This window comes from Acidovorax sp. BL-A-41-H1 (assembly GCF_051942715.1).
Genome location: NZ_JBPVJQ010000006.1, coordinates 55852 through 171194, shown reverse-complemented (window position 1 = coordinate 171194; position 115343 = coordinate 55852). Strand labels below are relative to the sequence as shown.

Below are 115343 nucleotides of genomic sequence, written 5' to 3'. Positions count from 1 at the left end.
CAGTGGCTCCAGCAGGCGCAGGCTGTCGGACGCACTGCTTACAGCCTGCCACTCGGTGGTGGCCATGCGCCCCACGAGCGCCATGGTGGCCACAAGCACCACTGCGCCGAGCAGCTGGAGCATTCGATGAAGTTGCATGGACCCGTGCCTGTAGGCGGCAAAAGAAGGGGAAAGCGGAATCGAAAAGATGGAGGACAGCGGTGTGCCGCGCATCGGTCAGCCAAGGATTGCGCCTGGCCGAATGACACATATCGTAACGCCCCGGCCGCAGCCGCCGTGCACGCGCACAGCCCCGCATGACGACCTTGCGCAGCCCGTTGATGCAGCGCCGTTTTGCAGCGTTGCCACAGTGCTGGCAACTTTTTGCAGCGCGCACCTAAAATCGGCGGCGCCCTCGGAAATATCCTGAGTGCCAACACAACCAGGACCAACCATAAACATCATGGCAACTGCAAAGAAAACCACCGCCCCCGCAACCAAGGTCGCCAAGGCCGCTGCGCCCGCCAAGAAGGCTGCTGCGCCTGCTGCCAAGAAGGCCGCCCCAGCCGCCAAGAAGGCTGCTGCGCCTGTCGCCAAGGCCGCGCCCGCAGCCCTGAAGCCCATCAAGACCGCTTTCAACAAGACCACGCTGGTGGCACACCTGGCCGAGCAGTCGGGTGTGGAGCCCAAGGCCACCAAGGCCGTGCTGGCCGCGCTGGAAGCCGCCATCCTGGGCTCCGTGCACAAGAAGGGTTCCGGCGAGTTCACGCTGCCAGGCCTGATGAAGATCGGCCTGCAGCAGATCCCCGCGAAGAAGAAGCGTTTTGGCAAGGACCCGTTCACGGGCGAAGAGCGCTGGTTCCCCGCCAAGCCCGCGTCGGTCAAGATCAAGACCCGCGCGCTCAAGAAGCTCAAGGACGCCACCGTCTGATAGCACCCGGTGCTGCCCGTAGCGGCAGCCCCCGACAGGAAAAGGACCTTGCGCCGTGCGGCACAAGGTCCTTTTTGCTGGGAGGTGCAACGCCCGTGGGCTCCGGTATTCCGGTCAGGCGGGTCCCGCCGCGCGCATGAAGGCCAGCGTGGCTGCGATCACGTCGTCCGGCCGGTCGCGGTGCGGTGAATGCCCGCACGCGGGCAACTCCAGCAGCGTGGTGCGCGGCACATCGCGGGCAATGGTGCGCACCTGCTCCAGCGTGCCGTACTCGTCGCCCAGGCCCTGCACCGCCAGCACGGGTGCCTGCACGGCCGCCATCTCCAACATCAGGTTCCAGGCGCGAAACGCGGGGTCGAGCCAGATGCGGCTCCAGCCCCCAAAGGCCGAGTCCACATCGTCGTGGTAGCGCGCCAGCCGATCGCGCAGCCCCGCGGTCTCGTAGGCCTGCCTGGCCTCGGCGATGTTCTGCACCGTGATGTCTTCCACGAACACATGCGGGGCCAGCAACACGAGGCCGCGCACGCGCTGCGGGAATTTCGCCGCATGCAGCAGCGCGATCGAGGCTCCGTCGCTATGCCCGAACAGCCACGGAACATCGTCGATGCCCAACACGGTCAACAGCGCGGGCAAGACCTCATGCGCCTGGCGGTGCATGAAATCAACGCCCCAGGTCTCGTCCGCAGCACGGGGCGTTGACCGCCCGTAGCCGGGCCGTGAATACACCAGCCCGCGGAAGCCGCCGGCATGACACAGCCGCCGCGGGAAGTCCTTCCACATCGCCACCGAGCCCAGCCCTTCGTGCAGGAACACGACAAGGGGCCCATGCAGAGCCGCACTGGAAGCTGCATCAGTTGCCTCACCGGTCGCAGCGATGCGCTCGTACTCGATGACCACGGGTCGGCCGCGCCAGTCGATGGTGGCGAAACCCGAGGACTCGCTCACTCCCGCCTTTCGCGCTCGCGCAGCCGAAAGCGCTGGATCTTGCCCGTGGCGGTCTTGGGAAGCTCGGAAAGGAATTCGATCGCGCGCGGGTATTTGAACGGCGCCAGCCGCTCTTTCACGAACGCCTTGAGAACATCACCCGTGACATCGGCGCCATCCTTGAGCACCACAAACGCCTTGGCCTTGGTCAGCCCGTCCGCGTCTTCGATGCCGATGACCGCCGCCTCGAGCACTGCGGGGTGCTGCATCAGCGTGGTCTCGACCTCGAAAGGCGACACATACACGCCGCTGACCTTGAGCATGTCATCGCTGCGTCCGCAATACGTGTAGTAGCCCTGGGCATCGCGAACGTACTTGTCGCCGCTGCGCGTCCAGGTCCCCAGGAAGGTGTCGCGGGTCTTGTCGCGGTTGCCCCAGTACATCAGCGCGGCGCTGGGGCCGCAGATGAAAAGGTCACCCACCTCGCCATCGGGCACGGGCGCGCCGTCATCACCGCGCAGCTCCACGTCATAGCCCGGCACTGGTTTGCCCGTGGTGCCGTAGCGCACGTCGGCCGGTGTGTTGGACAGGAAGATGTGCAGCATCTCGGTGGACCCGATGCCGTCGATGATGTCGCAGCCAAAGTGCGCCTTGAAGCGCTGCGCGATCTCGGCGGGCAGCGCTTCGCCCGCCGACGAGCACATGCGCAGCGACACCGCCTCGCGCGGCGGCAGCCGGGGCGATGCCAGCATGCCCGCATAGCCGGTGGGCGCGCCAAAGAACACGGTGGGCCGGTGCTCTACCCAGCGCCTGAACACGGCATCCGGCGTAGGCCGCTCGGCCATCAGCAGCACCGTGGCGCCGACGGCGAGCGGGAACGTGAGGGCGTTGCCCAACCCGTACGCAAAGTAAAGCTTCGCTGCCGAAAAGCAGATGTCCTGATGAGTCAGCCCCAGCACCGCCTTGCCGTAAAGCTCTGCCGTCCACCAGAGGTTGGCGTGTGTGTGCACCGCGCCTTTGGGGCGGCCGGTGGAACCCGACGAGTAGAGCCAGAACCCGGGTTCATCGGCCGCCGTGGCCGCGGGTGTAGCCATGGGGGTGGTGCGGTCCAGCGCGTCCTGCATGTCGCGGGCGTGGGCGGGCAGCACTGCTGGCGGCTGCGATACCAGCACGGTGCTGACCTCATGCGGTGCGCTTTCCATGGCAGCCGACAGTGTGGGCAGCAAGGCGCCCGACACCAGCACCGCCTGCGCCCTGCTGTGCGCGAGCATGAAGCCGTATTCGGCCACCGTGAGAAGCGTGTTCACCGGCACAGGCACTACGCCCGCGTAAAGGCACCCGAGAAAACACACCGGCCAGTCGCAGGTGTCGAGCATCAGCATCAGCACGCGTTCTTCGCGCCGCACACCCGCCGCCCGCAGGTCCGCAGCCAGGCGGCGCGCGCGCTCCTCCAGCTCGCCGTACGTCATGCGGCCAAGGTCATCGATGTAAGCCGTGCGGTGCGCGCGTGGGCGGTTCAACGCGAAAAGATGGTCGGCAAAATTCAGGGACTCGGGCGGTTGCTTCATCGGCTGTCTCCGTGAAAGGCTGCTTCCAGGCGTGCGCACGCCACGCACCATGGGGCGGCAATTGCGTTTCGCGTTGCGGACAGAGCCGACCCCAACGCGTCCCTGCAAGGCAGGCCTGACTGCACCGCGAAGCCGGTTGACCTGTGTCAACACTCGCCCATCGCGAGCAGTATTTTGCTTGTGCATTCACCCTAGTTCGCATATACAGGAGTGTCAAGCACTATAGTGCAGCAGCCGTGTCATCGCTGGTACACACAGCGACCTAGACACGCCCCGCGCGCTGGCGGAGTGAAACGGACATGAACGAACCACAAGACCCTTTCATAGCAACCATCCCTGATGCCGCAGCCAGTCAGGCAGCGGAAGGAACGCGAAATCCCCTGCTGGCTGCCCTGGGCGACCGGGTGCGCACGTTGCGCGCGCAGCGTGGGTTAACCCGCAAAGCGGTGGCGGCGGCCGCCGATGTGTCCGAGCGCCACCTTGCCAACCTGGAATACGGCACGGGTAACGCCTCCATCCTGGTACTGCAGCAGGTGGCGGGCGCGCTGCAGTGTTCGCTGGCCGAGCTGCTGGGCGACTTCACCACGCGGTCGCCCGAATGGCTGCTGATACGCGATGTGCTGGAGCACCGCACCGAAGACGAATTGCGGCGCGCGCGCATGGCGTTGCACGGCCTGTTCAATGCTGGCGCTAGCGATCCATCGCGCCACCGCCGTATTGCGCTGGTGGGCCTGCGGGGTGCGGGCAAGTCCACGCTGGGGCCGCTGCTGGCGCACGAACTGGGGCTACCCTTCATAGAACTGAGCCGCGCCATCGAGGCGCTGGCGGGCTGCAGCGTGCGCGAGATCCACGACCTGTGCGGCACCGCCGCGTACCGCCGCTACGAGCGCCGTGCGCTCGATGACGCCATTCAGGCGCACAGCGCCGTCGTCATTGCCACACCCGGCGGCATCGTGTCAGACCCCGCCACGTTCAACGAGCTGCTGGCCCACTGCACCACCGTATGGCTGCAGGCCTCCCCCGAAGAGCATATGGGCCGCGTGGTGGCACAGGGCGACATGCGGCCCATGGCCGCCAGCCGCGAAGCCATGGACGACCTGCGCCGCATCCTGGATGGCCGCGCGGCGTTCTATTCCAAGGCCGACCTCACGGTGGACACGTCCGGCCACACGGTGGCAGACAGCCTGGTGCAGCTGCGCACCGGCGTGCGCAAGCACATGGCGCTGCACGCCGGTGCTGAGAGCGCCGAGGGCGGCGCGGTCATCCCCTGAACCTCGCTCTCCAGCAGCTCGTGCACAAGCTCGTTGTGGGGGTGTAGAGAGACATCTGCTGACGCAGCCCGCCCCAGCGCGGGAGCCAAGGTCTTGACGCGCCCCAATACCTGCACGATAATGCACATCAAATTGGGTGAATGCATTATTGTTCATGCATTCCCTGCTGGAGGCACCCATGACCGCATCCGCTCCCGCGCCCGAGCGCGTTGACTACCGCACCGACCCCTCGCAGTACCGGCACTGGCAGCTGAGCGTGGAGGGCCACGTGGCCCGCCTGGCGCTCGACATTGCAGAAGACGCCGGCCTGCGCCCCGGCTACAAGCTCAAGCTCAACAGCTATGACCTGGGGGTGGATATCGAGCTGCACGACGCGCTCAACCGCATCCGTTTCGAGCACCCCATCGTGCGCACGGTCATCGTCACCAGCGCCAAAGACCGCATCTTCTGCTCGGGCGCCAACATCTTCATGCTGGGGGTTTCCAGCCACGCCTGGAAGGTCAACTTCTGCAAGTTCACCAACGAGACGCGCAACGGCATCGAAGACTCGTCCAGACACTCTGGCCTGAAGTTCGTGGCGGCCGTCAACGGGGCCTGCGCAGGCGGCGGCTACGAGCTGGCGCTGGCCTGCGACGAGATCGTGCTGGTGGATGACCGCTCTTCCTCCGTGTCGCTGCCCGAGGTCCCGCTGCTCGGTGTGCTGCCCGGCACGGGTGGCCTGACGCGCGTGACCGACAAGCGCCATGTGCGCCATGACCTGGCCGACATCTTCTGCACCAGCGTGGAAGGCGTGCGCGGCCAGCGCGCGGTGGACTGGCGCCTGGTGGACCGAATTGCCAAGCCCGCACAATTTGCCGCCGCAGTGGCCGAGACGGCTGCGCGCCTGGCCGAGACCAGCCACCGCCCGGCACTGGCGACCGGCATTGCCCTTGCCCGCATCGAACGCGCCGAAACGCCTGACACCCTGGCCTACGAGCATGTGCACGTAGGGCTGGACCGCACCCGGCGCACCGCCACGATCACGGTGCTGGCCCCCCGTGGCGCGCAGCCGACCGACACCGCTGGCATCGAAGCAGCCGGTGCGGCGTGGTGGCCCCTTGCCATGGCGCGGCAGCTGGACGACGCCATCCTGCACCTGCGCACAAACGAGCCCGACATCGGCACCTGGCTGCTCAAGACCGAAGGCGACGCCGACTCGGTGCTGGCCAGCGATGCAACCATGCTGGCCCACCAGAGCCACTGGCTGGTGCGCGAGACCATCGGCGCGCTGCGCCGCACGCTGGCGCGGCTCGACGTGTCCTCGCGCAGCCTGTTTGCGCTGATCGAGCCCGGCTCGGCGTTTGCCGGCTCGCTGTCAGAGCTGGCTTTTGCGGCAGACCGTACCTATATGGCCGCCCTGCCCGATGAGCCGGAGCGCGCACCACGGCTCACCGTCAACGCATTCAGCTTCGGCCTGCTGCCGATGGTCAACGACGAGAGCCGTCTGCAGCGCCGCTTCTACAGCGAAGCTGGCCCGATGGAGGCCGCACGCGCTGCCGCAGGGCAGGCTCTGGACGCCGACGCCGCGATGGCGCTGGGCCTGGTCACCACCGCCCCGGACGACATCGACTGGGTAGACGAGATCCGCATTGCCATCGAGGAGCGCGCCGCCATGTCCCCCGATGCGCTGACCGGGCTGGAGGCCAACCTGCGCTTTGCCAGCCACGAGAACATGAACACGCGCATCTTCGGCCGCCTGACCGCCTGGCAGAACTGGATCTTCAACCGCCCCAACGCCGTGGGCGAGAAGGGCGCGCTCAAGGTGTATGGCACTGGCGAAAAAGCAGGGTTTGACCTGAACCGCGTCTGACTCCAACCCCAACCGTTCAGGCTCAGCTGAACGGGCAATCGGACTTTGATCCCACAGGAGACTCCCATGAGCAGCATCAACTACAGCGAGAAGATCCCCAACAACGTGAACCTTGCGGAGGACCGCACGCTGCAGCGCGCGCTGGAGGGCTGGCAGCCCAACTTCATCCACTGGTGGGACGACGTGGGCCCCGAGGGCTCCACCCACCACGAGGTGTACCTGCGCACTGCCGTGAGCGTGGACCCGAGCGGCTGGGCACAGTTTGGCCACGTCAAGATGCGCGACTACCGCTGGGGCATCTTCCTGAACCCGGGCGATGCCGAGCGGCAGATCCACTTTGGTGACCACAAGGGCGAAAAGGCCTGGCAGGACGTGCCCGGCGAGCACCGTGCAAACCTGCGCCGCATCATCGTCACGCAGGGCGACACCGAGCCGGCTTCGGTAGAACAGCAGCGCCACCTGGGCCTGACGGCGCCCAGCATGTACGACCTGCGCAACCTGTTCCAGATCAATGTGGAGGAAGGCCGCCACCTGTGGGCCATGGTGTACCTGCTGCACAAGCACTTTGGCCGCGACGGCCGTGAAGAGGCCGAGGCGCTGCTGCAGCGCACCTCGGGCGACGTGGACAACCCCCGCATCCTGGGAGCCTTCAACGAGAAGACGCCCGACTGGCTGGCGTTCTTCATGTTCACCTACTTCACCGACCGCGACGGCAAGTTCCAGCTCTCGGCGCTGGCCGAAAGCGCGTTCGACCCGCTGGCGCGCACCACCAAGTTCATGCTGACCGAAGAGGCCCACCACATGTTCGTGGGCGAATCGGGCATCTCGCGCGTGCTCTCTCGCACCGCGCAGGTGATGAACGATCTCAAGACCGACGACCCCGCACAGGTGCGCGCGGCGGGCGCCATCGACCTGGGCACGGTGCAGCGCTACCTGAACTTCCACTACAGCGTGACGATCGACCTGTTCGGAGCCGACCAGTCGAGCAACGCAGCCACGTTCTACAGCACGGGTCTCAAGGGCCGGTACGAAGAAGGCAAGCGCACCGACGACCACGTGCTCAAGGGCCAGACGTACAAGGTGCTGGAGGTCAAGGACGGGCAACTGCTGGAAAAGGAAGTACCCATGCTCAACGCCCTGAACGAGGTGCTGCGCGACGACTTCATCAAGGACTCGGTAGCAGGTGTGGGCCGGTGGAACAAGGTGCTGGAAAAAGCGGGGATTCCCAACCGCCTGGTGGTACCGCACAAGGCGTTCAACCGGCAGATCGGCGCGCTGGCGGGCATCAAGATGTCACCCGACGGCCGCGTGGTGAGCGAAGCCGAATGGACCGCCCGCAAGGCCGAGTGGCTGCCCACCCCAGAGGACTTTGCATTTGTGGCGTCTCTCATGGGCCGCGTAGTGGAGCCCGGCAAGTTTGCGGGCTGGATTGCGCCACCGGTGATGGGCATCAACCGCCAGCCTGTGGATTTTGAATACGTACGGTTTGGTTGATCCCCCTGAGCCGCGGCGCGTCTTCCCCCTGAGGGGGACGCCTCCAGCGGCCCGGCAAAGCCGGTTCCGCGGTGGCACTGACATCAGGTCGCGCCACTGCTTACCGCTGCGCGCACTGGCGCAGGGACATGGCCCCGGAACAACTGTTGGAAGAAGAGTATGGGCATGACCACCACCACGCTGATCGACAACGGCATCCTCAAGCAGCACCTGATCGACCCCGAGATCTGCATCCGGTGCAACACCTGCGAAGCCACTTGCCCCATCGGGGCCATCACGCACGACGACACCAACTACGTGGTGCGGGCCGATGTGTGCAACGGTTGCATGGCGTGCATCTCGCCCTGCCCCACCGGGTCCATCGACAACTGGCGCAGCGTGCCGGTCTCTCGGGCCTACAGCATCGAAGAGCAGCTAGGGTGGGACGAACTGCCCGCCGAACTGCCCCCGCATGAACTCGCTGCAAGCGACGGCGGGACTGGGTCAGGCCCCGCCGAGGACTCCACGGGGGCCGCCGTGTCGCCCGAGCCGGGCACGCAGGCGTTCCGCTCGTCCCAGTACGGGGCCACCGTGCCGCCCTGGTCGGCCGCCCACCCGTACACCAACCTGTTTCCGCCCAAAAGCCCCACCACGGCCACCGTGGCAGGCAACTTCAACTGCACCGAGGCGGGGTTTGAAAGCCAGACCCACCATGTGGTGCTCGACTTTGGCAGCATGCCGTTTCCGGTGCTGGAGGGGCAATCGATCGGCATCATCCCGCCCGGCACCGATGCGCAGGGCAAGCCGCACCACGCCCGCCAGTACTCGGTGGCCAGCCCGCGCAATGGCGAGCGCCCCGGCTACAACAACCTGGCGCTCACCGTCAAACGCGTCACCGTGGACCACGGCGGCAACCCGGTGCGCGGCGTGGCCTCCAACTACGTGTGTGACCTCAAGGTGGGCGACACGGTGCAGGTGGTGGGCCCGTTTGGCAGCAGCTTCCTGATGCCCAACCACCCGCGTTCGCACATCGTGATGATCTGCACCGGCACGGGCAGCGCGCCCATGCGGGCCATGACCGAATGGCGCCGCCGCCTGCGCAGCAGCGGCAAGTTTGATGGTGGCAAGCTGCTGCTGTTCTTTGGCGCGCGCACGCAGCAGGAGCTACCGTATTTCGGCCCCTTGCAGAACCTGCCGCGTGACTTCATCGACATCAACCTGGCGTTCTCGCGCACCCCGGGCCAGCCGCGCCGTTACGTGCAGGACCTGATGCACGAGCGTGCCGCAGACCTGGCAGCCCTGCTGCGGGACAACGACGCGTACTTTTACGTGTGCGGCCTCAAGAGCATGGAAGAAGGCGTGGTACTGGCCCTGCGCGACATTGCGCACGAGGCAGGCCTGCACTGGGATACCGTGGGCAGCGCCCTGCAGCGCGAAGGTCGCCTGCACCTGGAAACGTACTGACGGGCTGCGCAGCCGTGCTCAAAGGCAAAAATCAGGTCAAAACGGCCTGTAGCGCTTGATTTATTTGCCTGTATAGCTATTATTTTAATAGCATCAAGGGCAGCAGGCCGTAGCACCGCTTCCGCGCCGCCACGGCGCGGTGGACCTCGGCCGACCGCCCTATAAGACGCGGCCTACAGGGCCTGCAGCGCTGCAATTCCAAGAATGGGGTGAGCCCGCTCGCCGGGCGCACTGGTCACACGCCATTCAAGGAGCTGCCCCATGCCCGACCCATCTTCCAATACCAATACGCCGCGGGTAGCGCCCCGGGGCGTCACCTCAACCCCCGGCGCACAGCCTGCTGATCCCCACACGGCCGACCCGGTTGAGTCCGGCGCCACCGAGCGCGAAAACCGCGACGCCGGTGCAGACGCCGATGGCCACAACAGCAACCACCCCACCACGCCGCGCCGATCGGCCCAGCGCACATGAGGCGCACACCCATTACGCAGGCCGACGCGGCCCGGCCGCAAAGCAACCAGCATTCGCCAGCAGGTGAGCCCAGCCACAACCCGGGCGCCATGGAGCACGCGCCTGCGGCCGAACGCCCGGCAAAGGACTCCGAGGACGGCCTCGCTGAAACCCTGTACCTGCAGTACGGCATGGTGCGCAGCAACACCGGCGCTCACGGCACCGCAGACGCGCAGCGGGGCCATGGCACCGGCGCGAACCAGCCGCACACCCAGGAGTACCTCGACTCTGCATTGCAGGAACGGCGTGACGAACAGCTTCGCCTTGCGGAAAGCAAAGACCACCCGCGGCCGGACGTGGGCGCAGAGCACAGCACGCAAGACATCGGTAGACCGCGCGATACCCCGCCCACCGCCACGGAACCCGCCACTATCGGCGGTCTGGTAAACCCGCTGGCGAACGGCGCGGGCAACCCGCAGACCTGGGACCATGCGCGTACCCGCAGCGCGCCATTGGGCGCGGCCAACCGACCAGGCCGCGTTGAAGGCGAAAGACACGCCCCGCCCTCGCCTGCCGAGGGCTCTGCGCGTGGGGACTGATCCTTCAAGGCACACGTCGGCGCGGGCCCGCCAGACCGCGGCCCCTGCGCCGTGGCCCATCGGAGATAGCCTTTGATGTCCTCCAGCCCGCTCCCCTCCACCGTGCACGTGGCTGACGCAGCACGCCTACCCCAGCCCCCCGGCCAGCGACCGGTGATGCCCTGGACCGGCAACGCAAGCCACCGCCGCAGCGCACACGAACATGCCACGCTGAACGTCATGGCCCGCGAAACAGCCCGCCTGCTGGCCACGGCCGTCGTCGCCGAGCTGCCGGTAGCCGCGTGGCCGCAGCAGCCTTATCTGGTGCCCATGGTCACGCTGGATACCGCCACCGCGCACAGCCTGGGCGTGCGCACCGAAGACGACCTGCTGGGCGGCGTGGTGCCGTATGGTTTTGTGGCAACCAAGACCATCACGCATCCTCTGGCTAGCGCGGACGCCACTGGACCGAAGGGCTGGAGCGAAGCCTTTGCACAGCAGGTCAGGGGCGCCACCCTCGCAGGGCATGCGGCGTTCTCGCGGGCCGATGCGCTGCAGGCCGGGCAGAGGCTGCTGGCTTATGGCCCGGTACGCCTGAAACCGGCGGGCGAGGCAGGCGGCCGCGGGCAGGCCGTGGTCGACAGCATGGCCGCACTGCAGGCGTGGCTGGACACATTGTATGAAACCGAGCTGAAAGCCTGGGGACTGGTGCTGGAGCACAACCTGCGCAATGCCGACACGCTGAGCGTGGGCCAGGTGCGGCTGGGCGACATGCAGGTCTCGTACTGGGGCCAGCAGCGGCAAACCACCAACGGGCAGGGCCAGCCGGCCTATGGTGGGTCGGACCTCACGGTGGTGCGCGGAGATTTTGCAGCCCTGCTGCACAGCCTTGCACCCGGCCCGCTGCGCTCGGCCGTCGACCAAGCCATGGTCTACCACGCTGCCGCGCTGGCCTGCTACCCGGGCTTTTTTGCCTCGCGCATCAACTACGACGTGGTGCAGGGCGTCAACGCGGCGGGCGAGTGGTCATCGGGGGTGCTGGAGCAATCATGGCGGGTGGGCGGGGCCACCCCGGCAGAGCTGGCCGCGCTGCATGCATTGCAGGTCCACCCCGGGCTGGCAACGGTACACGCGCGCTGTGTGGAGCAGTTCGGGCCGCCGGGCGCGCTGCCGGAGAGCGCCACGGTGTACTACCAGGGTGACGACCCGGAGGTCGGCCCGCTCACCAAATACGCATGGGTAGTGCCCGATGGCAACCCGTGAGCGCGCCCTAGAGATCGCGGTGGACGACCGCACCATTGCGGGCACGCTGATAGCGCCCGATACCCGGCTGCCCGGGGTGATGCTGGTGCACGGCTGGGACGGCAGCCAGGTGCAGTACCTTGCCCGCGCGCGCGCCGTGGCGGCCATGGGTTGCATCTGCCTCACGTTTGACCTGCGCGGCCATGCCCGCGACAAGGAGCACCGTGCAACCGTGACACGGGAGGAAAACCTGTGCGACATGCTCGCCGCCTACGACCTGCTGGCCGCCCACCCGGCGGTGGACATCAACGCCATGCTGGTGGTGGGCAGCAGCTACGGCGGGTATCTGGCCGCATTGATGAGCGCGCTGCGGCCCGTGCGCTGGCTGGCGCTGCGGGTCCCTGCGCTCTACCAGGATGACGACTGGCTGGTGCCCAAGCAGCAATTGAGCCGCACCGCACTTGCGCAGTACCGCGCACAGGTGCAACCGCCCGACAGCAACCGCGCACTGGCGGCCAGCAACGTATTTCGCGGCGATGTGCTGCTGGTCGAATCGGAGTGCGACGACATCGTTCCGCACCCCACCATCGAGAGCTATCGCAGTGCGTTCGGCGGTGCCCGGTCGATGACCTACCGCGTGATCAAGGGTGCAGACCACAGCCTGGCCCGGCCCGAGTGGGCCGAGAACTACACGACGCTGCTGCTCAACTGGTTTCGCGAAATGCTGGGCAACGCAGCCATGGCCCTGCCGCTGCCTGTGCGCTGACCGCACGCGCCGCGGCATTTGCGCCGCGCCGGGGTCCGCCCGCGCGCGAAGAGTCCGATGCGGGGAATCAACAAATCCTGCCACCGCGTCCCCTGGTCGGATGAACAAATACCCAGTCTCCCAACCCCCGCGAGACCCATATGTCCAAGACCCACCCCGGCGGCCCCGAGCACCTCAAACCCCGTGCCCGCAAGCGCCTGCGGCAATGGGAAGCCATGGTGCGTACACGCCCCGAACCCTTGCGATTCCCCGAGCCCGAGCCACCGCAGTGGAAACCGTTGGGCTGAGGACACCAGGGCGCCAGCGCCATCCATGTTTCGCCATGCCCCGCACGCAGCCATGCACCAGCTCGACCTTCCCTTTCCAACCCCAGACCACACCATGAACACCACCCAGGACAACACAAACCCGACCGAAAACCCTTCCGCCCGTGTCGAGGATGGCGCTGACAACACCGTCGCCAAGCAGCAGCGGATACAGGCCAGCCAGGACCGCAAGGACGAAGCCGAACAGAACGATGACGGCAGCGAAAGCAGCGCCGCAGCCCCCGGCCCGGGCCGCACCGAGCCCGGGACGCCTTTGCCCGACCAGCACCTGGAGAAACCAGGCCATGAAAAGGACATGGAACTCAAGCCGCGCTTCGAGGCGCCCGGCTACCAGGGCAGTGGCAAGCTGCATGGCTTCTCGGCCTTCATCACCGGCGGCGATTCCGGCATTGGCCGCGCCGTGGCGGTGCTGTTTGCACGCGAGGGCGCCGACGTGGCCATCGGCTACCTGTCAGAGCATGAAGACGCCGAGGAAACGCGCCGCCTGGTCGAGGCTGAGGGCACGCGCTGCATCACGCTGCCGGGGGACGTGAAAGACCCGGCCTATTGCCAGGCCGCCGTCCAGCAGGTAGTGGACGCATTTGGCAAGCTCAACGTGCTGGTCAACAACGCTGCCTTCCAGGAACACGCGTCATCGCTGGAAGACCTGACCGAAGAGCGTTTTGACGAGACCTTCAAGACCAACATCTACGGCTACTTCCGCATGGCCAAGGCAGCACTGCCACACCTGGGCCGGGGCGACTGCATCATCAACACCGGTTCGGTCACGGGCCTCAAGGGCAGCAAGGAGCTGCTGGACTACTCGGCCACCAAGAGCGCCATCCACGCTTTCACCAAGGCGCTGGCTCACAACGTGGCCGACCGGGGCATCCGCGTGAATGCGGTGGCCCCCGGCCCGGTGTGGACGCCGTTGAATCCGGCAGACAAGTCGCCGGAAGATATCCAGAAGTTCGGGGAGAAGACACACATGAAGCGCCCGGCCCAGCCCGAGGAAATCTCACCCGCCTACGTGTTCCTGGCGTCGCCTGCGTGCGCGAGCTACATCACGGGCATCGTGCTGCCCATTACGGGCACCGCGGGCGACGGGGCCTGAGGCCGCAAGTCCACACCGCACACAGGCCCACACTGCGGTGAGCCGTGTTGGACAGTCACGCGCGCCAGCGTCCTCAGACCCGGTAGGGGTTACGGTCACCTCGCGCGTAGTCGGCGACGGCCTGCACCGCCTCATCGCGGGTGGGCCATGTGGCGTTGGCCACCGGAATCATGTGACCATCCACCAGCAGCTGCCCCACCGCGTAGCAGCCGTCAGACGTCCGCGTGAGGACGGCGGAGTACGTGCTTCCATCAGCGTCTCCGTGCACGGTGTCGGCCTGTGCCATGGGGTCGGTGGTTTGGGATTGCGTGCCGGGCGCCGCGGGCGATGTGTCGTCAGGGTGCATGGGTTTCTCCTTACGCCCATTGTTAGGTGACACCCCACGCTGCGGTGTAGGCCACCGCCCTGCCACACCATGGGCTGGTGGCCGGGGAGCCACGCCTGCTGTTACGCGCGTGCGGCTTTTGACGTAGGCCGTTACCTACTGCAGCTTGCGCCGGGCGCTTGCAGTGCGGGAATACCCGGATGGAGAGCATAGAACGCACTACCCGCCGATCACCCGCGCAGCCCCGCGTTGCGCCTCTGGAGCTTCCCATGTCACGCACACGCAACGTATTGGCCATCGTCATGGCAGGGGGCGAAGGCTCCCGGCTGCACTCGCTCACGGCAGAGCGCTGCAAGCCCGCTGTTCCCTTCAATGGAAAGCACCGCATCGTCGATTTCGTGCTGTCCAACCTGGTCAACTCCGAGATCTACTCCATCTATCTGCTGGTGCAGTACAAGTCGCAGTCGCTCATCGAGCATGTGCGCAGCTCGTGGACCATGACGCGCTTCATCCCCGAGCATTTCGTCACGGTGGTGCCGCCGCAAATGCGCAACGGCCCCGAGTGGTTCCAGGGCACGGCCGATTCGGTCTACCAGAACATTCATCTCATCGAGTCCTTTCGCCCCGACATCGTGGCCGTGTTCGGTGCCGACCACATCTACCGCATGGATGTGCGCCAGATGGTGGACTTTCACCGCACCCACCACGCGCATGTGAGCGTGGCTACGCTGCCCGTGCCGCTGGCGCTGTGCAACCAGTTCGGGATTGTGGAAACCGACGTGCGCCACCGTATCAGCAACTTCGTGGAAAAGCCGCACACCACGCTGCCCATGCCCGGCAGCAAGACCCATGCGCTGGCGTCGATGGGCAACTACCTTTTCAACGCCGATGTGCTGCTGGATGCGCTGAAAAAGGCCCACGCCGCCGGCCACAGCGACTTTGGCCGCGACATCCTGCCGGGCATGCTCAAGTCGCACCGCCTGATGGCCTACGACTTCCACACCAACGAGATTCCAGGCACCGCTCCTTTTGAGGAACACGGCTACTGGCGCGATGTGGGAACCATTGACTCATATTTCAACGCGCATTTCGACACGCTGGGCGCAACGCCGCGCTTTCGCATGTCCAACCGCGAATGGCCCATCTATGCCAGCCCCGACCAGGCAGAGTCGGCCCAGATCGAAAACGGCGTGCTTCACCGCTCGGTGGTGGGGTCGGGCTGCGTGGTGGACGGCGCCTCGCTAGACCACGCCATGCTGCGGCGATCCGTGGTGGTCGAGCGCGATGCGCAGCTGGAGCATTGCATCGTCATGGAGCGCTCGCGCATCGGGCAGGGCGCGCGCATACGCCGGGCCATCATCGACCAGGACAACGACATCCCGCCAAATGAAGAGATCGGCATCCACCCGGAAGCCGACCGCCAGCGCTTTGCGGTGACCGACAGCGGCATCGTCGTGGTGCCGCGCATGTTTTTCCCCGCACGGGCGCAGCGCCCTGCGTTGTCCATCAGCCCTGCCGCCAGCGCGCAGGTGCGCCCGTCAGACCGGGTCCTGACCGATTCCGTGTTCCGGGTTGCCGCATGAAGCACGCAAGCACGCCAGAGCACGCCCAGGAATCACCCCCCTCCACCCCACGCGTCCCCAGGCATCACGTCACCGCGGGACGCCACTGGCCGCTGGGCGCCACGCTCGACCGCGAGGGCGTGAACTTCGCGGTCTTTTCGTCGGTCGCCACGCGCGTGGAGGTCTGCCTGTTTTCCGAGGGCGGCCGCGAAACCGCACGCATCGCCTTGCCGTCACTGACCCATGAGGTGTGGCACGGCCATGTTGCCGGGCTCAAGGCCGGGCAGCGATACGGCCTGCGGGTGCACGGGCCGTACGACCCTGCCGCAGGCACACGCTGCAACCCGGCTAAGCTGCTGATCGACCCCTATGCGCTGGCGCTGGACCGCCCCGTGCGCGGACGTGCCGACCAGTACGGCTATGAGGTGGGCCACGAAGATGAGGACCTGGCCGCCAGCGGTGTCAACAACGGCGCCACGGCCTCCAAATGCCGTGTGGTGCGCTCACGGTTTGACTGGTCGGGCGACATGCCGCCGCGCATTTCGCCAGAGGACACGGTCTTCTACGAGGTCCACGTCAAAGGTTTTACGCAATCGAACCCCGCAGTGCCCGAGGCCCTGCGCGGCACCTATGCGGGGCTTGCCGCGCCCGCCTCCATCGCCCATCTCAAGAGCCTGGGGGTGACCAGCGTGGAGCTGCTGCCGGTGCAGGCTTTCATTGACGACCAGCGGCTGGTGGATGCGGGCCTCACCAATTACTGGGGCTACAACACGGTGGCCTTCATGGCGCCCGAGCCGCGCTACGCGGCGCCCGCCACCGACGGTGGCGTGGAAGAGTTCAAGACCATGGTCAAGGGCCTGCACGCCGCCGGGCTGGAGGTGATCCTGGATGTCGTCTACAACCACACGGGCGAGGGCAACCACCTGGGCCCCACGCTGAGCCTCAAGGGCATCGACAACGCCGCCTACTACCGGCTTTCGCCCGAGAACCTGCGGATGACGGTGGACTACACCGGCACCGGCAACACGGTAGACACCACCAGTCCGCCAGCGCTGCGCCTCATCATGGACAGCCTGCGGTACTGGGTGCAGGAAATGCATGTGGATGGCTTCCGGTTTGACCTGGCTTCTGCCTTGGGCCGCGACGCAGAGGGCGCCTACACCCTGCGTGCAACGTTCTTCGCAGCCATCGCGCAAGACCCCGTGCTCTCCCGCGTCAAGCTGATCGCCGAACCCTGGGATCTGGGGCCCTTTGGGTATCAGATTGGTGGCTTCCCCGCAGGGTGGATGGAATGGAACGGCCGCTACCGCGACGCCGTGCGCGACTACTGGGTGAATGCGGACGGCAGCCTGCCCGCGTTTGCAGCGTGCATCTGCGGCTCCGCCGACATCTACCAGTGGCGCCGACGCAGGCCCACGGACAGCGTCAACATCGTGACCGTGCATGACGGCTTCACGCTGGCCGACCTGGTGAGCTACAACGAAAAAGACAACGAGGCCAACGGCGAAGACAGCCGCGACGGCGAATCGCACAACCGCAGCTGGAACTGTGGCGCCGAAGGCGACACCGATGACGAGAACGTGATCGCCCTGCGTGCCCGGCAGATGCGCAATCTGCTGGCCACGCTGTTCATCTCGCGAGGCACGCCGCTGCTGCTGGGCGGCGACGAGGTGGGCCGCACCCAGGGTGGCAATAACAACGGCTACTGCCAGGACAGCCCCCTGACCTGGCACGACTGGGAAAGCGTGCCCCCGCAGGCCGCGGGGCTGCACGGCTTTGTGGCAGCCCTGTCTGCACTGCGCCAACGGCTACCGGTACTGCGCATGGCCGACTGGCCTGCAGAGCCCGGTGCGGGCGACTGCACGGCAGTGGTGCGCTGGTACAGCGTATGGGGCCACGAGATGACCGCGCAGGAGTGGGAAGACCCCGCCGTGCGCTGTGTGGCTGCGGTCATGGACGACTGCAGCCCAGGTGGCAGGTCAGTGGCGGTGCTCTTCAATGCTTCGGACGACGAAGCGACCTTCACGCTGCCAGCAGAGGAATCGCCCCGCAGCTGGGCGGTGCACCTGGACACGCGCGACACAGCAGTACACGGGCTCGACACCGTGGATGCCGGGCCCGCACAGTCGCTGGAATCCGGCGGCCAGTGGACGCTGATGTCGCATTCCATGGCACTGCTCGTTGGCCCGACCCCACAAGGCTTGCAAGCCCCATGAAACATACGCACCTGATGCCTTTCGGCGCCCGCCTGCTGCCCGGCGGAGGCGCCCGCTTTTCGCTATGGGCGCCATCGGCGACCCGGGTATCGCTTTTGCTGCAAGGCAGTACGCGGCACGAGCCGCTGGAGGTACCCGCTGAGAGTTCGGGCGAAGGCTGGTGGCATGTGGACACACCCGACGGCGTGGCCGGATGCGAATACCAGTGGCGCATCAACGACACCCTGACGGTGCCCGACCCGGCCTCGCGCCACAACCCGCGCGGCCCCCACGCGCCCTGCGTGCTAACAGACCCCGAGGGCTACGCCTGGACCACCGACTGGGCCGGCCGTCCCTGGGAAGAACTGGTGTTCTACGAACTCCACGTCGGCACCTTCACCCCCGAGGGCACCTACGCTTCCGCAGCCGCGCATCTGCAGCAGCTGGCAGACCTGGGCTTTACCGCCATCGAACTCATGCCCCTGGCAGCCTTTAGCGGCGAATGGGGCTGGGGCTACGACGGGGTGCTGCCCTTTGCACCACACCATGCCTACGGCGCCCCCGATGAACTCAAGGCCTTCATCGACCGCGCGCATGCCATCGGCCTGTGCGTGTTCATCGATGTGGTCTACAACCATTTCGGCCCGGACGGCAACTACCTGAATGCCTACGCCGAAGCCTTCTTTTCAACCACGCACACCAGCCCATGGGGCGCAGCCATCAACTTTGACCAGGAAGGTGGCCAGTTCGTGCGGGAATTCTTCATCCACAACGCCCTGTACTGGCTGGAGGAGTTCCAGGCCGACGGCCTGCGCCTCGATGCCGTGCACGCCATCCAGGACGCCAGCCTGCCCGATGTGCTGGAACACCTCAGCGCACGGGTGCGGGCCCTGGAAGCCACGGCCCGCCGCCCCTTGCACCTGGTGCTGGAAAACGAGCTCAACCACGGCTGGCGGCTGTCGCCCCGGCATGAACCGGGCCTGTACGACGCGCAGTGGAACGATGACTTCCACCACGCGCTGCACGTCAACCTGACCGGCGAAGCCCAGGGCTATTACGCCAAGTTTGCGGTCGAACCCATGGAGGTTCTCGCGCGGACGCTGGCCACGGGGTACGCATTTGCCGGCACACTGCGTGGCGGTGCCGCCACCGGCCCGGCCGCGCCGCTGGGCTGCATGGTTAACTTCATGGGCAACCACGACCAGGTTGGCAACCGTGCCTTCGGCGAACGGCTGCAGGCGCTTGCCGGCCACGACGGTGCCGAGATTGCCTTGCTGCTGGCGCTGCTGACACCCGCCACGCCCCTCGTCTTCATGGGCGACGAGTTCGCGGCATCGACACCGTTTCTGTACTTTGCCAACTGGGAAGGCGCGCTGCGCGAAGCCGTGCGCGAAGGCCGTGTACGCGAGTTCGGCCACAGCACGGATGACCGGCGCCCACTGCCGGACGCCTGCGACATCTCGACGATGCAGGCCAGTACCCTGCGCTGGGAGACATGCGCAACCCCCGAAGGGCGCCAAAGGATGGCAATGGTAAAAGCTGCGCTGGACACCCGGCGCCACTGGCTGCAGCCCCGCGCCAGCCATCTGCTGGCCGAGGGTCATACCGCGGAGCGGGTGGGCAGCACCGGCTTGCGGGTCACCTGGCACTACCGCAGCGGCGAAGCGCTGCAGCTGGAGTTGAACATCGGCACGGAACCTGTGGATGCGCCCACGCCCTGGGGAACCGCGGCGCAAGAAGTCTTCAGCCACCGCCGCAGCCAGGCGGACACCGGGTGGGCGCCCCGTTCAGCCCGCTGGCTTTTGGCAGGAGGGCCCGCATGATGACAGGGTCCAGCTGGGACGGGGTCAGCCCGCAAGAACTTCGCGAACAGGCGGCCCGCAGGGGCATCGCCACCGAATTCACCAGTTTCTGGGGGCAGATCACGGAGGTGCCCGTGCCGGTGCTGGCCAGTGCCCTGCGCGCTATGGGCTCGCAAGAGGCCGACCCGGCCGGCGAAGCGGTCGTGCTGCAGGCGGGTGTGCCCCAGAGCCTGCCACTGGGTGCTGACGGACCGTGGAACCTGCGCCGGGATGACGAGAGTGACCGCGTGCTGGTGCACGGTCAAGGCACCCACGCCGAGTTGCCGGGCACCCTGGAGCCCGGCTACTACCTGCTGCAGACCGCAGCGGCCGACCCACGTTTCGTGATCGTGGCGCCTGCGCAGTGCTGGGCACCTGCGCCCCTGCACAACGGCGAGCGGTGGTGGGGCATTGCCACGCAGCTGTATGCCCTGCGGTCCGAACGTAACTGGGGCATTGGCGATTTCACGGACCTTGCTGCCCTGTCCGCCACGGCGGCGCAGGCGGGTGCAGCGTTCGTGGGCATCAGCCCGGTGCACGCGCTGCGCCCGGGCCAGCCCGAGGCCGCCAGCCCGTACAGCCCTAGCAACCGACTGGCGTTGAACACGCTGCACATCGATGTGACGGCCGTGCCCGGCTTTGCAGCCTGCAGCGCGGTGCAATCCCTTCTGGCCGACCCTGTTTTTCAGGAGCGCCTGCGCAAGGTGCGGGGCAGCACCACGGTGCTGTACCAGGAAGTGGCTGCCCTCAAGCAGGCCGTGATCGGCCCGTTGTGGGAGAGTTTTCGCGTGCACGCCTGGAAGGCGGGCACCGACGACGGCCGCGCCTTTGATGCCTTCATGGCAGCGCACCAGGACACTCTGGGCTTGCACGCCCGGTACGAGGCGCTGCAGCAGCACCTGAACGCAGCCGACCCGGCAGTGTGGGGCTGGCCGGCCTGGCCTGCAACGCTGCAGGACCCTGCATCCCCCGAAGTGGCCGAATTTGCCCGACAGCATCCGGACGAGATCGCTTTTCACTACTGGCTGCAATGGCTGGCCCACACCCAGCTGGCCCGCGCCAGCACCCATGCCCGGCAGGTGATGCCACTCGGGCTGTATGGCGACTTGGCGGTGGGTGCGGTGGACGGCGGCGCCGAATCCTGGACCTTTGCCGGGCTGTATGCGCGCGGCATGAATGTAGGCGCGCCGCCCGACCCACTCAGTGCCCAGGGGCAGGACTGGGGCCTTCCCCCGGTCAACCCGGTGCGGCTGCGCGCCACGCGGTTCAGGCAGTTCCGTGCCTTGCTGGCCGCCAACATGCGCCACTGCGGCGCGCTGCGGCTGGACCATGTGATGGCGCTGATGCGCCTGTACTGGAACAGCCCCGACGGCGGCACCTACGTGGGCTACCCGCTACAGGCCATGCTGGCGATCGTGGCGGTGGAAAGCCACCGGTTCCGGTGCCTGGTGATCGGCGAAGACCTGGGCAACGTCGCACCGCTGATGCGCGAGGCCATGGAAGCACGCGGGCTCCTGTCGTACCGGCCGCTGATTTTTGAGCGCCTGGAGAGCGGCGGCATCCGCGCCCCGGCCGAATGGAAGACCCGGGCGCTGGCCGTGGTGAGCACGCACGACCTGCCCACGCTGTCGGGCTTCTGGGCGGCAGACGACATTGCCACCCAGCAGTCGCTAGGCTGGCTACCCGGCACGGATGACCCGGTGCGCGCGCAGCTGGCCCGTGCGCACGACCGCACCCATCTGCTGGCCGCCCTGGATTCACAGCATCTGTTGCCCGAGGGCGTGACGCTGGACACCCGCACCGCACCCGACATGACGCCCGAGCTGGCCGCAGCCGTACACGCGTTTCTGGCGCAGACATCGTGCCAGCTGGTCGCTGCAACGATGGAAGACCTGACCGGGCAGCGCGAGCAGCCCAATGTACCGGGCACCAGCGAAAGCGTGTATCCCAACTGGCGGCAGCGCAACCGCACGCCCATCGAGGCACTGGGCCAGGACCCATGGTTTTGCGCCATCACCCACGCCATCCGCGTGGGCCGCAGTGCCTGGCTGCACGACGCGCAGCAGCCTCTGCCCGACTTGGGTACCGCCGATGTGCCGCGGTCCACCTACCGGGTGCAGTTGCACGCGGGTTTTACCTTTAAGCAGGCGCGCGCCGCAGTGCCGTACTTGCACCGGCTGGGCATCAGCCACCTGTACACCGCGCCGTACCTCAAGGCGGCCCCTGGCAGCCTGCATGGCTACGACGTGGTGGACCCAACGCAGCTGAATTCCGAGATCGGCACGGATGCCGACCACGCCGCGCTGTGCGAGGCGCTGACAGGCCACGGCATGGGCCACCTGCTGGACTTTGTGCCCAACCACATGGGCGTGGAGCACCCGTCGAACCTGTGGTGGCAGGACATGCTGGAGCATGGCGAGGCATCAGTCCATGCGGCCAAGTTCGATATCGAGTGGTGCCCAGCCAACCCGCAGACGGGGCGGCGCGTGCTGCTGCCGGTGCTGGGCGAGCACTACGGAAAGGTGCTGGAAGCCGGGCAATTGCGCGTTGAGCGCGATGAACCGGCCGGTCGCCTGCAGGTGCGCTACTTTGACCATGTCTTCCCGCTGGACCCGCGCAGCTATGCGCTGGTGTTGCGTGCGGCGCCGCTGCCAGGCGATGCATCGGGCCCTGGCCACAGCGCCGCCGAGGCCGCCTCGCTGGTGGACGCACTGGCCGCGCTGCCGGACCGGTTTGTCACCGACCCCGACCTGCGTGCAGCCCGGCTGCGCGACAGTGCCATCGGCCAGCGCCGCTTGGCCGAGCTGGTGGCCGCCCACGCATGGGCGCGCGACTGGCTCCGCGCCTGCCTTGCGCGCGTGAACGGCGAGGTGAGCGACTCAGGCGACCCGGCTGACCTGGCGAGGTTTGACCTGCTCGATGAACTCCTTCAGTCGCAGGTATGGCGCCTGGCCGACTGGCGCGTGGCGGGCGACGACATCAACTATCGGCGCTTTTTCAACATCAACTCTCTGGCTGCGCTGCGCATGGAAGACCCCGAGGTCTTCGAGGCCACCCATGTCCTGCCCATGCGCTGGCTGGCCGAGGGCAAGCTCACCGGTCTGCGCATCGACCATCCCGACGGGCTGGCCCATCCTTCGCAGTACTTCCAGCGGCTGCAGCAGCGCTACGCAACCCTGCAGCGCGCCCAGGGCAAGGAACCCCGGGCCCTGTACCTCGTGGTCGAGAAGATCATGGCCGACCACGAGCCTCTGCCGGCGGACTGGCCGGTGCACGGCGGCACGGGCTACCGCTTCAGCACGCTGGTGACGGGCGTACTGGTCGATACCGCGGCGCAGACGCGGTTTGACACGATGTACCAGGCGTTCACGGGCGATGACCTTCCGTTTGAGGAAGCGGCCTACGAGTGCAAGCGCCTCATCATCGAGAGCGTGCTGTTCAGCGACATGACGTGGCTGGTCGACACGCTGCACCGCATCACCCGCGCCGACCGTGCCGTATGCGACTTCACCCGCAACCAGCTGCGCATTGCACTGGTGGAGGTGGCGGCGCAGTTTCCGGTGTACCGCACCTATGTGCTGGCCGATGGCACACCGCCCAGCGATCTGGACCGGCAGCACATTGCATGGGCCATCAAGGCGGCACGCAGAAAGCTTGGCACGGCAGAAGGCGGCGTGCTGGAGTACATCCACGCCGTGCTGCTGGGCACCCCGGGGCCGGAGCCCGCTTTGCGGCATGCATTTGTGCGGCGCTGGCAGCAGTTCACCGCGCCGGTGATGGCCAAGGCGATTGAAGACACGCTGTTCTACCGCTACACGCGCCTGGTTTCCCTGAATGACGTGGGGGCCGAGCCGCGCCGTTTTGGCGTATCGGTGGCGGCGTTCCACCAGACCAACAGCCAGCGCTCGCGCCATGTGCCCCATGGGCTGCTGGCTACATCCACCCATGACAGCAAGCGCTCGGAAGACGTGCGCGCGCGGCTGAATGTGCTGTCCGACCTGCCTGAGGTGTGGCAGGAGGTGGTAGAGCAGCTGCAAGCCGCAGGACATAGCTTTTGCAGCGAGGTGGATGGGCAGCAGGTGCCCACCGCGGGCGACCTTTGGAGCCTGTACCAGACCATGGTGGGCATCTGGCCCGCACGGCCCGTGGACGCGGCAGAAAAGGCAGCGCTGTCGGAACGGCTGCAGCAGTACAAGATCAAGGCCATGCGCGAGGCCAAGGTGGCCACCAACTGGCTGTTCCCGCATGAGGCCTATGAAGCTGCCGTGACACGGTACGTCGGGCATTGCCTGGCCAGCCGGCGTTTTGTGGGCGTGCTCGAAGACTTCGTGCAGCGCATCGCACCCTACGGCTACCGCAACAGCCTGTGCCAGGTGGCCCTCAAGCTCACCTGCCCGGGTGTGCCCGACATCTACCAGGGCTGCGAAGTGTGGAACTTCTCGCTGGTGGACCCGGACAACCGCCGGCCGGTAGACCTGCACGCCATGGCGCAGTCGCTCGACCGGGTTCAAGCGCTGTACGCGCACGGCTACCCGGCCCCTGCGGCGTGGCTGGAACTGCTGGGCAGCGGGCCCGACATGCCCAGCGATGTGAAGCAACTGGTGACCTGGCGCCTGCTGCAGCTGCGCAGCCGCTTTGCGGGGCTGTTTCGTAACTCCATCTATGTGCCACTGGAGATCACGGGCGAGAGTGAGGCACATGCCCTGGCGTTTGCGCGGATTCTGGACGACCAGGTGGTGGTCCTGGTGTCGTCGCGCCTGCTCGCCAGCAAGCCCCAGGCCGACTGGGATGATACCCGGGTTGCACTGGCCAAGGCCCATCCCGCGCTAGCGCGGGTGCAGGCATGGACGAACTGGATGACGGGCAAAACACTGGCGGCCGAAGACGCGCTGACACTGGATGAGGTACTGGGCAACGCAATGCCCGGTGGCGACGGGTTGCCGTTTGCGGTGCTGGTACCCACAGGCGCGCTCGCATGAAAGTGCTGTTTGCCACACCGGAGTTCGCCCCGCTGGTCAAGACAGGTGGGCTGGGAGACGTGAGTGCAGCGCTTCCGCGCGCACTCCGCGCGCTGGGCCACGATGTGCGCGTGCTCATACCCGCATATGGCGGGATGGCACCCCTGGGCACCCTGCAGCGCGTGATCCCGCTGCCTGCGTGGGAGGGCTGGCCTGCTGCGCAGCTGCTGCACACCGAGCTGCCCGAAGGGCAGGTTCTGCTGCTGCTTTCCTGCCCAGCGCTCTACCCGAGTTCGGGCACCCCGTATGGCGACCCGGAGGCCCCCGACCTGCATGCGCAGGCTTTGCGCTTTGGTTTCCTCAGCCGCGTGGCGGCCTGGCTGGCCACGGCCGATAACACCACCGGCTGGCATGCCGATATGCTGCATGCCAACGACTGGCCTGCCGGTCTGGCGCCCTTGTACCTGCGCCAGTTGCGCGACGCCCCGGGCGCGCCACCGACAGGCAAAAGCGTGGTGACGCTGCACAACCTGGCTTTCCAGGGCATTTTCCCCATGCACCTGGCGGACATGCTGCAGGTAGCGCCGATTCACCGCGGCATTGAGGGTGTCGAATACTGGGGCCAGCTCTCCATGCTCAAGGCGGCGCTGCAGTTTGCCGATGCGATCACCACCGTGAGCCCCACCTATGCGGCCGAGATACAGCAGCCCGCGCTGGGGGCCGGGCTGGACGGCGTGCTGCGCGTGCGGGCCGCCTCGCTGCACGGCATCCTGAACGGCATCGACACTGGCACATGGAACCCGGCGAGCGACCCCCTGATCGCAACGAACTACAACAGTACTACGCTGGCCCGCAAGGCAGCCAACACGCGCGCGCTGCGGGCCCGCACTGGCCTCATGCCCAGCACGGCACCGCTTTTCGGCTTTGTCGGCCGGCTGACCACGCAAAAGGGGATCGACTGGATTCTGGCCAGCGCCCCCCGCTGGCTGGCCACCGGCGCGCAGCTGGTAGTCCTTGGCCGGGGCGATGCCGCACTGGAGCACGCCCTGCTGGACCTGGCGCAAGCCCACCCGGGGAGCGTGCACGCCACACTGGGCTTTGACGAAACGCTGGCCCACCTGATCGAAGCGGGAGCCGACTGCTTTCTGATGCCGTCCCGTTTCGAGCCGTGCGGGCTGAACCAGATGTACAGCATGGCCTATGGCACTCCGCCGGTGGTCACACCCACCGGCGGACTCGCCGACACCGTCGAAGACGTGGGGGACAGCCTGGAGCGTGGCACGGGCTTCGTCATGGAAACTGCAAGCCAGGAGGGCTTTGACGCAGCCATCGACCGTGTGCTGTGTGCCTGGCGCAAGCCAGAACTCTGGAAGGGTATGCAGCAGCGCGGCATGGTCCGTGATTTCGGCTGGGGCAACGCGGCCAGGCAGTACAGCGCGATCTACGCCACGCTGGCAGACAACACGACCGGGTGAGAGGTAGGGGGCAGCAGGGCCGTCCACAGCGGCAGCCTGCAGCCTTGTAGAAATCGCTGGACCGGACCTGTCTGCAGCAACAACCCGCAAACAAGTCCGGACACCCATCACACCAACGGCGGATCGGTCTCCCGCTCCGGATGGCGGTGCAGGGCAATACACCGGATGAACGCCTCAAACTCGGCGCCCCCTGCTCCGGCAACGATGCCGGGGTCGGGCTCGCCGCCCGGCAGCGAGGTGGGCACGCCTGCAGCTTCCAGCAGCATGGCCGATGCCGGCATGACGAGGATGGACTTGCAGTGCCGGTAATGGTCCTTGATGAATTCCATGGTGTGGCCGTCGGCCGCCAGCTTCTGGACGCCTGCCGAACCATCCGGCAGCGCCAGCGCATCGAAGAGGAATCCGGGCTCGTTTTCCATCGACGCATCGGCATCCATGCGAACGCCATCCGCCGTCTTGACCGGGCCGATGCGCGGTGCCACCAGTCGCGGCACCGCGCCCTGCGCCTGCAGCAGGGCGTGGAGCTGCATCACGCTTTCGCCCGCCACGCCATCCGCAACCAGCAGTGCAATCTTTCGGCCAGCAATGCTGCCATCGCCGGGCCGCGCCATCAGCGAGAGGGCATCGGACACGTCCACCTCGGGCGTGGGTGCCTCGGCAATCGCCTTGGGCATGGGCGCGGGCAGCGTGGTGATGCCCAGACCCGCCGCGACCTGCGCCGCCAGGCCTTCCGACACATTGCGCAATGAAGACACCATGCGCTCGCGAATCGCAGGCACGGTCACCTTGCTGAGCTCGAAACGGAAGGCCGCCACGATGTGCTGCTGCTCTACCGCCGTCTGGCTGTCAAAGAACAGCCGGGCCTGGGTGTAGTGCTCTGCAAACTTCTCGGGCTTGGCGCGTACCCTGCCTTGCTCTTCCTTGGCAGCAATGCGGGCAGGCACCGATACAAAGCCCTGTGAGCCAGCCTGGAACGGGCAACCGCCTGCCAGCGAGTTGGGCTCGTAGGACACCCGTCCGCGGTGGATGGCCTGGCGGTGCATGCCGTCGCGCTGGTTGTTGTGCACCGGGGCGATGGGCGAATTGATCGGGATCTCATGGAAGTTGGGGCCGCCCAAGCGCGAAATCTGCGTATCCACATACGAATGGATGCGCCCAGCCAGCAGCGGGTCGTTCGAAAAATCGATGCCCGGCACCACGTGCGCAGTACAGAAGGCCACTTGCTCCGTTTCAGCAAAAAAGTTGTCGGGGTTGCGGTTGAGCACCATGCGGCCGATGGGGCGCACGGGGATCAGTTCTTCCGGAATGATCTTGGTGGCATCCAGGATGTCGAAGCTGAAGCGGTCGGCCTGCTCTTCCGTGAAGACCTGCACGCCCAGCTCGTACTCGGGGTAGACGCCCGCCTCGATGCGTTCCCACAGGTCGCGTCGGTGGTAGTCGGGGTCGGCGCCAGAGATCTTGACGGCCTCGTCCCACACCAGCGAGTGGGTGCCCGCCTTGGGAGACCAGTGGAACTTGACGAACACCGATTCCCCTGCCGCGTTGACGAAGCGGAAGGAGTGCACGCCAAAGCCCTGCATGGTGGCGTAGCTGCGCGGAATGGCGCGGTCTGACATCACCCACATCAGCATGTGGGTGGACTCCGGCATGAGCGAGACGAAATCCCAGAAGGTGTCGTGCGCGCTGGCGGCCTGCGGCATCTGGTGGTGCGGCTCGGGTTTGACGGCGTGGACCAGGTCGGGGAACTTCATGGCGTCCTGGATGAAGAACACGGGCATGTTGTTGCCCACCAGGTCCCAGTTGCCTTCGTCGGTGTAAAACTTCACGGCAAAGCCGCGCACGTCACGCGCCGTGTCCTTGGAGCCGCGCTCGCCCTGCACGGTGGAAAAGCGCACGAACACCGGCGTGATCTTTCCAGCCTCCTGAAACGGCGCGGCGCGGGTGATATCGCCAAGCGATTCATACGCCTCGAAGAAACCGTGGGCGCCCGAGCCCCGGGCATGAACGATGCGCTCTGGAATGCGCTCATGGTCGAAATGGGTAAGCTTTTCGCGCAGAACGAAGTCTTCCAGCAGCACCGGGCCGCGCACGCCGTACTTGAGCGAGTTCTGGTTGTCGCTGACAGGCACGCCCTGATTGGTGGTCAGGCGCTGGCCGGTTGAATCGACCCGCACGCGGTCGAGTGATTCGATCGTGGCGTTCACGCCCGGGGTGGCGCGGCTCCCGGTCTTGGGGTTCGATGGCTCGGCCTCGGAAAGCGTGCTGGCGCCCACCAAGTCGGAACCGGGCTCCACCGTTGCGCCAGGTTGCGGGGCCGTACCCTGCTCAAACCCGTGTTCGCCGGGCTTCGTCGCATTGAAGGGCATGGCAGCGGCCATGGCGTGGGTTTCGATGGCTTTGCGGGCCAGCGCATCACCGCTGGGCTCCATGGACGACGGGGCACTGTCGGTGTTGCGTGCGGCGGCAGCAGACCGGTCACCGGCTGCAGCACCCTTGGGTTTCTCGCTCATTGGCGCGCCTTTCGTGGGAGAGTTGGAGAGGAATCGCCAGCGTCAGCGATGGGGGTGCAACCGTTTGTCAGACGGGCCCTACTTCGGCCGTAGCTGCCGAGCTAACTTTTTTGATCAGGCCGGAACCCCAGCTGCTTCATGGCTGCGCCCAGCGATACAGCGGCCTGGTCGTACCCCGCCCACGGGGTATTGCCCGTTGCCACGCGCTCGTCGACCGTGCGCACGGTCCAGTGAGCAGAGCTGCCTAGCCCGGCAAGTTCATCCCAGCCCAGTGGTACCGAAACCCCCATGCCTGGCCGCGCGCGGGCAGACCAGGCCGCTACGGTCGTAGCGCTGCGGCCGTTGCGAAGGTAGTCAACAAAGATCTTTCCCACCCGGTTGCGGGGACCACTGCGTGCCACAAACCGCCCGGGAATCGTCGCCGCCAGGTGCTGCACGATGGCGCCGGAGAACGACTTCACGGCGTCCCAGCCGTGCAGCCGTTTGACGGGAACCACCACATGCAGGCCCTTGCCCCCGCTGGTCTTGAGCCAGGCCGGCAGGCCCAGCTCGGCCAGCAGCACGCGCACCAGCTCGGCCCCTTCCTGCACCGCGGCCCAAGGCACGCCCTCACCCGGGTCCAGGTCAAAAGTCATACGGTCGGGCCGCTCGATGCGGTCCTTCCTGGCGTTCCAGGTATGAAACTCCACCACGTTCATCTGCGCGGCGGCCAGCAGCCCTGGCACGCCCAGGACTTCCATGAGCGGGGCGTGCCCGGCGTCCAGCGCAGGGTCCAGGTCCCGGATGCCATGGAGCCGCGTTTTGTCCATGTGCTTCTGGAAAAACAGCTCTCCCGCAATGCCATCAGGCGCCCGCACCAGGGCCACCGGCCGGGCCTGGAGGTGCGGCAGCATCAGGTGCGCCACCCTGGCGTAGTGGTGCGCAATATCGAGCTTGGTAACGCCGGTAGAGCTATCCACCACGCGGTCGGGGTGCGAGATGCGAAATCCCTCAGGCCATTCCGATGGGTTGGCAGGCGCCGGACGAGCAGCAGATGGGCGGGCGCTACCGGAACGGGCGCCGGGTAGTGTCTTGGACACCTCGCGCGCGATGTCACCGGCGGGCTTGTCGGCCCGCAGCCCGTGGAACACGGAATGGCGGACGCGCCCCTCCTTTGTCCACTCGGCAAACGACACCTCGGCAACCAGTTCAGGCTGCACCCAGTGCGCCTTCTTGCCGATGGAGCGCGGATTCGCAAAAGGACTGGCAGGCGCCTGCAGGGCCGAGAGCCGGGCCTTGAGCTGGGTCAGCGTGCGTTCGCTGAAACCCGTGCCCACATTGCCTGCATACCGCAGGCTGCCGTCGCTCTCGTGCACGCCCAATAGCAGCGATCCGATGCCCGTGCGCGAACCCTGCGGGTCGGTGTAGCCACCGATCACGAACTCCTGCCGGTGGCTACACTTGAGCTTGATCCAGTCGGCACTGCGCCGCGAGACATAGGCCGCGTCCTTGCGCTTGCCGATCACCCCCTCGAACCCCAGCCGGCAGGCCGATGCCACCAGGTCCTCCGGCGCAGCCTCAAAGCTTTCACTCAGGCGAACAGGCCCGCTGCTGGCCTGCCCCACCACGGTGCGCAGCAGCTCGCGGCGCTCCACAAGCGGCAGGGCCCGCAAGTCGCGGCCGTGGGCGAACGGCAGGTCAAACGCGTAATAGACGAGCTGGCTCACCTCCTTCGCATCAAACGCGTTCTGCAGAGCCTGAAAGTCCGGTACGCCGTTGGAATCCAGCACCAGCACTTCCCCGTCGATCCATGCGGAATCCACCTTCAGCGCAGCCAGAGCCTGGGCGAGCCGGGGCATCTTTGCGGTCCAGTCGTTGCCGTTGCGCGTGAAAAGACGCACCTCACCGCCGTCCACACGCGCCAGCAGGCGATAGCCGTCGAACTTGAGTTCCCACGCCCAGGCATCCGGGTCCGCTGGCGGGCTGTCGACCAGGGTGGCCAGCTGTGGGGCCAACTGCTCGGGCATCGCGGCCTTCTTGCCCGCAGCTGGCCCTGCTGCGCGGCGCGATGGTGGGGTTGTGGCGCGCCCGCCCTTCTCTGCAGGGGGTGTGACCGGCTTCAGTCGCGCCACGCTGTCGGGCATTTCATCGACCACGCTGCAGGCTGCGGCAGGCCGCTCGTGCGCGTCATGCTCCTTGATGAGCAACCACGGGGGCTGCTTTTCACTGCCCCGGCCGTGCATGCGCACCAGCGTCCACTGGCCCTGGAGCTTGTGGCCATGCAGGCTGAATTTGAGCTTGCCTTTGCGGTAGCCCTCCGCCGCATCGCCCACCGGCACCCAGTAGCCGCGGTCCCAGATGATGACCTTGCCAGCACCGTACTGGTGGGGCGGGATCTGGCCCTCAAAGCTGTTGTAGGCCATGGGATGGTCTTCCACCTGGACCGCCATGCGCTTGTCCGCGGGGTCCAGGCTCGGCCCCTTGGGCACAGCCCAGCTCTTCATCGTTCCCTCGATCTCCAGTCGCAGGTCGTAGTGCAGGCGGCTGGCCCAATGTTTCTGGATGACGTACTGCAACGCGGATGCACTGGGCTCACCACCATCGGCCGGCTCCGGCGTCTGGGTGAAGTCCCGCTTCTTGCGGTACAGATCGAGGGCGTCGTCTTTCATGGCGGTTCCCGGCACGGCGCGCGGAAGGCGTCACGAGCGCTGAGCGCCATCACCGGCAGGGCTGGCGCCTTTCAGATAGGCGCGCACTTTCTCGGCCGAGCTTCCTACCGAAGCCACGGCCTCGCGAATACGGTCCTCGCTGACCCCCAGGCTGCGCGCCCAGTCGCGCAACTCATAGGCTTCCGAAGTGTTGATCAGCTTGCGGTCCAGAGCGGTCTGGGTCTTGTCATCCTGCATGGGGGTCCTCGCTTTGAAAGGTGAAATCACGGGGCGCTGGCGCCCGTTCTGCCCGCAGCGTGGCACTGCTGTGACAACAGTCGCTGTAGGAAAAGCTTTATTGCGCGGAAGGAGGCAGCAGACACCGTCAAGCGTGCGTTGCGCGGTGCCCATAAAGGGGTTGCCACTGGAGCAGAACGTGCGCGCAGCGGCCCCACATCGCTGCAAGGCAATCGCCTACATCGCATGCGGCTGAGCTTTCTAAAGTGGAACGGGTGCAGGCAATGGTGCCCGCGCATTTCACCCGTAAGGAGTACGCAACATGGCCAACAACAGTGGAAGCAACAACAACAATCCGCAGGGACACAACCAGTACACCGACAACAACAGCGGCAGCAAAAGCAATGGTGGCGGACAACGCCAGCAGGAGCAGGGAGGCTCCAGCTCCAAGCAGCAAGGCAGCGGCACACGCGGCGGTACGCCGGAGCAACACGCTGAAGCCGGCCGCCAAAGCCACAAGAACGACCAGCGTTCGTGACGCCTGAAGCCGGAGCGGGACCCCAGCGGCCTGCACAGGCCGCTTGCGCTGCACTAGCGCCGGACGTTCATCCCGTTGCCGGTTTCGCTTCTTCCCCTGCTGCCCTCTCCGTGAGGGCAGCCTTGATTGAAACGGGGCAATGGCTGCAATCGCGGCAGTACGCTTTCACCACGGTTTCGCCCGCTACCCACGCCAAGGTTCTGGCCCAGCGCGGCGCCGGGTTTGGTGCTAGCAACTCCATTGCCTCCACACTGACTGATGCTTTGGGCTGGAGCTACCCGTTCGGGCCGGGACTCATACCTCCCCACTTCATGGATCTGCTGATGCAGGCATCGCTGGTCGAGCCTGTGGCGGAAGCCCGCGATCTCTACCGTGCGCGGGTACGGTTTTCCACCGTAGGCGGCTTTCTGGTGCCGCACTCTGCCTACCCGACCACACAGGCCGATGCCGTGTTCCTCGGGCCGGACACCTACCGCTTCGCACGCCTCATCCAGCACGAGCTGGCCCTGCAACCGGTACCTGAGGGTGGCCGCATACTGGACCTCGGTTGCGGTTCAGGCATTGGCGGCATCGTGGCCTGCAGCCACGCACCGGGCGGTACGCACAGCCCCACCGCTGGCAGCAACCTGCACCTTGCCGACCTCAGCCCCACGGCCATCGAATTCGCGCGGGCCAGTGCTGCGCTGGCTGGCATGTCGCACGCGAACTTCCATGTCGGAAGCCTTTTTGAACCCATCGATGGCAGCTTTGACCTCATCGTTGCCAACCCGCCTTACCTCAACGATGGCGCACAACGCCTCTACCGGCACGGTGGCGGTGCGCGTGGGGAAATGCTGTCGCTACGCATCGTGGAGCAAAGCCTTTCTCGCCTGCGGCAGAGGGGTCGGCTGGTGCTCTACACCGGGTCTGCCATAGTGGGCGGCGAAGATGGCTTTCTCCGCCAGGCCGAACAGGTCCTGTGCAAGGCCCACGGACTGACGTGGCGGTACGAAGAGATCGACCCGGATGTCTTCGGAGAAGAACTCGACACGACCGCTTACCGCGATGCCGACCGGATTGCGGCGGTATCGCTGGTGGTGGCGCGCACCGCATGAGGTTCCTGGGCATCGGGCAGACCAACGACCTCGCCGCGATGTACCGCGGGCTGATGCGGCGCGGGCACGAGGTGCGCGTGCATGTGGAAGACCCGGCCTATCGCGACATCTTCGCGGGCATGCTGAACTTCACCGAAGACTGGCAGGCCGAGCTGGGCTGGCTGCGCCAGGCGGGCCATGAGGGGGTGATCCTGTTTGAATCCGCCTCCCATGGCCCGCTGCAGGACAGCCTGCGGCGCGACGGTTTCCAGGTCATCGGGGGCAGTGCCCTGGGCGACCAGCTGGAAGGCGACCGCGACTTCGGCCAGGAGGCCTTCCGCTCCATTGGCCTGCAAACGGCGGCGCAGTACCGGTTCGTCCATCACGCGGATGCGATTGCCTTTGTAGAAAAGTATCCCGGGCGGTACGTGCTCAAGCTCAACGATGCCAACGCAGAAAGAACCCGCAACTACATCGGCCAGATGGACAGCGGGCAGGACATGCTGGCCTATCTCGCCCTTTGCGGAGCGGGCCAGGATGCCGACGCGGCGGTGGACTTTGTACTGATGCAGCATGTCAGCGGGGTGGAGGTCGGCGTAGGCGCGTACTTCAACGGCCATGACTTTCTGTCTCCGGCCTGCATCGACTTCGAGCACAAGCGGTTCTTCCCGGGCGACCTGGGCGAGCTCACCGGCGAGATGGGCACCATCGTCAGCTACCGGTCTTCGGAGGCGCTGTTCAGGAAGGTGCTGGCGCCACTTGCAGGCGTGCTGCGCGACGGCGGGTATTACGGCTACATCAACGTGAACCTCATCGTGAACGAGGAAGGCGTGTGGCCGCTGGAGTTCACCAGCCGCTTCGGCTACCCGGGCTATGCGATTTGCGAAGCACTGCACGCGGAGCCCTGGGAATCGGTCTTCATGGCCATGCTGCAAAGGCAGCGCAAGCAGTTCTCTACCTGGCCCGGGTTTGCTGCGGGCGTGGTGCTCACGGTGCCGCCGTTTCCGTATGCGTATGGGTATGAAACCCTCTCCAAAGGCATGCCGGTGTGCATGGCCGATGGCAGCGCTGCACACGAGCAGCCCTCGTTGCACCTGGCCGAAGTCGCGCTGCGCGGCCAACAGCTGGTGACCAGCGGCGTTACCGGTTATGTCGGCGTGGCCACCGGTACCGGCGACACACCGGCAGAGGCCAACCGCGCCGCCTTGGAGCTGGCACAGACCGTGGTGGTGCCCAACCTGCGCTACCGCACCGACATCGGCCATGCGGTCGAGAACGGGCAGTGGCAGCGCCTGCACCAGCTGGGCTGGTTGACCGGTTGACCCGCTGACGGGTTGATGCGGAAGGCGTAGGAAGGCGCCCACGGCACGCAGCGGCTTGCCCCGATACAGGGCCCGGCCCACTCAGGTGACTCTGAATGCCTGCCCATTCCTACCCAAGCCATGTCCCTCGCGCTTCAAAGACTTCCCCTGCAGCAGCCTGCCATCCGTCCCGCTCCCAACGCCTGCACGGCCGCACCTCCAGGCGCCCGGTTCCAGGACCTCTACCGGCGCCTGGCCCAGCGCACCCCCGACCAGAGCGACATCGATGACGGGGCCCACTTCCTCAAGGCGGAAATCGCCGCCAGCGCGCAACAGGAGGACGGGCTTCCAGGCAACCCTGACGACCTGTACCAATGGGTCCAGGGCCATGCACAGTCCGTGCAGTCCAGCTACCAGTCCTATCTGGACGGACGCAAGGCGGGAGCTGCACGACGGTTCTTCCACAGCCGCGCCCACGCCTTGTATTTCATCCGGCAGGTAGCCCCCACCAAGCTGGTGGACGGTGCCTGGCTCTACGGCATTTGCCGGCATGCGGGTAACCCGCTGTTCTATGACCTGCTGGTGACCTACCTGGAGGAACTGGGCGACGGCGCGGCAGCCAAGAACCACGTCACGCTGTACCGCGCACTGCTGGCCCGCTACGGCATCGGCACCGTGGATGACCTGCCTGATGCGCTGTACCGCCAGGGTGCCATCCAGGTGGCCCTGGGCTGGAACGCTGAAGTTTTCCTGCCCGAGGTGATCGGCTTCAACCTGGGCTACGAGCAGTTGCCGCTGCACCTGCTGATCACGGCCTACGAACTCAACGAGCTGGGCATCGACCCCTACTACTTCACCCTGCACGTCACCATCGACAACGCCGACAGCGGCCATGCAAGGCGCGCCTGCCAGGCCGCATGGGATGCCGCGCCAAAGATCGGTGATGCCCGGGCCTACTGGGACCGCGTGCGCGCCGGGGCGCGCCTGAGCAACGCCGGCACCGGCACACAGACAGTGATCGACAGCTTCGACATCGGGCAGGAAGTGATCCGGATCTTTGCACGCAAGGCCGGTGCCGGGCGTGGAGCGCACTCGGATTTCTGCAAGCTGCAGGGGCGCACCGTGAACGACTGGCTGGCCACCCCGGAACGCATGGCCGACTTTCTGGCCGCACTGGAAAAGGCAGGCTGGGTGAAACGCGGTGAACCCGTGCAGGAAAGCCGCTTCTGGCGCCTGCTCCAGGGGCCGCGCGCCGAGATGTTCGGCGTCTTTTCGCCGTATGAACTGCAGGTGATCCACGACTGGATCCGCGGGGCTGCTAGCGCCGATGGCGCCGCGTACGACAGCAACGCACTGCCCGGGGAATCGCTGCGCCCGCGCACTTTCCGCGTGACAGAACGGCTCAACATGGCCAGCGCTGGCAGCCCGGTCCCGCCGGAAGACGACGACCTGCTGGACCTGGACCTGCTGGCCTTCAACGAAACCTGGCCCCACTTGGACGCTGCAGGCCAAAACGACCTGCTGGTGCGCCTGATGGCGCCTGCCCTGCACTGGACACCGGCGGGTATGGCAGCCACCCGGCTCTTTGCCACGCGCGCCGGCACCAAGCACTAGACGCCCGGAGGGCAACTGGTCTGTGCCACGGCACAGCCTTCCCACCGGCGCGTGCGAAACAGTCCTACAGCCGGCATTTCCCAGGGCCCAAAACATGCTCCGCACACCACCAAGGAGCAACGATGCAAGCCACCACGACAGGAAGCAACCGCACCGGCGCCGCCACGGCCGCACAACGCGTCAGGGAAATGCTGGACGCCAACGAGCGCTGGGCGCCCAAGACCCTCCCCGACACCAGCCTGGCCGAGGCGGACCGAAGCCTTTACATCGCCGATTCGGATGCGATAGGTTCGATCCCGCCACCCGCCACCATCCAGGGCGTTCTCAAGACCGGCATCCACAAGCTGATGGGCGAGCGGCCTGAAATGCTGATGGACAAGATCGGCGAGCGCATTGCCTTCGAGCGCAGCGGCACGCGCCTGTACGACGCACTCATCGTCAAGTACCGCACCCTGGTCGATGCGGGGGGAGATGCAGCATTGCCGCTGGCAGAAGACTCCAATGCCGATGTGCTGGCGGCCCTGCAGGAGATCCGGCTGGAGGAGCACGAGCATTTTCTGATGCTCTGCGAGGTCATGCGCTCCATGGGGGGCGACCCCACGGCGCAGACGCCCTGTGCCGCTGTGATTGCCACCGCATCCATGGGCCTGATGCAGGTCGTCACCGACCCGCGCACGACGTTTGCGCAGTCGCTGAACGCCATGCTGACGGCCGAACTGACCGACAACGCGGGCTGGGAACTGCTGATCACCATGGCGCAGGACGCCGGCGAGAACGACATGGCCGAGCGCTTTGAGGCCGCCCTGGCAGACGAAGAACGCCACCTGGCCACCGTGCGGGCCTGGGTCCAGGCGCTGGCCCTCGCCTCCAAAGCCACCACCGCGGCCTGAGCGCTGCCCCGATACCGGAGATACCCCATGACGATCAATCTGCTGCAAGACAAAGGCATTCCCCTGGAGCGCCAGACCATGGCATGGAAGGACATGGTGGGCAAGCCCATCAGCAAGCTGGACGACGACGCATTCACCCGCGTACGCGCCATCCTCATGAACGGGGTGGAGCTCGATTCGCTGCGCACCAAGCAGGTGGCCTTGCGCATGAACGCCGATGCCCGCGTGACGCTGGCCCAGATGATGCGGGTGGAACAGCACCAGGCCACCACCATCAACTGGCTCATGAGCTCCGACCATTCGCCGCTGGAAACCACCATTGGCTACGAGCAGACGGCCATTGAAGTGACGGCGTCCATTGCGCAACTGGAGCCCGACCCGTACCTGGCCCAGGGCTACCGCTATGCCCTGCTGGAAGACTTTGACCACCTGTACCGCTACAGCGCCCTGCTGGACCGGCTGGAAGGCAAGGACGCCAACAACATCACGCAGGGCTACACCGACATCGTGCCCGCCCGCCCCACCTGGGAGCACCACCGCGCGCCCGAGCACGACCTGCTCGAACCCTATGGCCCGGGCGCAGAGCTGAGCACCAAGCTGCATGCCCTGACTCTGACCGGCGGCGAATACCAGACGCACGATTACTACATGAACATCGGCCCGCTGTTTGCCGATCCGCTGGCACGCCAGCTCTATGCCGAAATCGCGTCGGTCGAGTCGCAGCACATCACCCACTACGGCTCCATGCTCAACCCGCATGAGACACCGCTGGAAAAGCTGCTCATCAGCGAAGCCTGCGAGGTGTGGAACTACGCGGGATGCGCCGCCCAGGAATCCAACCCGCGCATCAAAGCCATCTGGGAGCGCTTTCTGGACTACGAGCTGGGCCACCTGCAGGTCGCCATGGAGCTGTTCAAAAACTTCGAGCGCCGCGACCCGGCCGAGGTGCTGGGCGATGGCCGGATGTCGCGCTTCATCGAGTTTCAAAGCCAGCGCGGTTTCATCCGGCACGTGGTCGAAAAAGAAACTGCGCTGCGCAAGCGCGAGACGCAGTTTGTGGACGAATCCGAAGAAGGCGCGTCTTCGCTCCAGTACCGCGAAATCGTCAACTCCACCGGCTCGCCATCGCACAACGCATCGGCCACCTGGGTATGGACACCGGGCACCGAACTCGCGCGCGATGACGCCCTGGAACGGGCCACCTGACGACGCACAGCGGCTACTTACACACGCTTTGAGGGCGTGTTGGAGAGCCGTGCAGGGATGCTGACCCCCAGGAGCAACGCCAAGGCCAAAGCTGAATCCAGCCCCCTTTTGCAGGGCATTCAAGGCTGAAATACGCCCTGGCGCACGTCCTGCAAGGGTGGTCTGCTAGCAATTCTGAAGACCGGTTGATGCCGCCTGCAACAGGAGTTCCCACGGACAGGACAGCAGGGATATACTGTTTTTCTATACAGTATTTATTCCTGATTTTTGATGCCCCAAACGGCACCCGCCCATGTCCGCCCCCCTTCCTGCAGCCTTTGCCGCTTTCGACCCAGGTGCCACGCTGGCGCCCCATGTGGCTGAGGCTCTCTGGCGCGGAACGGAAGTCAACGCCGGTGCCGCCCGGACGGTGCCTACCGGTTTTGATCCACTTGATGCCCAGTTGCCCGGCGGCGGCTGGCCCACCCACAGCCTGACGGAAGTGCTCACGCCCCAGGCGGCCTTCTGCGAATGGCGCCTGCTGGGCCGCGCACTGCCGGCGCTCATGCACAACGGCGGCCGCCTTTATCTCATTGCCCCGCCCAAGCAGCCACATGCCGGGGGGCTGGCCCAGCTCGGGGTGGCGGCCGAGCAAGTGCTGTGGATCGACGCCAGCAAGCCTGTAGACCGGCTCTGGGTCACCGAGCAGATCCTCAAGTCCGACCCGGCCGGGGCCGTGCTGGCCTGGCTGCCCCAGGCGCGGCCTGAGCAGGTGCGGCGCCTGCAGATCCACGCGCAGTCGTGTGACGCACCGGTGTTCCTGTTCAGGCCCCTGGTCACGCTGGCCGATGCGTCGCCCGCCCCCCTACGCATCACCGTAGCGCCAGCCCAGGGGTGGGATCTGCAGGTGCGCATTGCCAAGCGCCGGGGGGCCTGCCTGGATGAATCGCTGTACCTGCCCGCCATGCCGGGCAACCTGGCGGATGTGATTCCGCCGCGGCTACATACCGTTCCGGCAGCACCTGCTGCCCCCCTTTCGCGCGAGGAGGCCTCCCATGCTCGGGCATTGGGCCGCATTGCTCCCCCTGCCGCTGCCCGCGTGCCCGTCTCCCATTGATGCGGCCTCCCTTGGAATCTGGGCCTTGCAGTTCACCCCGCGGGTGGCTGTGCTGGAAGATTCCGTGGTCGCAGAGATGGCGGGCAGCGCACGCCTGTTCGGAGGCCTGGAGCACCTGCGCGCCCAGGTGGAATACGGAGCGCAGGAGCTGGGCGCCCGCGTGGCCTGGGCACCCACCGGCACCGCGGCCCTAGCACTGGTGCGGCATGCGGGCAGCGCACATGCCCTCGACGGTTTCAGGGCCCCGCTGGCCCAGGTGCTGGATGTCCTGCCCCTGCAGGCCATCACCGCCGTCGCACGGCACGCACCCACGCTGGCGCGGGTGGGTTGCCGCACGCTGGGCGATGTGCGCAGGCTGCCCCGCGGCGGGCTGGGCCGGCGGTTTGACACGGCCCTGCTGACGGCGCTGGACCATGCCTATGGCCTGCGGCCGGAGGCCTGGGAATGGATCACCCTGCCCGAGCAGTTCCATGCGCGGCTGGAGCTGATGTCGCGGGTCGAATCGGCCCCTGCCCTGCTGTTTGGAGCACGGCGCCTGCTGGTGCAGATGGCCGGCTGGCTGGCGGCCCGGCGCCTGGGCACCACGGCCTTCACCCTGCGCTGGTGCCACGACGTGATGCGCGCCAAGGATGCCGGCACCGGGGGCGAACTGACTGTGCGCACGGCGCAACCTACGCAGAACACCGAACACCTGGCGCGCCTGCTGGCCGAGCACCTGGCCCGCGTACAGCTGCTGGCCCCGGCCGGTGACCTGGAACTGCTGGCCACCGAGGTGGCGCCCATCGCCGAGGAAAGCCGCTCGCTCATTCCGGAAACGCTGCGCAAGGGCGGCAGCACCGACCTGGCGCTGGAGCGCATACAGGCCCGTCTGGGCAATGCCTGCGTGCGCCGGCCGGTGATGTCGCCCGACCACCGGCTGGAGTGGATGCAAAGCTGGGACAGCGCGCTGGACCGCCGTCCCCGGCCGGATGAAGCGGTGTATGCCTTTCCCCTGCCCACCTGGGTGCTGGATGAGCCTCTGCGGCTGATCGAACGCGACAACCGCCCCTGCTACCAGGGGCCGCTGCAGATGCTGCTGGGCCCCGACCGCATCGAGGGCGGCTGGTGGCATCGCAGCGCTGCAGACGCTGATGCCGTGCCGCTGAATGTGCAGCGCGACTACTGGCTGGCGCTGAGCCCGCACGCGGGCGTGCTGTGGATCTTTCAGCAGCGGCTGGCGCACGACCAGACGGCCTGGTTCCTGCACGGGCACTTTGCCTGAGGGCCCTCCTGCGCATGACAGCCTCCGCCCGATCCCTGCCCGACTACGCCGAACTGCGCTGCGTGTCGAACTTCACCTTCCTGCGTGGTGCCAGCCACCCCGAGGAGCTGGTGGAGCGCGCCAGGGAGCTGGGCTACCGCGCTATTGCCATCACCGACGAATGCACCATGGCCGGCGTGGTGCGGGCCCATGTGGCCGCCAAAGCCGCAGGCCTGCCGCTGCTGCTGGGCTCGCAGTTCTGCATCACGCCGCGCAACAGCGCCGAGGCCCCTTTCACGCTGGTGGTGCTGGCGCAGAACCTGAACGGCTACGGCAACCTGTGCGCCTTCATCACCCGGTTGCGGCGCGCGTCTGACAAGGGCTCCTACCACCTCACGCTGGACCACATCACGGGCAGCGAACTCACCGACTGCCTGGCCCTGATAAACCCCGACCGCAAGGCCACGCAGGCGCAGCTGGAGGGCATGGGCCTGTGGGCGCTGCACCACTTCACCGGGCGCTGCTGGATCGGGGTGGACCAGATGCGCCGCCTGGATGACGAGCTGTGGCTGCACCGCATGCGCCATCTCTCGGGCATCACCGCGCTGCCGCTGGTGGCCGTGGGGGATGTGCACATGCATGTGCGCTCGCGCAAGCCACTGCAGGATGTACTGACCGCCACCCGCCTGGGCAAGCCCCTGGCCGAGTGTGGCCATGCCCTGCAGCGCAGTGCCGAGCAGCACCTGCGCACCCGCCTGCGGCTGGCTCGCACCTTTGCGCCCGATTTGCTGGCCGAAACGCTGCAGGTGGTGGCCCGCTGCAGCTTCAGCCTGGACGAACTGAAGTACCAGTATCCCGACGAGGTGGTGCCGCGCGGGCACACGGCCGCGAGTTTTCTGCGCCAGGTGACGTACGAAGGCGCGGGGCGCCGCTGGCCGCAGGGCATCACCGCTGCCGTGCACGCACAGATCGAGCACGAGCTGTCGCTGATCTGCGAGCTGCGCTACGAGCACTATTTCCTCACGGTGTATGACATCGTGGCGTTTGCGCGCTCGCGGCACATCCTGTGCCAGGGCCGCGGCTCGGCGGCCAACAGCGTGGTCTGCTACTGCCTGGGCGTGACCGAGGTGGACCCGGCCCGCATGTCGGTGCTGTTCGAGCGCTTCATCAGCAAGGAGCGCAACGAGCCGCCGGACATCGACATCGACTTCGAGCACCAGCGCCGCGAGGAAGTCATCCAGTACCTGTACGCCAAATACGGGCGCGACCGCGCCGCACTCACCGCCACCGTCATCCGCTACCGGCCCCGCTCGGCCATCCGCGACGTGGGCAAGGCGCTGGGCTTTGACCTGGCCACGCTGGACGCGATTGCCAAGGGCCAGAAATGGTTTGATGGCACCGATGTGCGGCTGGAGCGTTTTGACGAGCTGGGCATGTGCGTGGAAGACCTGGCCGTGCGCCAGCTCGTCACGCTCACGGGCCAGCTGATCGGCTTCCCACGCCACCTGTCGCAGCACACCGGGGGCTTTGTGCTCACGCGCGACCTGCTGTGCCGCATGGTGCCGGTGCAAAACGCCTCCATGCCCGACCGCACAGTGATCGAATGGGACAAGGACGACCTGGATGCCGCCGGGCTGCTCAAGGTGGATGTGCTGGCGCTGGGCATGCTGTCGGCCATCCGCCGCGCGCTGGACCTGATCGGCCAGCGGCGCGGCTGCGAGTTCGGCATGCAGGACATCCCGGCCGAAGACCCTGCCACCTACGACATGGTCTGCAAGGCCGACACCATCGGCGTGTTCCAGATCGAGAGCCGCGCCCAGATGAGCATGCTGCCCCGGCTACGCCCCCGGTGCTTCTACGACCTGGTGATCGAAGTCGCCATCGTACGGCCCGGCCCCATCCAGGGTGGCATGGTGCACCCCTACCTGAACCGGCGCCAGGGCAAGGAGCCCGTGACCTACCCCAGCGAGGCGCTGAAAACCGCCCTGGGCCGCACGCTGGGCGTGCCGGTGTTTCAGGAACAGGTGATGCAGATCTCCATCCTGGCGGCGGGCTTCACACCCGGCGAGGCCGACGGCCTGCGCCGCGCCATGGCGGCCTGGAAGCGCAAGGGCGGGCTGGGCAGATACTACAGCCGCATCGTCGACGGCATGGCGGCCCGGGGCTACACGCGTGAATTTGCCGAGCAGATCTTCGAGCAGATCAAGGGCTTTTCGGAATACGGCTTCCCCGAAAGCCACGCCGCCAGCTTTGCCCTGCTGGTGTATGCCTCGTCGTGGATCAAATGCCACGAACCAGCGGCGTTCCTTGCCGCGCTGCTCAACAGCCAGCCCATGGGCTTCTACAGCGCCAGCCAGCTGGTGCAGGATGCGCGCCGCCACGGCGTGGAGGTGCGGCCTGTGGACGTGATGTACAGCGATGTGGACACCTCGCTGGAAGACCTGCCGCAGACACCCGCCGTGCGCCTGGGCCTGCACCTGGTGCAGGGCCTGCGGCATGCCAGCGCCGGGCGCATCATGGCCGAGCGCATGCGGGCGCCTTTCGACAGCGCCGAGGAACTGGCCCGGCGCGCAGGCCTGGAACAGCACGAGATGAAACTGCTGGCCGCCGCCGGTGCGCTGGCCTCCCTGTCGGGCCATCGGCGCCAGCAGGTGTGGGATGCCGCCGCACTGCATGCGCCACCCCGGCTGCTGCAGGATGCCCCCGTGGAGGAAGACTTTCTGGAGCTGCCCGCAGCCTCCGAGGGCGAAGACGTGCTGTGGGATTACGCATCGGTGGGCCTGACCTTGCGCAGCCACCCCATGGCACTGCTGCGACCCAGGCTCGACCGGCACAAGCTCAAGACGTCGCAAGACCTGCGCCGCATTCCCGACGGCCGCACGGTGCGCACCGCCGGCATCGTCACGCTGCGCCAGCAGCCCGCCACGGCCAACGGCACCATTTTTGTGTCGCTGGAAGACGAGCACGGCGCCACCCAGGTCATCGTGTGGCGCAGCCTGCGCGAGAGGCAGCGCGAAATCCTGCTGGGCGCACGGCTGCTGGCCGTCAAGGGGCGTTGGCAGCGCCAGGGCGATGTCTGCAACCTGATTGCCGAGCGGCTGGCAGACCTGTCGCACCTGCTGGGGCGCCTGGCCACCGAGAGCCGGGATTTCCGATGAACGAACAGCGCCCCATGGAACAGCAGGCCAGCCTGTTCGGCAACGAGCCGGTGGCGGCGTCGATCCCGGGGCTGCTGTACAAGCCCGAATTCCTGGGTGCCGACGAAGAGCAGCATGTGCTGCAGATCGTGCAATCGCTGCCGCTGCACGCCGCCCGCTACAAGCAGTATCTGGCCCGCAGGCGCGTGGTGAGCTTCGGCGGCTCGTATGACTTTGACACCCAGCGCCTTGAATCGGCACAGGCACTGGACCCACGCCTGCACCCGCTGCGCGACCGGGTGGCCGCCTGGCTGGGTGTACCGCCACAAGCGCTGGTGCACGCCCTGGTGGCAGAGTACGCGCCGGGCACGCCGCTAGGCTGGCACCGCGATGTGCCGGACTTTGAAACCATCGTGGGTGTGTCGCTGGGCGGGCATGCACGGCTGAGGTTCCGACCCTACCCCGACGTACCAGCCACACGTAAGGTTGTGCAGCTGGATGTGGCCCCGAGGTCCATCTACCAGATGGCCGGCGCGGCACGGTGGGGCTGGCAGCACAGCGTGGCGCCCACGCTGGAGCCGCGCTGGTCTATCACCTTCCGGACCCGGCGGCACCGGTTCATGCACGTGCAGCAGCAAAGCGGCCCCGCCTGACCGCGCTCAAACACTGCCTTGCGCCGACAATGTACCGATTGAACCGGCCCGCCCAGCGCGGGCATGAGGAGGGTGGATGTTGGAAGGCGGTGGAGACTTTTCAGCCACGCTGGCGGTACTGGCCAGCGCACTAGGCTGCGGTCTGCTGATGGGCATTGAACGCGAACGCCGCAAGGGCCATGGGCCGGGCCGCGGGCCAGCCGGCATCCGCACCTTCACACTCATCAGCCTGGCGGGCGGTGTGGCCGCGGTGCTAGGCTCGCCCGCCCTGATCGCTGTGGGCGCCGTTTTTGTGGCGGCACTGGGCCTGCTCAGTGCGCGGCGCGACAAGCTCGACCCTGGCATGACCACAGAGATCGCGCTGCTGCTGGCCTACCTGATCGGAGTGATGTGCGCCACCAGCCAGCCGCTGGCGGCAGCACTGGCAGTGGCGGCCACGGTGCTGCTGGCCGCCCGCGACGCGCTGCACCGCTTCTCGCGCCACTGGTTGCAACCCGGCGAGGCGCGCGACGGCCTCATGCTGGCGGCGCTGGCCCTGCTGGTGGTGCCCCTGGTGCCCGACCGGCCCCTGTGGGGGGATGCGCTCAACCCGCAGGTGGTGGCACGGCTGCTGGTGGTTCTGCTGTTGATCCAGTCGGCCGCGCATGTGGGGCGCCGGCTGCTGCAGGCCCGGCACGCACTGGGCCTGGCGTCGCTGGCCTCCGGGTTCGTCTCCAGCACTGCCACCATCGCCACACTGGGCATGCAGGCGCGCAATACGCCAGCGCAGGCCCGGCTGCAGGCAGGGGCTGGCGTGCTCTCGTGCGCAGCCACCATGGTGCAGCTGCTGGTGGTGGCCGCCACCGTGCAGCCCGCATGGCTGCTGCGCCTGGCCGTACCCGCCACAGCAGCCACGCTGGTAGCGCTGGCATGGGGTGCGTGGCTCATGCGGCCTGGAGCGGGATACACGGCGCTCGAACACAACACAGCCGCTTCAGGTGCGAGCACTGCGCAAACCGCTGCAGCCATGGCACCACCCACTCCCTCGCTGTCAGACGAGTCTCAAGAGGTGGGGGCGACGCCAGGCCCTCTGACCGATTCGCGCATGTTCAAGCTGCGCGACGCCGCTCTGGTGGCGCTGCTGCTCACCGCCGTGCAGGCGGCAGTCCACGGGCTCAAGCTGGCGTTCGGCGATGCGGGCCTGCTCGCAGGCGCCTTGCTGGCTGCCATTGCCGATTTGCACGCCGCCACCGCCGCAGTCCTGCTGCAGGGCACCCCGGCCGATGCGGGCAGCACCGCCATGGCGCAGGCACTGATGGCCGCCGTGCTGGTGCATGCCGCCAGCAAAAGCGTGGTGGCAGTGGCCAGCGGTGGCTGGCGCTTTGCGTGCTACGCCGTACCGGGCATCTGGATACATTCGCTGGTGTTTGGGGGCGGGCTGCTGGTACTACGCTGAACAGATTCCACCTGCACAGCTCGATTCTGAGCAGGTTCCCGCAGATGTGGCGATGGATGCAGCAGCGCGCGACAATGCCAGCGCCTGTGCCAAGCCCATTCACTGCACTGCCCCCGGAGCCCTATCCCATGCATGCTGCCAGCTACCAGAACCGGAAAATCGCCTTTCTGACCCAGCACGGAAAACAGACGGTGATTGCGGCGGCACTGGAGCCCACACTGGGCTGCACCATCGAACATGTAACCGGCTACGACACTGACCAGCTGGGCACCTTCACGCGCGAGCTGAGCCGCCCCGGAAGCCAGCTGGACGCAGCACGGCGGAAGGCGCGCAAGGGCATGGAGCTTTCAGGATTGTCTGTGGGCCTGGCCAGTGAGGGCAGCTTCGGAGCCGACCCGTTCACCGGGATGTTTCCATGGAATGTCGAGATGCTGTTGCTGGTCGACGATTCGATGGGCATCGAGGTGGTGGGGATGGCCCAGGGCCCCGCGCGCAATGGCGCGATGCTCACGGGCAGCTGGCCGGAAACCCAGGCCTTTGCTGCACGCGAAGGCTTTCCGGAACACCATCTCGTCTTGCGTCCCGAAGGGCAGGACGACGCCCGTATTCACAAAGGTATCGCGAGCGCGGATGCGCTGCGAACCTGTTTTGAGCAGTGCCTGGCCCTGTCGGGCAACGGCAAGGTCTGGATCGAAACCGACCTGCGCGCCTTTGCCAACCCCAGCCGCATGCAACGCATCGCCCAAGCCGCAGAGGACCTCTGTCAGCGGCTGAACGCAACCTGCCCTGCGTGCGCGGCACCCGGGTACGGAGTCACCAGCCGCCAGCCGGGGCTGCCCTGCGAGGCCTGCGGCCAGCCTACATCGAGCTATCGTTCTCAGATATGGACTTGCGTGCGCTGCCCGCACAAGGCCGAAGAACTGCGCACCGATCGGGTGGTGGCCGAGGCACGCCACTGCTCGCACTGCAACCCATGATCCCGCAGGCCGCCGCCCTGACCTTCAGGAAAATCAGGCGTGACCGCCCCGTCATGATGGGCGGCAGGCTGTTGCTGCGCAAGCGGGCTGAGGCCCCATCACCGCTGACAACGGCCCACAACGCTGGGCAGCAACAACGCCTGGGACGCGCGCTCAATGTCTGTGCTGGTGATGTACATCCGGCGCATGTGCGTGGGCGTGAACCATCGGCTCGTGCGCATGCCGGTGGCTGTGGCTATCGCCCTCTGGCATGACCGGATGCGTGTGTGTGTGATGCCCGTCATCGTGGCGATGGGCATGCTCATGCGTCATCGCGTCGTGCGTGTGCAGATGTTCATGGCGTTCGGCCAGATGCAGCACCACGCCCGCCAGCATGAGCCCGCCGCCCAGCGCCATCAGCCAGCCAGCAGAACGCTCGCCCAGCGCAAAGGCCACGGCAGCGCCGATGAACGGAGCGAACGCAAATACCGATCCCGTGCGCGCAGCGCCAAAAGCGCGCTGCGCCAGCAGATACAGGCGAAGGCTCAGGCCATAGCCAGTGGCGCCCACGGCCAGCAAACCGAGCGCAGCACCAGCGGTGGGCCAAGGCTCTGCGGTCACCACAGCCAGCGTGGCCGTGGCTGCAGCCCCCAATAAGGCCTTGCCCATCACCACCTGGCTGGGGTCACGCTCGGCCAACGCCCGCGACAGCGTGTTGTCCAGGCCCCAGGCCAGCGTGGCCACCAGCACGGCCAGCAAGCCCAGTAACTGCACGCCGCCTTGCAAGCCCTGGTCCAGCACCAGCGCCGCACCGCCCACCAGCAAGAGCAGCATGGCCGCCCACACACGGCGGTCCATGGTTTCGCCGTACAGCCACCAAGCCAGCACCGCCGTGAATAGCGCCTCCAGCGTGAGCATCAGCGATGCACTGGTCCCGCTGGTGTGCTGAAGCCCCCAGGCCAGCGCGACTGGCCCCAGCGCCGCCCCGCACGCCGCCATGGCAACCAGGCGCCCGGCGTCAGCCCGCCGGACGCGCGCCTCGTGTGCGGCGCTGCGCAGAGACAGCGCCCCCACGATGGCCGCTCCGGCGTACAGGAGCGCAGCCGTCGAAAACGCCCCCAGCCCAGCACCCAGGCGCTGCACAAGCGGTGTGCTGATACCGAACAGCGCAGCAGCCAGCAAGGCCAGAAGCCCTCCGCGCAGCGCAGGCCGGGACAGAGGTTGGCGCACCCTGTGTCCCTTACTTCACCGAGAACCGCACCGTGATGCTCTTCTTGCTGCTGGTCGTGAGCACAGCGACGGCCTTGGCACCCTTGTTCAGTGCCACCCCCTTGGCTTCCAGCTTGTTGGCGCCCACGGGCTTGAGTGGTGCTTCCGATTTTTCTACGCCGTTGAGCACGGTGAGCTTGCCGTCGAACTTCGAGGCGTCTGCATCCTTGCCGTGGTCCTGGATGTAGATGGCAGCACCTTCGGGCGTGCCGACCAGTTCAAACGACAGATCAGATGCCGTTTGCACCACACCGCCGTGCACGGCCGTGACCGAACCGTGGGCCATGGCAGCAGGCGCCACCAGTGCGAATGCAGCCAGCATGGCCACAGCGGCCGTCTGCTGGAAGAGGTTCATTTTTGCTGTCATGGGTTTTCCTTCTCGATAGAAATGGTTGGAGGGGCGTTTGAAACCGAAGCGCCCGGACGGGTCAGGACTGAACGGGCCGGCATGGAGGAATTCAAAAGACCTCCCGTGTCGTTGCGGTGGTGGATTGCGCTTGTGCCTGCGCATCGGCCTCGATCAGGCGCCGCGTGGCCTGCTCGCCAAACAGCCAGAACAACACCGGCGTGAGCAGGGTGTCCAGCAGGGTGGAGCTCACCAGCCCCCCAAAGATCACGACCGCCACCGGGTGCAGTATCTCCTTGCCGGGTGCGTCGGCGGCCAGCAGCAGCGGCGTGAGGGCAAAGGCGGCCACCAGCGCCGTCATGAGCACGGGCGTCAACCGCTCCAGTGAGCCGCGGACGATCATGGCCTGGCCGAACACCTCGCCCTCCAGCCTGCACAGGTTGATGTAGTGGCTGATCTTCAGGATGCCGTTGCGCGTGGCGATGCCTGCAAGCGTGATGAAGCCCACCATGGATGCCACCGACAGACTCACCCCCGCGAGCCACATCGCGGCCACGCTGCCGATCAGCGCCAGCGGAATGTTGGCCATGATGATGCCGGCCAGCACCGCCGACTGGTAGCGCATGTACAGCACCAGAAAGATCATCGTCAGCGACACCAGCGACAGACCCACGATCAGCTGCATCGCCTGCTCTTGCGCCTGGAACTGGCCTTCCAGGCTCAAAAAGGTACCGGGCGGCAGCGGCGTCTTGGCCATCACGGCACGAATGTCGGCAATCACCCGCCCCATGTCGGAGCCATCGGTGTTGGCATAGACAACGATGCGCCGGCGTCCGTTTTCCCGGCCGATCTGGTTGGGGCCATCGGTTTCCTCCACCGAAGCGATCGCCGAGACAGGTATCCGCCCCGCCGGGGTGTCGATCAGCGTACGGGCCAGGTCCTGCGGGCTGCGCTTGTCGTCCGGCAGGCGCAGCACCAGGTCGTAGCGGCGCACGCCATCGACGATCTGCGCACCATGGGCACCATCCGTCAGGGCCTGCAGCATCCGGACGGCTTCGCCAGGCGCCAGCCCCACCTGCGCTGCCTTGCGGTGGTCCAGCCGCACGGTGATTTGCGGGATCAGCACCTGCTTTTCCACCGTCAGGTCGACCAGCCCAGAGACCCCTGACAGCCCCTGGCGCATCTGCTCGGCCAGCCCGCGCAGGGTGTCGGTGTCGTCGCCGAATATCTTGAGCGCGATCTGCGCCCGTACGCCGGACAGCAGGTGGTCCAGCCGGTGCGAAATGGGCTGGCCGATGGCTATCTGCGCCGGAAGCACTGCCAGGCGCGCGCGGATGTCCGCCATCACGGCTTCGCGGTCGCGATCGGAACGCTTGAGGTCGACGTCGATCTCGGTCGAATGCACGCCCTCGGCATGCTCGTCCAGCTCGGCACGGCCGGTGCGGCGGCCCACCTGCGTGACCTCGGGCACCTGCGCAATCAGCGTCTCTGCCAGCGCGCCCATGCGGTTGGCCTCCGCCAGCGCCGTACCCGGGTTGAACACCATGCCCAGCACCAGCGAGCCTTCGTTGAACGCAGGCAAGAACGCACGCGGAAAAAACGGGACGCTGACCGCCGCCACAGCCACGGCCAACGCAGCCACGGCCATCAGCGCCCTGGCGCGCGGAAACGACCAGGCCAGCACCTGCGCATCGCGCCGCTTGAGCCAGGCGACCAGTGCGCTGTCGCCGTGGTCCATTTGCTTCATGCGGGGCAGCAGGTACATCGACATCACCGGCGTCACGGTCATCGACACCAGCATGGATGCGAGCACCGACACGATGTAGGTAATTCCCAAGGGCGTGAACAGGCGCCCCTCGATGCCCGGCAGCGCAAACAGCGGCACGAAGACCAGCACCAAAATGGCCGTGGCATAAACAATGCCGGAGCGGACCTCGACACTGGCCTGCCGCACGACTTCCAGCACAGGCAATGGATGGCCCAGCGCCCTGTTCTGCTTGAGCCTGCGCAGGATGTTTTCCACATCCACCACTGCGTCGTCCACCAGCTCGCCGATGGCGATGGCCAGCCCCCCCAGCGTCATCACGTTGATGGATTGATCAAGCAGCCGGAAAACCAGCGCCGTGACGGCCAGCGACAGGGGGATGGCCACCAGCGAGATCAGCGTGGTACGCACAGACAGCAAGAAGGCGAACAGCACGATGGCCACCATGATGGCGCCATCGCGCAAGGCCTCGGTCACGTTGCCGATGGACGCCTCGATGAAATCCGCCTGCCGGAAAAGCACCTTGGGTGCAGCCAACCCCGCCGGCAGCCCCTGCTGGAGTTCGCCCAGCGCAGCCTCGATGGCGCGGGTGAGCTTGACGGTATCGGCCGCTGGCTGTTTCTGCACGCTGACGATGACGGCGGGCACGCCGTTGTATCCGGCGTCGCCACGCTTCATGGCCGCAGCAAAGCGCACGGTAGCCACCTGTTCCAGCAGGATGGCCCGGCCATCCTTCCAGGCCACGGCCATGCCCTGCAGGTCTTCCACCCGGTTGGTGCGGCCGATGTGGCGGATGAGGAACTCGCGGCTGTTGAGGTCGATAAAGCCGCCGCCCGCATTGCTGGCAAATCCGCGCAGCGACTGCTCGATCTGCGTCAGGGTCACACCGAACTGCGCCATGCGCGCCGTGTCCGGCTCCACCCGCAGCTGGCGAACCTCGCCACCGATGGGGATGGCCTGCGCCACGCCCGGGATCGACAGCAGCCGGGGTCGCAACACAAAGTCTGCGTATTCGCGCGCCTGCATCGGCGTGGCGGAAGCCGTCTTGCCATTGCCAGCCGTCAAGGGCAGCGCAATCAGCATGACCTCGCCCATGATGGAAGACACCGGCCCCATCACCGGCGTGATGCCCCCTGGCAACTGCTCGCGCACGAGTGCCAGGCGCTCAGCGACCAGCTGGCGGTTGCGGAAGATGTCCGTCCCCCAATCGAACTCGGCATACAGGATGGACAGGCCCACCCCTGAGGTCGAACGAACCCGCGTGACGCCGGGCATGCCGTTGAGCGCGGTCTCCAGCGGGAAGGTCACCAGTTGCTCGACCTCTTCAGGCGCCATGCCGCCGGCTTCGGTCAGCACGGTCACCAAGGGCTTGTTGAGATCCGGAAACACATCGACCGGTGTGCGCCAGGCGGTGACGGCCCCGTACACCATCAGCAGCGCCGCGAACGCCAGCACGAACAGGCGGTTGTGCAGGCTGCTTCGTACGATCCAATTGAACATTGCGTTGGCTCCGTTCAGCGGATCTGCGCGATCAGCGGTGCGCCTTGCACCACGACGCGGTTGTCTGCGCCCAGGCCCTGCGTGACCACCACCGTGGCGGCGTCCAGCGACCGGTATTGGACGGGCTGGGGAATGTAGCGCTCTGCGCCAGACTTGATCCAGACCACGGGCTCATTGGCGCTGTTGCGCACTACGGCCTGAGCAGGCAGCACAAAGCCCTTGACCTGCTCGGTGAGCGATGCCACCACGGTGACCGGCTGCCCGACCGCCAACGGCAGGGCCGTGCCCGATTTCTCCGGAAGGGCCCTGAACGTCATGGGCAAGACCCCGTCGCGCAGGCTGCGCGCAGCCCCGATCAGTTGTAGCGTGACGCCCGGTACGCCTTGCAAATGCGCCGTGCCGGTGCGCGCGGGTAGGCCCGGGTCGGCCGTGGTGGCCTCTACCAGCACGCGCGCCGGGTCCACCACCTCAAACAACACTTCACGGGCTTCGACCACCTGGCCTTTGGAGGCATCGGCCCGGGCAATCACGCCGGTGACAGGGGCGAGCAAAGGCTCGCGCGCTGCAAGGCTGGCCCCAATGCTTTTCTCGCGCGCGCTCAGGCTTTGCAGCTCTGCGCGTGCCGCTTCGATCTCCTTGCGAGGCACCGATCCTTCGAGCGACTGCAGACGCTGCACACGTTGCGCCGCCAGCTCACGGCCACTGCGCAGCTCAGCCAACTGGGCTTGCTGGCTGGCCAGCGCATACGGGTCTGCATGGTGGGTAACGTACGCCAGCACCTCGCCCTGGCGCACGCTCTGCCCCGCCACCGGCAGGCCGCGCGGCCCGGCTTCGATGCGACCACCGTGCACGGACTGCACCTTGCCGCTGGCGTTGGGGTCGGCCACCACGCGGCCTGACAGCTCGATGGTGGCTGCAGCCTGCGACTCCAGGGTCAGCTGCGTGCGGATCCCCAGGCGGCGCTGAGCGAGCATGGGCACGTTGACGCTGCCATCGGGCAGCCGCATCAGGCCGGACGCATTGACCGAGGTGGGGGCGTCCAGATGCTCACCGTTGGGCCCGTGAGCGCCGGGCGCTGCACTTACCAGCGGAGACAGCAGGCCCAGACTGAACGAGATAGGCAGGCCGAGAACGTAACGCATACAAATTGCCTTGGGTTTGAGCATCCATGAGGTCACAGTGCACCTCCCCGGGTAGATGGGCTGGCTGCCTTGCGTTTGCGGCCAAAGAACCAGCCGACGGCGCCCACGACCACCAGGGCCAGCGCAGCCCATAGCACGCGGGAGGTTCCATGACCATGGCCGTCGTCATGGGAATGGCCATGGTCATCGGCCACTGCGCCAGCGATGGTCAGAGTGCCGTCCAGCAGGTCGGACTCGTTACCCGCCAGTACGGTGACCACTACGGAGTGATCGCCAGGCGATGCCAGCGCCTTGAGCATGCCGGCGTCGTCAATGGCGTAGTCGCCCATGTCCGCCCCGAACTTTGCCGGCGCCTTGAGGTTTCCTGTTTCAACCTCGACGGTGGCGTTGAGCACGGGCTCGTTGGTGGCAAAGCGGTTGATCAGGATGGAAAGCACACCACCCTGTAAGCGGCCTACCAGCTCGAACGCTTCCGTGCTGGCCTCGAAACGAGGCACAGCGTCGTTTCCGGCAACCATCTGTGCGGGTGCGTCAAGATGCTCGCCATTTGGCCCGTGTGCGCCGGGTGCAGCAAGTGCGGGGTTGCCAGCGAGCACAAGCAGCAGTGCTGCCATACAGGCCCACAACGGAGGGCGGTGACGAAAGGAAAACAGGTTCAGGAGATTCATGGAAGGATTCCGAGAGATTGCGCAAGGCGTGCGCGGGCCAGGCCCAGGGCCGTTTGCTGGCGCGCCAGGCTCGCGTCTGCGTGTGTGGCGGCAGAGAGCACCCTAAGCAGCTCCGGCAGCGGGGTTTCCCCTGCCTTGAAAGACCGCTCGATGAGTTGCGCGCGCTCTCGCAGCAGAACGGCACGCTGGCGTTCGGCATCGAGCTGTTGGCCGGCTGTTTGCACGGCGATGCGGGCCTGGGCAGCATCGGCGGCCAGCCGCTCGTCCGTGCGCTGCTTTTGGGTCAGCGCGAGATCAAGCTCACTCAGTGCAGCCGCCTGCAAGGGCTGGTTGCGGCCCGTAGTGCCCCACGGAATTCGCACACCGATTCCAATACTGTTCTGGGCGGACTCGCCCCGCCCGGGCATGTCTTGCCGGATACGCAACAGCAACTCGGGCGGCTCGCGCCGCGTGGTGGCAACCACATCCATCCGCTTGCGTGCGCGCTCCACCGTCAGCGCGGCAACGCGTGCGTCGGGGTGGGTTTCGACATCAAAGTGTGTGGCGGCAAGCGCTTCGGTTCTGCCCGCCTGCTCAGCCTGTGCCGCATCTGGCAACCGGGTCAGGCCGGTCAATGTCGTCCAGTGCGACTGGCTGGCGCTCAGGCGCTGGCGCGCCGCGAGCTGTGTCGACTGCGCCGCGAGCACCTCGGCCTGTGCGGCCAGCGCGTCGGCATGCGCCAGATCGCCCGCGTTGACACGGCGGCGCACGTCCGCTGCCATGTCCAGCAGAGACTGCACCTGGGCGTCCGCCAGGTCTGCCTCGGCCTTGCCGGCAGCAATGGCCCAGGCGGCCTCGCGCACCAGGCCCGCAAAGTGCAGGTGCCCCGCCTGAATGGCTGCTTGCGCCAACCCTGCGTCGGCATCCACCATTGCTCCGCGCGCACCGCGCTGCCCAGGCAACCACAACGGCCAGGCCAGCCCGGCTTCGGCCTCGCGGCGCCCTGCGGACGTTTGCCACCGGTCGTCCTGGTAAGAAAACTCCAGCGCAGGCGGCGCTGCCCACAGGCTGGCGACGCCCGCGCGCTCGGCCGCGGCCCGGCGCGCCTGACCTTCGGCTTCGCGGGCCTGTGTGGCGCGCTGCCAGGCGGCCTCGGCCGCCTGCGCCAGCGTGACGGGGGCCACGGTGGGTGCCATGGCTGAAACGGTGGCCGCCGCCGAAACAGCAGTCGGGGCGGTATGCGGCTGCGCGACAGCGGCGCCCATGCAGGCGCAACAGAGCGCACAGCGTGCGGCGTAGCGCAGCGCACGCCCATCAATGACAAAACTCACGGGATTCCTGACCGGTCAATGGCGGCACGCCTGGACCAATCACGCGTCAGCGTCTGGTCGAAAGGCTTTCGCACCGATGAACAACTGCCGCGCTTTCATGATGAACGCGCGGCGCTGGGGTGGGGTCAGGGAATCGATCTGGGCGGTCGTCGCAAACCGCCCAGGAAAGGCGGCGGACCCGCCGACTCGGCCACAACCTGCGGCGCGGGCGGGCGATCTGCATGGAGCGAAAGCTGGGGAAGCTCCAGCAATGCCGAGGCGCCCGATCCCGCTTCCGCCAGCATGTGCAGGACAGACGCTTGGGATTCGTCCTCGTGCACTACGCCCTCTTCGTCATGGTGGTGTGCGGCACCTTCCAGATGCATCTCGGCATGCGCCACCTCAAAACGGCCCTCGTGGTCAAACGCGACCACCTGCCGGCCCGTTGCAAAGGCCTGGCAGACAAAGGAGAACAACAAAATGACTGCGAGCAGTCGGCGCATGGCGGGTGCGGTCAAGAAGTGAAGGCGTAGATTCCTGATCTTAGCCAAACCGGACGCGTCCCAAAACACGTGCCGGCACAAGGGGTTTGGGGAAGCGATCTGCAGGGTAAGGCAGCAGCAGGCCAGAAAACCATAGTGGCACCCGGCAAGCAACGCCGCATTGCCACGCACAACGGGATGACGGCGAGGAGGGCGCTGTCAAACGTACTTGGCCGCACTCACACGGCGGTTACGCCCGCCCGCTCCAGCATGGCGTGCAGAAGCACATTGCAGCCGGCTGCCACATGCTCGGGCTTGGCATCCTCGATTTCGTTGTGGCTGATGCCGTCTTTGCAGGGGATGAAGATCATGCCGGCAGGAGCCAGTTGCCCGGCGTAGATGGCGTCGTGCCCCGCACCCGAAACGACGGGCATGTAACTCAGGCCCAGCTGCTGCGCTGCGCTCTGCACGGCCTGGACACAACCGGCATCGAACGGCTGGGCTGCGTAACTCGATACGAGTTCGAAATGGATCTGCATGCCGGTCTCGGCGCTCAGGCGGGCAGCGAGTGCGCGCACTTCCGAGACCTGTTCATCCACCAGCGCATCAGTGCTGTTGCGCAGGTCGATGGAGAACCTGACCTGGCCCGGGATCACGTTGCGGCTGTTGGGGTGGACCTGCACCATGCCCACCGTGCCGCGCCCGTGCGGGCCATGGCGCAAGGCAGATGCCACCACGTCCTGCATGATCAGCGTGGCCACCTGCAGCGCGTCCCGCCGCAAAGCCATGGGCGTGGGCCCGGCATGGGCCTCGGTGCCAGTCACCGTGCAATCAAACCACCGTATGCCTAGCACACCCTGCACCACACCGATGGTGACATTGGCGTCTTCGAGCACAGGCCCCTGCTCGATGTGGGCCTCGAAATACGCGCCGACGGGGTGGTCACCCGGCTCCTCGTCACCGATGTACCCAATGCGTTCCAGCTCGTCGCGCACACTCTTGCCGTCGGTGTCGCGCGCTGCGTAGGCGTGTTCCAGCGTGAAGGCCTTGGCGAAAACACCCGAGCCCATCATCACCGGCACAAAGCGCGAACCTTCCTCGTTGGTCCAGAACGCGACCTCGATCGGCGCTTCGGTCTCGATACCGTGGTCGTTGAGCGTGCGCACCACCTCGATACCGGCCAGCACGCCGTAATTGCCGTCGAACTTTCCGCCCGTAGGCTGGGTATCGATATGACTGCCCGTCATGATGGGCGGCAGGCTGTTGTTGCGCCCTGGCCGGCGCATGAAGCCGTTGCCAATCTTGTCGATGGTGACGGTCATGCCGGCCTCCCGCGCCCAGCGGGTGACGAGGTCGCGACCCTGCCTGTCCAGGTCGGTGAGCGCAAGGCGGCACACGCCGCCTTTGGGCGTGCCGCCGATCTGTGCAAGCTCCATCAACGACGCCCACAGGCGGTCGCCATTGATGCGCAGGGTGGCGGTGCTTCGGGAGGCAGGTGGGATCGAATTCATTGCAATGGAGAGTCTGTGGGGGGAGATTCGCGGTAGGCAGCAAACGCATCGCGCAGGCGGCGGCCACGCACGGGCGTGTCGACCAGCGAGCGTTCAAGCTCCACCAGGTGTTTGCGCATTTCGGCGGCGGCCGGGGCGCTGCCGCGCAGCAGCGCATCAATGACGTCTGCATGGCGGTGCGCCACGCACACCTGCCCGCCGTCCACCTTGAACCTTGCCATCAGCAGCGAGGTGGTAGGTAGCAGGCCATTGAGCAGGCGTCCGAACACAGGGTTGCCATGCATGCGTGTAAGGGCGTGATGGAACTCACCCGACAGCCGGATGGCCTCAGCCCGGTCGCCGCGCTGGTCTGCGGCCTGCTCGGCCTGCGCGACCGCACGCAACTCGGCCAGCTGTCCTGGTGAGAGCCGGCCACCGAGGCGTCGGGCCACTTCGCATTCCACGATACGCCGCGCCTCGAAAACGTGCACTGCGTCCTCCAGACTGGGCAGCGGCACACGCGCGCCACGGTTATGGCGCAACTCGATCACCTGGTCCTGGGCCAGTCGCTGCAGTGCCTGCCGCACCACCGTGCGCGAGACCTTGAACTCGGTGGCCATTTCGGCTTCGCGCAACCATTCGCCAGGCGCAAGGCGATGCTCCAGCACCGCCCGGTATATCGCGTCGTACACACGGTCGGTAACGGTGCCGTCCGGTTCAGTGGACGTTCCTGCAGGCTGTTGTTCGGTGTTCATGTGTCAACATGTGAGTAGGCCCTTGCGCCTTCCACCGGAGGCTTTTCATGATGCGCAATGTTTTCATTCAGCCCTTGCGAACCGCGGCCTTCAAGGCCTACGGCGAGGTGCTGAACCTGGGCGATTCGGCAACACGGGCGATCAACGCCGGCACCAGCCAGCGCCTGGACCTGCCCGGACCGCTCGCACTGTACACCGAGGGCGGCCTGCCTGTGCTGGCCGTTTTTCGCGCGCGCGCCCAGGCGCCTGAAGGCCCTTGGCACATGCTGGAGCGCCACCGGCTCGGCTCGCAAACCTTTGTGCCACTTGCGGGTGCACGCTGCGTGGCGTTGGTGGCCCTGGGCAGCGACAGCCCCGACCTCTCCACGCTGGCCGCATTCGCGGTGGAAGGCAACCAGGGCATCACGCTGCATCCGGGCACCTGGCATCACCCCTTGCTGGCACGGGACGACGGCGACTTCCTCGTCATCGAGCGGGCGGGCGATGTGGTCGATTGCGATGTGGTTCAACTGGAAACCCCGGTGTACCTGCGTACGGTCTAAGCCTTGGCGATGCGCTCCGCCAGACGCACCAGACTGCGGTCACTCCCGCGCGGGCCCAGCAACGAGATGCCCAACGGCGCACCGGCACGCGTCGCCAGCGGCAAACTGAGCTGTGGAAAACCCGACAGGCCCGCGACACACAGCAGGCGGATGGATCGGTTGCGGTAGTCCTCCAGCGTGCTCTCGGGTTCGGCCACACGGGGGGCGATATCAGGCATGGTAGGCAGCACCAGTACGCCGTCACTGCCCAATAACTGTGTCAGATGCGCTGTGAAATGCTCGCGGAAAGCACGGCCTTCAGCGACCTGCGCGTCCGTCACTTTTGAACTCCACTCAAAGCGCTGCGCGACGCCGGGGCCGAGCGGCGGAGCAAAGCGGCGAATGAAGTCGCCGTCCACCTGCCACGACTCATGGCCCTGGATATGACGGAAGTGCCAGTACATCGCGTCCAGGCTATCGAGCACCACCTGGGCCTTGCCGGCCTTGCCGAGAACAGCTTCGATCCGGCTGCGAGCAGGCGCCAGCGCCTTGCGGGCTTCAGGGGTGGCCAAGGCCCACAGGTCTGCCGGGGCAAGCAGGCGCACGCTATCCGGCAAAGGTGTTGCGTCGCCGCCGAGCAGCACATCGGCCACGCGGGCGAAAGTGGGCACATCGCGACTAAACCAGCCGCATGTGTCCAGGCTGGGCGCCAGATCCAGCGCGTCTTGCAGGCTCACCCGGCCGTGGCTAGGCCGCAGGCCGACCAGGCCGCAGTGACTGGCGGGGGCGCGCACCGAGCCACCGGTGTCTGTGCCCAGTGCGAAATCGCACAGGCCATGCGAGACCGCTGCGGCCGACCCACAGGACGAGCCACCGGCAATGCGGTCCGGCGCGGCGCCGTTGATGGGCGAGCCGAAGTGAGCGTTTTGCCCGTTCATGGAGAACGCAAGTTCATCGGTGATTGTCTTGCCGACAAAACGCGCTCCAGCATCCAGCAGGGTCTGCACTGCCGGTGCCGTACGCGTCTGCACCCCCAGGAGCGCCAGCAGCAACGGCTGCCCGCCACTGGTGGGATACCCCTTGATGTGAAACAGGTCCTTGACCCCGAAGCCCAGACCGGCAAGCGGGCCGGTGGATGCTCGCGGCACCGGCACGGCGGGATAGGGCATGAAGGCGCGGGCAGGGTCGTGAAGAACGTCGGCGTGCGGTGTCATGGGCGTGGTACCAGGGGTCTGGATCAGTGGGAATGAACAATGTTTTGCAAGGCGCTTCATGCCCCTGGGCAGCGCATGGGCCATGCATCCGCCCAGGGGGACTTGCTCAGTGCGGGTTTACACACGCACACAACGCACGCTGTGCCCCGCAGCGAGCCAGCGGACTTCGGGACGGTCTGTCTTGCAGACGTCCTGCACCATCCGGCAGCGGTCTGCAAATGCACAGCCAGGGGGCAAAGCCGTGAGGTCCGGCGGCGAGCCGGCAATGGTCTCGAGCCGTGTTCCCTTGGGCAGTGCACCGCTGGCGCGGCTTTTGAGCAGCGCCAGCGTGTAAGGGTGACGTGGAGCGCGCAACAAGGTGGCGGCATCGCCCTCTTCCACAATGCGCCCGGCGTACATCACGGCAATGCGGTCGGCCACCTCCACCGCAGCACCGATGTCGTGGGTGACAAAGATCACCGACAGGCCCAGCTCCCGCTGCAGTTCGCGCAACAGCAGCAGGATCTGGATCTGCACAGTGGCGTCCAGCGCGGTCGTGGGCTCGTCGGCCAAAAGCAGCTGGGGCTTGCAGGCAAGCGCCAGGGCGATCATCGCGCGCTGGCGCATGCCGCCGGACATCTCGTGCGGGTAGGCCTGCAGCCGCCGCTCGGGGCTGGGAATCCGCACCCTCTCAAACAGCTCCAGCGCACGCTGCCGTGCCTGGGCCTCGCTCACATTCTCGTGGCGGCGAATGGCTTCGATGATCTGCGCTCCCACCGAATACACCGGGTCGAGCGCGAGCAGGGGCTCCTGAAAAATCATCGATGCAACCTTGCCGCGATAGTCCGCCAGGGCCTGCGTGCCCAGTTCGAGAACGTTGTGCTCGCCCACACGCATCACACCCTCGATACGGCTGCGCCCCGGGGGGTGCAGGCGCAGCAGGCTGCGCAGCGTGACGCTTTTTCCCGAGCCGGATTCGCCGATGAGGGCGATCACCTCGCCCCGCCTGACCTGCAGATCGACGCCGTTGACGGCCTCCACCGGTTTCTTTCCGCCGGTGAATGTCACGCGCAGGTTGCGCACATCGACGAAGGGTGCTTCGGTGTGGTCGGCGGTCATGCGGCTTCCTTCAACAGGACGGGGGCTTCGGTGTGGCCACTGCCAGCCACATGCATCCAGCAGGATGCGATCTGACCGTGCGCGATGGGCGAAAGCGATGGAACACGTTCACTGCACACGGCTTGCGCGTGTGCGCAACGGGTATGGAAGCGGCAGCCTTGCGGCGGGTTGATCGGATTGGGAGGATCGCCTGCCAGCGGCGGCGTTTCGGTGCGCTGGTCCGGGTCCATGGACGGGATGGACGAGAGCAGGGCCCGCGTGTAGGGGTGGGCCGGGTGGTCGAACAAGGTCTCGCTCTCGCCGATCTCGGCCACCTGGCCCAGATACATCACCATGACCCGATCGCTCATGTAGCGCACCACATTCAGGTCATGGCTGATGAAGATGTAGGTCAGCCCGAACTCGTCCTTCAGGTCGAGCAACAGATTGAGCACCTGGGCCTCGACAGACTTATCCAGTGCAGAGACAGCCTCGTCCAGGATGATCAGCCGCGACTGCAAGGCCAGCGCGCGGGCGATGTTCACGCGCTGGCGCTGGCCGCCCGAGAGCTCGTGCGGGTAGCGCTCGGCAAACCTGCGCGGCTCCAGCCCCACACGCGCAAGCAGGTCGCGCGCGCGCTCCACGGCTTCCTTGCGCGGCAGCCCATGCACCTGCGGGGCAAACGCAATCGAGTCCTCCATGGTGAGGCGCGGGTTCAGGGAGGCGTAGCTGTCCTGGAACACCATCTGCGTCTGGCGGTGGAACTGCTTGAGGCTGAGTGCATTGCCGCCCACGGTCTGACCATCAAACACGATCTCGCCGCGGTCCGGACGGATCAACTGCATGAGCAGGCGCGCGGTAGTTGACTTGCCGCAGCCAGACTCTCCCACCACGCCCAGGGTCTCGCCCTTGAACACATCAAAATCGATGCCGTCGACAGCGCGCACCACGCCACCGCCACGGCCGAACACGTCTTTCTTGAGCGGGAAATGCTTGACCAGACCACGCACCCCCATGAGGGGTTGTGCCGGGCCGCCAACGTCGGGGATGCTCAGTGGCATGACGACCTCACTGCTTGATTTCCATGGCCGAGCGCAAGCCGTCGGCCAGGAGGTTGAAGGCGATGGACGTGATGAAAATCATCACGCCGGGCAATGCCGCGATCCATGGCTGCACATAGATGGCCGTGCGCAGGGTGTTGAGCATCAGGCCCCATTCGGGCTCGGGCGGCTTCACACCCAGGCCCAGGAAACTCAGGCCTGATGCCAGGATCATCGCCACCGCGATCAGGCTGGTGGCGTACACGAAGATCGGCCCGAGCACGTTGCCCAGCACGTGGACCCGCACAATCGTGAAGGCGTTGGCCCCCGATGCGCGTGCCGCGTCCACAAAGTCTCGTCCGCGGATCTGCGTGGTCACGCTTTCTGCTACGCGCGCAATCGGCGGGATGAAGACGATAGTGAGCGATATCAACGAGTTGGTGATACCAGCGCCCAGGGCGCCTGAGAGCGCGATGGCCAGCAACACCGATGGAAAGGCGTAGAACACGTCGATGGTGCGCATCATCACCGTGTTGAGCGCCCCCCCGGCGTAGCCCGCGGTAATGCCGATCAGCGAGCCGACCACGAACGCCAGGATGACCGGCGTAATCCCCATGAACAGCGAAAGCCGCGCCCCCACCATGAGGCGCGACAGCATGTCGCGCCCGAGTTCGTCTGTGCCGAGCGGGTGGCCCTCGAAGCCGATGGGCTTGAGGCGTTTCATCATCGAGGAGGCGTATGGATCGACCGGTGCCAGCCAGGGGCCGAACACGGCAAGGATGAGCAGGATCAGCACCACCACGGCCGCACCGATGGCCACCTTGTCGCCCATGAAACGCCGGCCTACGGTCTGCCAGTAACCTGGTGACCGCTCGAACACAGGAGCAGGCACCTTGCCCGGATCCACTGCAATGTGAAGCATGAGGTTTTTCCTTCGGTTCAGCGCGCTATGCGGGGATCCAGGAGGGTCTGGATGACATCCACCACCAGGTTGAGCACCACGAAGAACATGGCCAGCACCAGGATGGTTCCCTGCAGCAGCGGCAGGTCGCGCTGGAAGATGGCAGAGTTCAGCAGGAACCCGGTACCCGGCCACGAGAAGACGGTCTCGATCAGGATGGAGCCCCCCAGCAGATAGCCCAGCTGCAGACCCATCACTGCCAGCGCGGTGGGCGCAGCGTTTTTCACCACATGGGTGAACACGCCCAGGTCCGTGAGCCCCTTGGCGCGCAGCCCGACAATGAATTCCTGCGACAGGATGTCGGCCACGAGGGCGCGCACGGTACGCGCGATGATGCCCATGGGAATCACGCTCATGGTCACTGCTGGCAAGATCATGTGCTTGACGTGCTCCCAGTCCCAGAGCCATTCACTGGAGCCGCCCGGACCGGCGCCGCCAGGGGGCAGCCACATCAGGATGCTGGAGAAAATGATGACCAGCACCATGCCCAGCCAGTAGTGCGGCACGCTCACACCCAGCACCGACGTAAGAGACGCCGCCTTGTCCAGCCAGGAGTTCTGGAAGTAGCCTGCCACAAAGCCGAACAGGCAACCCAGCACAAATCCGATGGCCGTGGCCAGCACCGCCAGGCGCAGCGTGTTGACCACCGCACGCATCACCTCGTCGGTCACGGCGCGGCCCGATGCGATGGACGTGCCCAGGTCACCCTGTAGCGCACGCCACACCCAGCTGACGAATTGCTCGGGATACGAACGGTTGAAGCCATAGAGCTCGATGAGCTGCCGCTGCAGCTCTACCGATGCATCGGGCGGCAGGATGGAGACCAGCGGGTCGCCTGGCGACAGGTGCACCAGGGCGAAACAGACGAGCGCCACCCCCAGCATGATGGGCAGCGTGTAGAGCACACGTCGAAAAAGAAACGTCAGCATCGCGCAAATCTCCGGTCACCTTCCAATCAGGCCCCCGCAGCCTGGCCAGGCTGCGGGGACGGAGGCTCTTCAGTCCACCGACATCGGGGCAATGTCGATAAACCAGCTGCGCGGCTGCACCACGCCCTTGACCTTTGCACTCATCGCACGTGGACCTACGTCATGCGCGATCCACACGAACGGCGCCTCTTCCACGATGCGGGCGTGGAGCTTGCCCAGGGCGACATCACGCTCCTTGTCGTCAAACGTGGTGCGGGCATCCGAGATCAGCTTGTCAAACTCGGCGTTGCCGAAATAACCCCAGTTGTTGGAGACCGGCGGAAAGGTCTTGGTGCTGGTGAAACGGACCATGGCGAAGAACGGGTCCATGGCCGCGTAGCTAACGTTGATGGCATGTGCGCCATTGGCTGAGGGGTGCTTTGCGCCCTGGCGCCAGTTGGTGAACAGCGTGTTCCATTCAATGACATCGAACTCGACGTCGATGAAACACTGCTTGAGCGACTGCTGCACGAACTCATTCATGGGCAGCGGCTGCATCTGGCCCGAGCCCGAGGCGGAGATCTGCACCTTGGCCTTCATCGGCTTGGCGGCCGAGAACCCGGCCTGCGTCATCAGTGCCTGCGCAGCCTTCACGTCGTACTTGATGTCGAACTTGGGGTTACCCCACCATGGGTGGCCCGGCGGCACGGTGCCCTTGGGCACGGCCATCATGCCGCCGAGAAAGGTCTTGAGGCCTTCACGGTCCACGCACAGGTTGGCCGCATGGCGCACGCGCTTGTCGAGCCAGGGCGAGCCTTCGGCAAACGACAGCTGCCACGGCCACACGTGGGGCTGGGCGTTGCTGTAGATCTTGAAGCCGCGCTGCGTGATCTGCGGCATCGCATCCGGAGAAGGGGCCTCGATCCAGTCCACCTGCCCGGACAGCAGCGCAGCGGTGCGGGCATTGGCCTCGGGCATGGGCACCATCACTACGCGATCGATTTTGGGTGTGCGCTTTGGATCCCAGTAGCCCTTGTTGGCCACCAGCTCCAGACGCTCGCGCGGCAGAAAACGCGCCATCTTGAACGGGCCACTGCCCGAAGCATCGGCGGCAAACGCGACCCATGCGTTCTTGGATTTCTCGGCAGGGGTAGCGCCTGCTGCCGCTTCAAACTTTTTCTGCCAGTGGGCAGGGGATGCCATGAACAGGTTGGTGAGGTTCAGCGGCAGGAACGCATCAGGCTCGCTGGTGGTGAGCTCCACAGTGAGGTTGTCGATCTTGCGGGCACTGCGCAGCGTTGGCATGCGCGAGGCCGTCACACCGACCTGGCTGGCGTCGAAATGCACGGCATCCTTGTCCAGCACCTTCTGCACGTTCCACACCACCGCATCGGCGGTGAGGTCGGAGCCGTCGTGGAACTTCACCCCAGGGCGCAACTTGAAAACCCACTTGGTCTTGTCCGTCGCATCGGCTGCCCACGACGTGGCCAGCCCCGGCATGAGCACGCTGGCCGCATCGGCCTTGGACAGATCCCAGTGCGTCAGCGCGTCGTACATCGGGATGCCGGTGAACCGGTTGCCTTCGAAACCCTGATCAGGCTGGCCCAGCGTGCGCGGGATATCTGCCGCGGTCATGGCAATGCGCAAGACCTTTTCTTGCGCCATGACGGCAGGTGAGGCCATGGCAGCCATTAGGCCGGCAGCCAGAACGAAGCCTAGAGGACGGGTGGCAAGACGGGACGGGGTTGAGGTCGGGTTCATCGGGACTCCAGCGGTTGGGTGTGGAACAAGAGCTTGGCAAGGTTTTTGTATGCAACCTGCGTGCCACCTCCAGATGCCCCTCCATGAGAACCACACGCAATACCTGTAATAGCGTGGAGAAACCGCGTTTAGCTGGGTTTTTCCGCGCCAATAGCCTGCACCAGCGTGATGCATCTGCAATGGACATGCCCCAGGATGTGGCGCTCCTGAATGCTTTTGTATGCAAAATTCCCCGCACTGGGGCCTGACGGGCCACACCCCATGAACCTGCTTCTGATCAATCCAAACACTTCCACGGCCATGACGCAGGCGATCGCAGAGGCTGCACGGGCGGTGGCGGCGCCCGGCACGCACATCCGCGCCGTACACCCCAGCTTCGGCCCTGCCTCCATCGAGAGCCACTTCGAAGAGACCATCGCCGCGGCTGGCGTAGCCGAGCAAGTGCGGCTGGCGCACCAGCGCCCCGACGCCGTGGTCATCGCCTGCTTTGGCGACCCCGGGCTTGACGCAGCTCGGGAAGCCACCGACGCGCCGGTCATCGGCATCGCGGAGGCCGCATTTCACGCGGCATCTTTTCTGTGCACCGGTTTTTCGGTCGTGACCACCATGACCCGCACCTGCATCACGGCAGAGCACCTGCTGCACCGTTACGGGCTGGATCGCCGCTGCCGGGGCGTGCACGGCACCGACATTCCGGTGCTGGAACTGGAGCAGGCGGGCGAGGCGCTGGTGTCACGCATCGAGGCGAAAGCGCGGGAAGCGCTGGCGCACGACCGCAGCGGCGCCATCGTGTTGGGTTGCGCCGGTATGGCCCCTTTGTGCGCCACACTCACCGCTCGCCTCGGGGTGCCCGTGATCGACGGGGTCAGCGTCGCGGTCAAGATGGCGGAGGCTCTCTGCGCCCTCGGCCTGCGCACCAGCCGCCACGGCGACTATGCGCCGCCACCGTACAAGACCTACACAGGCTGGGCCACAACACTGCGCGGATAGCGCAGCGCAACCCGCCCCCGACTGAAGCGCAGCCTGTTCGGAGTCATTGAAATCGTGACAGCGGTCCAGCATTCATGCTGGTTTCAGACTGAGTCGCCCCGGGTTTGAGCTGCCCGCCAGAAGTTGGACAAACTTCAGGGGGATTCAGGGAGAAGCACAGGACGAAGTCCACGCTTGAGGGATCATTTACGGGCCGCCCAACTCCGCTCGGCGCCTGCGACAGCTGCCCATACAAAGTGCTTGACCCGGCACCATGGTGCCGGGCTTAGGATGCCCCACCATGACATCAGCCATCGCTGTCCCCAGATCGCCTTCGGCGCCCGTTGATTCCTCGCATTCGTCTGCCCACGCAACTGCCCCATCTTTGCGCGACACACGTGACACCGTCGATGGCAGCGCGTCCCGTTTGTCCACGCAGGCGCTGTGCCAGACCGCGGGCGTATCGCGCGGCCTGTTGCGGCTGTACGAGCGTGAAGGCCTGGTGCCACCGCCGGCGCGCAACGCCGCAGGCTACCGGCAGTACCCGGCTGACGAGGTACTGCGGCTGCAGGCCATCCGTGGGCTCAAGGAGCTTGGCCTCACGCTCAAGGAAATTGCGCTACTGCTGAACGAGCGCGAGGCACTCGCACTTGACGCCGACCGCCTGCAAGCGCTGGCTCAGGCCCAGCTCGCCGCTATCGACTTGCGCATTGCACGCCTGCAAGTGCTGCGCAAACATGTCGCGGCCGTGTCCGAAGGGGACAGGTCGGCCATTGACGACCCGGAATGCCACTCTCTGCTGGATTTCCTGGATGGCGGCGCTACCGCCTTGAACGCCAACATGGACGCCAACGCAAAACCACACTCGGCCGCTGCGACACCTGCACCGCAGTCGGCAAGCCTCTGCACACTGCGCAAGAACCGCAAGACTCCGAAGGAATGAACCCATGGTGAACCGACGCACAGTGCTCCTGGGAGGTGCCGCAACAGCCGGCGCCCTCATCATTGGCTGGGGCGTGATGCCACCTCGCCAGCGACTGCATCCTGGGTCCCCACTGCCCAGCGCTGCCGGGCAGGCAGCCCTGAACGGCTGGGTGAAGGTGGGTGCCGACAACACCGTGACGGTGATGATGGCCAAGTCTGAAATGGGCCAGGGCGCGCACACGGGGCTGGCCGCCATCCTGGCCGAAGAGCTGGACGCCGACTGGGCGCAGGTGCGAATCGAGATGACGCCCATCGACGCCATCTACAACAACCTGTCCACCGTGGTGGACGGCCTGCCGTTTCACCCTGACAACGACGGCTCCATGAAAGCCGTGGCGGGCTGGCTGACGGCCAAGACCATGCGCGAGGTGGGCGTGATGATGACGGGTGGCTCCAGCAGCATCAAGGACCTGTGGCTACCCATGCGCGAAGCCGGGGCCCATGCGCGCGCCATGCTGATCCGCGCGGCAGCCGCGCAGTGGGGTGTGCAGGCCAGCGAATGCACCGCCAACGCAGGCTGGGTAGAACACTCCGCCGGCCAGCGCGCCACCTTTGGCCAGCTGGCTGCCCTGGCCGCACAGCAGCCCTCGCCGGGTAAGCTGGCGCTCAAGGAGCCCGCGCAGTTCAAGCTGATCGGCAAGCCGCTCACGCGCATTGAGGCGCCGTCTAAGCTCGATGGCACTGCGGTCTTTGGAATCGACGCGAACCCGCCTGGCTTGCTGCACGCCAGCCTGGTGATGTGCCCCACCCGCGGCGGCAAAGTCACCCGCTTTGATGCGGCCGCCGCCCAGAAGCTGCCCGGCGTGAAGCAGGTGCTGGAAGTGGCACCCCACCATGGCGGCACTGGGGGCGTGGCCGTGATCGCCGACACGCCCTGGCACGCCAAAAAGGCCGCAGCAGCCGTCACTGTGGAGTGGGACCATGGCCCCGCTGCAACGTTGTCGAGCGACACCGTGATGGCGCAGCTGGCCCAGGCGCTCGACAACGCCAAGGGCTTTGGCTACTACAGCACTGGAGACGTGGACAAGGCGCTGCAGGGCGCAGCCAGCACCATCACCGCCGACTACAGCGCGCCCTACCTGGCGCACGCAGCACTGGAGCCCATCAACTGCACGGTGCAGTTCCAGGATGGTGCCGCCACCGTGTGGACATCGACCCAGGTGCCCGGCCTGGCGCGCAAGGCTGCTGCCAAAGCGCTGGGCATAGCTGACGAGAAGGTCACCGTGCACCAGCTGCTGCTGGGCGGCGGCTTCGGCCGGCGGCTGGAGGCCGACTACGTGGCCCAGGCCGCCGCGATTGCCAAGGCAGCCGGCGGAGCACCCGTGCAGACGCTGTGGAGCCGCGAGCAGGACACGCAGCACGACTTCTACCGCCCCGCCTGCGTGGCCCGCTTCAAGGCGGGGTTTGATGCCCAGGGGCAGCTTGTGGCCTGGCACAACGTGTCGGTCGGCCAGGCCATCGTGCCGCAGGTGCTGTCGCGCACCTTTGGCCTGGCGGGCGCAGGGCCAGACAAGACCACGTCCGAAGGCGCGTTTGACCAGCCCTACGAATGGCCCGATGCGCGCATCGCGCACGAGGTGGTGGACCTGCCGCTCCCCGTGGGCTTCTGGCGATCGGTGGGACATTCGCACCAGGCGTTTTTCAAGGAAGGGTTTGTGGACGAGGCCGCAGCAGCGGCCAGGCAGGACCCGGTGGCCTTCCGCGCCGCACTGCTGCAAAAACACCCACGGCACCTGAAGGTGCTGCAAAAAGCGGCAGAACTGGCTGGCTGGGGTACGCCGCTGGCCCCCGGCCCCGGGGGCGAGCCGCGTGCGCGCGGCGTGGCGCTGCACCAGTCGTTTGGATCCATCGTGGCGCAGGTGGCCGAGGTGTCAGCAAGCGCAGACAAAACCATTCGCGTACACCGCGTGATGTGCGTGATCGACTGCGGCGCCGCCATCAACCCCAACCTGATCGCGCAGCAGATGGAAAGCGGCGTGGTGTTTGGCCTCACGGCGGCCCTGTATGGCGGGATCACGCTGAAAGACGGGCAGGTGCAGCAAAGCAATTTTCATGACGTTCCGCTCTTGCGCATGGCGGACTGCCCGCGCGTGGAGACACACATCATCGAAAGCGCCGAGCCCCCCGAGGGCGTCGGTGAGCCCGGAGTGCCGCCCATTGCGCCTGCCGTCGCCAATGCGCTGTTTGCCCTCACGGGCCAGCGCCTGCGCGCCCTGCCCCTGAAACTGGCCTGACCCGCACAAGCTGAACCCAAGGAACCGCATGTCCACCACCCTGCGCATCAATGGCAAAGCCATTTCTGTCTCCGCCGAACCCGACACGCCCCTGCTGTGGGTGCTGCGCGGCGAGCTTCACATGAACGGCACCAAGTTTGGCTGCGGCATGGCCCTGTGCGGTGCATGCACCGTGCACCAGAATGGCGAGCCCGTCCGCGCCTGCATCACGCCCCTGTCTGCCGTCGGCGACGCCGACATCACCACCATCGAAGGCCTGCAAGGGCCCGAGGCCAACGCCCTGCGCGCGGCCTGGACAGCGCTTGACGTAGCGCAGTGCGGCTACTGCCAAAGTGGCCAGCTGATGTCGGCCTGCGCACTGCTGCGAGAAACCGCCAAACCCAGCGATGCCGACATCGACGCGGCCATGGGCGGCAATGCGTGCAGGTGCGGGACGTATCCACGGATAAGGGCGGCAATCCATCAGGCGGCCGGTGCGGGCAAGGCCACTTGACGCATATGAAGTGCTGCAACGCATGTGCGCTCGATCGCCTGCGTTGGAGCAGCTCTCACCCACGGTTGTGCCGCCACGTCACTTCGCTGCGCGAAACAAGTGGCGTCCAAGCCCTTCAACCTTGCGCCTTTGGCGCCGGCGCTGCGCGCGCCGGCCAGGCGCATGCCGGTCATTCGACCGTCACGCTCTTGGCAAGGTTTCTGGGCTTGTCCACATCGGTTCCCCGGGCGCAGGCGGTGTGGTATGCCAGCAGCTGCAGTGGCACCACATGCAGCAGCGGGCTCAAGGGCCCGTAGTGCTCTGGCATACGGATGACGTGCAGCCCCTCCCCACTTTCGATGCGGGTGTCGGTATCGGCCAGCACATACAGCACACCGGCACGTGCGCGCACTTCCTGCATGTTGCTCTTGAGCTTTTCCAGCAGGGCGTCGTTGGGCGCTACGGTCACCACCGGCATGGCGCTGGTCACCAGGGCCAGGGGGCCGTGCTTGAGCTCGCCGGCCGGGTAGGCCTCGGCGTGGATGTAGCTGATTTCCTTGAGCTTCAAGGCACCTTCGAGTGCGATGGGGTAGTGCAGGCCCCGGCCCAGGAACAGGGCGTTTTCCATGCGGGCGAAGTCTTCGGCCCAGCTGATGATTTGCGGCTCCAGCGCCAGCACGGCCTGGAGGGCCACGGGCAGGTGGCGCATGGCCTTGAGGTGTTCGGCCTCTTGCGCCTCGGTCAGGCGGCCCTTGCTCTGCGCCAGGGCCAGCGTCAGCAGGAAAAGGCCCGCGAGCTGCGTGGTGAAGGCCTTGGTGCTGGCCACGCCAATTTCCACCCCGGCGCGGGTGATGTAGGCCAGCTTGCACTCGCGCACCATGGCGCTGGTGGCCACGTTGCAGATGGTGAGCGTGTGCTGCATGCCCAGTGATTGCGCGTGGCGCAGCGCGGCGAGGGTGTCGGCGGTCTCGCCGCTCTGGCTGATGGTGACGACCAGCGTGCGCGGGTTGGGCACGCTGGTGCGGTAGCGGTATTCGCTGGCCACTTCCACCTGGGTGGGGATGCCCGCGATGTCTTCCAGCCAGTACTTGGCGGTACAGCCGCTGTAGTAGCTGGTGCCGCAGGCCAGGATGAGGACGTTGTCGATCTCCTTGAACACGCGCCAGGCGGCGGCGCCGGGCTGGCCGTGCAGGCCCTGGCCGTCAAACAGCTCGGGCACGACACCCGCCACGCCTTCGAGTGTGTCGGCAATGGCGCGCGGCTGCTCGAAGATTTCCTTTTGCATGTAGTGCCGGTACGGGCCCAGCTCCGCTGCGCCGCTGTGGGCCTGTACCGTGCGCACCGGGCGCTGCTCTGGCGTAAGGGCTTCACGGCCCTTGCCCACGATCCAGTAGCGGCCCAGCTGCAGGTCGACCAGGTCGCCCTCTTCCAGGTAGACGATCTGGTCCGTCACCCCGGCCAGGGCCATGGCGTCGCTGGCCAGGAAGTGCTCGGCGCCTTCGTTGCCGACACCCAGGATCAGCGGTGAGCCTGCGCGCGCGCCCACCACGCGGTGGGGTTCGTCCTTGTGGATGACGGCGATGGCATAGGCACCATGCAGCTCGGCCACGGTGGCCTGCACAGCTTCGAACAGGTCGCCGTTGTAGTGGCTGTCCACCAGGTGGGCGATGACTTCGGTATCGGTCTGGCTGGCAAACACGTAGCCGCGTGCCTGCAGTGCCTTGCGCAGCTCTTCGTGGTTTTCAATGATGCCGTTGTGCACCAGGGCCACGCGCCCTGCGGTCTGCGCCTGCGCGTCTGCACCCGTGCCGTGGCTGAAATGCGGGTGGGCGTTGTGCACCGCGGGCGCACCGTGGGTGGCCCAGCGCGTGTGGGCGATGCCGGTGGCGCCTTCCAGGCGCTCGGTGCTCACCTGCTCCAGCAGCTCTGCCACGCGGGCCGTGCTGCGGGCGCGCTGCAATCCGGCAGGGTGGGATGTGTCGAGGCTGGCGGCATGTACCGCCACGCCGCACGAGTCATAGCCCCGGTATTCAAGGCGCTGCAAGCCCTGCACGAGGATGGGAACGATGTTGCGCGCAGAGACTGCGCCGACGATGCCGCACATGGAAGATCCTTTGTTCCGACGAATAGATGGACGCGATCGTAGATGTGGCACACGGAAATTTGTGGATATTCTTGAGCCTGATTTTGTTAACTTATTTCATCAAGCGCGATAATTGATTTTTTATTTCATTTGGCTGCTTAACATGGAAGATTTGAGCATCGACCTCGTCGACCTGAGGTTGCTAGCGTTGCTCCAGGATGACGCCAGCTGCAGCAACCAGTGGCTGGCCTCCAAAGTGGGCATCTCCCCTCCGACCTGCCTGCGCCGGGTGCGCCGGCTGCATGAAACGGGGCTGATCGAAAGGCAAGTTGCCATCCTCAACCCCGACCGCCTGGCCGCCGTGCAGGGCCACGGCCTGGCATGCATCGTGGAGGTGTCGCTGGACCGCCAGGGCGCCGAATACATGGACGCCTTTGAAGCACGGGCCGTGGCCGAGCGCGCGGTGCAGCAGTGCTGGCGCGTGGCACCGGGCCCTGACTTCATGCTGGTGGTGCACAGCCGCGATATGCCCGGCTACTTGGCGCTGGCACAGCGGCTGTTCACGGCCGATACCAATGTACGCAACGCCAGGGCATTTTTTAGTACCAAACGGGCCAAATTTGAGACGAAACTGCCGTTGGCGCTTGTTTCATAAGCCTTGATAGCTATACATTTAGTAGCAGCACCATGCCGGTGCAATAACTGATGCAGCCCCGCGGGTATCGGCAAGGCGACTGCGCAGTGCAGCCGGCAGGCGTATGCTGCGATTTACAAATAGAAACACGCAGCACCCGACTGCGTTGCACCCTTGCCTTCCATGCCAGCCACCGAAACCCTCATGTATCGCCGGATCTACCCGCTGCGCGTGCTGGGAATGGGGCTGGGTGGGGCCGTGGCGGCGGTGGTGCTGTGGGAACGGCAGGCATCGCTGATCGCGTGGATCGTGATGGGGGTGCTGGCGTTCGCATGGCCGCATGTGGCCTACCTGCTGGCCCGCCGCAGCGCTGACCCGTACCGCGCAGAAGTCCGCAACCTGCTGATGGACTCGGCCATGGCCGCGGCATTTGTACCGCTGATGCATTTCAACCTGCTGCCCAGCGTGCTCATCGTGGCGCTGACCATGGTGGACAAGATCACCACCGGCATCCGCGGGCTCTGGGCCCGCGCCATTCCGGGCATGCTGGCGGCCGGCATCGTCAGCGCGCTGGTCACGGGCGCGCAGTGGGCGCCCAACACGTCGATGCTGGTCGTGATGGCGTGCCTGCCGGTGATGGTGCTGCACACGCTCTCGGTCAGCGTGGTGAGCTACCGGCTGATCCGCAAGACCGCGCAGCAGAACCGGCTGCTCGACGAGATGCGCCGCATCGACACCCTGACCGGCCTGTACGCCCGCGGCTTCTGGCAGGAACAGGCCGATGCAGCCCTGCAGCGCCATCACGCCACGGGCAAGCCGGCGTGCCTGCTGATGCTGGACATCGACCACTTCAAGGACATCAACGACCACCACGGCCACACCGTGGGCGACGAGGTGATCCGCGCGCTGGCGCATGTGGTGCTGGGCAATGTGCGCGCCAACGACTGCGCGGGGCGCTACGGCGGCGACGAATTCGCGATCCTGCTGCCCGGCATGCATGCGCGCGACGCACGCGCGGTGGCCGAGCGCATCCGCGCCCAATCTGAAGGCCTGCGCATGCGCCAGCTGCCCGATCTGCGCATTACCAGCAGCATCGGCGTGGCAGCCGCCGACCGGCGTCACCAGAGTCTGCGCGACTGGATGAATGCCGCCGACGCCGCCATGTACGTCGCCAAGAACGAGGGCCGCAACCGCGTGGCTGCATCGCCCACGGAACCCGACGCCCTGCCGGTGGGGTGAGGAATCGGGCATGAACGATGCTTGGCACTGCGCCTGCCGGATGCTATTTAAATAATAGCAATATAGCCAATCAAAACAAGCGCTACAGGCGCTTTTGACCTCAAACCTACTGCACGAGGCCGTCTGGCGCTTTAGCGGGCCACTGCACCCGCACCGTGCAACCAGCCCCAGGCCGGGCGGTGGCCGACACATCGCCCCCGTGGCGCCGGGCGATGGTGCGGCACAGGGCCAGCCCCGCGCCCACGCCTTCAAACTCCGACACGCGGTGCAGCCGCTGGAACACGCCAAACAGCTGCCCGGCACGCGCGGGGTCAAAGCCCACGCCGTTGTCTTCGATGATGAACGCAACGTGGCCCGCAGGCACCTCGCCAGCTCCCGACGCTGTCACCGCCGTCACCGTCACCACCGGCTGTGCACTGCCGCGCGAAAACTTGACGGCATTGCCCAGCAGTTGCACCAGCAGCTCCTGCAACAGCGCGGGGTCGGCGTGCAGGGCAGGCAGGTCGGCGCCCACACGCCAGGTCACCGGGGGGGCCGCCTGCGATGAGACATGGGTCTGTGCCTGCGCCTGGGTCTGCGCTTGCTGAAGCGCCTGCGCCAATGGCACGGGCCGCGGCAGCAACGGCGCGCGGGTTGCGCGTGCAATGGCCAGCAGCCCGTCCAGCATCAGGCCCATGCGGCGGGCAGACTGGTCCATGGTGGCCAGAAAGCCCAGGGCCTCCCGCACGTCGTCGGAAGCCCCCGCCTCGGCCGGCAGCCCGGTCAGCAGCTCGCGCACCAGCGTGCCGTACGACGTGACATGCCGCAGCGGGGCGCGCAGGTCGTGCGATACGGCGCGCAAGAATTCGTCTTGCGCCGCGGCCATGTCGGCCACCTGCTGCTGGCTGGCGGCCAGCGCGGCGCGCAGCTGCTGGGGCGTCAGATCGTCTTCAGACATGGGGGGAGGTGCGCACGCCGTGCCACTTCAGGCCTTTGGCTGCTTCTTGGGGCGCTGCCAGTCGGCAATGCTCACCTGCTTGCCGCGCGCCACACTGAGTGCGCCGGGCGCCGTGCTCTTGGTGATGGTGCTGCCGCCGCCCACCGTGCCGCCTGCGCCGATCGTGACCGGGGCCACCAGCACGCAGTTGCTGCCCACGTGCACATCGGCCTCGATCACGGTGCGGTGCTTGTTGGCGCCGTCGTAGTTGGCGGTGATGCTGCCCGCGCCGTAGTTCACGCGCTCGCCCACGGTGGCGTCGCCCAGGTAGGCCAGATGGTTGGCCTTGGCACCGTCGGCCAGGGTGCTGTTCTTCACTTCCACAAAGTTGCCGATGTGGACTTCGCGCCCCAGCTGTGCGCCGGGGCGCAGGCGGGCAAACGGGCCGATCAGTGCGCCCTCGCCCACCGTGGCACCGGCCTTTTCGCCGTCAATGTGGGTGTAGGGGTGGATGACGGCGCCGGCCTCGATGCGCGCGTTGGCAATGCAGCAGTGGGCGCCAATGCGCACGCCCTCGCCCAGCTCCACGCGGCCGGTAAAGACGCAGTTCACGTCAATCTCCACGTCCGGCCCGCACAGCACTTCTCCACGCGCACCGGTGCGGGCGTCGTCGCGCACATCGAAGCGGGCCGGGTCGGCCAGGCGCACGCCCTGCTCCATCAGGCTGCGCGCTGTGCGCAGCTGGTGGGCGCGCTCCAGCTCGGCCAGCTGCAGCGGGCTGTTGACGCCCGCCACCTGCAGCGCATCGGTGATGCGGTGGGCCACCACGGGCACGCCGTCGGCCACGGCCATGGCGACGATGTCGGTCAGGTAGTACTCGCCCTGGGCGTTGTTGTTGGTAAGGCGCGCCAGCCACGGTTTCAGCAGCCGCGCGGGCACGGCCATGATGCCGCTGTACACCTCGGTGATGGCGCGCTGGGCGTCGGTGGCGTCCTTGTGTTCGACAATGCCCTGCACGGCGCCTTCGGCATTGCGCACGATGCGGCCGTAGCCCGTGGGGTCGGGGAGCGTCACCGTGAGCAGCGCCAGCGCTCCGCTGGAGGCACCGGCACCGGCCAGCGCGCCGCTGGCCGCACCGGCATTGACCAGCGCGCCGCTGGCCGCACCGGCTTGCACCAGCGCGCGCAGGGTGTCCGGCTGCGTCAGGGGCACATCGCCCGACAGCACCACCGCCGTGCCGTCGTCCCGCAAGTGCGGCACCGTCTGCTGCACGGCATGGCCGGTGCCCAGCTGGGGCTCCTGGCGCACGAATTTCATGTCAAAAGTGCCTGTAGCGCCTGCTGCAATTGCCGTAGATGCTTCTACTTCCATAGCACCATGCCCCGTGATGACGATGGCGCTGCGGGCCTGCAGGTGCGCAGCCTGGTCCAGCACGTGGTGCAACAGCGGGCGCCCGGCCAGGCGCTGGAGCACCTTGGGAATGCGGCTTTTCATGCGCGTGCCTTTGCCGGCCGCCATGATGAGGATGTCGATGGGGTTCATGGAAAAAACGGGTGATGGGTAGAGGCTGGGCTGGCCCGAATTATCGGCGCAAGGCTTGCCGCCCGGGCTTGCCAGCGCATGACAGAGCGGCGCCCGGTACGCAGCCAGACCGTGCGCGGGATCGCTGCTACAGCAGCGGCATCTGCCGCGGTGGCGTGTCGTAGTACTCGGCGATGCGCGCGAGCGCGCGGGTGTTGAGCAGCCGCAGCCGCCCGTTGCGCAGTTCGTGCAGGCCCAGCGTCGCCAGCCGCCGCAGCGTCTTGTTGGTGTGCACCAGCGACAGCCCCAGCGCATCGGCAATGTGCTGCTGGTTGAGCGGAAAGGCCACGGCGCCGTCGGCCTCGACCATGCCCACGCGCTCCATGCGCCGGTACAGGTGCATCAGCAGCATGGCCACGCGTTCGGTGGCGTTGCGGCGGCCGGTGGTCAGCAGGTTGTCGTCCACATGGCCCTCCTCATGGGCCGACAGCCAGGTGATGTCATAACCGAGCCGGGGATGCTCGCGGAACACCGTCCACAGGCTGTCGTTCTGGAAAACGCACAGCGTGCAATCCGTCAGTGCCTCAATGCCGTGTGCCGAGGGCTCGCCAAACTGCTGCTGCAGCCCCACCAGGTCACCCGGCAGCAAAAAGTTGAGGATCTGGCGGCGGCCGTCGCTCAGCGTCTTGTAGCGAAAGGCCCAGCCCGCATACAGCGTGAACATGCGTGCGTTGGGGTCGCTCTCGCGTAGCACGGTGTCGCCCGCCACGAAGGTGGTGACGCCCTTGCGCAGGCTTTCGATGAAATCCAGCGTGGCCGGCGACACCGGTGTGAAGGCCCCCGAGTCGCGCAACTGGCACTCGCGGCAGGTGGGCGGGCAGGCTGGCGAAGGGGTTGCGGGGTTCATGATCTTCAGATTCTAGGTTTCTGTGACACGGCGAAGCGCGCGGATACAAATGAAATCCGCGCCTCTCGGGCCCGGCGCATGCCGGTGTGCCACCGTTGCAAGGGCCATGATCCATCCACATGGAGAGTCCAACGCCCTCGCGCTACGGTCCAGTTGCTAAACGGCCCATTGGCACTGTTCCGGGATGTTACGAACGCAAGACTTTGCAGCCTCTGGTGTGGCGTGAACACCATCACGGGCTATTCCAACGCAATCCTGCCCGCTGGCAACCGTCGTTTCAACCGAACGCCCGCGCGCAACCTGCAAGGCGCCCGGGCCCTTTGCTGGCGCCACTTTGCAAGCTCTCGACCGCCTGGTGGCGCTGGGCGCAGGGCCTGGGTGCCGGCCTGTTACCGCTGCGCAGTCTTGGCCAGCGGAGTGTTGTGCATGGCCCGAGGGCTATGCAGACCCTGTGTCTTATGACATTGCGGTGCCGTCAGCCGAACCCTACATTCATTTGCAATGAATGATTTCAGTCCTGTCCTGTATGAAGTGCTCTACGTGAGCACGCTTGCCACTGACCAGCCTTTGAGCGTGGTGGCCGAGATCGCGGGGCGCGCCCGCATCGCCAATGCGCAACTGGAAATCACCGGGCTGCTGATATTCGATGGTCAACGTTTTTGCCAGCAGCTGGAAGGCCCGCAGAAACAGGTGCTCAAGCTGATCGAGCGCATCCGGAGCGACCCGCGCCACACCAACGTGGAAGTCATCCACCACGGCCCGGTGGCAGGTCGCCGGTTTCAGCAGTTCAGCCTGGCGTTCAGTACCGTGGAGGATGAGGACGCGCTGGCGCGCATGGAGCAGCTCGATGGCAGCGCAGCGCTGGCGGCGTTCGAAAACGTGTGCGAAGAACTGGAGCTTTGACGTTCTGAAGGTGCTGTACTGCGTTGCCCGGCCCTTCAGGCCCCCGGTGGCCAGCGGCGCAGGATCAGCGTTGCGTTCACGCCGCCAAAACCGAAGCCGTTGAGCATGGCGTTGGTGACCGCCATGGGGCGTGGCCGCAGCGCCACCAAATCCAGCCCATCGGCCAGTCCATCGGACGCGTGCAGGTTCAAGGTGCCAGGCACCACCTGGTCGCGCAGCGCCAGCGCCGTGAAGATGGCAGCCACCGCACCCGCTGCGCCCAGCAGGTGGCCCGTGGCCGACTTGGTGGAGGTGATGGCAACCTGCGCCCCCGTGCCAAACACGCGACGGATAGCGGCCAGCTCGCCGCGGTCTCCCACCAGGGTGGATGTGGCGTGGGCGTTAAGGTGCTGCACATCACCCGGCACAAGGCCCGCCTGCGCCAGCGCCGCCTGCATGCTGCGGGCTGCGCCACTGCCGTCTTCGGGGCCCGAGGTGATGTGGTGGGCGTCGGCCGAGGTGCCGTAGCCCACGATCTCGGCCAGCGGTGTGGCTCCGCGCGCGAGGGCATGCTCCAGCGCTTCGATCACGAGCATGCCGGCTCCCTCGCCCATCACAAAGCCGTCGCGCTGCGCATCAAACGGGCGGGACGCCTGCTCGGGCGCATCGTTGAATGCGGTGGCCAGCGTTCTGGCCGCTGCGAAACCACCCAGGCTCACGCGGTCTATGGCGGCCTCGGTGCCGCCGCACACCGCCACGTCGGCCTCATGGTTGCGTACCAGCCGCACCGCATCGCCGATGGCCTGCACGCTGGCCGCGCACGCCGTCACCGGCGCACCAATCGGGCCCTTGAGGCCGTGGCGGATGGACACCTGCCCCGCGGCAAGGTTGACCAGAAACGAAGGCACGGTGAAAGGCGACAGGCGCTGCGGCCCGCGCATGTCGGTGGTACGCACTGCCTCGGCGATGGCGCCGAAACCGCCAATGCCCGAGGCGATCACGGTGGCTGTGCGTTCGCGCGAAGCCTCATCCGCAGGCGGCCAGCCGGCCTGCGCCAGCGCCTGCTGCGCCGCGCCCAGCGCAAAGGGGATGAAGCGGTCCATCTTGCGCTGGTCTTTGGGCGACACGATGGCGTTCGCATCCCAGCCGCCCTCCGGGTCTGCCGCAATATCGGGCACCTGCCCCGCCACCTTGGCTGCAATGCCCTCGGTCACGGCCTCGGGCAGGCGCGACAGGCCAGAGCGCCCGGCCAGCAAGCGCTGCCATGCCACCTCGACGCCACAACCCAGCGGCGACACGATGCCCATGCCGGTGATGACCACGCGGCGCATCAGACAGACCTCCACGCGCAGCGCAGACCCTGACCCATCTGCGCCGGGTGGGGCGCATCGGCCTCGTGGCCACTGCCCATCGGTTGATCCATGCTTTCACCCTCTCTTTCGATTCAGAACCCGTGCAAGGCAGCGCACTGCGCCGCGGGAACGCGCGGACGAGGTCTGCGCGTTTATGATTACAGCCATCATCATAAACGCGCCAACGCTTTTTGCGTACGGCCGCAATCAATAGAGGACAGCATGAAGGTTTCCAAGGCACAGGCCGCCGAGAACCGGCAGGGCATCCTGGATGCCGCCTCCCGCCTCTACCGCGAACGCGGGTTGAGCGGCGTGGGCGTGGCCGACATCACGCGCGACGCAGGCCTGACCCATGGCGGGCTGTACCGGCATTTCGCATCCAAGGAGGCGCTGGTGCAAGAGGCGTGCGCTCGCGCGTTCGACTGGTCGATGACCCCGATAGAGGGCGGCACTCCGCATGTCACCGTGGACGACCGGATCAAGGCCTACCTTTCGGCCGGGCACCGCGATGCGCCCGGCGACGGCTGCCCCGTTGCCGCGCTGGCCGTGGACGCTGCCCGGGTGGGGGGTGGGCTGTCCGAGGTATTCGCCCAAGGGATCGAGCGCAACATCGGGCGCTTTGCGCAGCTGCTTGCCGATGGCAGCGACGGCGCACAACCGCAGGACAGGGCACGCGCCATCCATGCGCTGGCCACCATGGTGGGCGGCATGGTGCTGGCGCGCGCCACGGCACACGCACAGCCGGTGCTGTCGGATGAGCTGCTGACCACGCTGCAGGCCCAGCTGGCGGAATGCCTGGCCAGGCCTGAAGCCCCGCCCGCAGCGAGCGCGAGGCGCGCGCCAGGGGTCAAAACACTACAAAAACCATAGCATCACCTGCAATCAAAACGTAGGCCTGATGCGCCTTTCGCGTTGAATCGGGGCCTCCCGGGCGGTGTATTGACCCATCCGTCCCGACGAGGCGTGGCCCGCTGCCGCGCGGCAGTGATTGATGCTTTTCATACATCGCCCGTCAGGCATGCGTGCGCCGCTGCGGGGCCGCAATGCGGTGCACCGCAAACCGTGCCAGGCCCGCGGCGAGCCGCCCGCCAGCATCGGCCGCGTCCACCAGCGCTCCGCCCAGTGCGCGGCCGCCTGCGCCGAGCGCCGCCCCCAGTTCGCGCAACGGGTGGAGCACGCCACATTCCCAGTCGCACGCCGCCGATGCGCGGTGCCGGGCGGGCACCGGTGCCTCCGCGTGATCCCAGCGGAAGGCTGCATCACCCGCCGGGTTCGACGGGCACCAGGCTTCCATCACCACATGCTGCCCGGGCGCAATGGCGAGCTGATCGCCAGCGCGCAGCACGTGGTCGGCAGTGGTGCCGGACCGTTCGGCCAGTGACCCGCCCACGGTAAGCCATACCTGTCCCTGCGCCACCTGCAAGGTCGCACGGGTGCGCGGGCGAAGCGACAGGGCCTGGCCCGCTGCCAGCTTCCAGCAACCGGCTGCAGGTGTACGGGCTGCGCTGGCAGGCGCGGCGGGTTGCGATGGCAGTTCGGTGCGGGGGGACATGGCGGGCTCCTCAGGCTGCGAAAGAATCATGGATGAGGCCTGATGGTGCGCCGTCTGACCTGCGCGGTCCAATGAAAATGCGGTACGCTATTCATTCGCATAGCGCATCAATGCACCTGCCCGTGACACCCACCGACTCACCTCCTGCCGTCCTGCGCACCCGCCCCGTGGGTGTGGGCCACTGGCGCGCCTTTCTGGCCGTGGCCCGGCACCTGAACTTCCGCGCAGCTGCCGAGGATCTCGCCCTCACGCAATCGGCCGTCAGCCGCCAGATCCAGGCGCTGGAAGACGAAGTGGGCGTGCCCTTGTTCCTGCGGCACACGCGCGCGGTAGAGCTGACAGGCGCCGGTGCGCAGTTGCAGCGCGCCGTGGCACCGGCCATCGAGCGCATGGATGGCGCCGTGCGGCTGGTGCGGCAGACAGCCGGGCGCCGCAGCGTGGCCATCACCACCTGGGCCAGCTTTGCGTCGACGTGGCTGATTCCCCGCATGGAAGAATTCCAGCGCGACAACCCCGGCATCGACATCCGCATTGATGCCAGCGATGTGCCAGTGGACCTGGAAACCTCAGACGTGGACCTGGCCCTGCGCTACAGCCTGCCCGGCCCAGGCACGCAGGGCGGACAGCGCCTGTTTGGCGAGCAGCTGGCGGTGGTGGCCAGCCCGTGGCTGCTCAAGAGCGGCAAGCCGCTGCGCACGCCTGCCGATGTGGCGCATTTCACGCTGATCGAAGCGGGCGACGCCCACCGCAGCCACCACCTGGAGTGGCTGAGCTGGCGCCGCTGGTTTGACAGCTGCGACCTGAGCAAGCTGCAACCCCAGCGCTGGCTGTATTTCAACTACGCCCACCAGATCGTGCAGGCCGCCTTGAGCGGGCAAGGCCTGGCGCTGGCGCGCATGCCGCTGATTGCGGATGCCCTGGCCGCGGGCGATCTGGTCGAAGTGCTGCCCGGGCACCGCATCGACTCCCCGCTGGCGTACTGGCTGATGGTGGGGCCCCGCAGTGCGCAGCGGCCCGAGATCAAGGCGTTTTGCGCCTGGCTGCAGATACAGGCCCAGGCCACGCGCGAGGCAATTGGCGATGTGCCGGACCCGGACCTGAATGACAACCTGGATTGAGCAGCGGGCGCGCCAATGGTCAATTTGCTTCTATTTTGATAGCAATGCGACTAAATAAAGCAAGCGCTTCAGGCCGTCTTGACCTGAATTCAGGGTCGGAGGTACTGCGCGCGGCACCCCAGGCGGCGACACCGTCCGGTCACTCCCCCGCGGGTCGGTGAAGAATCACCGACCCGCCGACACAAGCCTCACCCCAGCAACACCCGGGCGAACTTGCGCTTGCCCACCTGCACCACGTAGGTGCCGGCATCCAGCTTGAGGCCCTTGTCGCTGATGACCGTGCCGTCCACGCGCACGCCGCCGCCGTCGATCAGGCGGCTCGCTTCGCTGGTCGATGGCGCAAGCCCCGCCTGCTTGAGCAGGGCACCAATGCCCAGCGGGGCACCCGACAGCGCCACTTCAGGGATTTCATCGGGCACGCCGCCCTTGCTGCGGTTGATGAAGTCCTGCTCGGCCGCATCGGCCGCCGCGGCGCTGTGAAAGCGCGTGGTGATTTCCTTGGCAAGCGCAACCTTGGCATCCTTGGGGTTGCGGCCAGCGGCCACCTCGGCCTTGAGTGCGGCGATCTCGGCCAAGCTCTTGAACGACAGCAGCGTGTACCAGTCCCACATCAGGGTGTCGCTGATCGACAGCACCTTGGCGAACATGGTGTTGGGCTCTTCCGCGATGCCGATGTAGTTGTTCTTCGACTTGGACATCTTGTCCACGCCGTCGAGCCCCACCAGCAGCGGCATGGTGAGCACGCACTGCGGCTCCTGGCCGTATTCCTGCTGCAGGTGGCGGCCCATGAGCAGGTTGAACTTCTGGTCAGTGCCACCGAGCTCCAGGTCGCTCTTGAGGGCGACCGAATCGTAGCCCTGCATCAGCGGGTACAGAAATTCGTGCACCGAAATCGACTGGCCGGTGGTGAAGCGCTTGTGGAAGTCGTCGCGCTCCATCATGCGGGCCACCGTGTATTTGGCCGCCAGCTGGATCATGCCGCTGGCACCCAGGGGCTCGCTCCACTCGCTGTTGTAGCGGATCTCGGTGCGGGCCGGGTCCAGCACCAGGCTGGCTTGGCGGTAATACGTCTCGGCGTTGGCCTTGATCTGCTCGGGCGTGAGCGGCGGGCGCGTGCTGTTGCGGCCCGACGGGTCACCGATCAGGCTCGTGAAATCGCCGATCAGAAAGATGACCTGGTGGCCCAGATCTTGCAGCTGCCGCATCTTGTTGAGCACCACGGTATGGCCGATGTGGATGTCGGGCGCGGTGGGGTCCAGCCCCAGCTTGATGCGCAGCGGCTGGCCGGTGGCTTCCGAGCGGGTGAGCTTTTTGACCCACTCGTCCCGGGGCAGCAGTTCCTCTACCCCGCGCAGCGAGATTTCGAGCGCCCGCCCTACACCATCAGAAACCGGGGTCGTTGTAACAGCAGATTGATTCATAAGGGTTTTTTTGGATGTCTACACCGCAGGCGCCGCTATACTCCAGCCCACATTGCTTGAGGCGGATTCTAGTGGGCCCGCCATCTCGACCCGTCACCGACACCGTCGAGCCATTGCAACCCGACAGCCTGTGCATCTCGCCGCTTCCCGCGTTCACTCCGGGCAGCCTCCGCAGATGCCTATTCACCCTGGGGATAGAACCTTGATTCACGGCTTGACCACCGCCAGCGCGGCTTTGCTTGACCGGCTGTCCCTCACGATCCAGCGCCACCCCAAACGTCTGACTGCTGCCATTGCTGCCGTGCTGCTCACCGGTGGTGGCGGCGCTTTTGCCGTCGCATCGTTCGCACCCGATCCCGGCGAACTGCCGGTGCGCATGGTCAGCTATCCGGTCGAATCCCTGGCCGACAACGTGGTCCTGGGCGAGCTTGACATGCCTGGCTTCTCACTGTTCCGCTCCGAGCAGGTGCGCAGCAGTGACACCCCTGAATCCCTGCTGCAGCGCATGGGCGTCGCCGACCCGGCCGCCGCTGCCTTCATGCGCGGCGACGGCACGGTCCGCCAAAACGTACTGGGCCGCACCGGTCGGGTGGTGTCGGCCGAGACCACCGACGACCACCGCCTGATCCGCCTGACCGTGCGCTGGGTACCGGACGACAGCGGCAATTTCCGCCGCCTGATCGTCGAGCGCACGGGCGACAAGTTCAGCACGCGCATCGAAACCGCCAAGATGACGGTGAACAGCCGCCTGGCGGGCGGCGTCATCCAGAGCTCGCTGTTTGCTGCGACCGATGCCTCCAACATCCCCGATGCTGTGGCCGTGCAAGTGGCCGAACTGTTCTCGGGCAACATCGACTTCCGCCGCTCGCTGCGCAAGGGCGACCGCTTTTCAGTGGTGTATGAAACGCTCGAAGCCGATGGCGAGCCGCTGTCCAGCGGCCGCGTGCTCAGCGCCGAGTTCGTCAACAACGGCAAGTCGCACGAGGCCATCTGGTTCCAGGAGCCCGGCGCGTCCAAGGGCGCCTACTATTCGCTCAAGGGCGAGAGCCTGCGCCGTGCGTATCTGGCCTCGCCCGTCGAGTTCTCGCGCGTGAGCAGCGGCTTTGCCATGCGCATGCATCCCATCCTGAAAACCTGGCGCGCTCACCTGGGCACGGACTTTGCCGCACCTACGGGCACCGCGGTACGTACGGTGGGCGACGGCGTGGTGGAATTTGCAGGCGTGCAAAACGGCTACGGCAACGTGGTGTTCGTCAAGCACCGCAACCAGCACGTCACGGTGTACGCCCACCTGAGCCGCATCGACGTGCGCCAGGGCCAGTCGGTCGAGCAGGGCCAGACGATTGGCGCCGTGGGCGCCACGGGCTGGGCCACCGGTCCGCACCTGCACTTTGAATTCCGCGTCAACGGTCAGCACCAGGATCCGATGACCATCGTGGCCCAGAGCGAGGCCGCAGCGCCCGTATCGGCAGCAGCCCGCCCGGCGTTTGACCGCCTGGCATCCGGCATGCGCATACAGCTGTCTGCCGCGGCCCTGATCGAGCAGGCCAGCGCCAACTGATACCGCCTGCCTGTGTGCCGCCCAGCTCCGGTCGGCACGCGGCGGGATGGCTTGGCTGCTCGGCATTCCGCGCCTGCGGGGGCTCCCATCGCCCCATTCACATGGCCTTTCGGTGGCGCCGCTGAACGCAGGGCGCACCGCCTCACCTCCCCATGACCGAGCTCTACATAGGCCTTATGTCCGGCACATCCCTCGATGGGGTGGATGGCGTGCTGGCCGATTTTTCCGGGCCGCGCATGGTCGTTCAGGCCCATGCATCGACGGGGTTCGACGCTGCTTTGCGCAGCGAGCTGCTGGCATTGAACACCGTAGGCCCGGAGGAACTGCACCGGGCTGCGCTTGCAGGTAACGCTTTGTCGCATGCCTACGCCGGGATCGTGCAAACGCTGCTAGAGCAGACTGGCCATCCGGCCAGCGCGATCCGTGCCATTGGCGCGCATGGCCAAACAGTACGACATCGCCCGGGTGAGTTTGACGGCACCGGTTACACCCTGCAGCTGGGCAACCCCTCTCTGCTGGCGGAGCTCACCGGCATCGCCGTGGCCGCCGACTTCCGCAGCCGCGACGTAGCCGCGGGAGGCCAGGGAGCGCCGCTGGTGCCCGCGTTCCACAGGGGCGTGTTTGGCCGGGCGGGCGAAACGGTGCTGGTGCTCAACATTGGCGGGATCTCGAACCTGAGCGTGCTCGCAGCCGATGGCACCGTGCTCGGCTTTGACTGCGGGCCCGGCAATGCACTGATGGACCACTGGTGCCAGCTGCACACCGGCCAGCCTTACGACGCGGGCGGGCAATGGGCCGCAGGCGGGCAGATCTTGCCCGGGCTGCTGGCCGCACTGCTGGACGAGCCGTTCCTGCACAGGGCGCCGCCCAAGAGCACCGGGCGCGACCTGTTCAACCCGCAGTGGCTGGCAAAGCGGCTGGCGGGCCATTCAGACGCAGCGCCACAGGATGTACAGGCCACACTGACCGAATTCACTGCTAGCGCATGCTCCATAAGCACCAAAAGCTATTTAAATGATAGCAACCTACTGGCGGTTTGCGGCGGTGGTGCACTCAACACGCACCTGATGCAGCGGCTGCGCGCCCATTTACAGAGTGTTGAGGTCGTCGCCACCGACCACCTTGGACTGCCCGCCCTGCAGGTGGAAGCCGCCGCTTTCGCGTGGCTTGCACGCCAGCTCGTGCACGGCCAACCTAGCAATCTGCCGGCTGTTACGGGAGCCGCAGGCCTGAGGATTCTGGGCGCGCTGTATCCAGCCTGAGCGCGCGGCCCCTCCCGCCAACGCAGAGAGCAGACCCAGAGGTTCTACCCCCGGAGGCCACAACGTCCGTTGCTACGTTGTATGCGATTGCGCCGACCGCATCTCGCCCCCGTCAGCATCGGCTCGCCCATGAAAAAAGCCGCCCAGCGGCGGCTTTTTTGCTCCAGACCAGTGGCCTGTACGGCACAGACCCGGTCGGTCAGTCGGCCGGTGCAGCCGTTGCTCCCTCAGGCAGAGAAGCTGGAACCGCAACCACAGGTCGTCGTGGCATTGGGGTTCTTGATCACGAACTGGGCACCCTGCAAGTCTTCCTTGTAGTCGATCTCGGCGCCGACCAGATACTGGTAGCTCATGGCATCAATCAGCAGAGACACGCCGTTCTTGGTCATGGTGGTGTCGTCTTCATTCGTGATTTCGTCGAACGTGAAGCCGTATTGAAAACCCGAGCAGCCGCCACCCTGTACAAACACGCGCAACTTCAGGTCGGGATTGCCCTCCTCGGCGATCAGGTCTGCCACCTTGGCTGCAGCGCTGTCCGTGAAAAGGATCGGCGAAGGCATTTCTGTCTGGATGTTTTCGGCAACGGCGCTCATGGGGTACTCCGGGTTCAACTTTGCCCACAATACTACTGCACAACGCTCGGGAATTCAGGTCAGGCGTTGTTTGACGCTAACTGCAGTGGGGGCTTTTCCTCGACCAGCACGGCTGAGGGAAACATTTGCCCGGCGATCATCCCGCCTTGGTGCATCTCCAGCGCCTTGTAGTGCACGTTGCCGGTAATGCGGGCCTTGGGTTGCAGTTCCAGCAACTCGGCGGCATGCACGGGCCCGACGACCTGGCCGTTGATGATCACGTGGTCTGCGTGGATGGCACCCTCCACACGGGCCGACTCCGAGATCACCAGGATGCTGGGCTGCTCTGCGCCCGCCCGGATGTCGCCCACCACTTCGCCATCAATGCGCATGCCTTCGGCAAAGTGCACGTCTCCCAGAATGCGCGTGCCCTGCGCCACCAGGCTCTTGATCGGGGGCTGCTTCTTGCGTGAAAACATCGATGACTCCTGGAACAGACGCCTTGACTGGCAAGCGCGCAGATTCAAAAAAAGAAAGCTTGCTACCGCCCCTCGGGGATCAGGCTGTCGGGGTTGAAGTGCAGGCGCAGATGCAGACATCGCACCCGCAATCGCAATCGCGCCTTCCGGCCTGCATGCTTGCGCATTGCAGCATGGAGGGCCTCATCGCTCAGCCTCAGCCCCAATGCGCCCGCCCCCAACTCAGGACATCACTCAAACACCATCGACTGGGTGGCCCGCACCGTAGCACCCTCCAGCACCCGCGCGGTCACGGTTTTTACCACGGCATTGGGGGGCAGATTCACCAGGCCTTCCACACGCCGGTACTGGCGCACTTGCAGTGGCTGGCTCTGGGCGGGCAGGTTTTGGGACCACGGCTGCCCGTTTTGCGTGCCTGCCAGTACCAGTTCCAGCCTCCCCTGGAAATCCGGCGCGTTGCGCGACGCCTGGATGACGAGCACCTGCCAGCGCAATTGCATGCCTCCCAGCACTTCCGCCTGCAAGCTGCGGATGGCCAGGCCCTCGGTGGTGGCAGCGGGGATGAGCTTCTCGAAGAAGCCCAGGTCTTCGCGCAGGGTGCGGTTGTCAGCCTCCAGTTGCTTGACCTGCGCCATGAGGCCTTCCTTGGCAGTACGCTCGGCCACCAACAGACTTTCGGCAGTGTGCGCTACCGTCTGCTGATCTTGCCCCTCCTCGCGCAACCGGGCCACTTCGGTACGCAGGTGCAAGAGCTCCTCACGCGAGACGGTGTCGAGCCCGGCGATGGACTTCCCAAACTCGAACGCCCACAGGGCCACGGCGGCACAAAAGCCCAGCACGACCGCCAGCGCCAGCCAGCGCACAGGCCATGGCAAGGCGCTGCGGATCGCGACGCGCGGAGCGCTGATGGTCAGCCGGCGGCGAAGGAGGCGCAATCGCATGAGGTCAAGGTCTGCAGGATCATGAAGAAGGCCCCAGGGCCGCGAAGAAAGAGCGCACCATAAACGAAAAAACCGCCCGAAGGCGGTTTTGGCACTGAAAAGCAGTCCGGAGACTGCTCTTGCAGACAGCTCCCGGCTTAACGCTTGGAGAACTGCTTGGCGCGACGGGCGGAGTGCAGACCGACCTTCTTACGCTCGACTTCACGGGCATCGCGGGTCACGAAGCCGGCTTGGCTCAGGACGGGCTTCAAGGATGCGTCGTAATCGATCAGGGCGCGGGTGATGCCGTGGCGGGCAGCGCCGGCCTGGCCGGATTCACCGCCACCGTGCACGTTGATCATCACGTCGAAGGTCTCGACATGGTTGGTCAACGCCAGGGGTTGCTTGGCAATCATGATCGAGGTTTCGCGGCCGAAATAGGACTGGATGTCCTTGCCGTTCACCGTGATCTTGCCGGAGCCTTTTTTCAGAAACACGCGGGCGACGCTGGATTTGCGACGGCCGGTGCCATTGTTCCATTCACCAATCATCTCAAGGCTCCTTAGATTTCCAGCACTTTGGGCTGCTGGGCGGTGTGGGGATGCTCAGCACCACCGTACACCTTGAGTTTCTTGATCATCGCGTAGCCGAGGGGGCCCTTGGGCAGCATGCCCTTGACAGCCTTTTCCAGCGCGCGGCCGGGGTGCTTGGCTTGCATGTCGCGGAAGTTCGTCGCCGTGATACCGCCGGGGTAACCCGAGTGACGGTAGTACACCTTGTCGAGGGACTTGGTGCCGGTGACCTTGAGTTGGGCTGCGTTGATAACGACGATGAAATCACCGGTATCGACGTGAGGCGTGTAAATGGCCTTGTGTTTGCCGCGCAAACGGAGAGCAACTTCGCTGGCTACTCGTCCGAGGACCTTGTTGGTCGCGTCAACCACAAACCACTCGTGCACAACCTCAGCGGGCTTTGCGCTGAAAGTAGTAGTCATGAGATTTCTCTTCAAAAGAGGGTTTGGCGGGTCCTTTTCCACGGTCGGTGCTTCTCTGAAGGAAGCCTCTTAGGTGGCGATGAATCTCCGCCGCGGGACCACAAAAGCGCTGCGAAGCCCTCGATTATACAAAGCAGTGCCTGCTGCGCGCAACCTGACTGTTTCAGGGAGCCGTCAGTACCGCGATGACCGATGCGCAAGCAAGGGGCCGCGCACCCGGCAGCGCTTTCGGGACACGGTGCGCTGGATCAGTTCGGCGTCTGGCGGCGACGCTGCTCGTCCGCTTCGTACCTGCGGCGGTTTTCCACGCAGATCGACTGGCCGGCCTGTGACGGCTTCTGGCATTCCTGATGAATGCACATGGGTCGCGCAAGGAAACTGGCGTCTGCGCAGGCTTCCTGGGGCGAAGGCACGCGCGGCGGCGGCGCGGGACGGGGCCGGGCTTCGACCACCGGTGGGGGCGGAGGGGGCGGCGGTGGCTCCTGCACCACCACGGTCTCCACCACCGGCTCGGCGGGAGGACGCCGTTGCGTTCGGGGCGTGGCCCGTGGTGCCGACGCAGCACCCACAAAAGCGGGGGGCACAGCGGGAGGCACGACGGCATTGTTCAGGGGTGCATCCACCACCGGTACGGATGCGGCGTCGGAGGCCGGCGGGCTGGCGGCTTCTGCAGTGGGCGGAGCGTCTGCAGCCGCGGCCGATGCAGCGCTGGCCGGTCGCTCGGCCAGCTCGGTGATGATGTCGTCAGGGGGTGGCTTGCTGCCCTGCGCCCAGCGCAACCCCGTGGCAGACACCACCACCAGGGCAGCCGCCAAGGCAACCCAGACCATCACCCCGGGCTTGCGCATGGAACGGGCCAGCCTGCCCGCGGCGCGCGTGGGTGAGAGCGACTTTTTGCCCCTGCGGGAAGTCGTATCGCTATCGGAGAAACGGTTCAGGGGGAGGTCTTCATAGCGCGAATCCTCAAACGCTACGGTGTCGCCCGCTTCGATGAACACGGTATCGCCACCTTGCGTCTCTGCACCGCGCGCTGCAGTGCCAGCATCGTCAGCCCGGGCGCCCGACCTGTAGGTCACGCCCAGATCGGGAGGTTGCGCAACCGATGTCGCCCCGGCTGACGCCACGGCAGGCGCGGCGGAGGGAGCAGCGACGCCGACCGTGGTGATGGCGTGCACATCAGGCCCCGGGCGCTCTGCAGGTTCGACCCAGACATCGCCCAGATCGGCCCGAAAGTCGAAATGATCGAGCCCCTCGGGTGGCGTGGCCATCCCCATCAGCTGCAGAAACGCATCGATGTTCTGGGGTCGGTCGCCGGGCCGCAGGGCCAGGGACTGCGAAACGGCTGCCACGAACGGGGCCGAGTATTCCACGCCGAACTGCCGCTTGACGGTCTTGGCCACGCGTGAAAACGGCACCATGCGGTCGCGGATGGACCGCAAGGTAGCGGGCAGCGGTGTGTCGTTGCACAGGCAGCCATACACCACGGCGGCCAGCGAATACAGGTCGCTCCACGGCCCCTGGCGCAGGTCCTCGTCGCCATCGGAGTACTGCTCGATGGGGGCGTAGTTCACCTTCAGCACCGCCGTGTGCTTGCGGTCCTGGTCGTTGATGGCATGCCGTGCGGCGCCCAGATCCAGCAGCACGGGCGGGCCGTTGTCCTGCAGGAAGATGTTGTCGGGCGAAATGTCGCGGTGCAGCGTCTTGCCCTCGTGCAGCACCCGCAATGCGCCCAGCACCGACCACAGCAGCTTGCGCAGCCATGCCTCGGACGGCGGCGCCCGCATGAAGGTACGCGCCTGCTTGAACGTCATGCCCGAATACAGGGGCATCACCATGTACGCCGTGTTGTTCGCCTGCCAGAACCGGAACACCTTCACAAGGGAAGGATGGTCGAACTGGGCCAGCAGACGCGCCTCGCCCACGAACGACGCCAGACCCGCCTGGTAGGTGGCCTGGTCGGCAGATGCCCGCACCCACAGCGACTGACCGTTGGCCCGCCCCGCCAGCGCCGAAGGCATGTATTCCTTGATGGCGACGGCACGGTGCAGTGAATGGTCGAAAGCCTTGTAGACCATGCCGAAGCCGCCCACCCCCAGTAGCGAGAGGATTTCGAATTCACCGAGGCGGCTTCCCGGCGGTAGCGCATCGACATGGTTCATGTCGGCAGAGCGGGCAGGACTGGCGAAATCGGTCATGGCAAGCGGGGCCTGGCGTCCGGGTGGGAGGTGGCCACAGAATGACCGGCTGTGGCAGCGGCCAGCGGTACCGCAGCCAGGCAAGCATCCATGTGGGCTCTCTCGTTACGCATCAGAAACCGGGCTCCTTTGCCAAAACTCTCACCTGCGGGCTGGCTGAAAGTTGCCGATTGTGCCGTGGCACAGACCTGCGCACCATGCCACGTTTGCCATTTGTCAGGTTCTTGCCGCATACCGCGCACGCCTCGCCTCGGTGCCGGGGACGGCATCAGGGCCCAACGCCAGCGCGCAACTTTCAACCCCGCCATGCCCCAGTCGTTACCATTGGGCAATGTTCAGTTATCGACACGCCTTCCACGCGGGCAACCACGCCGATGTGCTCAAGCACACCGTCCTCATCGCCGCCCTGCAACACCTCACCGAGAAAGACGCGGCGCTGACCGTGCTGGACACCCACGCGGGAGCAGGCCTGTACCGCCTCGATGGCGACTATGCCAGCACCAGCGGCGAGGCGGCCGATGGCGTGGCACGCCTGTTTGCGCCCACCGTGCCAGCGCTCACACCTGCGCTGCAGGCCTACGTGGACATGGTCCGGGCATTCAACCAGGGCAGCACCCTGCGTGTGTACCCCGGATCGCCCTTCATCAGCCAGCGCCTGTTGCGTGACCACGACAAACTCAAGCTGTTTGAGCTGCATCCGACCGACCTGCGGGCCCTGGCGGGCAATGTGGCCCAGCTCGAAGCCGGTCGCCAGGTAGCCGTGCTGCACGAAGACGGCTTTGAGGGCATTCGCAAATTCTTGCCTCCACCAGCCCGGCGCGCGCTGGTGCTGTGCGATCCCAGCTATGAAATCAAGAGCGACTACGGCAAGGTGCTCGACATGGCGGCCGATTCGCTCAAGCGGTTTGCCACGGGCACCTACGCCTTCTGGTACCCGATCATCCCGCGGCCCGAGGCGCACGACCTGCCCCGGCGCCTGAAAACGCTGGCCACCAAGGCTGGCAAGAGCTGGCTGCACGCCACGCTGACCGTCAAGAACAGCAAGCCCACCGAGAACGCGGCCGGTGACCTCAAGCGCCCGGGCCTGCCGGCCAGCGGCATGTTCCTCATCAACCCGCCCTTCACCCTGAAAGCGGCGTTGAAAACCGCCCTGCCGCAGATGGCTGAACTGCTGGGGCAGGACAAGCACGCTACGCACACGCTCGAATCAGGCGGCTGATCGCCCCGTAGGCGCACCGCCTTCGTCAACGCTTGCTGCGCTCAAGGAGCAGGACAACTCCGGTCGCCCTCTTCCAGCGCAAACAGTTCCACGGGCTTGAGCCCCAGGCCGACCATGCCCAGCACCTCGGCGGCGCCGCGGCTCAGGTCGATGACGCGGTTGCCGGTGTGCGGGCCCCGGTCGTTGATGCGCACCACCACCGATCGCCCCGTGATCTGGCTGCGCACACAGACCAGGGAGCCAAAAGGCAGCGTGGGATGCGCGGCGGTCAGCGCCTTCATGTCAAACAGCTCGCCGCTGGCGGTGCGCCGGTTGTGAAAGCGCGCGCCGTACCACGATGCCAGCCCGACCTCGTCTGCAGCGGGCTCCAGCACAGGCGGGGGCACCAGAGGCGCACCCGGACGGGTCACGGCTTCCGTCGCAGGGGGGTCGATGAGCATCGCCTCCCCAGGCACGCTCAACAGGTGCGGGGCAAGCGCGTCCGGTTCGGCCACCAGACCCTGCTGCGCAAAGGCGGACAGCATGCACACCCACAGCAGCCCGCCCGCCAGCGCTGCCACGGCAGTCCGGCCCCGTGGCAGGCGCCGGGACAGCTGCGCAGCGCCGCTACCCCCCCGGTCCTGCATCAGATGCCCAGCCGGCGGCAGATCTCCAGCGTCGCCGCGCTCTGGTTCATGGTGTAGAAGTGCAGCGCAGGCACACCGGCCACGCGCAGCTGGTCGCACAGGTCGGTCACCACATCCAGGCCAAACGCCTTGATGCTGGCCGTATCGTCACCAAAGGCCTGCAGGCGCAGGCGGATCCAGCGCGGGATCTCGGCACCGCAGGCGTCCGAAAAACGCATCAGCTGGGTCGAGCTGGCAATGGGCATGATGCCTGGCACCACCGGCACGTCGGCGCCCAGGCGTTGGGCGTCTTCCACAAAGCGGAAGTACGCATCGCTGTTGTAGAAGTACTGCGTGATGGCGGCATCGGCCCCGGCCTGCACCTTGGCCACGTAGGCCTGCAGATCGGACTCGGGCGAGCGGGCCTGTGGGTGCACTTCGGGGTAGGCCGCCACTTCGATGTGGAAGTCGTTGCCCGTCTCGGCCCGGATGAAAGCCACCAGATCGCTGGCGTAATGGAACTCCCCACCCGCGCCGTAGCCGCTGGGCAGGTCACCGCGCAGTGCCACCAGGCGGCGTACGCCCATGGCCTTCAGGGTGGTCAGCTGCTCGCGCACCGACTGCCGCGTGGCGCCAATGCACGAAAAGTGCGACGCGGCGCTCACGCCTTCGGCCAGGATCTCGCGCACGGTGGCAAACGTTCCCTCTTGCGTGGAGCCGCCAGCGCCGTAGGTCACCGAGCAGAAGTCGGGCTGCAGTGCATAGAGCTGCTGGCGCGCCACGCGCAGCTTGTCGGCCCCCTCGGGCGTCTTGGGCGGAAAGAATTCAAAGCTCACCGGAAATCCGGTGCCCTGTGCATTGGCGGCATTCATGCAGCACTGCTCCTGGTTGCGTACACAAAAAATTCGCGGTTCCCGTCACCGCCCTCAATGGGGCTGTCGAGCCAAGCCTGCACGGCGAGCCCCTGCTCGGCGCAGCACTCTCGGATGCGCTTTTCAACCACGGCATACAGCGCCTGGTCCTTCACGATGCCACCCTTGCCCACCTGGCCGGGCTGCAGCTCGAACTGCGGCTTGACCAGCATCAGCAGTTGGCCGCCCGCAGCCAACAGCGGCACCAGCGCGGGCAGCACCAGCGTGAGCGAAATGAACGACAGGTCGCCCGTGACGACGTCGAAACTGGGGGTGATGTCCACATCCGCCCGGTCGGCGCGGCGGCGGCGCTCCACCGGCAGGGCGCCCTTGGCGCGCGCCTCGGCACGCCGCGCACGCTCGGCCTTGAAGGCTTCGATGTCGTGCTCCTTGGCATCGGCGCTGTCGTCGTAGGCTTCGTCCACCAAGCCGCCGTTGCGCATCCAGCTGTAGGGCGCCTCGGGCTGGGTGTCGTTGTCTTCGTCCAGCTCGACCACTTCCGACAGCGCCAGCTCGCAGCCCTCCTGCAGCGCCTGCGCAGTCATCGAGCGGGCGTTCAGGCCTTCGACGCAGACCACGCGGGCATCGTCACGCAGGCGCTCATGCAGTTGCGCATGGCCTACGTCCACGCCGATCACCTGCGTCGCACCGTGCTGCAGCAGGCAGTCGGTAAAGCCGCCGGTGCTCTGGCCCACGTCCAGGCAACGCTTGCCCGCGACATCGATGCCTACCGCACGCAGCGCGCCTTCGAGCTTGAGACCGCCGCGCGAGATGTACTTGGCCTCTGCATCGTCGAGCAGGCGCACCTCGGCTACGGTCGGGATGTCGTCGCCGTTCTTGCCCACTTTCTGCCAAGGCGCCAGCGGTGACAGCCGCCACTCGACCCCCGCAGCGATCAGGCGCTGCGCCTGCGACCGCGTGGCCGCATGGCCGAAATCCACCAGAAATACGTCTGCGCGCATGCGCCCGTCCTTTTTTGAATGAAACTAGCCTGTAGCGCTTGCTTTAATTGTCTCTACAGCTATTACTTTAGTAGCAAATACATTGCCTGGCCGGTGCGGGGCGCTCAGGCCGCGAATGTCCGCAAACCCGCCGGTCACCGCGCTGTGCACCGGCTGTTCAGCGACCCTGCGACGCCGGAGGCGCACTGGAACAGGCCAGCCGCGCTGGCGCGGCCTGCGGCATTTTGCAGCCAGTCCCCGCGCTCCACGGGGGTGACGTTGCAGATCCTCTACGGAAGCGCAGAGGCCAGCCGTTGCAACGCCTGCGGGACTGCACGGCAGCGCCACTGCAGGGCCGGACAAGCCTGCAGCGTACAGCGCAGACTTGCCCACAACCCGCCGCTTAGTAGCGGTAGGTGTTGGCCTTGTAGGGGCCTTGCTTGGGCACGCCGATGTAGGCGGCCTGTTCGTCCGACAGCTCGGTCAGCATGGCGCCGACCTTCTTGAGGTGCAGGCGTGCGACCTTTTCGTCGAGGTGCTTGGGCAGCACGTAGACCTTGCCCACTTCGTACTCGTTTTGCTTGGTGAACAGCTCGATCTGCGCAATGGTCTGGTTGGCAAAGCTGGACGACATGACGAAGCTGGGGTGGCCGGTGGCGCAGCCCAGGTTGACCAGGCGGCCCTTGGCCAGCAGCGTGATCTTCTTGCCATCGGGGAAGATGACGTGATCGACCTGGGGCTTGATCTCGTCCCACTGCAGCTTTTCGAGCGAGGCGACATCGATTTCATTGTCGAAGTGGCCGATGTTGCAGACGATGGCTTCGTCCTTCATCGCGGCCATGTGCTCATAGCGGATGACGTTCTTGTTGCCCGTGGCCGACACGAAGATGTCGCACTTGTCGGCAGCGTATTCCATGGTCACGACCTTGTAGCCTTCCATTGCGGCCTGCAGGGCGTTGATGGGGTCGATCTCGGTGACCCAGACCTGGGCGCTCAGGGCGCGCAGGGCCTGGGCCGAACCCTTGCCCACGTCGCCGTAGCCCGCCACGCAGGCGACCTTGCCGGCAATCATCACGTCGGTGGCGCGCTTGATCGAATCGACCAGCGATTCGCGGCAACCGTACAGGTTGTCGAACTTGCTCTTGGTCACCGAGTCGTTCACGTTGATGGCGCGGAACATCAGGCTGCCCTTGGCGGCCATTTCATTGAGGCGCAGCACGCCGGTGGTGGTTTCTTCGGTCACGCCGACGATCTGGGCGCTCTTGCGGCTGTACCAGGTGGGGTCCAGCGCCAGCTTGGCCTTGATGGCGTTGAACAGGCAGGTTTCTTCTTCGCTCGTGGGGTTGGCGATCAGCGAAGCGTCCTTTTCAGCGCGCTTGCCCAGGTGCATGAGCAGCGTGGCGTCGCCGCCGTCGTCCAGGATCATGTTCGGGCCTTCGCCTTCCGCACCGGCCGCGCCGAAGTCAAAGATGCGGTGCGTGTAGTCCCAGTAGTCGGCCAGGGTTTCGCCCTTGATGGCGAACACTGGCGTGCCGGCGGCTGCGATGGCAGCAGCAGCATGGTCTTGCGTGGAGAAGATGTTGCACGAGGCCCAGCGCACGTTGGCGCCCAGTGCCTGCAGGGTTTCGATCAGCACGGCCGTCTGGATGGTCATGTGCAGCGAACCGGTGATGCGCGCGCCCTTCAGGGGCTGCGCCTTGGCAAATTCCTCGCGGATGGCCATCAGGCCAGGCATCTCGGTTTCGGCGATCTTGATTTCTTTGCGGCCCCATTCGGCCAGGCCGATGTCGGCAATGATGCAGTCGGTGTTGACGGGGGCGTTGACGCGGGCGTTCATGATGGTTTGCTCCAAAGCAAGTTTGAAAAACCACTGGTCGCGCAAGTGAATGAAACAGCTCACCACACGAGAAGTGGATGAGCGTCGTTGCTAGATGACTCCGAGCCTCACGCCCCGCTGTTGTTGCTGGGGGCGCTGCAACGCTCCTCGGATTTGCGGATTTTATGACATCCGGCCGGACAGCGCACTGCCCCGCGCCAATGCAAGCCCCGCGCCGACCCGGTAGCCACCCCGTTTCCTACAGCGCTCATCCGTGCCGCTGGGTGTAATTCAAAGCGTGAGTTCGCCGCTGCCCCACCGGGCGGCGGTTCCCATCCAGATCTACCGAGAAAGGCTCCCCCATGAAAAAGCTCATCCTTATCAGCTTCGTTGCTGCCAGCGTTGCAGGCCTGGCTGCCTGTGATGTGAAGAAGACCCAGGAGGGCAATGTCACGGTACCCAAGTACGAAGTGGAAAAGACCCAGTCCGGCGATGTGACCTTGCCCAAGTACGACGTGAAGACCCCAGACGTGAACGTAACCACCGAGAAGAAGGAAATCGAGGTGCCGAAAGTCGAGGTCACGCCCGCCAAGTAAGCGCGCTCACGGTGCAGACGGCAAAGAACGGCTACCCATGGCCCCGGCGCACGCGGGCGCCACCCTGCACCGCAGTGCACGGGGATAATCGCCGGGTCTTTGCCACTTACTGCGCCACGCGCCACAGCGTGGCCCCTGCCCGAATGTCTGCTCCGTTCCTCGACGAAACCCGGCGCCGCCGCACGTTTGCCATCATCTCCCACCCCGACGCCGGTAAAACCACGCTGACGGAAAAGCTGCTGCTGTTCTCGGGCGCGATCCAGATCGCGGGCGCCGTCAAGGGCCGCAAGGCCAGCCGCCACGCCACGTCCGACTGGATGGAGATCGAAAAGCAGCGCGGCATCTCGGTGGCTTCGTCCGTCATGCAGATGCTGTACCGCGAGCACGTCATCAACCTGCTCGACACCCCCGGTCACAAGGACTTCTCGGAAGACACTTACCGCGTGCTCACCGCCGTGGACTCGGCCCTGATGGTGATTGACGCAGCCAACGGCGTGGAAGCGCAAACCCGCCGCCTGATCGAGGTCTGCCGCCAGCGCGATACGCCCATCATCACCTTCGTCAACAAGATGGACCGCGAAGTCCGCGACCCGCTGGACATCATGGACGAGGTGGAGCGCGAGCTGGGCATGCCCTGCTGCCCCATGACCTGGCCCGTGGGCCAGGGCAAGGCCTTCGGCGGCATCATCAACCTGCGCACCAAGACCATGACCGTGTTCGAGTCGGGCAGTGAGCGCCGCCCCCAGGATTTCGAAGCCATACCCCTGACGGACGTGGACACTCTGCGCGCCCGCTTTGGCGCGGAATTCGACACCGCCATGGACAGCATGGAACTGGCCGTGGGCGCGTCGCCCGCGTGGGACCATGAGGCCTTCCTGGCGGGCAAGCTCACCCCCGTGTTCTTCGGTTCCGGCGTGAACAACTTCGGGGTGATGGAAGTGCTGGACGCCCTGGTCGACATGGCCCCGCCGCCCGGCCCGCGTGTGAGCACGCTCGAAGTCAACAAGCAGCCCGTGGTCAAGACCATCCAGCCTGCAGACGAAGGCTTCTCGGGCGTGGTGTTCAAGGTGCAGGCCAACATGGACGCGAACCACCGTGACCGCATTGCCTTTGTGCGCGTGGCCTCGGGCAAGTACATGCCCGGCATGAAACTCAAGGTGCAGCGCACCGCCAAGGAGCTGCGCCCCACCTCGGTAGTCACGTTCATGTCGCAACGCCGCGAGGCGGTCGAGGAAGCCTACGCGGGCGACATCATCGGCTTTACCACCCACGGTGGCGTGCAGCTGGGCGACACCATTACCGACGGCGCCAACCTGCAGTTCACCGGCCTGCCCTTCTTCGCACCCGAGATGTTCATGACCGTGGTGCTCAAGAACCCGCTGCGCACCAAGCAGCTCCAGCAGGGCCTGGCCCAGCTGGGCGAGGAAGGCGCCATCCAGGTCTTCAAGCCCGACGCTGGCGGCAACATGCTGCTGGGCGCCGTGGGCCAGTTGCAGTTTGAAGTGGTGCAGCACCGCCTGAAGGCCGAGTACGACGCCGACATCCGCCTGGAGGGTTGCCAGTACACCGGTGCCCGCTGGATCACGGCCGACACGCCCGCCGACCTGCGCGCGTTTACCGACGCCTACCCGCTGCGCCTGGCGCACGACGCGGCCGACACCCTGGCCTACCTGTGCACATCGCCCTACGACGTGCGGCTGGCGCAGGAACGCTTTCCGAAGATCCACTTCCACCCTCTGCGCGAGCATGCGGGACTCTCCCTGGGCAATGCCAACTAGGCCGATGAACGGGAGCAACGCGGCACCGGGCGCGCAGGCGCCCTTCCCGTGGCGACCGTTCGCCTCGCTGGCCGGAGTACTGGCGCTTGTGTATGGCACATGGTTGCTGGCGTTCTGGCCTGGCGTGCTGGGAGAAGACAGCCTGGCGGTCCTGCTGGAGATCGAGCATCCCGCCGACCGGCATTCCGGCAAGCCAGCGCTGTGGTACTGGTTTGTACGGCTTTGCTACGAGAGCACCCGCAGGGTCGAGGTACCCATCGCCATCCTGATGGGACTCGCCGTGCTCGTGTTCGCACGGATCCTGGCCTGGTACTGGCAACAGGGTCTGCGCAAGAGCTGCGTGGCGCTTCTGATCCTGGTCTGCGCCACACCGCACATGGTGTACTTCGCAGGCACCCTGTACCCGGACGGCTACTACGCCATCGCTGTCGCCGGACTGCTGTTCGAGTTATGGCTGGCAGTGAGGGCCGGCCGGATGAGTACCGCAGGCCTGCTGGTCATTGCGGTCACGTTGCCCTTTGCCGCTTTTGCCAGGCCCAACGGCATCATCTTCCTGGTCCCGGTCGCGGTTGCACTGCTATGGGTCGACCAGCGCAGCCGCGTCTGGATTTCCGTCATCCTGGTGACATCCATCGGCCTGAACATCGCTGCCACGCAAACGCGCCGCGACATGCCAAGCCACGGCGCACTCTTTCCGCTGGCCATCTTCGAGACCGCCAATTTCCTGCAACCCCGCCCCATGAATCTCTGGACGAGCCAGCCCCGCGTGCTACCCGAAACGGTGCAGCTGCTGCAGCAACGCGGAATCTATGACCGAGTGGTGCGTTACTACGACCCCGACTACTGGGACCCACTTGTCTTCAATCCCGAGGGCCCGCGCGTGATGGGCCTTCCCAAGGAGGACCGCCAGGCCTTGGTGGAGCAATTCCTGACATACAACCTGTGGCACAACATCCCGAAGTTTGCAGGCAGCCGACTGAACGTGCTGTTGACCTCGGCCTTTGCACAGGGCGGCCTCCCTGCGCACAGCTACGCGGTGCATGTGCTCGCGCAACTGGATTCGCAGTCCCGTTTCAGGCTGCCGGGCTGGAAGACTGCTGGGGCAAAGCTGTTCAGCCTGTACGAGCGCTCGTACGACTGGCGCTGGCTGCTGTGGACGCCCTTTGTCGGTATTGCGCTGACGCTGTGGGCGGTCGGGGCAGGCTGGCGTCGCCGAGACCGCGCGCTCTTGCTGGTAGGTGTCCCCATGGGCATCCAGTTCGGCGCCATCACCGTGTTCTCGATCGCAGGGGAATATCGCTATTTGTTGCCTTTTTTTACAGTGCCTCTGGTGCTGATTCCGGCATTTCTGGGGATAGGCTCAAACGCTGACTCGTAGCGCAAGACAGCACCTTGCTCGCTTGCAGCCCATCCATGCAGCTTCCCATCATTCTCGCGACCCTTACCTGCGTCCTCGGCATATCGCTGGGACAACTGTTGTTCAAAAAAGCGGCTCTCAGCATGCCCGCATCGCCCGGCTTGCACGACTGGGCCTTCAATGGCTGGCTGCTGGTGGCCCTGGCCCTTTATGCGGTCACCACGGTCGGCTGGGTATGGGTGTTGCGCAATGCGCCGCTGTCGCTGGCTTACCCCTTCATGGGCCTGGCATTCATCATCGTGCCGCTGCTGGCGCGCTGGTGGCTGGGTGAAGCAGTCACCGTGCAGACCCTGGCCGGCGGCGCACTGATCCTTGCCGGCGTGGCGCTTGCCGCGAGATCCGCATGATGCCGGTCAACACGCCTCAGGCGGCCCGCATTGCTGTCGCCATCCCCTGTTACCGCGTCACCCGGCACGTGCTCAAGGTCATTGCTGCAGTGCCCGAGTGCGTGACGGCAATCTACGCAGTCGACGACGCATGTCCGGATGGCAGCGGCCAGTGGATTCGCACGCATTGCAAGGATCCGCGCGTTCAGGTTCTGACCCACGCGGCCAATCAGGGCGTAGGGGGAGCCATCGTCACCGCATACCGCCGCGCCATGCTCGACAGCATGGACATCGTGGTGAAGGTGGATGGCGATGGCCAGATGGACCCCCGCCTGCTTCCGATGTTCGTCCAGCCCATCCTGAACGGCCGTGCCGACTACACCAAGGGCAACCGCTTCTACCGGCCTGAGTCGGTGTCCGGCATGCCGCCAGTGCGACTGTTCGGCAACGCCATGCTGTCATTCCTGACCAAGCTCAGTTGCGGCTACTGGTCCGTGATGGACCCGACCAATGGCTACACAGCCATCCACGTCCGTGTGCTGCACGAGCTTCCGCTGGAGAAGCTGGAGCGGCGCTATTTCTTCGAGACCGACATGCTGTTCCGGCTCAACACCGTGCGCGCAGTGATCAAGGATATTCCGATGGACTCCGTCTACGCTGATGAGCAGTCGCACCTCCACGTGAGGAAAGTGATCCCGGAGTTCATGGCAAAGCACTCGTCACGGTTGTGGCGGCGGTATGTCTACAGCTATCTGGTGCGCGACTTCAACCCCGGCACCATCTACAGCGTGGTGGGCATCCTGATGCTGCTGGGTGGATCCATCTTTGGCTTGGCACGCTGGATCGACAGCGCCATCTCGGGGTCCCCTGCCTCCAGCGGGACGGTGATGCTGGCTGCGCTGCCGATCCTGATCGGCATCCAGTTCCTGGTGGCTTTTTTGCACCACGATGTTGCCAGCACCCCCACCGAGCCCTTGAGTACCATCCTGGGGGATGACGCTTTTAAAACTGGCACGGCAACTTCTGCCGGCGATCCTCTTCCCCGGGGCGACAATGGCAGCCCCACCGGCGACAGCGCCGAAGCCCTCGCCCGACGCCCCCACATTCATCATTGCGCCGACAGTGGAGGGACTGCTCGCGTGTAGCGAGGCCGAAAATGAAAAGGCGATAGCAACCCTGGCGCAGGCACAGGTGTACTGCCAGCAACGCAGGCAAAACGCCGCACCGGCGTTGAGATCCCTGCTCGACACCCTGGAACCTGGCGGCCCCCGCGGTGCCGTGCAGGTGGGCTACACGGTCACGCTGCAACTCCTGGCCCTGTACCGGCGAACGCCGCAGGGCTGGGAACTCGACTCGGCGCAGCTCGACAACTGGATGCGTCTCATCACTGAGGTGCAACGCCCGGTGGTGATCTATCTCTCGGCCGGCCACTTCGATACCACCGGCCCCCTTACGGACGAACTGCTCGCCGATCCACGCAACCTGATGGCCCTGCGGGACGGCAAGGCTCCGCAGCTGGGGTACTTCGGTTACCGCATTGCGCCCTACACCCTGCGCACCGACAGCGCGCTCCCAGTCAACCGCTACCGTTTCGCTGCGCTCGACACAGTGGCCAAACGCATCCTGGCCCTGCCGCAGAAGGTGCGCCAGCGCATCGTTGCCATTACCTTGGCAGGCGAACTCCATCACCTGTACACGGACTTTGAAAACGGCATGGGCCGCCACCAGGACGTGCGCGTGACGGACTACCACCCTGAATCCATTGCCGACTTCCGCCGCTGGCTTGCAAGCGAATACCGAACCATCGACAACTACCGCAGTGTCACTGGCATCGCCACCCTGCGCAGTTTCGACGAGGTGCCAGCGCCCTCGCGCGACATCCGCAAGGAAGCCCTGGCGAGCTACGCGGAGCACTACGATGCCTATGCAGACGGCAACCTCCCCGTTTCAGGCTGGCTGTGGGACCCCAAGGGAACCGTGCGGCGGCTGCAGGTGTACCTGAACGGCCAGCCTCTGGCCGACGTGCCCCGCGGGTTCAATCGCCTGGACGTGTACCGTGCCGTGCAGGAGATCACCGACCCCAATGTCGGCTTCCGGTACGAGCTGGACTACCGCGCTCTTGCGCCGGGGCGGTACCGTGCACAGGTGATCGCCGATACGGCGCAGGGTCCGCACGAGGTGGCACAAACCGAGTTCGTCGTCATGGGCCGAGATCAGAAAACGCCCCGTTCGTCCACCCCACCCTCGGCCAGCGCGCGTTCGCTGAAACAGCTGCCCGGCGTGCGTGCCTGGCTGGACCTTCCCCAGCCCCCGCAGGACCTTTACTACAACCCGGTGGCGCGGGACTGGAACCGCTTTCGCAGCCAGCAGGCGGCCGGCTTTCTGGCAGAGTTTCACCGCCGGGCCCTTGCGGCGGGCCTCCCGGGGAAGTGGCTGTTTTCGCACCAGATCGTGCCCCGCGCCAACAGCACGTGGAACCCACAGCTGTTTGCCATGGACGACACCCTGCGCGGTGACGCGGCCTGGCAACACGGCCTGAACATGTACGGAGGCATGACCGACAGCACCTGGATGGCGGGCTATCTGACGGCCAACGGTATTCGCGGCTATGGCGCCCCCGAGTTCCACCCTCAACAGTGGAAAGTGCCGGGCGTCGCGCTGCGCGCCCTGCAGCGCCACCAGCAGGCCGGTGCACGGTTTGTGAGCCCGTACTACTTTACGGTGGTGCCGCAGCGCTTCAAGGGCGGCGAAGAACATGGCGTCAACCGGATGGAGCTGTCTCCGGGCAATGCCAAAGATGGCTCCGACCAGTTCTACCGCGCCATCGTCGATTTCGCCCGGCAGTGACCCGCCCACCCGCCATGGCGACCGGGGGCGCCCGGGCTGCGCGGGTTCCGTGGCACACTGCGCGCCGCGCGGCAACGACCGTCACCTGGCGTGAACCAGCGGCGCCGCGGTACCCAGTGCCTCACGCTTTCCTGATCTGTACATGCCCCCCCACCTGACCGAATCCGCAGCCCCACCGGCCCTTGACCCCCTGCAGCCGCTGGCACAGGCGCGTGCCTTCGGCGCCGGGCGGCCTTGGCTTGGCGTCTTCACCGACATCGACGACACCCTCACCACCGACGGCGCGATCACGCCCGATGCGCTGCAGGCGCTGGCAGACCTGAAAGCCGCTGGGCTGCACGTGGTGGCGATCACCGGGCGCCCTGTGGGCTGGAGCGAGCCGTTCGCAGTGCAGTGGCCGGTCGACGCCATCGTGGCTGAGAACGGGGCGGTGGCGTTGCGTCGCACGGCCGGGAATTCAAGCGAAAACAGCCTCCAGCGCACATCGCAAAAGGATGTGTTGCTATTAAAAACATACCAGCAACCATTGGCAGTGCGCACTGCAAACTACGCACGCATGCAGGAGGTACTGGCGCAGATAGAGGCCGACGTACCGGGCGCGCGCAGGGCCACGGACTCAGCGGGGCGCGAGACGGACATCGCCATCGACCACAGCGAGTTCACCCACCTGCCGCAGGCCGCCATTGACGAGGCGGTGCACATCATGAAGGCCGCCGGCATGAACGCCACGGTGAGCAGCATTCATATCAACGGCTGGTTTGGCGCGCACAACAAGCTGGAAGGCGCGCGCTGGATCGTGCGCGAGCTGTGGGGGCGTGACCTGGATGCCGAGATGCACCGCTGGGTGTATGTGGGCGACTCGACCAACGACCAGCTCATGTTCGAGCGCTTCGAGCACAGCGTGGGCGTGGCCAACGTGGCGCGGTTCGTGCCGCAGCTGCAGCACCTGCCGCGCTATGTGACGCAGGGAGAACGCGGGGCCGGGTTTGCAGAGGTGGCCCGCGCGGTGCTGCGGGGGGGATAGCCGGCGTACGGGCGCGCCCACCACTCGCCAGCACACCTTGTGCCCATGCAGGTTGCGGGGGGCCGTTGCGCTACTGCCGCCGCCCCCCAGCGTCGCGCCTTACTCGGGGGCCGGTTTGCGGGCCGCGGGCTTGCGTGTTCGGCTGCGCGGGCGGGCGGGCGCAGCAGCAGCTTCGCCCTCTGCGTTTTCCAAGGCGCCGCGGTCCGAAACAGCGGCAGCGGGCTCGGCATCCGAAGGCTGCTCTACCGATGGCCTCGCGCCACGCGCACGGGCAGGTGTGGGCTTGGCACTGCTGCCTGAGCGGCTGCCCCGGCTGCGGGCTGGCTTCGTCAGTGGTTGCGCGGCCTGATCGGTGGCGGACGCGTGCGGGCCGGTGTCGTCGTCCAGGTCCCGATCGACGCTGCGCAGTTCCGGTTCACTGCCACCGCTCTCACTGCCGGGCTCCGGCAGATGGGGCACCGCAGGCACATCGGCCACCACAGGCTGGCTGAAGTAGCGGCCTGCCGGACGCTCGGGAGCATCCGACTGCGAAGCGCTTGTGCCCTGATGCGTTGCGGCGGAATCTTCGCTCCGGGCTTCGCTGCGCCCTTGCACATCGCCCCGGCGGCCGCGGCCGCGTGAGGACCCGCTGCGGGGCTCGCTGCCACCCGCGGCCGGGTCCGGAGCCGTCAGCACCGCATGAAAATCATGGCGCGTGGCGGCTGCGCCCTGGGCAGACCGCTGGGGCTCCATGGCGGCGTCCTGCTGCACAGGCGCCTGGTTGCCTGCGGGCTGGCCATGGCTACGGTACACGTACGCGCCCGATTTTTCATCACGGCCGAACTCCAGCAAGCCCCGCGCCTGGGCTTCTTCCAGCAGATTGCCGAAGGTGCGAAAGCCATAACGGCCTTCGCTGAAATCGGGCTTGCGGCGCTTGATGGCCTCCTTGAGGACCGATGCCCAGATCTTGCCCGTGTCGCCGCGCTCCGAGAGCAGGGCCTCGAAGGTCTCGGCAGCCAGCTCCACCCCCTGCGTGCGTCGCGCGTCCTGCGTTTCCTTGCGGCTGCGCTCTTCTTCCGCACTGCGGCGCGGGGCGGGCGGCGGGTTGCTGCCGGGGCTCTGGCGGCGGGCCTGGGCGCGCTGGTTTTCGCGCACCAGGTCGTCATAGAAGATGAACTCGTCGCAGTTGGCAATCAACAGGTCGGAGGTGGACTGCTTCACGCCCACGCCGATCACCTGCTTGTTGTTCTCGCGCAGCTTGGAGACCAGCGGGGAAAAGTCGGAGTCACCGCTGATGATGACGAAGGTGTTGACGTGCGACTTGGTGTAGCACAGGTCCAGCGCATCCACCACCAGGCGGATGTCAGCCGAGTTCTTGCCCGACTGGCGCACGTGCGGGATCTCAATCAGCTCGAAATTCGCCTCGTGCATGGTGGCCTTGAAGCCCTTGTAGCGCTCCCAGTCGCAATAGGCCTTCTTGACCACGATGGAGCCCTTGAGCAGCAGGCGCTCCAGGATGGGCTTGATGTCGAACTTTTCGTACTGCGCATCGCGCACGCCCAGGGCGACGTTTTCAAAGTCGCAAAACAGGGCCATGCTGATGCTGTCGGAGGGGGATGCCATAAATGCTCGTGGTGTTCCGTTCAATGTTGGGACGGATCATCACACGGAACGGCTCCCCCCCCGAGGGGCGATCATCAGGAAGGCTTGGCCAGCCCCAGCTTTTCCACCAGCGCCTTCTCGCGCGTGAAGGTTTCCTGCGCAAACTTCTGGTACGCCGCCGTGCTCATGTACATGGGCACCATGTCGTAGCGGGCCAGCGCCGTGCGGTAGCTCTCCTGCTCCATGGCCTGCTTGAAGGCATCATGCAGGCGCTTGACCACGGCGGTGGGTGTGCCCTTGGGCGCGCCGATGCCGAACGGCGAGTTCTGAACCAAGTTCAGGCCCAGTTCCTTGAGCGTGGGCGCATCGGGGAACTTGGCCAGGCGCTCGGCGCCCCAGGTGTTGAGCACGCGCAGCTTGCCGGCCTCGACCTGCGGCGCAAAACCGGTGGAGTCCGCCGCGGCCATGATCTGCCCGCCGAGGATGGACTGCATCAGGTCGGCACTGCCCTTGTACGGCACATGCAGCAGCTCCAGGCCGAGCTGCTGGGCAATCAGCTCCATGGTCAGGTGCGGGCTGGTCATGGTGCCGGTGGAGCCGTAGCTCAGCTTGCCGGGGTTGGCCTTGGCCCAGGCCACAAAGTGCGTCCAGGTCTTAAGCTGCGAATCCGCGGGCACCACCACGCCAAAGGCGTAGCCCGTCACATTCAGCACATAGCTGATGTCCTTGATGGGGTCCCAATTGATCTTGGTCGTGTAGGGCAGGCGGAACACGCCCAGCGGAATCTGCGCCAGGGTGTAGCCGTCAGCGGGCGAGGTCTGCAGCGCCTGGGCGGGCAGCGTGCCGCCCGCGCCGGGCTTGTTTTCCACGATCACGGTCTGGCCCAGGATCTTGCTGGCGTTGTCGGCCAGCGCCCGCATGGTGATGTCGGTGGGCCCGCCCGCCGGGAAAGCAATGACCAGCTTGATCGGCTTGTTGGGAAAGCTCTGGGCCTGGGCCATGAAAGCGGGGGTGGCCAGGCTGGCGGCTCCCCATTGAATGACGCGACGACGTTGCATGGCTGACTCCTGAAAATTCAAACCAAAGGTCTTTGCATTGGACTGCACCCTGTGTCGTGAGGCATGGTGGAAAGCCCCTAGCCTTTGTCACCAAGGTGCCAGGACCCGCGGTCACCCGCCACAAAGGCAGACCCGTTCCATCGCCATCTACTTGCCTGAAACGACAGATGGGGTAATCTGATCGACGCGTCGCCCCTTGCACACCGCCTACTTGCAGCCCATGCAAAACGCACCCCTTCCGCACATCTCGCTCTGGCAGGCCGAGTTTTCGGACCCCGCGGTCGAGCAGGCCTTCCGTGCCGACGTACAGCCTCGCATGGCGTGGCAGCTGCGCACGGCGCTGTGGGTGTGGGCTGCGCTGGTGCTGCTGTTCGCGCTGCCTGATTTCCTCGTGATGGGGGGCAGCACGACGTTCTGGACCCTCACGGCCTATCGCGGCGCCACGGCGGTGGTGCTGCTGGCCGCAGCCTTCGCGCTGCGCGCACGTCCACATCTCGCCCCGCCGGGACGGTTGGCCATGGGGCTTGAGCTGGCGGGGTTCCCGTTTTTCTTCCTCTACCTGCTGCTGCGCCCCGAGCTGCGCGCGACCACCCTCGGGATGATCATGGTCGTGAACCTCAGCCTGTTCGTCTTTGTGCCCGGGCGGGTTGCACTGGGGGCGTGGGTGGCGGCCGGCGGCATTGCGGGTACCGTGGCCACCCTGCTGTTCATGGGCTCCGGGGGCGAAAACCTGCCCGGGCTCGTCATGCTGCTCTCGCTGCCCGCCGTGGTCGGATTCATCTCTGCCAACCGCCTGCAGCGGGCTCAGCGCCAGGAATTCGTGGTGCGTACCCGCCTGCAGCAGACCAACGCCGCGCTGCAGGAGGAGATCGCACGCAGCGCCGAACTGCAGGCCGAGCTGCGGCGCCAGGCCACGACCGATCCGCTGACCGGGCTGCCCAACCGCCGCGAGTTCGACCGGTGCTTTGCACGCGACGCGGCACGCGCCGACCGTGATGCCAGCCCTTTGTGTGTGGCAGTGTTTGACCTGGACCACTTCAAGGCAGTCAACGACCAGTACGGGCACGGTGCTGGCGACGAGGTGCTGCGGCGCGTGGCGCAGATTGCACGCGACTGCTTTCGCAGCGTGGACAGCCTGGGCCGCATCGGAGGCGAAGAATTTGCAGTGCTGCTCCCTGGCGCCATGGCTCACGACGCCGCTGTGGTGGCGCAGCGCTTTGTGGACCGGCTGGCGAACACCCCGATCGAGCATGGGGGCTTCACCATCCATGTCACCGCCACCGTGGGTGTGGCCGAGCGCAAGCCCGGGGAAAGCGCGCTCGACACCATGCTGCACAGGGCCGACGCCGCCCTGTACGAGGGCAAACATGCGGGCCGCAACCGTGTCGAGATGGCCCCACCCGCCTGAGGGGTGCGACAGGCCGGGTGCTGACGGGCGGTTGCTCTAGAGCACGCCCAGCAGGAAATTTCAGGTCAAATCGGCCGCAAGCCCAATTTGTATCTGCCCAAATAGCTATACATTTAATAGCAATCTACACATCAGGTGACGCATCTTTGCGCGAGTCCTGTTGCACGGCCAGGTCTGCATCACATCCCGTGCCCGAGGAAATCCAGCGGCGTGCCAGCGCTGACAGGGCCCGCACGATCCACGGATGGGTCCACCCGGTCACGCCGCCCGGGTCGGCCACCATGCCGCACAGGTACCGCTGCTGGCCATCGCTCCATTGCAGGGCGGCGCACGCCCCAGTGCGCCGCCGCGAGACGAGCACGCCCAGCGGGCACGGTTCTGCCAGGCAGCACAGTCCGCAACCATTGCACGGCGCGCCCACGGCGGGCTTGGCAGGCGCCGATGGCTGCAGCCAGATGGTGGCGGGCGGTTTGGAAGCAGAACGGGCCATGGTCCCTGCGATTCTCGCGGAGACGCATGGCCCGTGGTCTGCCGCCCCGCAAATCGGGGCAGCAGCCGGGGCGCAGGTCAGCAGCCTGCGGGGCGGTTGGGGCGCATGGGCACGATACCCGTCACGCGCAGCGTGGCGTTCGAACCATCGCTGGCCGTCAGCGTCTTGCCGCTGAAGCGGATCTGGTTGGAATCGCGCTGCACCGATGTGTCGTTGGCTTCGCCGCTGGCGTATTCCTTGCCGTCGAACGTCATGAAGACCTGGTAAGTGCCGCTGGCGTCAGGGCGGTAGCGGATGTCACCAAACGCCGTGGCCGATGAACCCACCTTGTTGGCGCCGTCAAACTTGAAGGCGCACAGCTCGGGCGTCGAACCCACGGGGTTGCTCTTGTCCACATCGGTCAGGTTCAGCGCGCCGTTGCCGTACACGCCGTTCAGGCCTTCGGACGAAGCGCCGGTCACAGTGAGCACGCCCGACTGCTCGCTGGGCGTCGGATCGTCGTCATTGCCGCCGCCGCAGGCGACCAGCAACACGGAAGTGGCAGCGAGGGTGACACAGGTCTTGAAGATGTTTTTCATGGTGATGGTCCGTAGACGTGGAGATGAGGTTCGAGGAAGGATGGGCTTGAGGATCGGCAGCAGTGGCGTCACCCCTGCTGCGCATCGTAGGAAGCCCTCTCCTTGCCCCGCGTGCTCCAAGTTCCGTGGTCTGCGTAGGACCGGCCCCGACATGGGCGTGGGTGCAACACCATCGCCGGTCCCGATGGTTGAACAGCTCAGCCGTGCGGCTTCCCGCAACGGCTGAGCGCCCCTTACCGGGCCAGCACCGGCCCCAGCGCCTTGCCCGTGTGCGTGCCCGCAGCCACCACGTCTTCGGGCGTGGCCGCCGCCACGATGCGCCCGCCCGCGTTACCGCCCTCGGGGCCCAGGTCCAGAATCCAGTCGGCTTCGGCAATCACATCCAGGTCATGCTCGATCACGATCACGCTGTGGCCGCCATCGACCAGGCGGTGCAGTACGCGGATGAGCTTGTCCACGTCGGCCATGTGCAGGCCCACGGTGGGCTCGTCCAGCACGTACAGCGTGTGCGGCACCTTCTGGCCGCGGCGGCCCACTTCGTCGCGTACCTTGGTCAGCTCGGTCACGAGCTTGATGCGCTGCGCCTCGCCACCGCTCAGCGTGGGCGACGGCTGGCCGAGCGTGAGATAACCGAGGCCCACGTCCTGCAGCAACTGCAGCGGGTGCGCAATGCTGGGCATGGTGGCAAAGAAGCCCACGGCCTCGTCCACCTCCATCTGCAGCACGTCGCCAATGCTCTTGCCGCGCCAGGTCACGGCCAGCGTTTCGGGGTTAAAGCGTGCGCCGTGGCAGGTCTCGCAAGGCACCTTCACGTCGGGCAAAAAGCTCATCTCGATGGTGCGCACGCCCGCGCCTTCGCAGCTGGGGCAGCGGCCTTCGCCGGTGTTGAAGGAAAAGCGCCCGGCCGCGTAGCCGCGCGCCTTGGCCTCCAGGGTCTCGGCAAACAGCTTGCGGATGGTGTCCCAGAAGCCGATGTAGGTGGCTGGACATGAACGCGGAGTTTTGCCAATCGGCGTCTGGTCCACCTCCAGCACGCGGTCGATGCTCTCGAAGCCCGACAGGCCCGTGCAGCCCACCAGCGGCGGTGCCTTGCCAGCGTCCATCGCATCGCGCCCGGCCTTGGTACTGCGCTGCTGCACCCAGGCCTGTACGTTGGCCAGCAGCACATCGCGCGCCAGGGTGGACTTGCCCGAGCCGCTCACGCCCGTCACTGCGACTAAACGATGCAGCGGCACGGTGGCGGTCACGTTTTGCAGGTTGTGCAGCTGCGCGCCATGCACCGTCAACCAGCGCATCGCTGCGCGTTCTTTCGCTTCGGTCAACGCATCCGCCGCCAGCGATGCAGCCTGGGCCGCGCGCTTCTTGACGGCGGCGCTTTGCCGGCCGGTGGGCGCTGCAGCTTCAGAACGGGCAAAGGCTGCTGTGGCTTCGGCGCTCACCTCGCTGGCCGCCATGCTGCGGCGCAGCTGCAGCGGATGCTTCATGGCATGCAGCAGGTAGCGGCCGGTTTGCGAATCCTCGGCCCCGGTAATGTCGGCCACGCTGCCTTGCGCCACCAGCCGCCCGCCGCGTTTGCCCGCGCTGGGTCCAATGTCGATGATGTGGTCGGCACGGCGGATGGTGTCTTCGTCGTGCTCCACCACCACCAGCGTGTTGCCCTTGTCGCCCAGCTTGTGCAGGGCGTTCAGCAAGATCTGGTTGTCGCGTGCGTGCAGGCCGATGGTGGGCTCGTCGAGCACATAGCACACGCCCTGCAGGTTGCTGCCCAGCTGCGCGGCCAGGCGGATGCGCTGCGCCTCGCCGCCGCTGAGCGTGGGCGCGCCCCGGTCGAGCGTGAGGTAGCCCAGGCCGACTTCTTCGAGGAATTCAAGGCGGCTCTGGATCTCGGGCACCAGGTCGCGGGCGATGTCGGCCTCGCGCTGGGTCATGCCGCCTTCGATGCGCAGGGTTTCGATCCATCGGCGCACATCGGTGACGGACAGCGCGGCAATGTCGGTGATGCCCACGCCGGCAAACTTCACGGCACGGGCCGTGGCGTTCAGGCGGGTGCCGCTGCAGGTGGGGCAGGCGGTATCGGCCAGGTCTTCCACCTCGGGCTCGGCAAAGGTCTGCTCGCGGCCTTTTTCCTTGTCGTCCTGCACCGAGTCGTCAAACACCTTGCGCTGGTCGCGCGTGAGCTTGACGCCCGTGCCCACGCAGTCGGGGCACCAGCCGTGCTTGCTGTTGTAGGAAAAGAGGCGCGGGTCCAGTTCGGCGTAACTCGTGGCGCACACGGGGCAGGCGCGCTTGGTGGAGAAGGCCTGCAGATGGCCGATGCCCGCCGTGGCCGCGCCGCTATGCATGGCGGCGGCCAGCGTGCTGATGCTGCTGAGCACATGCACCACGCCCTTACCGTGCGTGAGCGCGTCAGCCAGCGCGGTGCGCAGTGCAGCCTCGTTCTCGGGCGACACATCCAGGCTTGCCACGGGCAGCTCGATGGTGTGTTCCTTGAACCGGTCGATGCGCGGGAAGTTGGTGGTGGGCAAAAAGTTGCCGTCCACGCGCAGATGCGTAAAGCCGCGCGGGCGCGCCCAGTCGGCCAGCTCGGTGTACACGCCCTTGCGGTTCATCACCAGCGGCGCAAGCAGCCCGATGTGCTGGCCGCGGAACTGCGTGAGCAGCTGGGCGGCAATGCTCTCGGGCGTTTGCGGCTGCACGGCGGCGCCGTCTTTGGTGCAGTGTTGCGTGCCGAGCTTGACGTACAGCAAGCGCAAAAAGTGCCACACCTCGGTGGTGGTGCCCACGGTGGACTTGCGCCCGCCGCGCGACAGGCGCTGCTCGATGGCGACGGTAGGCGGGATGCCGTACACCGCATCCACCTCGGGCCTGCCCGCCGGTTGCACGAAGGAGCGGGCATACGCATTGAGCGATTCGAGGTAACGGCGCTGGCCCTCATTGAACAGGATGTCGAACGCCAGCGTGGACTTGCCCGAGCCACTCACGCCCGTCACCACATTGAACTTGCCGCGCGGGATGTCCACGCTCAGATTCTTGAGGTTGTGTTCCTTGGCATTGACGATTTGTATGGCGTTTTTGGCCTCTGGCGCTTGATTTGCCTTCGCATCGCGCTCCTGTTTTCGTAGCGCTGCAGCTTTTTCGTGCACCGAATGCCCGCCAGCGCCCAGTGCCAGCTCGTACTCGCGCAGCGCCTGGCCGGTGTGCGAGGTGGCGTGCGCCCGCACGTCCTCGGGCGTGCCTTCCGCCACCACCAGGCCCCCCGCGTAGCCGCCTTCCGGGCCCAGGTCGATGAGCCAGTCGCTGGCGCGGATCACGTCGAGGTTGTGCTCGATGACGATGAGCGAGTGCCCCGCATCGATGAGCTTGCGCAGCGCCCGCATGAGCTTGGCGATGTCGTCAAAGTGCAGGCCGGTGGTGGGCTCGTCGAACAAAAACAGCGTGCCCTTGCGGGCGACCGCCTGGCGCGATTTGGACGCACTGCGTGCGGCCTCCGCCAGGAAGCCTGCCAGCTTCAAACGCTGGGCCTCGCCACCGGACAGGGTCGGCACCGGCTGGCCTAGCGCCACATATTCAAGCCCCACATCCACGATGGGCTGAAGGGCACGGATCACGTCGCGGTCGTTTGCAAACAGGTCGGCCGCTTCGGCCACGGTGAGGGCCAGCACGTCGGCCACGTTCAGGTTGCGCCCACCACGTTCAATGGTGATTTCCAGAATCTCGGGCCGGTAGCGCTTGCCATCGCAATCGGGGCAGCGCAGGTAGACGTCCGACAGGAACTGCATCTCCACATGCTCAAAGCCCGACCCCCCGCAGGTCGGGCAGCGCCCGTCGCCGCTGTTGAAGCTGAATTTGGCCGAGGTGTAGCTGCGCTGTTTGGAAAGCGGCGCCACGGCAAACAGCTCGCGGATGCTGTCCCACGCGCCCACGTAGCTCACGGGGTTGGACCGGGCCGTTTTACCGATGGGCGACTGGTCCACGAACACCACATCCGACAGATGGTCCGCGCCCAGCATGCGGTCGTGCGCGCCGGGGGTGTCGGTGGCCTTGCCAAAGTGGCGCAGCAGCGCGGGGGCTAGCACGTCCTGGATCAGGCTGGACTTGCCCGAGCCGCTGACGCCGGTGACGGTGACCAGCCGCTGCAGCGGAAACTCGACCGACACGTTCTGCAGGTTGTGCTCGCGTGCGCCTTCGAGGATGAGGCGCGGGGTTGAATCGGTGACCATGCGCTTGAAGCCAAAGCCCACCTGCTTGCGCCCGCCGAGATACGCGCCCGTGAGGGTATCGGCCTTGCGCAGGTCGGCCGTGGTGCCGTCAAACACGATCTGCCCGCCGAGGCGGCCGGGGCCGGGGCCCATGTCGATCATGCGGTCGGCCGCCAGCATGACGGCCGGGTCGTGCTCCACGACCACCAGCGTATTGCCTGCATCGCGCAGACGCAGCATGGCCTCGGTGATGCGGTGCATGTCACGCGGGTGCAGGCCGATGCTGGGCTCGTCCAGCACGAAGAGCGTGTTGACGAGTGAGGTACCGAGCGCTGTGGTGAGGTTGATGCGCTGCACTTCGCCACCGCTCAGCGTGCGGCTTTGCCGGTCTAGCGTGAGGTAGCCAATGCCCACGTCGCACAGGTATTTCAGGCGCGTGGTGATTTCTTCGTGCAGCAGCTTCAGCGCTTGCGCGTCGCCGCCCTTGGCGTCGTCGCCCGCGGGCAACTGCATGCGCGCAAAGAACGCGCGCAGGCGGTCGATGGGCAGCAGCATCAGGTCGTGCAGGCACAGGCCGGGCAGCGCTTCGAGTTGCTCACGCGACCATTGCACCCCTTCGGGCATGAAGCGCTTGCCGGGCTCGAGCACCGCATCGGCGTCTTCCTTGCGGCCAATGCGCCACAGCAGGCTTTCGGTCTTGAGGCGCGCACCGGCGCAGGTAGGACATGGCGTGTAGCTGCGGTACTTGGACAACAGCACGCGGATGTGCATCTTGTAGGCCTTGCTCTCCAGATACTCGAAGAAGCGCTTGATGCCGTACCACTGCTTGCTCCACTGGCCGTCCTTGTAGCCGGGCGCGCCGCCGATGACCCATTTCTTCTGGTCGTCGGTCAGCTTGTACCAGGGCGTATCGCGGGGGATGCCTGCCGCCTCGGCGTGGCGCATGAGGTCGTCCTGCGCCTCTTTCCACGCCGGGGTCTGGATGGTCTTGATGGCCCCGGCGCGCAGCGTGAGCTTGTCGTTGGGGATGACGAGTCCGTAGTCCACGCCGATCACGCGGCCAAAGCCCCGGCAGCTGTCGCACGCGCCCACGGCGGAGTTGAACGAGAAGGCCGAGGGAATCGGGTCGCTGTAGCGCAGGTCGCTATCGGGGCAATGCAGGCCTGTCGAGAACCTCCACAGCTCGGGCTCCCCCTCATCCACCAGCCGGTAGACGTTGAGGCGACCTGTGCCGCGCTTCAATGCCACCTCGATCGCCTCGATCACCCGCGCCTTCTCTGCGTTGCCCAGGCGGAAGCGGTCGGCCACCAC

At 66.2% G+C, this 115343-nt stretch carries 93 protein-coding genes and 1 riboswitch (2 of these 94 only partly in view); of the genes, 49 read left to right on the top strand and 44 right to left on the bottom strand.

Annotation, left to right across the window (positions count from 1 at the left end; all coding sequences use genetic code 11):
• On the bottom strand, nucleotides 1–138 hold the beginning of the coding sequence (locus ACTPOI_RS13985) for a diguanylate cyclase (RefSeq protein ID WP_440109775.1). The gene continues 1611 nt to the left of window position 1, outside the view; only the first 138 of its 1749 coding nucleotides appear in the window; it begins with the start codon at nucleotides 136–138; its stop codon lies beyond the left edge, outside the window.
• A 304-nt stretch (nucleotides 139–442) separates the two neighbouring features.
• On the opposite strand from ACTPOI_RS13985, the gene ACTPOI_RS13980 reads away from it, so the two are divergent.
• Nucleotides 443–910, top strand: coding sequence for an HU family DNA-binding protein (locus tag ACTPOI_RS13980; protein WP_440109773.1), 468 nt, complete (start codon nucleotides 443–445; stop codon nucleotides 908–910).
• 114 nt (nucleotides 911–1024) lie between these two features.
• On the opposite strand, the gene ACTPOI_RS13975 is transcribed toward ACTPOI_RS13980, so the two are convergent.
• Both ACTPOI_RS13975 and ACTPOI_RS13970 read right to left on the bottom strand, forming a co-directional pair.
• Complete coding sequence (locus ACTPOI_RS13975; RefSeq protein WP_440109771.1) at nucleotides 1025–1855, bottom strand: alpha/beta fold hydrolase; 831 nt, start codon at nucleotides 1853–1855, stop codon at nucleotides 1025–1027.
• Complete coding sequence (locus ACTPOI_RS13970) at nucleotides 1852–3402, bottom strand: benzoate-CoA ligase family protein (RefSeq protein ID WP_440109769.1); 1551 nt, start codon at nucleotides 3400–3402, stop codon at nucleotides 1852–1854. The genes ACTPOI_RS13975 and ACTPOI_RS13970 overlap by 4 nt, the downstream gene beginning before the upstream one ends.
• A gap of 299 nt (nucleotides 3403–3701) precedes the next feature.
• Here ACTPOI_RS13970 and ACTPOI_RS13965 point away from each other — a divergent pair, with 299 nt between their 5' ends.
• From ACTPOI_RS13965 to ACTPOI_RS13920, 10 genes are all read left to right on the top strand, one after another.
• A complete protein-coding gene (locus tag ACTPOI_RS13965; RefSeq protein WP_440109767.1) occupies nucleotides 3702–4673 on the top strand; it encodes a helix-turn-helix transcriptional regulator in 972 nt (323 codons plus the stop codon).
• Nucleotides 4674–4851: 178 nt separating this feature from the next.
• Nucleotides 4852–6522, top strand: coding sequence for a 2,3-epoxybenzoyl-CoA dihydrolase (gene boxC, locus ACTPOI_RS13960; protein ID WP_440109765.1), 1671 nt, complete (start codon nucleotides 4852–4854; stop codon nucleotides 6520–6522).
• A 66-nt stretch (nucleotides 6523–6588) separates the two neighbouring features.
• The gene (boxB, locus tag ACTPOI_RS13955; RefSeq protein ID WP_440109763.1) at nucleotides 6589–8016 is read left to right on the top strand and encodes a benzoyl-CoA 2,3-epoxidase subunit BoxB; all 1428 of its coding nucleotides are present in this window, start codon (nucleotides 6589–6591) and stop codon (nucleotides 8014–8016) included.
• A gap of 165 nt (nucleotides 8017–8181) precedes the next feature.
• Complete coding sequence (gene boxA, locus ACTPOI_RS13950; RefSeq protein ID WP_440109761.1) at nucleotides 8182–9459, top strand: benzoyl-CoA 2,3-epoxidase subunit BoxA; 1278 nt, start codon at nucleotides 8182–8184, stop codon at nucleotides 9457–9459.
• Between the two features lie 261 nt (nucleotides 9460–9720).
• Nucleotides 9721–9930, top strand: coding sequence for a hypothetical protein (locus ACTPOI_RS13945; protein WP_440109759.1), 210 nt, complete (start codon nucleotides 9721–9723; stop codon nucleotides 9928–9930).
• On the top strand, nucleotides 9927–10508 hold the full coding sequence (locus ACTPOI_RS13940; RefSeq protein WP_440109757.1) for a hypothetical protein: 582 nt from the start codon (nucleotides 9927–9929) through the stop codon (nucleotides 10506–10508). The genes ACTPOI_RS13945 and ACTPOI_RS13940 overlap by 4 nt, the downstream gene beginning before the upstream one ends.
• A gap of 75 nt (nucleotides 10509–10583) precedes the next feature.
• On the top strand, nucleotides 10584–11750 hold the full coding sequence (locus ACTPOI_RS13935) for a DUF3182 family protein (protein WP_440109755.1): 1167 nt from the start codon (nucleotides 10584–10586) through the stop codon (nucleotides 11748–11750).
• Nucleotides 11737–12495 (top strand): alpha/beta hydrolase family protein, encoded by a 759-nt coding sequence (locus ACTPOI_RS13930; protein WP_440109753.1) that lies wholly within the window; start codon nucleotides 11737–11739, stop codon nucleotides 12493–12495. The genes ACTPOI_RS13935 and ACTPOI_RS13930 overlap by 14 nt, the downstream gene beginning before the upstream one ends.
• A 140-nt stretch (nucleotides 12496–12635) precedes the next feature.
• A complete protein-coding gene (locus ACTPOI_RS13925; RefSeq protein ID WP_197506335.1) occupies nucleotides 12636–12782 on the top strand; it encodes a hypothetical protein in 147 nt (48 codons plus the stop codon).
• 94 nt (nucleotides 12783–12876) lie between these two features.
• A complete protein-coding gene (locus tag ACTPOI_RS13920; RefSeq protein WP_440109751.1) occupies nucleotides 12877–13914 on the top strand; it encodes an SDR family oxidoreductase in 1038 nt (345 codons plus the stop codon).
• 73 nt (nucleotides 13915–13987) lie between these two features.
• On the opposite strand, the gene ACTPOI_RS13915 is transcribed toward ACTPOI_RS13920, so the two are convergent.
• On the bottom strand, nucleotides 13988–14260 hold the full coding sequence (locus tag ACTPOI_RS13915) for a hypothetical protein (protein WP_440109749.1): 273 nt from the start codon (nucleotides 14258–14260) through the stop codon (nucleotides 13988–13990).
• Between the two features lie 248 nt (nucleotides 14261–14508).
• On the opposite strand from ACTPOI_RS13915, the gene ACTPOI_RS13910 reads away from it, so the two are divergent.
• Genes ACTPOI_RS13910 through glgA form a run of 5 tightly spaced genes read left to right on the top strand, consistent with a single transcriptional unit; the run spans nucleotide 14509 to nucleotide 26270 of the window.
• Complete coding sequence (locus ACTPOI_RS13910; protein ID WP_440109747.1) at nucleotides 14509–15822, top strand: glucose-1-phosphate adenylyltransferase; 1314 nt, start codon at nucleotides 14509–14511, stop codon at nucleotides 15820–15822.
• Nucleotides 15819–18017 (top strand): glycogen debranching protein GlgX, encoded by a 2199-nt coding sequence (gene glgX / locus ACTPOI_RS13905; protein WP_440109745.1) that lies wholly within the window; start codon nucleotides 15819–15821, stop codon nucleotides 18015–18017. The genes ACTPOI_RS13910 and glgX overlap by 4 nt, the downstream gene beginning before the upstream one ends.
• Nucleotides 18014–19819 (top strand): malto-oligosyltrehalose trehalohydrolase, encoded by a 1806-nt coding sequence (treZ, locus tag ACTPOI_RS13900; protein ID WP_440109743.1) that lies wholly within the window; start codon nucleotides 18014–18016, stop codon nucleotides 19817–19819. The genes glgX and treZ overlap by 4 nt, the downstream gene beginning before the upstream one ends.
• Entirely contained in the window at nucleotides 19816–24816 is a 5001-nt protein-coding gene (gene treY, locus ACTPOI_RS13895) for a malto-oligosyltrehalose synthase (protein WP_440109741.1), read from the top strand. Before treZ ends, treY begins: the two co-directional genes overlap by 4 nt.
• Nucleotides 24813–26270 (top strand): glycogen synthase GlgA, encoded by a 1458-nt coding sequence (gene glgA, locus ACTPOI_RS13890; RefSeq protein WP_440109739.1) that lies wholly within the window; start codon nucleotides 24813–24815, stop codon nucleotides 26268–26270. Before treY ends, glgA begins: the two co-directional genes overlap by 4 nt.
• A 107-nt stretch (nucleotides 26271–26377) precedes the next feature.
• On the opposite strand, the gene ACTPOI_RS13885 is transcribed toward glgA, so the two are convergent.
• From ACTPOI_RS13885 to ACTPOI_RS13875, 3 genes are all read right to left on the bottom strand, one after another.
• Nucleotides 26378–28780 (bottom strand): catalase, encoded by a 2403-nt coding sequence (locus tag ACTPOI_RS13885; RefSeq protein WP_440109737.1) that lies wholly within the window; start codon nucleotides 28778–28780, stop codon nucleotides 26378–26380.
• Between the two features lie 101 nt (nucleotides 28781–28881).
• Complete coding sequence (gene ligD / locus ACTPOI_RS13880; protein WP_440109735.1) at nucleotides 28882–31428, bottom strand: DNA ligase D; 2547 nt, start codon at nucleotides 31426–31428, stop codon at nucleotides 28882–28884.
• 30 nt (nucleotides 31429–31458) lie between these two features.
• On the bottom strand, nucleotides 31459–31665 hold the full coding sequence (locus ACTPOI_RS13875; protein WP_440109733.1) for a DUF3606 domain-containing protein: 207 nt from the start codon (nucleotides 31663–31665) through the stop codon (nucleotides 31459–31461).
• A 301-nt stretch (nucleotides 31666–31966) separates the two neighbouring features.
• Between ACTPOI_RS13875 and ACTPOI_RS13870 the strand changes: the two genes are divergently transcribed.
• The 12 genes from ACTPOI_RS13870 (at nucleotide 31967) to ACTPOI_RS13815 (ending at nucleotide 46804) form a co-directional block, all read left to right on the top strand.
• Complete coding sequence (locus ACTPOI_RS13870) at nucleotides 31967–32182, top strand: hypothetical protein (RefSeq protein ID WP_440109731.1); 216 nt, start codon at nucleotides 31967–31969, stop codon at nucleotides 32180–32182.
• A gap of 110 nt (nucleotides 32183–32292) precedes the next feature.
• The gene (locus ACTPOI_RS13865; RefSeq protein ID WP_440109729.1) at nucleotides 32293–33276 is read left to right on the top strand and encodes a methyltransferase; all 984 of its coding nucleotides are present in this window, start codon (nucleotides 32293–32295) and stop codon (nucleotides 33274–33276) included.
• The gene (locus ACTPOI_RS13860; protein ID WP_440109727.1) at nucleotides 33273–34577 is read left to right on the top strand and encodes a phosphoribosylamine--glycine ligase; all 1305 of its coding nucleotides are present in this window, start codon (nucleotides 33273–33275) and stop codon (nucleotides 34575–34577) included. The genes ACTPOI_RS13865 and ACTPOI_RS13860 overlap by 4 nt, the downstream gene beginning before the upstream one ends.
• Before the next feature lie 120 nt (nucleotides 34578–34697).
• A complete protein-coding gene (locus ACTPOI_RS13855) occupies nucleotides 34698–36170 on the top strand; it encodes an iron-containing redox enzyme family protein (protein WP_440109725.1) in 1473 nt (490 codons plus the stop codon).
• A 122-nt stretch (nucleotides 36171–36292) separates the two neighbouring features.
• Nucleotides 36293–37060, top strand: a complete 768-nt coding sequence (locus tag ACTPOI_RS13850) for a ferritin-like domain-containing protein (protein ID WP_440109723.1) — start codon at nucleotides 36293–36295, stop codon at nucleotides 37058–37060.
• Nucleotides 37061–37087: 27 nt separating this feature from the next.
• Nucleotides 37088–38266 (top strand): hypothetical protein, encoded by a 1179-nt coding sequence (locus tag ACTPOI_RS13845; protein ID WP_440109721.1) that lies wholly within the window; start codon nucleotides 37088–37090, stop codon nucleotides 38264–38266.
• Nucleotides 38267–38558: 292 nt separating this feature from the next.
• A complete protein-coding gene (gene imuA / locus ACTPOI_RS13840; protein WP_440109719.1) occupies nucleotides 38559–39362 on the top strand; it encodes a translesion DNA synthesis-associated protein ImuA in 804 nt (267 codons plus the stop codon).
• A complete protein-coding gene (locus ACTPOI_RS13835) occupies nucleotides 39301–40623 on the top strand; it encodes a Y-family DNA polymerase (RefSeq protein ID WP_440109717.1) in 1323 nt (440 codons plus the stop codon). The genes imuA and ACTPOI_RS13835 overlap by 62 nt, the downstream gene beginning before the upstream one ends.
• Nucleotides 40624–40637: 14 nt before the next feature.
• On the top strand, nucleotides 40638–43760 hold the full coding sequence (locus ACTPOI_RS13830) for an error-prone DNA polymerase (protein ID WP_440109715.1): 3123 nt from the start codon (nucleotides 40638–40640) through the stop codon (nucleotides 43758–43760).
• Nucleotides 43757–44392 carry an alpha-ketoglutarate-dependent dioxygenase AlkB gene (locus ACTPOI_RS13825; RefSeq protein WP_440109714.1) on the top strand — a complete coding sequence of 212 codons (636 nt, stop codon included), beginning with the start codon at nucleotides 43757–43759 and terminating at the stop codon, nucleotides 44390–44392. The genes ACTPOI_RS13830 and ACTPOI_RS13825 overlap by 4 nt, the downstream gene beginning before the upstream one ends.
• A gap of 76 nt (nucleotides 44393–44468) precedes the next feature.
• Nucleotides 44469–45827: a DUF4010 domain-containing protein gene (locus tag ACTPOI_RS13820; RefSeq protein WP_440109712.1), complete on the top strand. Its 1359-nt coding sequence runs from the start codon at nucleotides 44469–44471 to the stop codon at nucleotides 45825–45827.
• A gap of 128 nt (nucleotides 45828–45955) precedes the next feature.
• Nucleotides 45956–46804 (top strand): DUF6671 family protein, encoded by an 849-nt coding sequence (locus ACTPOI_RS13815; protein WP_440109710.1) that lies wholly within the window; start codon nucleotides 45956–45958, stop codon nucleotides 46802–46804.
• Between the two features lie 153 nt (nucleotides 46805–46957).
• Here the strand turns inward: ACTPOI_RS13815 and ACTPOI_RS13810 are convergent, their stop codons facing one another.
• From ACTPOI_RS13810 to ACTPOI_RS13770, 9 genes are all read right to left on the bottom strand, one after another.
• On the bottom strand, nucleotides 46958–48013 hold the full coding sequence (locus ACTPOI_RS13810; RefSeq protein WP_440109708.1) for a DMT family transporter: 1056 nt from the start codon (nucleotides 48011–48013) through the stop codon (nucleotides 46958–46960).
• Nucleotides 48014–48023: 10 nt separating this feature from the next.
• Entirely contained in the window at nucleotides 48024–48419 is a 396-nt protein-coding gene (locus tag ACTPOI_RS13805) for a hypothetical protein (RefSeq protein ID WP_440109688.1), read from the bottom strand.
• 91 nt (nucleotides 48420–48510) lie between these two features.
• Entirely contained in the window at nucleotides 48511–51663 is a 3153-nt protein-coding gene (locus tag ACTPOI_RS13800) for an efflux RND transporter permease subunit (RefSeq protein ID WP_440109686.1), read from the bottom strand.
• 14 nt (nucleotides 51664–51677) lie between these two features.
• Complete coding sequence (locus ACTPOI_RS13795) at nucleotides 51678–52805, bottom strand: efflux RND transporter periplasmic adaptor subunit (protein ID WP_440109684.1); 1128 nt, start codon at nucleotides 52803–52805, stop codon at nucleotides 51678–51680.
• Between the two features lie 32 nt (nucleotides 52806–52837).
• Nucleotides 52838–53473 (bottom strand): hypothetical protein, encoded by a 636-nt coding sequence (locus tag ACTPOI_RS13790; protein WP_440109682.1) that lies wholly within the window; start codon nucleotides 53471–53473, stop codon nucleotides 52838–52840.
• The gene (locus ACTPOI_RS13785) at nucleotides 53470–54648 is read right to left on the bottom strand and encodes a TolC family protein (RefSeq protein ID WP_440109680.1); all 1179 of its coding nucleotides are present in this window, start codon (nucleotides 54646–54648) and stop codon (nucleotides 53470–53472) included. The genes ACTPOI_RS13790 and ACTPOI_RS13785 overlap by 4 nt, the downstream gene beginning before the upstream one ends.
• Before the next feature lie 260 nt (nucleotides 54649–54908).
• The gene (locus tag ACTPOI_RS13780; RefSeq protein WP_440109678.1) at nucleotides 54909–55280 is read right to left on the bottom strand and encodes a hypothetical protein; all 372 of its coding nucleotides are present in this window, start codon (nucleotides 55278–55280) and stop codon (nucleotides 54909–54911) included.
• Between the two features lie 203 nt (nucleotides 55281–55483).
• Nucleotides 55484–56755: a Zn-dependent hydrolase gene (locus ACTPOI_RS13775; RefSeq protein WP_440109676.1), complete on the bottom strand. Its 1272-nt coding sequence runs from the start codon at nucleotides 56753–56755 to the stop codon at nucleotides 55484–55486.
• A complete protein-coding gene (locus ACTPOI_RS13770; RefSeq protein ID WP_440109674.1) occupies nucleotides 56752–57489 on the bottom strand; it encodes a GntR family transcriptional regulator in 738 nt (245 codons plus the stop codon). Before ACTPOI_RS13770 ends, ACTPOI_RS13775 begins: the two co-directional genes overlap by 4 nt.
• 47 nt (nucleotides 57490–57536) lie before the next feature.
• Here ACTPOI_RS13770 and ACTPOI_RS13765 point away from each other — a divergent pair, with 47 nt between their 5' ends.
• A complete protein-coding gene (locus ACTPOI_RS13765; protein WP_440109672.1) occupies nucleotides 57537–58031 on the top strand; it encodes an ureidoglycolate lyase in 495 nt (164 codons plus the stop codon).
• Here ACTPOI_RS13765 and ACTPOI_RS13760 read toward each other — a convergent pair.
• The 6 genes from ACTPOI_RS13760 to ACTPOI_RS13735 all read right to left on the bottom strand — a co-directional run bounded on the left by ACTPOI_RS13760 (nucleotide 58028) and on the right by ACTPOI_RS13735 (nucleotide 64902).
• On the bottom strand, nucleotides 58028–59224 hold the full coding sequence (locus ACTPOI_RS13760) for an amidase (protein ID WP_440109670.1): 1197 nt from the start codon (nucleotides 59222–59224) through the stop codon (nucleotides 58028–58030). The two genes, ACTPOI_RS13765 and ACTPOI_RS13760, sit on opposite strands and share 4 nt — an antisense overlap.
• Before the next feature lie 117 nt (nucleotides 59225–59341).
• Nucleotides 59342–60322, bottom strand: coding sequence for an ABC transporter ATP-binding protein (locus tag ACTPOI_RS13755; RefSeq protein WP_440109668.1), 981 nt, complete (start codon nucleotides 60320–60322; stop codon nucleotides 59342–59344).
• Nucleotides 60319–61362: an ABC transporter ATP-binding protein gene (locus tag ACTPOI_RS13750; RefSeq protein WP_440109666.1), complete on the bottom strand. Its 1044-nt coding sequence runs from the start codon at nucleotides 61360–61362 to the stop codon at nucleotides 60319–60321. Before ACTPOI_RS13750 ends, ACTPOI_RS13755 begins: the two co-directional genes overlap by 4 nt.
• A gap of 7 nt (nucleotides 61363–61369) precedes the next feature.
• A complete protein-coding gene (locus ACTPOI_RS13745; protein WP_440109664.1) occupies nucleotides 61370–62263 on the bottom strand; it encodes an ABC transporter permease in 894 nt (297 codons plus the stop codon).
• Between the two features lie 17 nt (nucleotides 62264–62280).
• On the bottom strand, nucleotides 62281–63231 hold the full coding sequence (locus ACTPOI_RS13740) for an ABC transporter permease (RefSeq protein WP_440109662.1): 951 nt from the start codon (nucleotides 63229–63231) through the stop codon (nucleotides 62281–62283).
• Nucleotides 63232–63300: 69 nt separating this feature from the next.
• Nucleotides 63301–64902 carry an ABC transporter substrate-binding protein gene (locus ACTPOI_RS13735; RefSeq protein ID WP_440112626.1) on the bottom strand — a complete coding sequence of 534 codons (1602 nt, stop codon included), beginning with the start codon at nucleotides 64900–64902 and terminating at the stop codon, nucleotides 63301–63303.
• Between the two features lie 330 nt (nucleotides 64903–65232).
• On the opposite strand from ACTPOI_RS13735, the gene ACTPOI_RS13730 reads away from it, so the two are divergent.
• From ACTPOI_RS13730 to ACTPOI_RS13715, 4 genes are all read left to right on the top strand, one after another.
• Entirely contained in the window at nucleotides 65233–65961 is a 729-nt protein-coding gene (locus ACTPOI_RS13730) for an aspartate/glutamate racemase family protein (protein WP_440109660.1), read from the top strand.
• A 364-nt stretch (nucleotides 65962–66325) separates the two neighbouring features.
• The gene (locus tag ACTPOI_RS13725; RefSeq protein ID WP_440109658.1) at nucleotides 66326–66883 is read left to right on the top strand and encodes a MerR family transcriptional regulator; all 558 of its coding nucleotides are present in this window, start codon (nucleotides 66326–66328) and stop codon (nucleotides 66881–66883) included.
• A 4-nt stretch (nucleotides 66884–66887) separates the two neighbouring features.
• Nucleotides 66888–69158, top strand: a complete 2271-nt coding sequence (locus ACTPOI_RS13720) for a molybdopterin cofactor-binding domain-containing protein (RefSeq protein WP_440109656.1) — start codon at nucleotides 66888–66890, stop codon at nucleotides 69156–69158.
• Between the two features lie 28 nt (nucleotides 69159–69186).
• Nucleotides 69187–69651 (top strand): (2Fe-2S)-binding protein, encoded by a 465-nt coding sequence (locus tag ACTPOI_RS13715; protein WP_440109654.1) that lies wholly within the window; start codon nucleotides 69187–69189, stop codon nucleotides 69649–69651.
• A gap of 169 nt (nucleotides 69652–69820) precedes the next feature.
• On the opposite strand, the gene glmS is transcribed toward ACTPOI_RS13715, so the two are convergent.
• Nucleotides 69821–71734 carry a glutamine--fructose-6-phosphate transaminase (isomerizing) gene (gene glmS, locus ACTPOI_RS13710; protein WP_440109652.1) on the bottom strand — a complete coding sequence of 638 codons (1914 nt, stop codon included), beginning with the start codon at nucleotides 71732–71734 and terminating at the stop codon, nucleotides 69821–69823.
• Between the two features lie 142 nt (nucleotides 71735–71876).
• Between glmS and ACTPOI_RS13705 the strand changes: the two genes are divergently transcribed.
• Both ACTPOI_RS13705 and ACTPOI_RS13700 read left to right on the top strand, forming a co-directional pair.
• Entirely contained in the window at nucleotides 71877–72368 is a 492-nt protein-coding gene (locus ACTPOI_RS13705; RefSeq protein WP_440109650.1) for an Lrp/AsnC family transcriptional regulator, read from the top strand.
• Between the two features lie 162 nt (nucleotides 72369–72530).
• Nucleotides 72531–73586: a diguanylate cyclase gene (locus ACTPOI_RS13700; protein WP_440109648.1), complete on the top strand. Its 1056-nt coding sequence runs from the start codon at nucleotides 72531–72533 to the stop codon at nucleotides 73584–73586.
• A 106-nt stretch (nucleotides 73587–73692) separates the two neighbouring features.
• On the opposite strand, the gene ACTPOI_RS13695 is transcribed toward ACTPOI_RS13700, so the two are convergent.
• The 3 genes from ACTPOI_RS13695 to ACTPOI_RS13685 form a co-directional block, all read right to left on the bottom strand.
• Entirely contained in the window at nucleotides 73693–74523 is an 831-nt protein-coding gene (locus ACTPOI_RS13695) for a sensor histidine kinase (protein ID WP_440109646.1), read from the bottom strand.
• Between the two features lie 27 nt (nucleotides 74524–74550).
• Entirely contained in the window at nucleotides 74551–76044 is a 1494-nt protein-coding gene (gene glmU, locus ACTPOI_RS13690) for a bifunctional UDP-N-acetylglucosamine diphosphorylase/glucosamine-1-phosphate N-acetyltransferase GlmU (RefSeq protein WP_440109644.1), read from the bottom strand.
• A gap of 127 nt (nucleotides 76045–76171) precedes the next feature.
• Nucleotides 76172–76930 (bottom strand): Crp/Fnr family transcriptional regulator, encoded by a 759-nt coding sequence (locus ACTPOI_RS13685; RefSeq protein ID WP_440109642.1) that lies wholly within the window; start codon nucleotides 76928–76930, stop codon nucleotides 76172–76174.
• Between the two features lie 501 nt (nucleotides 76931–77431).
• Here ACTPOI_RS13685 and ACTPOI_RS13680 point away from each other — a divergent pair.
• Nucleotides 77432–77833, top strand: a complete 402-nt coding sequence (locus ACTPOI_RS13680; protein ID WP_440109640.1) for a BLUF domain-containing protein — start codon at nucleotides 77432–77434, stop codon at nucleotides 77831–77833.
• 35 nt (nucleotides 77834–77868) lie between these two features.
• Here the strand turns inward: ACTPOI_RS13680 and fabF are convergent, their stop codons facing one another.
• A complete protein-coding gene (gene fabF, locus ACTPOI_RS13675) occupies nucleotides 77869–79143 on the bottom strand; it encodes a beta-ketoacyl-ACP synthase II (protein ID WP_440109638.1) in 1275 nt (424 codons plus the stop codon).
• A 243-nt stretch (nucleotides 79144–79386) separates the two neighbouring features.
• Here fabF and ACTPOI_RS13670 point away from each other — a divergent pair, with 243 nt between their 5' ends.
• Nucleotides 79387–80034: a TetR/AcrR family transcriptional regulator gene (locus ACTPOI_RS13670; protein WP_440109636.1), complete on the top strand. Its 648-nt coding sequence runs from the start codon at nucleotides 79387–79389 to the stop codon at nucleotides 80032–80034.
• A 142-nt stretch (nucleotides 80035–80176) separates the two neighbouring features.
• Here ACTPOI_RS13670 and ACTPOI_RS13665 read toward each other — a convergent pair whose 3' ends face one another.
• Nucleotides 80177–80716: a DUF2917 domain-containing protein gene (locus ACTPOI_RS13665; RefSeq protein ID WP_440109634.1), complete on the bottom strand. Its 540-nt coding sequence runs from the start codon at nucleotides 80714–80716 to the stop codon at nucleotides 80177–80179.
• A 110-nt stretch (nucleotides 80717–80826) separates the two neighbouring features.
• Between ACTPOI_RS13665 and ACTPOI_RS13660 the strand changes: the two genes are divergently transcribed.
• Nucleotides 80827–81834, top strand: a complete 1008-nt coding sequence (locus ACTPOI_RS13660; protein WP_440109632.1) for a LysR substrate-binding domain-containing protein — start codon at nucleotides 80827–80829, stop codon at nucleotides 81832–81834.
• A 188-nt stretch (nucleotides 81835–82022) separates the two neighbouring features.
• Here the strand turns inward: ACTPOI_RS13660 and tyrS are convergent, their stop codons facing one another.
• Nucleotides 82023–83255 carry a tyrosine--tRNA ligase gene (gene tyrS / locus ACTPOI_RS13655; protein ID WP_440109630.1) on the bottom strand — a complete coding sequence of 411 codons (1233 nt, stop codon included), beginning with the start codon at nucleotides 83253–83255 and terminating at the stop codon, nucleotides 82023–82025.
• 202 nt (nucleotides 83256–83457) lie between these two features.
• Between tyrS and ACTPOI_RS13650 the strand changes: the two genes are divergently transcribed.
• Together ACTPOI_RS13650 and ACTPOI_RS13645 are read left to right on the top strand one after the other, a co-directional pair.
• Nucleotides 83458–84816 (top strand): peptidoglycan DD-metalloendopeptidase family protein, encoded by a 1359-nt coding sequence (locus ACTPOI_RS13650; RefSeq protein ID WP_440109628.1) that lies wholly within the window; start codon nucleotides 83458–83460, stop codon nucleotides 84814–84816.
• A gap of 152 nt (nucleotides 84817–84968) precedes the next feature.
• Complete coding sequence (locus ACTPOI_RS13645; RefSeq protein WP_440109626.1) at nucleotides 84969–86078, top strand: anhydro-N-acetylmuramic acid kinase; 1110 nt, start codon at nucleotides 84969–84971, stop codon at nucleotides 86076–86078.
• A 227-nt stretch (nucleotides 86079–86305) separates the two neighbouring features.
• Here ACTPOI_RS13645 and erpA read toward each other — a convergent pair whose 3' ends face one another.
• From erpA to ACTPOI_RS13615, 6 genes are all read right to left on the bottom strand, one after another.
• Nucleotides 86306–86671: an iron-sulfur cluster insertion protein ErpA gene (gene erpA, locus ACTPOI_RS13640; RefSeq protein ID WP_069106372.1), complete on the bottom strand. Its 366-nt coding sequence runs from the start codon at nucleotides 86669–86671 to the stop codon at nucleotides 86306–86308.
• A 59-nt stretch (nucleotides 86672–86730) separates the two neighbouring features.
• Nucleotides 86731–87129, bottom strand: a complete 399-nt coding sequence (locus ACTPOI_RS13635) for a bactofilin family protein (protein WP_440109623.1) — start codon at nucleotides 87127–87129, stop codon at nucleotides 86731–86733.
• Between the two features lie 230 nt (nucleotides 87130–87359).
• Nucleotides 87360–88070 (bottom strand): DUF6776 family protein, encoded by a 711-nt coding sequence (locus ACTPOI_RS13630; protein WP_440109621.1) that lies wholly within the window; start codon nucleotides 88068–88070, stop codon nucleotides 87360–87362.
• 137 nt (nucleotides 88071–88207) lie between these two features.
• A complete protein-coding gene (gene rpsI, locus ACTPOI_RS13625; protein WP_069103737.1) occupies nucleotides 88208–88600 on the bottom strand; it encodes a 30S ribosomal protein S9 in 393 nt (130 codons plus the stop codon).
• Between the two features lie 11 nt (nucleotides 88601–88611).
• Nucleotides 88612–89043: a 50S ribosomal protein L13 gene (gene rplM, locus ACTPOI_RS13620; protein WP_056638890.1), complete on the bottom strand. Its 432-nt coding sequence runs from the start codon at nucleotides 89041–89043 to the stop codon at nucleotides 88612–88614.
• Nucleotides 89044–89291: 248 nt separating this feature from the next.
• Nucleotides 89292–91238 carry a serine/threonine protein kinase gene (locus tag ACTPOI_RS13615; RefSeq protein ID WP_440109618.1) on the bottom strand — a complete coding sequence of 649 codons (1947 nt, stop codon included), beginning with the start codon at nucleotides 91236–91238 and terminating at the stop codon, nucleotides 89292–89294.
• A gap of 331 nt (nucleotides 91239–91569) precedes the next feature.
• Between ACTPOI_RS13615 and ACTPOI_RS13610 the strand changes: the two genes are divergently transcribed.
• Nucleotides 91570–92457, top strand: a complete 888-nt coding sequence (locus tag ACTPOI_RS13610) for a 23S rRNA (adenine(2030)-N(6))-methyltransferase RlmJ (protein ID WP_440109616.1) — start codon at nucleotides 91570–91572, stop codon at nucleotides 92455–92457.
• Between the two features lie 41 nt (nucleotides 92458–92498).
• Here the strand turns inward: ACTPOI_RS13610 and ACTPOI_RS13605 are convergent, their stop codons facing one another.
• The 4 genes from ACTPOI_RS13605 to ahcY form a co-directional block, all read right to left on the bottom strand.
• Entirely contained in the window at nucleotides 92499–93017 is a 519-nt protein-coding gene (locus tag ACTPOI_RS13605) for a septal ring lytic transglycosylase RlpA family protein (RefSeq protein ID WP_440109614.1), read from the bottom strand.
• 65 nt (nucleotides 93018–93082) lie between these two features.
• Nucleotides 93083–93934, bottom strand: coding sequence for a methylenetetrahydrofolate reductase [NAD(P)H] (metF, locus tag ACTPOI_RS13600; protein ID WP_440109612.1), 852 nt, complete (start codon nucleotides 93932–93934; stop codon nucleotides 93083–93085).
• Nucleotides 93931–94935, bottom strand: coding sequence for a TlyA family RNA methyltransferase (locus tag ACTPOI_RS13595; protein ID WP_440109610.1), 1005 nt, complete (start codon nucleotides 94933–94935; stop codon nucleotides 93931–93933). Before ACTPOI_RS13595 ends, metF begins: the two co-directional genes overlap by 4 nt.
• 382 nt (nucleotides 94936–95317) lie before the next feature.
• Nucleotides 95318–96751 (bottom strand): adenosylhomocysteinase, encoded by a 1434-nt coding sequence (gene ahcY, locus ACTPOI_RS13590; protein ID WP_440109608.1) that lies wholly within the window; start codon nucleotides 96749–96751, stop codon nucleotides 95318–95320.
• A 72-nt stretch (nucleotides 96752–96823) separates the two neighbouring features.
• Nucleotides 96824–96906, bottom strand: a riboswitch (S-adenosyl-L-homocysteine riboswitch).
• Nucleotides 96907–97092: 186 nt separating this feature from the next.
• Between ahcY and ACTPOI_RS13585 the strand changes: the two genes are divergently transcribed.
• From ACTPOI_RS13585 to ACTPOI_RS13555, 7 genes are all read left to right on the top strand, one after another.
• Nucleotides 97093–97326, top strand: a complete 234-nt coding sequence (locus ACTPOI_RS13585) for a hypothetical protein (protein WP_069103744.1) — start codon at nucleotides 97093–97095, stop codon at nucleotides 97324–97326.
• 143 nt (nucleotides 97327–97469) lie between these two features.
• Nucleotides 97470–99104 (top strand): peptide chain release factor 3, encoded by a 1635-nt coding sequence (locus ACTPOI_RS13580; protein WP_440109606.1) that lies wholly within the window; start codon nucleotides 97470–97472, stop codon nucleotides 99102–99104.
• Between the two features lie 4 nt (nucleotides 99105–99108).
• Nucleotides 99109–100482 (top strand): hypothetical protein, encoded by a 1374-nt coding sequence (locus ACTPOI_RS13575; protein WP_440109604.1) that lies wholly within the window; start codon nucleotides 99109–99111, stop codon nucleotides 100480–100482.
• Nucleotides 100483–100517: 35 nt separating this feature from the next.
• Entirely contained in the window at nucleotides 100518–100868 is a 351-nt protein-coding gene (locus ACTPOI_RS13570) for a hypothetical protein (protein ID WP_440109602.1), read from the top strand.
• The gene (locus tag ACTPOI_RS13565; protein WP_440109600.1) at nucleotides 100865–101992 is read left to right on the top strand and encodes a glycosyltransferase family 2 protein; all 1128 of its coding nucleotides are present in this window, start codon (nucleotides 100865–100867) and stop codon (nucleotides 101990–101992) included. Before ACTPOI_RS13570 ends, ACTPOI_RS13565 begins: the two co-directional genes overlap by 4 nt.
• Nucleotides 101901–103694: a hypothetical protein gene (locus tag ACTPOI_RS13560; protein WP_440109598.1), complete on the top strand. Its 1794-nt coding sequence runs from the start codon at nucleotides 101901–101903 to the stop codon at nucleotides 103692–103694. Before ACTPOI_RS13565 ends, ACTPOI_RS13560 begins: the two co-directional genes overlap by 92 nt.
• A 142-nt stretch (nucleotides 103695–103836) precedes the next feature.
• Nucleotides 103837–104718 (top strand): HAD-IIB family hydrolase, encoded by an 882-nt coding sequence (locus ACTPOI_RS13555; RefSeq protein ID WP_440109596.1) that lies wholly within the window; start codon nucleotides 103837–103839, stop codon nucleotides 104716–104718.
• 99 nt (nucleotides 104719–104817) lie between these two features.
• Here the strand turns inward: ACTPOI_RS13555 and ACTPOI_RS13550 are convergent, their stop codons facing one another.
• Nucleotides 104818–106320, bottom strand: coding sequence for an NYN domain-containing protein (locus ACTPOI_RS13550; protein ID WP_440109594.1), 1503 nt, complete (start codon nucleotides 106318–106320; stop codon nucleotides 104818–104820).
• A 74-nt stretch (nucleotides 106321–106394) separates the two neighbouring features.
• Nucleotides 106395–107357 carry a Bug family tripartite tricarboxylate transporter substrate binding protein gene (locus ACTPOI_RS13545; RefSeq protein WP_440109592.1) on the bottom strand — a complete coding sequence of 321 codons (963 nt, stop codon included), beginning with the start codon at nucleotides 107355–107357 and terminating at the stop codon, nucleotides 106395–106397.
• Between the two features lie 220 nt (nucleotides 107358–107577).
• Here ACTPOI_RS13545 and ACTPOI_RS13540 point away from each other — a divergent pair, with 220 nt between their 5' ends.
• Complete coding sequence (locus tag ACTPOI_RS13540) at nucleotides 107578–108765, top strand: GGDEF domain-containing protein (RefSeq protein ID WP_440109590.1); 1188 nt, start codon at nucleotides 107578–107580, stop codon at nucleotides 108763–108765.
• Between the two features lie 124 nt (nucleotides 108766–108889).
• On the opposite strand, the gene ACTPOI_RS13535 is transcribed toward ACTPOI_RS13540, so the two are convergent.
• From ACTPOI_RS13535 to uvrA, 3 genes are all read right to left on the bottom strand, one after another.
• A complete protein-coding gene (locus ACTPOI_RS13535) occupies nucleotides 108890–109255 on the bottom strand; it encodes a hypothetical protein (RefSeq protein WP_440109588.1) in 366 nt (121 codons plus the stop codon).
• A gap of 77 nt (nucleotides 109256–109332) precedes the next feature.
• Nucleotides 109333–109833, bottom strand: a complete 501-nt coding sequence (locus tag ACTPOI_RS13530) for a hypothetical protein (protein WP_440109586.1) — start codon at nucleotides 109831–109833, stop codon at nucleotides 109333–109335.
• A gap of 233 nt (nucleotides 109834–110066) precedes the next feature.
• A protein-coding gene (uvrA, locus tag ACTPOI_RS13525; RefSeq protein ID WP_440109584.1) for an excinuclease ABC subunit UvrA crosses the window boundary here: on the bottom strand, nucleotides 110067–115343 show its 3' portion. 597 nt of this gene lie beyond the right edge of the window; 5277 of the gene's 5874 nt are visible here — the last part of the coding sequence; the start codon falls outside the window, past its right edge; the stop codon is at nucleotides 110067–110069.

Coding starts and splice junctions, on each gene's coding strand:
- ligD (WP_440109735.1), bottom strand. CDS start 31,428: ATGAAAGACGACGCCCTCGATCTGTACCGCAAGAAGCGGGACTTCACC.
- ACTPOI_RS13965 (WP_440109767.1), top strand. CDS start 3,702: ATGAACGAACCACAAGACCCTTTCATAGCAACCATCCCTGATGCCGCA.
- ACTPOI_RS13790 (WP_440109682.1), bottom strand. CDS start 53,473: ATGAATCTCCTGAACCTGTTTTCCTTTCGTCACCGCCCTCCGTTGTGG.
- ACTPOI_RS13665 (WP_440109634.1), bottom strand. CDS start 80,716: ATGTCCCCCCGCACCGAACTGCCATCGCAACCCGCCGCGCCTGCCAGC.
- ACTPOI_RS13785 (WP_440109680.1), bottom strand. CDS start 54,648: ATGGCACCCACCGTGGCCCCCGTCACGCTGGCGCAGGCGGCCGAGGCC.
- ACTPOI_RS13750 (WP_440109666.1), bottom strand. CDS start 61,362: ATGCCACTGAGCATCCCCGACGTTGGCGGCCCGGCACAACCCCTCATG.
- boxC (WP_440109765.1), top strand. CDS start 4,852: ATGACCGCATCCGCTCCCGCGCCCGAGCGCGTTGACTACCGCACCGAC.
- ACTPOI_RS13540 (WP_440109590.1), top strand. CDS start 107,578: ATGCAAAACGCACCCCTTCCGCACATCTCGCTCTGGCAGGCCGAGTTT.
- ACTPOI_RS13685 (WP_440109642.1), bottom strand. CDS start 76,930: ATGAACCCCGCAACCCCTTCGCCAGCCTGCCCGCCCACCTGCCGCGAG.
- ACTPOI_RS13770 (WP_440109674.1), bottom strand. CDS start 57,489: ATGAACACCGAACAACAGCCTGCAGGAACGTCCACTGAACCGGACGGC.
- ACTPOI_RS13910 (WP_440109747.1), top strand. CDS start 14,509: ATGTCACGCACACGCAACGTATTGGCCATCGTCATGGCAGGGGGCGAA.
- rpsI (WP_069103737.1), bottom strand. CDS start 88,600: ATGATTGGTGAATGGAACAATGGCACCGGCCGTCGCAAATCCAGCGTC.
- ACTPOI_RS13635 (WP_440109623.1), bottom strand. CDS start 87,129: ATGTTTTCACGCAAGAAGCAGCCCCCGATCAAGAGCCTGGTGGCGCAG.
- ACTPOI_RS13645 (WP_440109626.1), top strand. CDS start 84,969: ATGACCGAGCTCTACATAGGCCTTATGTCCGGCACATCCCTCGATGGG.
- ACTPOI_RS13875 (WP_440109733.1), bottom strand. CDS start 31,665: ATGCAGGATGACAAGACCCAGACCGCTCTGGACCGCAAGCTGATCAAC.
- ACTPOI_RS13800 (WP_440109686.1), bottom strand. CDS start 51,663: ATGTTCAATTGGATCGTACGAAGCAGCCTGCACAACCGCCTGTTCGTG.
- ACTPOI_RS13850 (WP_440109723.1), top strand. CDS start 36,293: ATGCAAGCCACCACGACAGGAAGCAACCGCACCGGCGCCGCCACGGCC.
- ACTPOI_RS13775 (WP_440109676.1), bottom strand. CDS start 56,755: ATGAATTCGATCCCACCTGCCTCCCGAAGCACCGCCACCCTGCGCATC.
- ACTPOI_RS13765 (WP_440109672.1), top strand. CDS start 57,537: ATGATGCGCAATGTTTTCATTCAGCCCTTGCGAACCGCGGCCTTCAAG.
- treZ (WP_440109743.1), top strand. CDS start 18,014: ATGAAACATACGCACCTGATGCCTTTCGGCGCCCGCCTGCTGCCCGGC.
- erpA (WP_069106372.1), bottom strand. CDS start 86,671: ATGAGCGCCGTTGCCGAAAACATCCAGACAGAAATGCCTTCGCCGATC.
- ACTPOI_RS13550 (WP_440109594.1), bottom strand. CDS start 106,320: ATGGCATCCCCCTCCGACAGCATCAGCATGGCCCTGTTTTGCGACTTT.
- ACTPOI_RS13670 (WP_440109636.1), top strand. CDS start 79,387: ATGAAGGTTTCCAAGGCACAGGCCGCCGAGAACCGGCAGGGCATCCTG.
- ACTPOI_RS13755 (WP_440109668.1), bottom strand. CDS start 60,322: ATGACCGCCGACCACACCGAAGCACCCTTCGTCGATGTGCGCAACCTG.
- ACTPOI_RS13705 (WP_440109650.1), top strand. CDS start 71,877: ATGGAAGATTTGAGCATCGACCTCGTCGACCTGAGGTTGCTAGCGTTG.
- ACTPOI_RS13660 (WP_440109632.1), top strand. CDS start 80,827: ATGCACCTGCCCGTGACACCCACCGACTCACCTCCTGCCGTCCTGCGC.
- ACTPOI_RS13940 (WP_440109757.1), top strand. CDS start 9,927: ATGAGGCGCACACCCATTACGCAGGCCGACGCGGCCCGGCCGCAAAGC.
- ACTPOI_RS13970 (WP_440109769.1), bottom strand. CDS start 3,402: ATGAAGCAACCGCCCGAGTCCCTGAATTTTGCCGACCATCTTTTCGCG.
- ACTPOI_RS13860 (WP_440109727.1), top strand. CDS start 33,273: ATGAGGTTCCTGGGCATCGGGCAGACCAACGACCTCGCCGCGATGTAC.
- ACTPOI_RS13555 (WP_440109596.1), top strand. CDS start 103,837: ATGCCCCCCCACCTGACCGAATCCGCAGCCCCACCGGCCCTTGACCCC.
- ACTPOI_RS13980 (WP_440109773.1), top strand. CDS start 443: ATGGCAACTGCAAAGAAAACCACCGCCCCCGCAACCAAGGTCGCCAAG.
- tyrS (WP_440109630.1), bottom strand. CDS start 83,255: ATGAATCAATCTGCTGTTACAACGACCCCGGTTTCTGATGGTGTAGGG.
- imuA (WP_440109719.1), top strand. CDS start 38,559: ATGTCCGCCCCCCTTCCTGCAGCCTTTGCCGCTTTCGACCCAGGTGCC.
- ACTPOI_RS13740 (WP_440109662.1), bottom strand. CDS start 63,231: ATGCTGACGTTTCTTTTTCGACGTGTGCTCTACACGCTGCCCATCATG.
- ACTPOI_RS13835 (WP_440109717.1), top strand. CDS start 39,301: ATGCTCGGGCATTGGGCCGCATTGCTCCCCCTGCCGCTGCCCGCGTGC.
- ACTPOI_RS13560 (WP_440109598.1), top strand. CDS start 101,901: ATGGCAGCCCCACCGGCGACAGCGCCGAAGCCCTCGCCCGACGCCCCC.
- ACTPOI_RS13870 (WP_440109731.1), top strand. CDS start 31,967: ATGGCCAACAACAGTGGAAGCAACAACAACAATCCGCAGGGACACAAC.
- ACTPOI_RS13715 (WP_440109654.1), top strand. CDS start 69,187: ATGTCCACCACCCTGCGCATCAATGGCAAAGCCATTTCTGTCTCCGCC.
- ACTPOI_RS13760 (WP_440109670.1), bottom strand. CDS start 59,224: ATGACACCGCACGCCGACGTTCTTCACGACCCTGCCCGCGCCTTCATG.
- ACTPOI_RS13565 (WP_440109600.1), top strand. CDS start 100,865: ATGATGCCGGTCAACACGCCTCAGGCGGCCCGCATTGCTGTCGCCATC.
- ACTPOI_RS13935 (WP_440109755.1), top strand. CDS start 10,584: ATGTCCTCCAGCCCGCTCCCCTCCACCGTGCACGTGGCTGACGCAGCA.
- ACTPOI_RS13930 (WP_440109753.1), top strand. CDS start 11,737: ATGGCAACCCGTGAGCGCGCCCTAGAGATCGCGGTGGACGACCGCACC.
- glmS (WP_440109652.1), bottom strand. CDS start 71,734: ATGTGCGGCATCGTCGGCGCAGTCTCTGCGCGCAACATCGTTCCCATC.
- ahcY (WP_440109608.1), bottom strand. CDS start 96,751: ATGAACGCCCGCGTCAACGCCCCCGTCAACACCGACTGCATCATTGCC.
- ACTPOI_RS13815 (WP_440109710.1), top strand. CDS start 45,956: ATGCATGCTGCCAGCTACCAGAACCGGAAAATCGCCTTTCTGACCCAG.
- ACTPOI_RS13845 (WP_440109721.1), top strand. CDS start 37,088: ATGACGATCAATCTGCTGCAAGACAAAGGCATTCCCCTGGAGCGCCAG.
- ACTPOI_RS13885 (WP_440109737.1), bottom strand. CDS start 28,780: ATGAGCGAGAAACCCAAGGGTGCTGCAGCCGGTGACCGGTCTGCTGCC.
- treY (WP_440109741.1), top strand. CDS start 19,816: ATGATGACAGGGTCCAGCTGGGACGGGGTCAGCCCGCAAGAACTTCGC.
- ACTPOI_RS13595 (WP_440109610.1), bottom strand. CDS start 94,935: ATGCGCGCAGACGTATTTCTGGTGGATTTCGGCCATGCGGCCACGCGG.
- ACTPOI_RS13805 (WP_440109688.1), bottom strand. CDS start 48,419: ATGACAGCAAAAATGAACCTCTTCCAGCAGACGGCCGCTGTGGCCATG.
- ACTPOI_RS13830 (WP_440109715.1), top strand. CDS start 40,638: ATGACAGCCTCCGCCCGATCCCTGCCCGACTACGCCGAACTGCGCTGC.
- ACTPOI_RS13530 (WP_440109586.1), bottom strand. CDS start 109,833: ATGAAAAACATCTTCAAGACCTGTGTCACCCTCGCTGCCACTTCCGTG.
- ACTPOI_RS13915 (WP_440109749.1), bottom strand. CDS start 14,260: ATGCACCCTGACGACACATCGCCCGCGGCGCCCGGCACGCAATCCCAA.
- ACTPOI_RS13570 (WP_440109602.1), top strand. CDS start 100,518: ATGCAGCTTCCCATCATTCTCGCGACCCTTACCTGCGTCCTCGGCATA.
- ACTPOI_RS13855 (WP_440109725.1), top strand. CDS start 34,698: ATGTCCCTCGCGCTTCAAAGACTTCCCCTGCAGCAGCCTGCCATCCGT.
- glgA (WP_440109739.1), top strand. CDS start 24,813: ATGAAAGTGCTGTTTGCCACACCGGAGTTCGCCCCGCTGGTCAAGACA.
- ACTPOI_RS13745 (WP_440109664.1), bottom strand. CDS start 62,263: ATGCTTCACATTGCAGTGGATCCGGGCAAGGTGCCTGCTCCTGTGTTC.
- ACTPOI_RS13615 (WP_440109618.1), bottom strand. CDS start 91,238: ATGACCGATTTCGCCAGTCCTGCCCGCTCTGCCGACATGAACCATGTC.
- ACTPOI_RS13920 (WP_440109751.1), top strand. CDS start 12,877: ATGAACACCACCCAGGACAACACAAACCCGACCGAAAACCCTTCCGCC.
- ACTPOI_RS13585 (WP_069103744.1), top strand. CDS start 97,093: ATGAAAAAGCTCATCCTTATCAGCTTCGTTGCTGCCAGCGTTGCAGGC.
- glmU (WP_440109644.1), bottom strand. CDS start 76,044: ATGAACCCCATCGACATCCTCATCATGGCGGCCGGCAAAGGCACGCGC.
- ACTPOI_RS13680 (WP_440109640.1), top strand. CDS start 77,432: ATGAATGATTTCAGTCCTGTCCTGTATGAAGTGCTCTACGTGAGCACG.
- boxA (WP_440109761.1), top strand. CDS start 8,182: ATGACCACCACCACGCTGATCGACAACGGCATCCTCAAGCAGCACCTG.
- ACTPOI_RS13700 (WP_440109648.1), top strand. CDS start 72,531: ATGCCAGCCACCGAAACCCTCATGTATCGCCGGATCTACCCGCTGCGC.
- ACTPOI_RS13720 (WP_440109656.1), top strand. CDS start 66,888: ATGGTGAACCGACGCACAGTGCTCCTGGGAGGTGCCGCAACAGCCGGC.
- rplM (WP_056638890.1), bottom strand. CDS start 89,043: ATGACTACTACTTTCAGCGCAAAGCCCGCTGAGGTTGTGCACGAGTGG.
- ACTPOI_RS13925 (WP_197506335.1), top strand. CDS start 12,636: ATGTCCAAGACCCACCCCGGCGGCCCCGAGCACCTCAAACCCCGTGCC.
- glgX (WP_440109745.1), top strand. CDS start 15,819: ATGAAGCACGCAAGCACGCCAGAGCACGCCCAGGAATCACCCCCCTCC.
- ACTPOI_RS13630 (WP_440109621.1), bottom strand. CDS start 88,070: ATGCGATTGCGCCTCCTTCGCCGCCGGCTGACCATCAGCGCTCCGCGC.
- ACTPOI_RS13820 (WP_440109712.1), top strand. CDS start 44,469: ATGTTGGAAGGCGGTGGAGACTTTTCAGCCACGCTGGCGGTACTGGCC.
- ACTPOI_RS13730 (WP_440109660.1), top strand. CDS start 65,233: ATGAACCTGCTTCTGATCAATCCAAACACTTCCACGGCCATGACGCAG.
- ACTPOI_RS13695 (WP_440109646.1), bottom strand. CDS start 74,523: ATGTCTGAAGACGATCTGACGCCCCAGCAGCTGCGCGCCGCGCTGGCC.
- ACTPOI_RS13735 (WP_440112626.1), bottom strand. CDS start 64,902: ATGGCTGCCATGGCCTCACCTGCCGTCATGGCGCAAGAAAAGGTCTTG.
- fabF (WP_440109638.1), bottom strand. CDS start 79,143: ATGCGCCGCGTGGTCATCACCGGCATGGGCATCGTGTCGCCGCTGGGT.
- ACTPOI_RS13945 (WP_440109759.1), top strand. CDS start 9,721: ATGCCCGACCCATCTTCCAATACCAATACGCCGCGGGTAGCGCCCCGG.
- ACTPOI_RS13575 (WP_440109604.1), top strand. CDS start 99,109: ATGAACGGGAGCAACGCGGCACCGGGCGCGCAGGCGCCCTTCCCGTGG.
- ACTPOI_RS13580 (WP_440109606.1), top strand. CDS start 97,470: ATGTCTGCTCCGTTCCTCGACGAAACCCGGCGCCGCCGCACGTTTGCC.
- ACTPOI_RS13825 (WP_440109714.1), top strand. CDS start 43,757: ATGAACGAACAGCGCCCCATGGAACAGCAGGCCAGCCTGTTCGGCAAC.
- boxB (WP_440109763.1), top strand. CDS start 6,589: ATGAGCAGCATCAACTACAGCGAGAAGATCCCCAACAACGTGAACCTT.
- metF (WP_440109612.1), bottom strand. CDS start 93,934: ATGAATGCCGCCAATGCACAGGGCACCGGATTTCCGGTGAGCTTTGAA.
- ACTPOI_RS13795 (WP_440109684.1), bottom strand. CDS start 52,805: ATGCGTTACGTTCTCGGCCTGCCTATCTCGTTCAGTCTGGGCCTGCTG.
- ACTPOI_RS13535 (WP_440109588.1), bottom strand. CDS start 109,255: ATGGCCCGTTCTGCTTCCAAACCGCCCGCCACCATCTGGCTGCAGCCA.
- ACTPOI_RS13545 (WP_440109592.1), bottom strand. CDS start 107,357: ATGCAACGTCGTCGCGTCATTCAATGGGGAGCCGCCAGCCTGGCCACC.
- ACTPOI_RS13610 (WP_440109616.1), top strand. CDS start 91,570: ATGTTCAGTTATCGACACGCCTTCCACGCGGGCAACCACGCCGATGTG.